Annotated in this window: 75 protein-coding genes and 1 tRNA gene; 27 read left to right on the forward strand and 49 right to left on the reverse strand. The window is 52.9% G+C overall.

The genetic code is table 11. The features are described from left to right. Positions 1-395, reverse strand: a 395-nt coding sequence (locus B4A77_RS01990; protein ID WP_290734578.1) for a Glu/Leu/Phe/Val dehydrogenase dimerization domain-containing protein, incomplete at its 3' end; no start/stop codon positions are given. Positions 396-793: 398 nt separating this feature from the next. On the opposite strand from B4A77_RS01990, the gene B4A77_RS01995 reads away from it, so the two are divergent. Beyond that, positions 794-2,338 carry an acyl-CoA carboxylase subunit beta gene (locus B4A77_RS01995; RefSeq protein WP_290737856.1) on the forward strand — a complete coding sequence of 515 codons (1,545 nt, stop codon included), beginning with the start codon at positions 794-796 and terminating at the stop codon, positions 2,336-2,338. Between the two features lie 73 nt (positions 2,339-2,411). Here the strand turns inward: B4A77_RS01995 and B4A77_RS02000 are convergent, their stop codons facing one another. Together B4A77_RS02000 and B4A77_RS02005 are read right to left on the reverse strand one after the other, a co-directional pair. Then, positions 2,412-3,197, reverse strand: a complete 786-nt coding sequence (locus tag B4A77_RS02000) for an inositol monophosphatase family protein (RefSeq protein WP_173366958.1) — start codon at positions 3,195-3,197, stop codon at positions 2,412-2,414. 17 nt (positions 3,198-3,214) lie between these two features. After that, complete coding sequence (locus tag B4A77_RS02005; protein ID WP_290737859.1) at positions 3,215-5,551, reverse strand: hypothetical protein; 2,337 nt, start codon at positions 5,549-5,551, stop codon at positions 3,215-3,217. A 138-nt stretch (positions 5,552-5,689) separates the two neighbouring features. Between B4A77_RS02005 and B4A77_RS02010 the strand changes: the two genes are divergently transcribed. After that, positions 5,690-5,920, forward strand: a complete 231-nt coding sequence (locus tag B4A77_RS02010; RefSeq protein WP_290730234.1) for a hypothetical protein — start codon at positions 5,690-5,692, stop codon at positions 5,918-5,920. A gap of 21 nt (positions 5,921-5,941) precedes the next feature. On the opposite strand, the gene B4A77_RS02015 is transcribed toward B4A77_RS02010, so the two are convergent. The 12 genes from B4A77_RS02015 to B4A77_RS02070 all read right to left on the reverse strand — a co-directional run bounded on the left by B4A77_RS02015 (position 5,942) and on the right by B4A77_RS02070 (position 19,898). Beyond that, positions 5,942-6,586: a hypothetical protein gene (locus B4A77_RS02015; RefSeq protein ID WP_290730232.1), complete on the reverse strand. Its 645-nt coding sequence runs from the start codon at positions 6,584-6,586 to the stop codon at positions 5,942-5,944. 19 nt (positions 6,587-6,605) lie between these two features. Next, positions 6,606-7,274, reverse strand: coding sequence for a hypothetical protein (locus B4A77_RS02020; RefSeq protein ID WP_290730229.1), 669 nt, complete (start codon positions 7,272-7,274; stop codon positions 6,606-6,608). Positions 7,275-7,383: 109 nt separating this feature from the next. After that, the gene (gene guaB, locus B4A77_RS02025; RefSeq protein WP_097035637.1) at positions 7,384-8,841 is read right to left on the reverse strand and encodes an IMP dehydrogenase; all 1,458 of its coding nucleotides are present in this window, start codon (positions 8,839-8,841) and stop codon (positions 7,384-7,386) included. 83 nt (positions 8,842-8,924) lie between these two features. Further along, positions 8,925-9,479, reverse strand: a complete 555-nt coding sequence (gene pth, locus B4A77_RS02030) for an aminoacyl-tRNA hydrolase (RefSeq protein ID WP_073114295.1) — start codon at positions 9,477-9,479, stop codon at positions 8,925-8,927. A 37-nt stretch (positions 9,480-9,516) separates the two neighbouring features. After that, on the reverse strand, positions 9,517-11,088 hold the full coding sequence (locus B4A77_RS02035) for a fibro-slime domain-containing protein (protein ID WP_290730224.1): 1,572 nt from the start codon (positions 11,086-11,088) through the stop codon (positions 9,517-9,519). A 12-nt stretch (positions 11,089-11,100) separates the two neighbouring features. After that, the gene (locus tag B4A77_RS02040) at positions 11,101-11,757 is read right to left on the reverse strand and encodes an FISUMP domain-containing protein (RefSeq protein WP_290730221.1); all 657 of its coding nucleotides are present in this window, start codon (positions 11,755-11,757) and stop codon (positions 11,101-11,103) included. Between the two features lie 2 nt (positions 11,758-11,759). Further along, entirely contained in the window at positions 11,760-13,574 is a 1,815-nt protein-coding gene (locus tag B4A77_RS02045) for a fibrobacter succinogenes major paralogous domain-containing protein (RefSeq protein WP_290730218.1), read from the reverse strand. Continuing rightward, positions 13,574-15,103, reverse strand: a complete 1,530-nt coding sequence (locus B4A77_RS02050; RefSeq protein WP_290737862.1) for a PEGA domain-containing protein — start codon at positions 15,101-15,103, stop codon at positions 13,574-13,576. The genes B4A77_RS02045 and B4A77_RS02050 overlap by 1 nt, the downstream gene beginning before the upstream one ends. A 175-nt stretch (positions 15,104-15,278) precedes the next feature. Then, positions 15,279-15,914, reverse strand: a complete 636-nt coding sequence (locus tag B4A77_RS02055) for a 50S ribosomal protein L25 (protein ID WP_290730212.1) — start codon at positions 15,912-15,914, stop codon at positions 15,279-15,281. 36 nt (positions 15,915-15,950) lie between these two features. Beyond that, positions 15,951-16,022 (reverse strand) — tRNA-Gln (locus tag B4A77_RS02060). 83 nt (positions 16,023-16,105) lie between these two features. Next, complete coding sequence (gene ispE, locus B4A77_RS02065; protein WP_290730209.1) at positions 16,106-16,990, reverse strand: 4-(cytidine 5'-diphospho)-2-C-methyl-D-erythritol kinase; 885 nt, start codon at positions 16,988-16,990, stop codon at positions 16,106-16,108. Positions 16,991-17,024: 34 nt separating this feature from the next. Continuing rightward, positions 17,025-19,898, reverse strand: coding sequence for a DNA translocase FtsK (locus B4A77_RS02070; protein ID WP_290737865.1), 2,874 nt, complete (start codon positions 19,896-19,898; stop codon positions 17,025-17,027). Between the two features lie 155 nt (positions 19,899-20,053). On the opposite strand from B4A77_RS02070, the gene B4A77_RS02075 reads away from it, so the two are divergent. Next, entirely contained in the window at positions 20,054-23,113 is a 3,060-nt protein-coding gene (locus B4A77_RS02075) for a CHASE2 domain-containing protein (RefSeq protein WP_290730203.1), read from the forward strand. 71 nt (positions 23,114-23,184) lie between these two features. Here the strand turns inward: B4A77_RS02075 and panC are convergent, their stop codons facing one another. From panC to folK, 3 genes are read right to left on the reverse strand one after another with little or no spacing between them, the layout of a single operon-like run. After that, the gene (gene panC / locus B4A77_RS02080; RefSeq protein ID WP_173364895.1) at positions 23,185-24,036 is read right to left on the reverse strand and encodes a pantoate--beta-alanine ligase; all 852 of its coding nucleotides are present in this window, start codon (positions 24,034-24,036) and stop codon (positions 23,185-23,187) included. Positions 24,037-24,045: 9 nt separating this feature from the next. Beyond that, positions 24,046-24,696 carry a deoxynucleoside kinase gene (locus B4A77_RS02085; protein ID WP_173364894.1) on the reverse strand — a complete coding sequence of 217 codons (651 nt, stop codon included), beginning with the start codon at positions 24,694-24,696 and terminating at the stop codon, positions 24,046-24,048. Next, on the reverse strand, positions 24,696-25,205 hold the full coding sequence (folK, locus tag B4A77_RS02090) for a 2-amino-4-hydroxy-6-hydroxymethyldihydropteridine diphosphokinase (RefSeq protein WP_173382001.1): 510 nt from the start codon (positions 25,203-25,205) through the stop codon (positions 24,696-24,698). The genes B4A77_RS02085 and folK overlap by 1 nt, the downstream gene beginning before the upstream one ends. A 224-nt stretch (positions 25,206-25,429) precedes the next feature. Here folK and rho point away from each other — a divergent pair, with 224 nt between their 5' ends. Genes rho through B4A77_RS02105 form a run of 3 tightly spaced genes read left to right on the forward strand, consistent with a single transcriptional unit; the run spans position 25,430 to position 29,526 of the window. Beyond that, positions 25,430-27,307: a transcription termination factor Rho gene (gene rho, locus B4A77_RS02095; RefSeq protein WP_349678365.1), complete on the forward strand. Its 1,878-nt coding sequence runs from the start codon at positions 25,430-25,432 to the stop codon at positions 27,305-27,307. A gap of 56 nt (positions 27,308-27,363) precedes the next feature. Beyond that, on the forward strand, positions 27,364-28,170 hold the full coding sequence (gene proC, locus B4A77_RS02100; protein WP_173382002.1) for a pyrroline-5-carboxylate reductase: 807 nt from the start codon (positions 27,364-27,366) through the stop codon (positions 28,168-28,170). Positions 28,171-28,188: 18 nt separating this feature from the next. Then, positions 28,189-29,526, forward strand: coding sequence for a sigma-54 interaction domain-containing protein (locus B4A77_RS02105; RefSeq protein WP_173382003.1), 1,338 nt, complete (start codon positions 28,189-28,191; stop codon positions 29,524-29,526). On the opposite strand, the gene B4A77_RS02110 is transcribed toward B4A77_RS02105, so the two are convergent. From B4A77_RS02110 to B4A77_RS02175, 14 genes are all read right to left on the reverse strand, one after another. Then, the gene (locus tag B4A77_RS02110) at positions 29,492-30,700 is read right to left on the reverse strand and encodes a bifunctional diaminohydroxyphosphoribosylaminopyrimidine deaminase/5-amino-6-(5-phosphoribosylamino)uracil reductase (RefSeq protein WP_290734548.1); all 1,209 of its coding nucleotides are present in this window, start codon (positions 30,698-30,700) and stop codon (positions 29,492-29,494) included. The genes B4A77_RS02105 and B4A77_RS02110 overlap by 35 nt on opposite strands. A 30-nt stretch (positions 30,701-30,730) precedes the next feature. Further along, a complete protein-coding gene (locus B4A77_RS02115; protein ID WP_290727379.1) occupies positions 30,731-31,180 on the reverse strand; it encodes a rhodanese-like domain-containing protein in 450 nt (149 codons plus the stop codon). A 20-nt stretch (positions 31,181-31,200) separates the two neighbouring features. Continuing rightward, a complete protein-coding gene (locus B4A77_RS02120; RefSeq protein WP_290730190.1) occupies positions 31,201-32,484 on the reverse strand; it encodes a hypothetical protein in 1,284 nt (427 codons plus the stop codon). A 45-nt stretch (positions 32,485-32,529) separates the two neighbouring features. After that, positions 32,530-33,252, reverse strand: coding sequence for a hypothetical protein (locus B4A77_RS02125; protein ID WP_173364888.1), 723 nt, complete (start codon positions 33,250-33,252; stop codon positions 32,530-32,532). A 7-nt stretch (positions 33,253-33,259) separates the two neighbouring features. Next, the gene (locus tag B4A77_RS02130) at positions 33,260-34,660 is read right to left on the reverse strand and encodes a lamin tail domain-containing protein (RefSeq protein ID WP_290737869.1); all 1,401 of its coding nucleotides are present in this window, start codon (positions 34,658-34,660) and stop codon (positions 33,260-33,262) included. Positions 34,661-34,733: 73 nt separating this feature from the next. Beyond that, positions 34,734-35,654, reverse strand: coding sequence for a M23 family metallopeptidase (locus B4A77_RS02135; RefSeq protein ID WP_173364886.1), 921 nt, complete (start codon positions 35,652-35,654; stop codon positions 34,734-34,736). Positions 35,655-35,761: 107 nt separating this feature from the next. Then, positions 35,762-37,375 carry an ABC transporter ATP-binding protein gene (locus B4A77_RS02140; RefSeq protein ID WP_290737872.1) on the reverse strand — a complete coding sequence of 538 codons (1,614 nt, stop codon included), beginning with the start codon at positions 37,373-37,375 and terminating at the stop codon, positions 35,762-35,764. Then, complete coding sequence (locus tag B4A77_RS02145; protein WP_290737875.1) at positions 37,372-37,641, reverse strand: PqqD family protein; 270 nt, start codon at positions 37,639-37,641, stop codon at positions 37,372-37,374. The genes B4A77_RS02140 and B4A77_RS02145 overlap by 4 nt, the downstream gene beginning before the upstream one ends. 12 nt (positions 37,642-37,653) lie before the next feature. Continuing rightward, on the reverse strand, positions 37,654-38,112 hold the full coding sequence (locus B4A77_RS02150; RefSeq protein ID WP_290737878.1) for a S24/S26 family peptidase: 459 nt from the start codon (positions 38,110-38,112) through the stop codon (positions 37,654-37,656). Beyond that, positions 38,109-39,026, reverse strand: a complete 918-nt coding sequence (locus B4A77_RS02155; RefSeq protein ID WP_290737881.1) for a hypothetical protein — start codon at positions 39,024-39,026, stop codon at positions 38,109-38,111. The genes B4A77_RS02150 and B4A77_RS02155 overlap by 4 nt, the downstream gene beginning before the upstream one ends. Further along, a complete protein-coding gene (locus B4A77_RS02160) occupies positions 39,026-40,171 on the reverse strand; it encodes a nucleotidyltransferase family protein (RefSeq protein ID WP_349678366.1) in 1,146 nt (381 codons plus the stop codon). Before B4A77_RS02160 ends, B4A77_RS02155 begins: the two co-directional genes overlap by 1 nt. A gap of 4 nt (positions 40,172-40,175) precedes the next feature. After that, entirely contained in the window at positions 40,176-40,328 is a 153-nt protein-coding gene (locus B4A77_RS02165) for a hypothetical protein (protein WP_290737887.1), read from the reverse strand. A 138-nt stretch (positions 40,329-40,466) separates the two neighbouring features. Continuing rightward, positions 40,467-44,219, reverse strand: coding sequence for an InlB B-repeat-containing protein (locus tag B4A77_RS02170; protein ID WP_290737890.1), 3,753 nt, complete (start codon positions 44,217-44,219; stop codon positions 40,467-40,469). A 212-nt stretch (positions 44,220-44,431) separates the two neighbouring features. Continuing rightward, entirely contained in the window at positions 44,432-45,193 is a 762-nt protein-coding gene (locus tag B4A77_RS02175) for a Nif3-like dinuclear metal center hexameric protein (protein ID WP_290737893.1), read from the reverse strand. Between the two features lie 183 nt (positions 45,194-45,376). Here B4A77_RS02175 and metK point away from each other — a divergent pair, with 183 nt between their 5' ends. Beyond that, complete coding sequence (metK, locus tag B4A77_RS02180) at positions 45,377-46,567, forward strand: methionine adenosyltransferase (protein ID WP_290737896.1); 1,191 nt, start codon at positions 45,377-45,379, stop codon at positions 46,565-46,567. An 87-nt stretch (positions 46,568-46,654) separates the two neighbouring features. Here metK and B4A77_RS02185 read toward each other — a convergent pair whose 3' ends face one another. Continuing rightward, positions 46,655-48,067, reverse strand: coding sequence for a glycine--tRNA ligase (locus B4A77_RS02185; RefSeq protein ID WP_290737899.1), 1,413 nt, complete (start codon positions 48,065-48,067; stop codon positions 46,655-46,657). Positions 48,068-48,265: 198 nt separating this feature from the next. On the opposite strand from B4A77_RS02185, the gene dnaA reads away from it, so the two are divergent. Further along, a complete protein-coding gene (dnaA, locus tag B4A77_RS02190; RefSeq protein ID WP_290730150.1) occupies positions 48,266-49,594 on the forward strand; it encodes a chromosomal replication initiator protein DnaA in 1,329 nt (442 codons plus the stop codon). 10 nt (positions 49,595-49,604) lie between these two features. After that, a complete protein-coding gene (locus B4A77_RS02195) occupies positions 49,605-50,672 on the forward strand; it encodes a CapA family protein (RefSeq protein ID WP_290737902.1) in 1,068 nt (355 codons plus the stop codon). Positions 50,673-50,804: 132 nt separating this feature from the next. On the opposite strand, the gene B4A77_RS02200 is transcribed toward B4A77_RS02195, so the two are convergent. Next, positions 50,805-51,788, reverse strand: a complete 984-nt coding sequence (locus B4A77_RS02200) for a diaminopimelate dehydrogenase (RefSeq protein ID WP_290737905.1) — start codon at positions 51,786-51,788, stop codon at positions 50,805-50,807. 384 nt (positions 51,789-52,172) lie between these two features. Here B4A77_RS02200 and B4A77_RS02205 point away from each other — a divergent pair, with 384 nt between their 5' ends. The 5 genes from B4A77_RS02205 to B4A77_RS02225 all read left to right on the forward strand — a co-directional run bounded on the left by B4A77_RS02205 (position 52,173) and on the right by B4A77_RS02225 (position 56,640). Beyond that, complete coding sequence (locus B4A77_RS02205; RefSeq protein WP_290730141.1) at positions 52,173-53,303, forward strand: FISUMP domain-containing protein; 1,131 nt, start codon at positions 52,173-52,175, stop codon at positions 53,301-53,303. Positions 53,304-53,418: 115 nt separating this feature from the next. Then, positions 53,419-54,561 carry an LEPR-XLL domain-containing protein gene (locus tag B4A77_RS02210; RefSeq protein ID WP_290730139.1) on the forward strand — a complete coding sequence of 381 codons (1,143 nt, stop codon included), beginning with the start codon at positions 53,419-53,421 and terminating at the stop codon, positions 54,559-54,561. Between the two features lie 132 nt (positions 54,562-54,693). Further along, complete coding sequence (locus B4A77_RS02215; RefSeq protein WP_173555229.1) at positions 54,694-54,954, forward strand: DUF4160 domain-containing protein; 261 nt, start codon at positions 54,694-54,696, stop codon at positions 54,952-54,954. Between the two features lie 3 nt (positions 54,955-54,957). After that, positions 54,958-55,194 (forward strand): DUF2442 domain-containing protein, encoded by a 237-nt coding sequence (locus B4A77_RS02220; RefSeq protein ID WP_290730136.1) that lies wholly within the window; start codon positions 54,958-54,960, stop codon positions 55,192-55,194. 99 nt (positions 55,195-55,293) lie between these two features. Then, on the forward strand, positions 55,294-56,640 hold the full coding sequence (locus B4A77_RS02225; RefSeq protein ID WP_290734519.1) for an ATP-binding protein: 1,347 nt from the start codon (positions 55,294-55,296) through the stop codon (positions 56,638-56,640). On the opposite strand, the gene B4A77_RS02230 is transcribed toward B4A77_RS02225, so the two are convergent. Beyond that, the gene (locus B4A77_RS02230; protein WP_290730130.1) at positions 56,637-57,074 is read right to left on the reverse strand and encodes a dUTP diphosphatase; all 438 of its coding nucleotides are present in this window, start codon (positions 57,072-57,074) and stop codon (positions 56,637-56,639) included. The two genes, B4A77_RS02225 and B4A77_RS02230, sit on opposite strands and share 4 nt — an antisense overlap. A gap of 236 nt (positions 57,075-57,310) precedes the next feature. Here B4A77_RS02230 and B4A77_RS02235 point away from each other — a divergent pair, with 236 nt between their 5' ends. Next, positions 57,311-57,652 carry a P-II family nitrogen regulator gene (locus tag B4A77_RS02235; RefSeq protein WP_073113603.1) on the forward strand — a complete coding sequence of 114 codons (342 nt, stop codon included), beginning with the start codon at positions 57,311-57,313 and terminating at the stop codon, positions 57,650-57,652. A 57-nt stretch (positions 57,653-57,709) separates the two neighbouring features. Further along, entirely contained in the window at positions 57,710-58,975 is a 1,266-nt protein-coding gene (locus B4A77_RS02240) for an ammonium transporter (protein WP_290734517.1), read from the forward strand. 570 nt (positions 58,976-59,545) lie between these two features. Here the strand turns inward: B4A77_RS02240 and trpA are convergent. Continuing rightward, on the reverse strand, positions 59,546-60,298 hold the full coding sequence (trpA, locus tag B4A77_RS02245; RefSeq protein WP_290737908.1) for a tryptophan synthase subunit alpha: 753 nt from the start codon (positions 60,296-60,298) through the stop codon (positions 59,546-59,548). A 74-nt stretch (positions 60,299-60,372) separates the two neighbouring features. Then, the gene (trpB, locus tag B4A77_RS02250) at positions 60,373-61,647 is read right to left on the reverse strand and encodes a tryptophan synthase subunit beta (RefSeq protein WP_290737911.1); all 1,275 of its coding nucleotides are present in this window, start codon (positions 61,645-61,647) and stop codon (positions 60,373-60,375) included. 546 nt (positions 61,648-62,193) lie between these two features. Here trpB and B4A77_RS02255 point away from each other — a divergent pair. After that, positions 62,194-63,081: a hypothetical protein gene (locus tag B4A77_RS02255; protein WP_290737913.1), complete on the forward strand. Its 888-nt coding sequence runs from the start codon at positions 62,194-62,196 to the stop codon at positions 63,079-63,081. A gap of 34 nt (positions 63,082-63,115) precedes the next feature. Next, positions 63,116-64,099: an FISUMP domain-containing protein gene (locus B4A77_RS02260; protein WP_290737916.1), complete on the forward strand. Its 984-nt coding sequence runs from the start codon at positions 63,116-63,118 to the stop codon at positions 64,097-64,099. A gap of 44 nt (positions 64,100-64,143) precedes the next feature. Here the strand turns inward: B4A77_RS02260 and B4A77_RS02265 are convergent, their stop codons facing one another. The 8 genes from B4A77_RS02265 to B4A77_RS02300 all read right to left on the reverse strand — a co-directional run bounded on the left by B4A77_RS02265 (position 64,144) and on the right by B4A77_RS02300 (position 97,133). Further along, positions 64,144-65,676 (reverse strand): bifunctional indole-3-glycerol phosphate synthase/phosphoribosylanthranilate isomerase, encoded by a 1,533-nt coding sequence (locus B4A77_RS02265; protein WP_290737919.1) that lies wholly within the window; start codon positions 65,674-65,676, stop codon positions 64,144-64,146. A 65-nt stretch (positions 65,677-65,741) separates the two neighbouring features. After that, entirely contained in the window at positions 65,742-67,337 is a 1,596-nt protein-coding gene (locus B4A77_RS02270; protein ID WP_290737922.1) for a bifunctional anthranilate synthase component II/anthranilate phosphoribosyltransferase, read from the reverse strand. Between the two features lie 124 nt (positions 67,338-67,461). Continuing rightward, positions 67,462-68,931, reverse strand: a complete 1,470-nt coding sequence (locus B4A77_RS02275) for an anthranilate synthase component I family protein (protein WP_290737925.1) — start codon at positions 68,929-68,931, stop codon at positions 67,462-67,464. Between the two features lie 369 nt (positions 68,932-69,300). Next, positions 69,301-70,302 (reverse strand): type I glyceraldehyde-3-phosphate dehydrogenase, encoded by a 1,002-nt coding sequence (gap, locus tag B4A77_RS02280; protein WP_072811949.1) that lies wholly within the window; start codon positions 70,300-70,302, stop codon positions 69,301-69,303. Positions 70,303-70,497: 195 nt separating this feature from the next. Beyond that, positions 70,498-72,438, reverse strand: a complete 1,941-nt coding sequence (locus B4A77_RS02285) for a hypothetical protein (RefSeq protein WP_290737929.1) — start codon at positions 72,436-72,438, stop codon at positions 70,498-70,500. A gap of 1 nt (position 72,439) precedes the next feature. Next, entirely contained in the window at positions 72,440-74,626 is a 2,187-nt protein-coding gene (locus tag B4A77_RS02290; RefSeq protein WP_290730100.1) for a hypothetical protein, read from the reverse strand. 8 nt (positions 74,627-74,634) lie between these two features. Next, on the reverse strand, positions 74,635-96,288 hold the full coding sequence (locus B4A77_RS02295) for a calcium-binding protein (protein ID WP_290737932.1): 21,654 nt from the start codon (positions 96,286-96,288) through the stop codon (positions 74,635-74,637). Positions 96,289-96,404: 116 nt separating this feature from the next. Then, positions 96,405-97,133, reverse strand: coding sequence for an FISUMP domain-containing protein (locus B4A77_RS02300; protein WP_290738022.1), 729 nt, complete (start codon positions 97,131-97,133; stop codon positions 96,405-96,407). Here B4A77_RS02300 and B4A77_RS02305 point away from each other — a divergent pair. Beyond that, entirely contained in the window at positions 97,051-97,527 is a 477-nt protein-coding gene (locus B4A77_RS02305; protein ID WP_290738025.1) for a hypothetical protein, read from the forward strand. The genes B4A77_RS02300 and B4A77_RS02305 overlap by 83 nt on opposite strands. A 74-nt stretch (positions 97,528-97,601) precedes the next feature. Here B4A77_RS02305 and B4A77_RS02310 read toward each other — a convergent pair whose 3' ends face one another. Together B4A77_RS02310 and B4A77_RS02315 are read right to left on the reverse strand one after the other, a co-directional pair. Continuing rightward, a complete protein-coding gene (locus B4A77_RS02310) occupies positions 97,602-98,714 on the reverse strand; it encodes an FISUMP domain-containing protein (RefSeq protein WP_290737934.1) in 1,113 nt (370 codons plus the stop codon). A 113-nt stretch (positions 98,715-98,827) separates the two neighbouring features. Continuing rightward, positions 98,828-99,154 carry a DUF3467 domain-containing protein gene (locus B4A77_RS02315; protein WP_290737937.1) on the reverse strand — a complete coding sequence of 109 codons (327 nt, stop codon included), beginning with the start codon at positions 99,152-99,154 and terminating at the stop codon, positions 98,828-98,830. 308 nt (positions 99,155-99,462) lie between these two features. On the opposite strand from B4A77_RS02315, the gene B4A77_RS02320 reads away from it, so the two are divergent. From B4A77_RS02320 to hepT, 6 genes are all read left to right on the forward strand, one after another. Beyond that, positions 99,463-100,935, forward strand: a complete 1,473-nt coding sequence (locus tag B4A77_RS02320; protein ID WP_290731803.1) for a carboxypeptidase regulatory-like domain-containing protein — start codon at positions 99,463-99,465, stop codon at positions 100,933-100,935. Continuing rightward, positions 100,936-101,730 (forward strand): efflux RND transporter periplasmic adaptor subunit, encoded by a 795-nt coding sequence (locus B4A77_RS02325; protein ID WP_072811931.1) that lies wholly within the window; start codon positions 100,936-100,938, stop codon positions 101,728-101,730. Continuing rightward, complete coding sequence (locus tag B4A77_RS02330) at positions 101,730-103,271, forward strand: TolC family protein (RefSeq protein WP_290737940.1); 1,542 nt, start codon at positions 101,730-101,732, stop codon at positions 103,269-103,271. The genes B4A77_RS02325 and B4A77_RS02330 overlap by 1 nt, the downstream gene beginning before the upstream one ends. Further along, positions 103,264-104,703, forward strand: coding sequence for an efflux RND transporter periplasmic adaptor subunit (locus B4A77_RS02335; RefSeq protein WP_290737943.1), 1,440 nt, complete (start codon positions 103,264-103,266; stop codon positions 104,701-104,703). The genes B4A77_RS02330 and B4A77_RS02335 overlap by 8 nt, the downstream gene beginning before the upstream one ends. A gap of 47 nt (positions 104,704-104,750) precedes the next feature. After that, positions 104,751-105,161 (forward strand): type VII toxin-antitoxin system MntA family adenylyltransferase antitoxin, encoded by a 411-nt coding sequence (gene mntA, locus B4A77_RS02340; protein ID WP_290734494.1) that lies wholly within the window; start codon positions 104,751-104,753, stop codon positions 105,159-105,161. Positions 105,162-105,269: 108 nt separating this feature from the next. Continuing rightward, positions 105,270-105,482 carry a type VII toxin-antitoxin system HepT family RNase toxin gene (gene hepT, locus B4A77_RS02345; protein ID WP_290734492.1) on the forward strand — a complete coding sequence of 71 codons (213 nt, stop codon included), beginning with the start codon at positions 105,270-105,272 and terminating at the stop codon, positions 105,480-105,482. A gap of 197 nt (positions 105,483-105,679) precedes the next feature. Here hepT and B4A77_RS02350 read toward each other — a convergent pair whose 3' ends face one another. Beyond that, positions 105,680-105,850, reverse strand: coding sequence for a hypothetical protein (locus tag B4A77_RS02350; protein ID WP_290734490.1), 171 nt, complete (start codon positions 105,848-105,850; stop codon positions 105,680-105,682). Positions 105,851-106,166: 316 nt separating this feature from the next. Here B4A77_RS02350 and B4A77_RS02355 point away from each other — a divergent pair, with 316 nt between their 5' ends. Together B4A77_RS02355 and B4A77_RS02360 are read left to right on the forward strand one after the other, a co-directional pair. Next, entirely contained in the window at positions 106,167-107,423 is a 1,257-nt protein-coding gene (locus B4A77_RS02355) for an ATP-binding protein (RefSeq protein ID WP_290734488.1), read from the forward strand. 91 nt (positions 107,424-107,514) lie between these two features. Next, entirely contained in the window at positions 107,515-111,372 is a 3,858-nt protein-coding gene (locus B4A77_RS02360; RefSeq protein WP_290737946.1) for a transglutaminase domain-containing protein, read from the forward strand. A 123-nt stretch (positions 111,373-111,495) separates the two neighbouring features. On the opposite strand, the gene B4A77_RS02365 is transcribed toward B4A77_RS02360, so the two are convergent. Further along, positions 111,496-112,468: hypothetical protein (locus B4A77_RS02365; protein ID WP_290737949.1), on the reverse strand; the 973-nt coding region annotated here is incomplete at its 5' end.

Consider the following 112,468-nt stretch of genomic DNA (forward strand, 5'->3'; position numbering starts at 1 on the left):
GAACCGCCCTTGCCGCCGCCCATGGGGAGCGTGGTCAAGCTGTTCTTGAAGATCTGTTCGAAGCCGAGGAACTTCAGCATGGAAAGCGTCACTTCGTTACGGAGACGGATACCGCCCTTGTACGGGCCGATGGCGGAGTTGAACTGCACGCGGTAGCCACGATTCACCTGAACGTTACCCTTGTCATCGAGCCAAGGTACGCGGAAAGTGATCACGCGTTCCGGTTCGACGAGGCGGTCGATCACGCCGTTGGTTTCCCAGGACTTGTCCTGTTCGAGGACCGGGTCGAGGGATTCGAGGAATTCACGGACAGCCTGATGGAAGAGGGCCTGGTCCGGATCACGGGCGACGACCTTGTCATAGACTTTCTGAAGGTAAGCATTCTTGATTGCCATTTTATATATCTCCGTTGAGAGTTTTGATTGTTAATGTTTTTAACGTCTGTAAAGATAGCAAAGGGGCTTGACAAATAGTGAAAAACGGGCAAAAATCTTCAAAAACTTACATTTTTGTAAGTTAGTTTTTTGTCAGTTTTAAAAAGTTTGATTTTTCGTTAAATTTCACGGCATAGAAACGCAAAAACCTACATTTTTGTAAGTTTAATATATAACGCACACAAACGAAAACAAAATTTTACAATCAAGATACAAAAAAAGCATCCCCAGATGACGCAAAATGCCGTTTTTTTGCTTCTTATCGGGTATTTTTAAAACATATTCCTGTAAGCGAGACATTTTTCTACATTTACGCGCGAAACAAAAAAAAAGTAAAAATCCTTTTTACAGGAGCTAATATGTGGGATAAGTCTTATCTCGAGAAACTCAACGAATACAAGGAAAAATCCATTGCGGGCGGCGGCGCCGCACGCGTCGAAAAGCAGCACTCGCAGGGCAAGCTAACCGCCCGCGAACGCCTCGAAATCCTCTTTGACAAGGGCACGTTCCGCGAAATCGGCGCCCTCCGCGTTTCTACGAGCCTCGATTTGCCCGAATCCAAGCGCATTTTTGGCGACGGCGTCGTGACCGGCTACGGCAAGGTAAACGGCAGGACCGTCTACGTGGCATCGCAGGACTTTACCGTTAGCGGCGGCTCCCTCGGGTCTGCCCACGCGAAGAAGATTTGCCAGGCGATGGACCTCGCTCTCGAATCCATGTCCCCGTTCGTGTGCATCAACGACGGCGGTGGCGCCCGCATCGAAGAAGGCGTGAATTCCCTCGACGGCTACAGCGGCATCTTTACCCGCAACACGCTCGCCTCGGGCATCATCCCGCAGATTTCCGTAATCCTCGGACCCTGTGCCGGTGGCGCCTGCTACTCCCCCGCCATTACCGACTTCATTTTCATGACGGAAAAGACGAGCCAGATGTTCATCACGGGCCCGGGCGTCGTGAAGGCCGTGACCGCAGAAACGGTCTCCCCCGAAGGCCTCGGCGGTGCAGGCGTACACTCCACGAAATCCGGCGTTTCGCACTTTGTATGTAAGGACGACAAGGAAACCCTCGAAGCCGTGCGCAACCTGCTCAGCTACCTGCCGCAGTCGAACCTCGAGAAGCCTCCCGTCGCCGAAAAGTCGAAGGCCGTCGACAAGTCGAAGGAAATCGAGGAAATCGTCCCCGACAACTTCAAGAAGGGCTACGATGTTCGCGAAGTCATCGCGACTTTCGCCGACAAGGAAAGCTTCCTCGAAATCCAGAAGGACTTCGCCCGCAACGTGGTCATCGGTTTTGCCCGTATGGACGGTAACGTCGTGGGCATCGTCGCGAACCAACCGAACTTCATCGCGGGTTCGCTCGACGTGGATGCTAGCGACAAGGCAAGCCGTTTCGTGCGCTTCTGCGACTGCTTCAACATTCCTATCCTCACGCTGGAAGACGTTCCAGGCTACATGCCGGGCACCAAGCAGGAACACAACGGCATCATCCGTCACGGCGCAAAGCTCTTGTACGCCTACGCCGAAGCGACCGTGCCGAAGGTGACGCTTATCCTCCGCAAGGCATACGGTGGCGCCTATATCGCCATGAACAGCAAGAACCTGGGTGCCGACTACGTGTTCGCACTCCCGATTGCACAGCTCGCCGTGATGGGCGCTGAAGGTGCCGTCGACATCCTTCATAGGAAGGAAATCGCCGCCTCTGCGACCCCCGCCGAAACGCGCAAGCAGCTCATTGCCGAATACGAGGCGAAGTACCTCAACCCGTATATCGCCGCGAAGAACGGCTACATCGACGAGGTGATTTCGCCCGCGAACGTGCGCGACCGCCTGGCCACCGCCTTCGACTACCTCAAGAACAAGAAGAAGGCAAGGCTCTGGAGGAAGCACGGGAACATCCCGCTCTAAACAAAACTATTCAGCCGCAAATCAAGTTTGCGGCTGGAGCTCATCTTCGATGAGCATTCTATTCTAATAATTATTATAATATATCAACCAGATTCTGGTGGAGCAGGCCGTTTGTAAAGACGGCCTGTTCTGCATCCACGAATTCGAGCGGCTGGCCGTCGATGCGGGTCGACATTCCGCCGGCTTCCTCGACCATCAACGCGATGGCCGCGATATCCCACGGGTAGCTCATGGTCATCACAAAGCAATCGATGCGGCCGCAGGCCGTGAAGCACCCTTCTACCACGGCAGAGCCGAGGCACTTGACACGTTCGAAGGCTTCTGCCTCGCGTGCGAAGTTGCGGGAATTCTGCTCGTTAATCTTCGAGACATCGCCCACGTTGAAATCGCCGTTGCTTACGATGGCATGGACAGAATCCGCCTCGCGGCTCACATGGATCGGGCGTCCATTCATAAATGCTCCCCCGCCCTTCGATGCAGTATAGAGTTCACCGAGTTTCGGAAGGTTGATTGCCGCCACGAGCGGCTTGCCCTCGAAATGGAGCGCGATGGAGATGCCCCAAAGCGGGATGCCGCGACTGAAATTGACCGTGCCATCGACCGGGTCGATAATCCACAGGTAGCGCGGGTCCTCGCCTTCGATAACGCCAGCCTCTTCGGTACGGATGCAATGCGTCGGGAACACACTTCGAATTCCCTCGACAATCAGCTTTTCGCTTGCGATATCGGCGCGGGTCACCACGTCCTTCTTGGACTTGTAATGCACATCGCCCAGGTTTTGTTGGATTTCAAGACAGAGTTCACCGGCGCGCTTCGCAAGCGATTCGGCGACAGACAAAAACTTTTCTATTTCGGACATTTTAAAGGATTAAAAATTTATTCTGGATAAGCGCAGCAGCGGAATCCAATCGTCGTGGACTTGTAGAAAGACGCCGCCAGGCGGTAAGGAACCTTCTCGCCCGTCAAGAACACCACCTTGATTTCGGACGGAACATATTTGAGTCCGTTCGCAAGCGTGTCGAGCCAGGCATCGCCGCCCTTCCTGTATTCGGAATAGAGCGCATAGTCGGTACCGATGGAATTACCGTTCGAGTCCAGGACATCGAAGAACTGCAAAGTATCCTTGAAGTCCTTCATTGTCAGATAGGGTTTCTTCTCGTAAGGCGTCCGAGACGTATCAGCCTGGAACAAGGTATCGACCTTGGTCCCTTCTCGATACAGGAAAATCGTATCGGTCGAATAGGCCGGGCGCGTAAAGTACGGGAAAGAACGGTTGGTGCAATAGGCGAGCGACTCACGGTCGAGTCCGTTGTAAATCTTGAAGCTAGAGCCCTTCACCACGGCCGATGTATCTTCGGACTTGCCGACGACCCATTCCTGGTATTGCCCGGGCAGGTCGCGGATGCCGTCGGGGTTTACGCAGCGCGGATTGCGCTTGGAAATGTCTGCCGCGGAGATGGAATCGTTCGTCCCGACATTGCAGTAGCCGAAAAGGAAGGAACTCGCATCGACAGAAAGTTCGTTCAATACACCATACGAAAGCGAACCACCCGAGAGGCAGACAAGCTCCCAGTCGCGTTCGTTGCAAAGACTCACCTTGAATCCGCTCGCCGAAACAGTCTCGCAGGCGGCAACCGCCTCGGAGTGCCGCACGTTGACAACGAATTCGCCGGAATCGTTCCGGTGTTCGAACTTTTCCATGCAGAACTTCGACGAATCAGAAACGGAAACAGGAACAAACCCTTCCGGACATTCCAGTTCAGACGCGAGCGCGCCCGGAGAGACATAAACGGTATCGACCAACGCGGCGGAATAATAACCGGACTTGTCCTTGGAACGGATGCGGAAAACAATCGTGTCCCCCGGGGAAACCCAGCGGATGGTATCAGTCACAAAAATCCCCGTCGCAGAAGCCACCATAGTATCCCCATCTAGCGCATAGCGCTTGGAGAACCTCCCTGCGGCAAGCGTCGTATCGTCATAAATCTTCCAGTTCTTGTCCAAGGCGCTATAACGTTCGATGATATAAGTCTGAACCGTATCATAGCACAGCGTAAAAAGACACGTATCCGGAATGAGGACGATGGAATCCGACTTGATTGGGTGCTTGACCTCGTAAGGATCGACGCTCATGCTCCAGAATATGCGGAGCCGGTTGTTGCTGTCGAGGCGCGCCTTTCCGGGGAAAAGGGAATCTTCAAGAATAAAGATGCGAGTCGGCATCACCGGAGCAACAGAATCAGTCGTAATAAAGAGCTGGTTAGTTTCAACCGTAGAAAGTCCTTCCGTCCCGGAGGAATTGCCTGCGGCATCCCAGGCAGACAGGCCAATCGTGTATTCAGACTTGGACTGCAGGCCCCTGATGACCATGCGGAAACGGTTGAGCGAATCGACATCGGCATCAAAGCCCTTGCCGTCGATTATCGACAGGCGCAGATAATTCTTGTCCTTGTCCGTGTGCGACACGGAGTCGAACCAGACAGAATCCGCATTCGCGCGGATTCGGGAATGTCGCCTATAGAACTTGGAACCCGTAGAATCCACGCCGTCGGCCGTGGTGAGTATCACCTTAAGGTTCCGCAAGTCCTCGTTCTTGTCGGCCGAATAGATAACCACATTGTAGCCGACAATTTCGCCGGATAGCTCGGCCGGCTTGTAGAAATCCACCTGGTCCGTCGGACGGAACCATTCGAAAAGAGCCCCGTTTGTCCAGACAGAATCAAATATCGTCACGCGAGAGGGCGGCAGGTCATCGCCAAAATGAAGGAATACGCGCTGGACAGAGCCAGGATCCTTATCATCGGAATACTTGCAGAAAAGAGCCACCTGCAGGCTGTCGTATTTTCCGATGTATTCCTGCACAAGTTCGGTCAAGTCGAGCGTGTCGTAGTAACTCGACGTTCCCTTGGGATATTCGATAAATTGCGTCGCCTTGTCGATCTGTTTGGAGGAAACCGCTTTCGAGGTGTCGTCGACGACAAACGTATCGAGCCAGACGACAAGGCCCGAATAATGTTCACGTTCGATAGGATAATGGTAGCGGATACGGTAGCAGGCCGAAGAGTCCCCTTCGTCGGCACAGCTACGAAGGACGCTCATTTCCATGATTTCGCGGTCAAAAAGGAATTCTGTCCCTTCCTCTTCGTCGGAACAGGCGACCAAGGCAAAAAACAGGGCCGCAAACGCAAAAAATGTCGAGAACAGCAATCTCATTGGCAGAAAAATAGCAATTTAACGCATGCCGAGCCCATTAAACATTGCCAAAATACTTCAAAAGCGGCTTTTTTTCGGGTTAATCGAACTTTTTCTGCAAATAAATTATAAATTAGTGATCAGTTAAAGAGGAAGACTATGAAGAAGAAAATTTTAATTCCCGTACTCGCCATGACTGCTCTCGCCCTTACCGCCTGTGGCGACAGCGGTTCCACCAAGCCTTGCCAGAAGCCGGTATATTGCTATAGAACAACACTGGACGACAACAGAGAATGCAATCCAGATAAAGCCTATATTGACGCCAAGGTACAAAAGGCAAAAGAAGAAGGCTTTTTCAAGGAAGAATTCGAGGACTGCTGGGAAATGTAGCGCCCCAGCGCCGTTTGCTCGCTACTGGACAAACAGCGGGGCTTCCTTAGCGAAATCCTCAACCATGTACCGGAGTGACGTTTCCCAGTCGCTCCGTGTAACGGCGAACATATAGCTGTTCCTCCCCCGTGCATAGCCATAGCCTAAATTCTTTTTCGTTCTTGCATCGTAGAAGGCATAAGTGCATTTCATTGTAAAATAGGAATAGGTCGTGGCCATCATCATTCCATTTGCAGTAGTGACATAACGGACCTCTTGTTCTCGACCAATCCAGGTATTTGTCACAACGAGATAGACATCGGCATCCGCCTGAATATGATCGAAAGAAGGAACCATGAAATCCTTGTCCGCCAACTCACGCCTCTTGTAGCTTACCTCGTTAGGCTGGATCAGTTTCATGGAATACTGGGTTCCGTTTTGCGACCTCGTTATCAAATTTTGCTTCAACTCCGGGCCAAACCACTTCGCAAAATTAGACGTATACTCCGGCAAGTCGTCACTCAAATCGTCCGGCACAACCACCTTGGGCATCGTGAAGACAACCTTGACACTCTTGGGTTGAGGTTTACCCTTCCAGTCTTCATCTATGAAATAACGGGGGGCGCTACAGGCAGAAAACACAATGCCTGCAATTAACGAGAAAAGAACAAGTTTGATTGAATTCATATAACTCCTAATATAAAAACTAGAAACGCGTGACAGGGGTCTTGCCTAGGATTTTCAGCATCAGCTGACGCACGTTTTCGTACCAGCCCTGCTCCATCGCAATTTCCTCGTGGAAAACACTTTCCTCGAGGTGTCCGTACGCAAGCCGCTTGCCGCTTTTCACGTCGTAAACGACATAGTCGGCATCAATCTCGGTAGATTCACCCTTGATCGTGATTCCCGCGGAGGCAACGGAGGCCATTGCGGCGCCACCCGCAGGAACAACCATGACCGCTCCCACGGGAGAGCCACCAACGGTCCTCGAGCTCTCCGAAAAGACCATCTGGACGTTGTCCAGTATCATGTAGATATCGAAACTGTCCGACATCGCTTCGACCTTCGGAATCTGGACTTCGACACCGCTCATGTTCAGCGGTTCATGCGAAATTTTCTTCTTGGAAATTTTTTCCACCACGCACGGAACGTTCGAGTTGAACTGCATGGCATGATCGACCTTCTCCCTGAACCAGTCCGAAATCGGGTCCATCACGTCGGGTAAAGTTTCTTCATCCGAAACAGTGGGTTTCGTAACCAGGATTTTCATCTTCGCGGGTTTCTGGGTCCAGCCAGCATCCAGGAACTGGCGTTCCGACGAGCAACCGACACAAAGCAAGAACAACAGGAAAACCACAAACAACTTTGTTTTCATAAATAATCACCTTTCTGAATGCGAAATATAAAAAACCCTGTCGTAGTTTGTCTACAACAGGGTCGTTTATTTACAAAGCCATAAACTGAGTATACAACTCAGTCCTAACTTAGTCGCCAGTATGGTAGTTCGGGGCTTCCTTCGTGATGGTCACATCGTGCGGGTGAGATTCGCGAAGGCCTGCGCCCGTAATGCGCACGAAAGTCGCCTTCTTGTAAAGTTCATCGAGGTTTGCAGCACCGGCGTAGCCCATCGCGGAATGGATACCGCCAATCAGCTGGTAAACGGTGTCGCGGAGCGGGCCCTTGTAGGGCACGCGGCCTTCGATGCCTTCCGGAACGAACTTGCGCGGTTCCTGCACGCCGCCCTGGAAGTAACGGTCAGCAGAACCAGCCTTCATCGCACCGAGGGAACCCATGCCGCGGTAGCTCTTGTAGCTACGGCCATCGGCGAGAATGACTTCGCCCGGAGCTTCTTCGGTACCTGCAAAGAGCGAGCCCACCATCACGGCGTGACCACCGGCAGCGAGAGCCTTCACGATGTCGCCCGAGAACTTGAGACCACCGTCGGCAATGATCTTCACGCCAACCTTGCGGGCCATCTTGCCGCATTCAACGACAGCAGAGAACTGCGGGTAACCGACACCGGCAACAATACGCGTGGTGCAGATGGAACCCGGACCGATACCCACCTTCACGATGTTCGCGCCGCACTTGGCAAGTTCCGCAACCGCTTCCGGAGTGCAGACGTTGCCTGCGCAAATCGTGAGCTTCGGGTATTTTTTGCGGACGGTCTTCACCATGTTGCGCACACCGATGTGGTGACCGTGAGCCGTATCGATAATGAGCAGGTCGACGCCGGCGTCCACGAGGGCGGCGACGCGTTCAAGAGTGTTGGCAGAAGTACTGACAGCGGCACCCACGAGCAACTGGCCGTTCTTGTCGAGGCTAGCGTTCGGGTTGTTTTCGCGCTTCAAGATGTCAGTCATCGTGATGAGGCCCTTCAGTGCACCGGAGGCATCCACCAGCGGGAGCTTCTCGATACGCTTTTCGGCGAGGATTTCCTTCGCCTTCGCGAGGCTCACCTTCGGGCTAGCCGTCACCGGGTTCTTCGTCATCACGGAACTGATCTTCACGTTCATGTCGCTCACCGTGCGCAGGTCGCGGCTCGTGAGCATGCCCACAAGCTTGCCCTTCGAAAGAATCGGGAAGCCGCTCACCTTGTTGCGGGCGCGGAGTTCAAAAGCAGCGGAGACCGGCTGGTCGGCATCGAGCGTCACCGGGTTCACAACGATACCGGACTGCCACCGCTTGACCTTGCGGACTTCTTCGGCCTGTTCTTCGACGCTCATGTTTTTGTGGATGATGCCAAGACCACCCTGCAGGGCGAGCGAAATAGCCAAGGGAGCCGTCGTCACGGTATCCATGGCGGCACTGATGATAGGAATGTTCAGCTTGATATTCGGAGCGAGCTGTGTGCTCACGTCGGTCTGGGCCGGCAAGACAGAAGATTCAGCGGGAACAAGGAGGACGTCGTCAAACGTCAAAGCTTCTGGCAAAAGTTTCATAAATTACCTCTTTTGCGCATAGAATATAGCAATTTTACACAAAAGAGGCCAGCAAAAAGACAAAAGAAATACGTAAAAAAAGACTATTTGCCATTGTAGCGTTCCATGCACTTTTCGATGCCGAATTTGAAATAGCATTCCACGAGCGCGGGGACTTTCGCGATGGCCTCCTCAAAGACGGGTCGGTCTTCGGGCGAAAACTTCGCCAAGACCCAGTTGGAAAGGTCGAACTTGGGCGGACACTTGCCCACACCGAAACGGATGCGCGGGAACTTGTCGCCCACGTGCTCGATGATATTCCGGAGCCCGTTCTGGCCTCCGTGACTGCCATCCTTGCGGCAACGGATGCGGCCTACGTCCAAATTAATGTCGTCGCTAAAGACCAGCAGATGGTCGACCTTCACCTTGTACCAGGTCATCAGGGCCTGAACAGCCTCGCCCGAGAGGTTCATGTAGGTCTGCGGCTTTGCGAGCAGGCATTCCTCGCCCGCGATGTTCACCTTCATGGTAAGCGCCTTGTGTTCGCTTTTCCAGTCCTTGTTCGGGTCGGCCAATTTTTCGACAGCCATAAAGCCCGCGTTGTGGTGAGTGTTAGAGTACTGAGTACCAGGATTTCCGAGACCGACTATAATGTACATGATTCAGATCCGATAAGGTTAAACCTAGAGAAAAGCGTTACGGGGCGTAGCGGCTAGACGCGACCTCGCCCAGGTTCGTCCGGATAAGGAAATTGGATTCGCCCGTCTGGCGCTTGGCATGGAAGAAGTGGAGATGGTGCCAGGTGTCATCGGCCCAGCCGGTCGCATCGGTCACACCGTCACAGTTCGAATAATCAGCCAAAGGTTCACCCGCATGGCAACCGTGTCCGTTCCGCGCAAGGACAAACATGTCGATGCTGCCGGGCGTCGGGGAATGCGTTCCGCCGAGGTCGATGGCCAGCACGCCGTCCACAAACACCCAGATGTCGTCATCGCCCGCAATTTCGAAAACTTCGGGACTGGGAACCTGGTTTGCCGAGCGGTACTTGAACTTCACGTAGCCCATTTCCGTAAAGCCGAAATTACGGAGGTGATGCAAGCCAACATTATAAGGCGCAGCCCCGGCCGCTGCCATAGCCGCATCCGGAGACCTAGGACCGCCATTCACAAGCCATGCCGCACAGAGTTGATCGGTACTGGCGTTCATCGCATCCTTCTGGTCGGGCGCATACTGGTAATCGTACGGCGGACAGGTAATGGAAAGCGACTGCGGCCCCCACTGTTCACACTGGTCCGTCGTGCATCCGCCGTTCTCCTTCGTTGCCACCGACTTGAAACTGAGAGTAACAGCATCGACAACATCCAGAGGGAAATAGCCGCCGTTGCTGTAGTTGTAATCGATAGAATAGGCATTGGACGCATCGGAGGGAATCACGAGAGCCGTATTGGTGCGCTTAGCAAAGGAATTATCGTCACTATACCATTGGTCGAAGAACTGGTTGTCGCAGAGTTCGCCTGCCTTCAGGATTTTCACGCCGTCGAGCATGTCGATTTTGCCCGTCTCTGGATCCGGGGTGAACGCAAGGTGAGGCTGCACCATGCCGGGAGTGTAGTACACGGGATTAGACCACATGACATCGGTACACTTGGAGCCACGAACCGCCGCGTCGGTCACCTTCGCATAACCATGGCGTGTACGTCCCGACTCTTCCTTGTCGGCACATTCGCCATACTTGAGCGTATCTGTCGCCGTCGTCCTTTGCAGGTAAGTCGGCAACATCAGGTTCACCACATTCGGCAATCCATCCTGGCCAATCCAGGCTCCCGTCTTGGAGTTGACGTTGCCGCAAGTCATATGATAAGCTTCAAGCGCATACCAGGAAGCATCGTACCCCGGCAAACCGGCATTGAGAATCAGTTCGCCACAAAGCCCTGACGTAGCTCCCTTGAGTTCGCAATAATTATAGTCTCCCCTGCTCGCATATTCGCTGGAGAAATTCTCGAAGTCCGGATGCGTCACCTGGAAATCGCGGATAACCAGGTCGAACGTGATACCGCCAGCCTCGGCCGTGTTTACGACGGTCTCGGAACTGCTCGAAGGCGTGCCACCGTTCTGGGGATTGCTCCCATGATTCTCGTTTTCGTCGGGGCCATTGGGGCCGCCGTAATTGCCGTGCGGCCTCTGCGGGTTATCGTTGCATGCCACAAGCAGGGCCGACATGGCAAGGGGAACGAAAGCAGAAAGAACAAAATTGCGAGGTTTTTTCATGGTACTAATTCTTTAATCCTTGACACAGCGGACAGAAAAAGCCTGTTCAATAGGTTCAAAGACAACAGATGCAACAGACGCCAATCCTATATTGATAATCATTAATGCATGGGCATCAGCACCGTCTTGCGTTGCACTCCAAAAAATGGCGAGAGAACCCATATCGGTATAATTATCGGCAAATCGTTTTTGTCCTGCAGGATAAGCATTGAAACCGGATGAATTATTTCCGTCCCAGTCACTCGCCGATTTTAAAGATTCGGCATTAACATCACCACCCGTATTCTTAATCAATATTTCAAACTCTTCAGCAGAAGGCAAATGCCAGCCATCGGGGCAGGCGGCCACAAAGGCATCTTTAAATTCGTACAATCTTCCTGCTATATCGCAGTTCCTGTCATCGTTATCGTAGCAATAGCTCTTTCCTGTATCAAAATTGAGATTTTCCGCCATCCATACCTGACCTGCTATATTAACGGTACTATACCAACGGCCATCACGTTCGTCCGTCATATATCCGTACGAGGGCAGAGGATTATCTTCCGTAGTCGCCGACGAACCGCTTGCATCATCCGGTTCAAATTCGTCCTTGATTTGCTGAGCATAGTCGGTGCAGGCGCAGAAGCACATCAACGAGAAAAGGACAAGGATGTCAATCAACTTCGTCATAATCAGTCTCTAATGCAACGGATAGATTTTGATTCTTTCGTGTCATTGAGGAACATAGAAGCGGTATCATCGGAATACGAAAAACTCAGTGTATATACTCGATCCACATTTACAGAGGATGTCCAAAATAAGGTCACAGCGGTCTTAGAGATGAAAGCTTCGTTAGTGTTAATGTATCCAGCCGGCAGCACCGTAAATCCAAAATCATCAGTTCCGCCTTCTCCTTTCCCGGTATCCCACCAGCCAGTAGTAGATTTGAGCGTCTTCCCCGCTATCTCATAGCCGCCGGCAACCGTAATTAAAGTTTCGAATTCATCCTTCGACGGCAAATGCCATCCATAAGGGCAAGCGAGCTGCGCATCCTGCCATTTGTAAAGACGGCCATACGTATCGCAACTGGACTCATCGTTATTATAGCAGAGGCTGTTTTCCGTCACAAAATTAAGATTCTGCGCCATCCACGTCTGCGATTCGATCGTCACTGTTCTATATGTCCGTCCGTCGCGATCATCAAAGAGGTCTTCATCCTGGTAAAAGACAACAGATGAAGAAGAGGATTCCGCGCTGCTGGAAGAGCTATAATTTTCGCCATTCATAATGCAACGGACACTGTTTCCATCGGCAGAATCATATTCGCCATGGATTGAAGCATCTCCAAAGCGGTCTATTATCAGATTATATCCAGAAGTACCATTTGAAGCCTTGGCGTTGCTCCAGAAAAACGCCATTGAACCTTCGTCGGAGTAGTTTCCAGAATTCCCCCTAAATCCGCCGGGAAGTGCAGAAAAGCCAAAGGAATTTTTTCCCTCACTGTCTATCCAGCTATTCGTCGCCATCAGTTTCTCGGCCGCATTATTCCCCACCGTCGCAAGCAGAGTATCAAACTCTTCTGGCGAAGGCAGGTGCCAGCCATCCGGACAAGCGTCCTGTGCTGCAGTCCAAACATAGAGGCGACCGTATTTCTCACAGTAGCTCATATCATCATCATAACAATAACCGTCATCCATTTCAAATCTGAGATTTTCGGCCATCCATGTCTGCGAGCCGATTTCTATAGTCTTATAGGTCCGGCTATCGCGATCGTCAAAGAATTCCCCATACAGGTGTTGACTGGATGAAGACTTGGGCCCCAAGCTGCTTGAAGACAGATCGCTTTCTCCATAAAGGCAGCGTATGGAATAACCGTAATTCTTGCTCCCTTGATTCAGACGAACCTCATCATAATCACTGCGCATGATCAGGTAGTCGGCAAGGGTATCGTTATCCCCCTCGGTCGAGCTCCAGAACCCAGCAGTAAGGCCGATTCCATCAAAATATCCTTCATAGCCCAACAAGCCACCAGGTAATGCACCAAAGCCAAAGGAATCCGTACCATTACCCCTATCATCCCATAGTTTGGTATACTTGAGCACTGTCGCAGCCGTAGACCTGTCACCCACATTCTTTATCATTATATCTATTTCCTCTTTTGTGGGCAAGTGCCAACCGGCAGGACAGGCATACAAAGCGGCATCCCATTTGTAAAGACGGCCATACGTATCACAATTCTGATAATTGTCATCATAGCAATAGGTGTCCACGATATAGTAATTCAGGTTTTGCGCCATCCATTCCTGGCCTGCAATCTTAACTGTCCGATATTCCTGGCCATCACGATCGTCCGTCATGTATCCGTACGAAATTTCCTTAATCTCATTAGCAGCCATGCTAGCGTCATCCGGATCGAATTCGTCCTTGATTTTCTGGGCATAGTCGGTACAGGCCGAAAGCACAAGGCTTACAAGCAAAGCAAGCAATATCTGAAATTTTCTATTCATCAGAAGTCTATGATTAAGAATGTTGTACCAAGAATAAAACCGAATCCACCGACTCCAGTCAAAACCCATCCAATGTTTCGAAGCATCTGAGACTGCTTAGCGGCATCCATATTTTCTTTATAGTTGTCGGCAGTGGCAGATTTGTACTGTTCTTCTGCATCGATATTGAAGACTATACCCATGGCAAGCCCTGCTCCCGCAAGAACTGCCGATACAGGCAGAAGCCATGCGGCATGGTCAACCAGGCTCCATGACGACGAGGAAGAACTGGGCACATTTGTCGGCACGCTCGTTCCCTTGGGAGGCGTCGTACTGGTTGTCGGAGTCGTACTTACGTCAGGCCTTGCCGCGCCACCCCTCCTCTTGCGTCCAGAGACCTTGCCCTGCCCACCGTTTTCCGGGACCGTATATTCGTATTCGGTGGTTTCGCCAGCAACGAGGTCCAGCTTGAGAGCCGTCCTTGTGGCACCTTCTCCGATTTCGACTTTTGAACACAGGGGAACGCTTCCCAAGTAGGGAGTCTCACCTACGGGAGCATCATTGACGAACACGGGCAGCTTCAACAGTTCACCCGAAGGCTTGCTCGCCGATAACGCGATTCCGCTGGGAATCGGAACAAGCGCGTCTCTAAAAGTTTCTTCCTTGCCCTTGTAGATTCCGACCTTGAAAGAAGCGGGATTGTAGCAGCGGTGAGAAAGTTCCACGGAATGAACGCCCGGATCAAGTTCGATTTTTCCAGCCTTCACCTTGTTCCCGTCGAGGGTCATTTCCAGTTCATCGAGTGTGCCACCGCCATTGAGCTGCGGTTCGACAACGAGCGTTCCGAAGCGAGGCACGAGGTCGAGAGAAACTTGCTGGCCGTTCCCGGTTATATCGAAAGATCCTTCCGCATCCTCGTAATGATCAAGGACCGCCAGAAAACGATGCCTTCCCGATTCGAGGAGGATCTGGCACGGGGTCGAATTGCACTTCGGCACAGGACGCCCGTCGATACTCAAGGCTGCACCGGGAGGATTAGTCGAAACGTGTATCGCGAAGGACTGGTTGCCGGCCCCGTCAAAGCCAGTGCGGATAATCCCCTTCGCACCGCCGCGAACCTTCCTGAAGAACTCGGGAGCCTTCGCCATAATCACTTCGATCAAGGCCTCGACATCGGCACCCAGTCCGTTGAAGCTGGCGACCAGCTTGTTTGTGGACGTCTCATAGATTTCGGTGCTGATGGAGAACTTGGAGCCCACCTTACCGACACGCGCCTGGCAGATGTAATCGGCGGAAATATTCTTACCCGTTTCCACAAGGCAGCTGCCCTCGCAGTCCTCAATGGCCTTGCCCGGCGGAAGCATTTCCTGGATGTTCTCGCGGGTCATGATGGTGTATTCCAACTCGGCAGGGAGTTCCTTGACCGCCTCTTCACGAAGTGTATTCGTGAGATATATACGTTCCGAAGGAGACAAGAGGTCCTTGGTATCGGAGACTGTCTCCAAAACCGCAACATGCTTAGCAAAAGAGGCTCCCGTAAAGAAAGCCAAAACGAGAAAAATATGGATAAGACGGTTCATACCGCATAAATAATTTTTTTTTTGCAATAAAGCAATACCCAGCGGGCCCCAATGTGAACTTTTTGACACATTTTTCAAAGTTTCCTCCGTGCATGCGAAAAGGGCCCGCCACAAATGGCAGGCCCCTTTGCAAAACCAGGCAAAATTACTTGGCTTCGGCGGCAGCCGGAGCAGCAGCGGCAGCGGCCGGAGCAGCTTCCGTAGCGGCAGCGTCGTCCTTCTTCTTGGACTTCGAGGTAATCGAGAAGATCACCGTGCGCGGGAGGCTGGCGAGCTCGCAACCTTCCGGGAGCTTGAAGGACTTGGCGTAGAACGTCACGTTCGTCTCGAAATCGGAAATATCCATTTCGAGGACGGTCGGGATGCAAGCCGGCTTGGCGGCGAGGTACAGGTAGCGGGTTTCCTGAGAGAAGAGGCCGCCCTGGGTCTTGACACCGACCGGAAGACCGGAAAGCTTCACCGGCACGCGGACCTTGACCTTGGAGTCGTCGCTGATCTTGATGAAGTCGATGTGGGTGATCGCCTGCGTGATGGCATCCTTCTGGTAGTTGTAAATGACAGCGGGATTGCCGGCCTTGCCGTCGATCTCGAGGTCGAGAAGGGTGTAACGCTTGCCCGGGGCGAGAACCTTGCGAACATCGATAGCGCTGACGCTGATATTCACAGACTCCTGACCCTTACCATAATAGACGGCCGGGATCTTGCCTTCCTTGCGGAGACGGGCGCAGTCGCGGCTCTTGCCTAGCACTCTCGAGGTTGCTGCGAGTTTTGTGAGTTCCATTGTAGACTCCAATTTGGTTTATTGTTAAAAGATTCATTGGGGTAGCTGGATTCGAACCAACGAATAACGGAATCAAAATCCGTTGTCTTACCACTTGACGATACCCCAATGGTGGGCGCAAATATAAAAAAAGAATCCCCTTTTTCAAAGGGGAAATGCGCTTTTCATGCCTAAAAAGGGCATTTTTGACGCTAACTGTGCCAAAATTTGGTGAGGGCGATGTAGCGGGAGTATGCCTTGAGGGTTTCAGCGGCGGCTTCAGCCTGCTGCCTGTCGACAAATATTCCGAAGACAGATGCGCCGGAGCCGCTCATGAGGGCGACCCTCGCCCCGAGGTCCAAGAACTTGTCCTTCATCGCGGCAACGAGCGGGTGCTTCGGGAAAACGGAAATCTCGAAAGCGTTGAAGAATGCGCCTGAATCGAGCAGCGGCCCGCCGAAAGAACGTTCCGCATCGGAGGCAGTTTCCCATGCGAGCTTGTAGCCTTCCCAGCGGTCAGGCCCGGACTTGGGTACTCCCGCATAGGCATCCTTGGTGGGGACAGCGTCGTGCGGGGTCGCGATGAGCAGGACCTCGCCTGCAGGCAGGTCGAGCGGGGAGATAAACGATAAACGATCGCCGATGCCCTCGGCGAAAGCCGTGCCGCCTCTGACCAGGAAGGGAACGTCAGCCCCGAGCTTTGCCCCGATGCGTTCCAGTTCCGCAGGCGGCAACCGCAACTCCCAGAGGCGGTTCAGCGCGCGGAGCGCCGCTGCTGCATCGGCGGAACCACCGCCAAGGCCTGCACCGAGCGGCATTATCTTGTCCAAAAAGATATCCGCACCCAGGTCGTTGTTGCCCACATGCGAACGCAGTGCGACCGCCGCCTTGTACACGAGGTCCGATTCCACGGGGTATTCCTGCGGGTTGCTGTACTCCAGGTGGATTTCTCCGTCGTCGCGGGCGCTGAATTCAAGCGTATCGCCGACATCTACCGTCTGGAAAACCGTTCCCAAGTCGTGATAGCCGTCCTCACGCTTGCGGATGACATCGAGAAAAAGATTGATTTTAGCGGGAGCAAATTCTTTCATAGTCATTTCAAACTTCTCACTTCACACTACACACTTCACATTATCTAAACGCTCCGGAGCGTTCGAGTTGCATGAGTTCGTCCATGCCGATAAGCATCGCGCGCGGCTTGGAGTTGCCGGTACTGCGGGCGCACAGGCCCATGCCGTAAAGCTGGTCCACGATCTTGCCTGCACGGCTGTAACCCACGCTGAAGTGACGCTGCACGGCAGAGGTAGAAAGGCCGTTCCCGCATTCGATGGCCCACTTGGCCACCTCGAACAGGAGCTTGTCCTTCTTCTCGTTCATTGCGGCATTGCCATCGTCGTCATCGCCTTCCCCGCCCGCTTCCTCGACCTCGAAGGTCTCGAGCTGCGGGTAACAGACGTTCTGGTTGCTACAGGCGTCGGCAAGTTTTTCCGCTTCCTCGTCACTCAGGAATGCGCCGTGTACGCGCACCGGGTCGGGTGCATTCACCGCCTTGAACAGCATGTCACCGCGGCCAAGCAACTTCTCGGCACCGGCGTGGTCCATCACGGTACGCGCGTCCACCTGGGAGGCCACCTTGAAGCTGATACGCGTCGGCAGGTTCGCCTTGATGTTACCGGTTATCACCTTCACCGACGGGCGCTGGGTCGCAAGCACCAAGTGGATTCCCACGGCGCGCGCCTTTGCGGCAAGACGGCTCACGTTCTTCTCGATTTCCTTCCCGGCGACCATCATGAGGTCTGCCATTTCGTCGATAATCACGACGATAAACGCCATGCGGTGGCCGCGGTCCGTATCGGGCACGTCTTCGGGGAGCAGGCCTGCATCGAATTTCTCGTTAAAGCCGTTGAGGTTACGCACCTTCGCCTTCGCAAGCACTTCGGTACGGCGGTCCATCTCGTAACAGAGCCACTGGAGCGCCTGGATGGCGACTTCGGGCTTGGTAATCACGGGAGCGAGCAGGTGCGGAATGTTCTCGTACATCTTGAGTTCCACCGCCTTCGGGTCCACGAGAATCATACGCAACTCGTCGGGAGTCTTGCTCAAAAGCATGCTCGCCATGAGGGCGTTAATGCACACGGATTTACCGGAACCGGTCTGGCCCGCAATCATCAGGTGCGGGGCCTTCGCCAAATCCATCGCAAACGGCTCGCCGGAAATATCCTTACCGAGGGCCATGATAATCTTGTCCGGCGAGGGCTTGAACGCATCGCTCTCGAAGATGTCGCGCCCGAAGATGGTCTGCATCTTGCGGTTCGGGATTTCAATGCCCACGGCGCCCTTTCCAGGAATCGGCGCGAGGATGCGGATAGAGACCGCCTTCAGGGCCATCGCGAGGTCATCTTGCAGCGCGCTGAACTGGCTTACCTTCACGCCCGGGCCCGGTTCCACCTCGAAGCGCGTAATCACGGGGCCAGTCTCGCAACCGACCACCTTCCCCTTCACCTTGAAGTTCTCGAGCTTTTCCTCGAGCATGCGGCCAATCGCATTGAGTTCCTCTTCGGTGTAGTCCGCAGGCTGCGGATCGTGCTTGTCCAGAATTTCATCCACCGTCGGAATGCGGTACGGGTCGTAATGCACCGTCGGGTCGGGCTGTGGTATCCCGTTAGCGGCACCACCCGTAAACGAGGTGCCCGAAGAAGATGTTCCAATCTGGTTCGGAGCCTCGTATGTCGGATCCTGTTCCATTGTCGGGTCGCGTTCCGCCTCGTCGCTCGTGACAATCTCGGGCATAAAGGTCTCTTCTTCAGAAGAAGCGTCGCCACCCGCAGCCAGCGTCGGCTCATCATCTTTTTCTGTTCCGGGGAATGCGGCGATCCTCGGAGCCACATCCGGTTGTTTCTGTCCAGCGACCACGGTCCTTTCAGATTCATTTTCTGCGACCACGGTGGCATCATCGCGCGTTTCGGCCGGCAAAGCATCGGGCTGAGTCCCACGAACAGCACCTTTCACCACAATCTTGTTCTGGTGGGCGCGTTCCCAGTTGAGCATTTCGCGGGCACGGCGGATTTCGGCAATCTTGTCCCTGATTTCCTTGATTTCGAGCGCACTCATGTTGCGGTAGTTGTCACGCAGTTGCTGTTCCAGGCGCAAGATTTCAGGATCTTCGCCCGTAAAATCGGGTTCAATCGCCTGGTCCGCAGCCACCGGAGCGGCGGGCATCGTCGGCGCAATCGTCGGAGCGACAGTCGACTCGTCCAGTTCTTCGCCGTTTCCGCGGGCCAACACTGGAGTTTCCATCCAGTTCTTGCGAGCACTAAAGGGTTTGAGCTTACCTTTATGCTTGAGCTTGAAACCGTCCGGTTCCTTGAAAATCGTGTCGTCGTCGAGGAACGTGATGCCCTTGCGCTTCGAAAGCCCGATATTCTCGCTCACCACGCCACTTTCGGTATCATCTTCCTCGGCGGTTTCGTCATCTTTTCCGCGCTTCATGAAGAGCCCTACAAGCCAACGGAATCCGCTTACGACAAAAGCAAAATGCCTCGGTCGCAACCCGAACGAGATGACAAGAATCAGAACCAGCCCCGCAAGAAGCAACAGGAACGGAGCCAGTGCAGACACATTGCCGAAAACGGGTTCCGCAATGTTCTTGCAGAAAAACTGGCCCACGATGCCGCCGTTCATCATCAACACGTCGCGGCCCAGCTGCGATTCTCCATAATTCTTGAGCGCAAGGAGACAAGCAAGATCAATCGTAAGAAGGCTCATGCCGACAGCAAGCCCTATCCCCCGCATCCGTACCGGACGGAGCGCAAGGCAAAGGCCCCAAAGCACAAGAGCAAACGTAAATGCAACAACAGGAAGTTTGCCGAAGATAAAGCAGAACGTTTCGGGAATCAGCTTGCCGAAATAAGGGCCAAGCCAGTTGCCTTCGGTGCCGCTATAGACAGAACTCACACAACCTAACAAAAGCACCAGGCCTACACCGACCAGAATCCATCCGCACAAAATAACTCCGAATGGCAAATCCCCAGGTTCGGTTCCCTTCACAGCCGACTTTGTTTTTGTTTTTTTACTAGAAGTCTTTTTCCGTTCAGCCAAAATACGCTCCTTCGAGTTTACTTACGAAATATAGTTTATATTCTTTTATTATTATTGACAGCATGAACAAGAAATTATTGAAAAAACTGAAGAAAATCGGCGTCGGTTCCGTTATTACTGCAGTCATCATTTTCCTCATTCTTTTCCTTGGTAACGCGCAGGATCCGTATGTCGAGGTGATGCGCTCTACCGCCGAAGACCTCGAGAATTTCTTCTACGACCAGTTCTTCAAGATGAAGACCGGCAAGACATTCGAAAAGCTTGAAAAGGACGGCAAGGTCGCCGTGAGCAAGAGCTTCGACCCGAACATCATGATCGTGGATATAGACGAGCCTTCCCTTACCAAGCTCGGCAACTACAACGAGTGGGACCGTTCCATCCATGCAAACGTCATCAAGAACCTGAGTGACGGCGGCGCATCGGCGATCGGCTTCGATATTCTGTTCAAGGACGCGGACTTCGGCGAGAAAAAGGCGAACCAGGCCATCAGCATCCTCAATACGGTGGACTCCACCAAGCCCTGGGATACGCTTTTCACGAGCATCCGCTCGCACTACAACTTCGACTCGCTCATGGTGAAAAACATCGAGGAGAGCGGGAATGCCATCGTCTGCTTCATGATGGACGAAACGACCTCGTTCAAGCACAAGACCATGTGGGAAAAACTGGCGAAATACGAACGCGCCGAAGAACTCGGGTTCGGTTCCACGTTCGCAGAATCGCAGGTCGATTCCGTAGAATATGTCGAGACGAAGACCCTGCTCGACAACATCTACCCCGAACTCGCACACGCAGGCGCGCAGATGGGTTCCGTGAACGCCTACCCCGACGATGACGGCGTCGTGCGCCACGTTTCGATGCTCTACCGATTCCCGAACCCCTACGTCTACCCCGACGTCCCCAGCCGCATCTATTCCACGATGTCGCTCATGACGACGCTGCACCTTTTCCACCAGAAGCCCGAGAACGTGGTCATCAAGATGGGCAAATACATCGACCTCGGCAAGCCATTCGGCGTCTACAAGGACTCCACAGACAAGTTCCACGTCACCTACCCGCAGTTCAGCTACCCCATGTTCCTCCAGCTGCGCAATTTCCTCAAGAGCCCGGATGCCATCAAACGCGCGACAAACGAACTCGTCGACATCACGACGAAGGTCGCCGTGCGCAAGAGCGAAAACGGGAAACCCCTGTTCATGCTCTTCGAAGGCCAATCCCTTGACGAAGACCTCTCTAGCACGCTTCTCAAAATCGCCGATACGATTGACGGGGACGAAATGAACGCAATCGGAGCCGACGAAGAAAAAGAAATTTTCGAAGGCGTCGTGATGAAGCGCGATACCGAGGAGGACGCCCCCGACCACTTCCTCGTGGAAGATTCCAACAATGACGACGAATTCATTATCACCCCCTACATCCTGAACACGATTCGCTATTTCAAGGATTCTCTCGAAAAGATTCCCGAGAACCGCACTATCCACCTTTCCATCGATGTTGACCTCCGCTACGATGCAGAAGCCAAAACATGGAAATCGAATCTCGACATCCTGAGCGACAAGGTGCTCCAGGATATCGCCCGAACACCCAACAACAAGGTCGACAGCCTAAAGCCCGGTGAAGAATTCCGCTTCGGCAACCGCAAACGCGTCCCCATCGACAACTACGGCCGATTCCTCGTCAACTACATCGGCCGCTACAACACCGACCCCGAAATGCGTCCGTTCCAGCATGTCGCCTACTACGATGTCACCAACAACCGCCAGGACCCCGGTCTCTACATGGGCAAGGTCTTTATCCTCGGGTCCGCCGCCCCGGCACTGTTCGACTTTGTGCCAGGCCCGCACGAAGAAAACAACCCCGCCGTGCTTATCCACGCAACCATTATCCAGAACATCCTGAACGACAACTACATCGTAAACCTCGCGGAGCACTACCAGCAGATTATCGTCATCCTGCTCGCCATCGTGTGCATGCTGCTCGGCCTGTTCGTCCGCAGCTACATTTCCATCGGCATATCGCTTTTGATGATGGGAGCCTACGCGTTCATCGCGTTCCGCTATTTCCAGGGCGGCATCTACCTGGGCGTCTCTAAGCAGCTCCTCGCCATGCTGCTCACGAACGTCGCTGCACAGGTTGTCCAGTTCTATTTCGAAAACAAAGAAAAGAAGTTCCTGAACGACGCGTTCAAGCAGTATATCTCCCCCGAACTGATCGACGAGATGGTGAACAACGAAGTTATGCCCAAGCTCGGCGGTGAAAAGCTCAATATCACGGCCTACTTTACCGATATCGCAAGTTTCTCCACCTTCTCCGAAAAAATTGGTGACCCGAGTAAGCTCGTCGACCTGCTGAACGAATACCTGACCAAGATGACCGACACGTTGCTCCACAACAAGGGCACGCTGGATAAATACGAAGGCGACGCCATCATCGCGTTCTTCGGAGCGCCGATGCCCCTGCCCAACCATGCGCAGAACGCCTGCGACACGGCTGTCGGCATGCAGAGCGAACTCATGAAACTCCGCAAGAAGTGGGCCGTGGAAACCGATGAGCACAAGAACCAGAAATGGCCCAAGGTGGTCCACGACATGCACATGAGAATCGGTATCAACTCCGGCGACATCGTTACCGGAAACATGGGATCCGAAACCCGCAAGAACTACACCATGATGGGCGATGCCGTGAACCTCGCAGCTCGTCTCGAAAGTGCCGCGAAGCAATACGGGGCCTACATCCAAATTAGCGAGGACACCCAAAAGCACCTCGACGAAGGCCGTTTCATCTACCGTTCTCTCGACACCATCCGCGTGGTGGGCAAGAGCCAGCCGGTCCGTACCTTCGAACTTCTCGAGCGCACCGGATGCGAGAACGAAGCGAACCTCCTCAAGCTCGTCGAAATCTGGGAACAGGCCCGCGCAGCCTACCTCGCCATGGAGTGGGACAAGGCCATCGAACTGTTCACGCAGTGCCTCGACTACGAGCCCCACCATCCCGACCGCGACCCCGGCAGCAAGACGACACCTTCGCACGTCTACATCAAACGTTGCGAAAGCTACAAGGTCAACCCGCCTGTCGCTGCCGGCGAAACCTGGGACGGAGTGTTCACGGCCACCGAAAAATAATCGGTCCAAGGCCCCGAATACAAGAAGCGCCGGCAAATTGCCGGCGCTCTTTTCATATCCGATGGAACACGCTAGTTGAGCTCGATGTTGTCGATGAGGCGCGTCTTGCCGAAGAACGCGGCGACGAGAATGACCGCCTTGTCCGACGCCTTGAGGACACCCGAGAACTTCTGGAGGTCTTTCTGGTTCACGACCTCGACGAACTGGACCTGGCCGCGGTTCAAGAGAATCGACTTCACCACGATATCGCGGAGTTTAGCGACACCCTTCTCGCCCGCGACAAACGCGGCCTTCGCATCAGCGAGACCCTTCGAGATTCCGAGCGCCTGGGTGCGTTCTTCTTCGGAAAGGTACTCGTTGCGGCTCGAAAGCGCAAGGCCCGACTTTTCACGGACAATGGGGACGCGCTTGATTTCGATGTCAAAGTTCAAGTCCTTCACCATGCGTTCGATGAGGAACACCTGCTGGTAGTCCTTTTCACCAAAGTAGGCGCGGTTCGCCTTCGTGATGAGGAACAGCTTCGAGACGACCGTCAGCACGCCACGGAAATGGCCCGGACGGTAGGCTCCGCAGTAGAGGCTCTCGAGAGTCTCGTCGCGCACCATCGTCAGCGGATCGCCGGCCGGATACATCTCAGAGACGCTGGGAGCAAAAACAAAGTCGGCACCCAGTGATTCAGCCAATTTCGCATCCGCTTCGAGACGCTTGGGATACTTGTCCAAATCCTCGTTCTTGCCAAACTGAATCGGATTCAAGAAAACACTGACAACCGTTATATCGCAATCCTTTACCGACGCCTTGATAAGCGCCCCATGGCCTTCATGGAGAGCCCCCATCGTCGGAACAAGACCGATGGTCTTGCCGGATGCCGCGAGCGGCTTGAGGGTGTTGCGAAGTGTTTCGATTGAATCAATGATTTGCATATAACCTTCTTAATTACTTTCTGGAACAAAATAAGTCGTTTGCTTGGGACATGCAGCAATGGCGTCGAGCACCAGCTGCAGGTGGTTTTCGTTGTGCACGAAATCGATATGGTCCGTGTTGATAATCAGGACGGGCGCATGCGAGTAGTGCCAAAAATGGTGGTCGTAGCGGCTCTGGAGGTCCTTCAGGTAGTTTCCCTCGATGGCTCTTTCCATGGGGCGGCCCCTACTCTTGATGCGGTTCAAAAGCGTGGGGATGCTCGCCTGCAGGTAGACGACCATGTCCGGTCGGGGAATCTCGTGTTCGATAGCCTTCGATACCTGCTCGTACATGGCGAATTCGCTGTCGGAGAGGTTCTGGGCCGCAAATATGGCATCCTTGTCGTAGGTGTAGTCGCTTACGAGCAGGTCGTGGAAAAGGTCGCTCTGGAGCGCCGAATGCTGAAGTTGCTTGTGGCGTTCGAGCAAGAAGAACAGCTGCGTCTGGAAGGCGTAGGGTTCCGGATTCTCGTAGAACTTTTCCAGGAAGGGGTTTTCCTCGTAATTTTCCTCGATACAGAGGGCGTTCCAGCGCTCGGCGATAATTCGCGCAAGCGTGGTCTTCCCCACGCCGATAACGCCTTCGATGGCGAGAAAGTGAACACCTTTTTCGGTCAGCATTACGGTTCCTCCGCTGTAATAGTACGGAACGGAATCTTGCCTTCGCTTTCGACGAGGATTGCAAGCATTTCCTTCACGGTACAATTGTTCAACGGGTCCACCCAGTCCGGCGCGATGTCATTCAGGGGGACAAGCACGAACTGGCGGTTGGGAATTTCGGCATGCGGGATCGTCGGCCGGCCGGCCATGACCTTGTTGCCGAAATAGAGCAGGTCGAGATCAATTTCACGGGAATTCCAGTGACCGCGGGGCTTGCGTCCAAGTACGACCTCGGATCCCTTGAGGTAATGGAGCAGGCGTTTCGGATCCCCATCGTACCAGAAACTCACGACCTGGTTGAAATAGGGACCTTGCCCTTCCGGACCTACCGGAGGAGTCTCGTAAATCGGGCTTTCAAGCCACCCGCCCGAAGATATGCGCGAAAGCATGTCCCGTCCTTCGGCAAGCCTACGGGAGCGGGGACTTAAATTGCTTCCTAGCGCAACAAAAACGCGGTCTAGTGATTCCACGTGCTTTAATATAGCTATTGCAGAAAAATTTTGAGTCCCGTTTATTCCTTTTTTTTGCCGGATAATCATCTTTTTTTCTTTTTTCCATCGAAAAAAGCAATTTTTATGACAAACATCATTTTTTTTTGTATTTTATACGTGAATTCCGAGGGAACCTCCGAGCGGGGCCCTATCTTCTGGAAAATTTATTCTACCCAACATCATACAAGCCAAAGGAACGAATAGTGCCTAGACAAAAGAAGGTTCAAGACGAACCGCAACTGCTTTCCGACACCATTGATTTAAACTCCCCCATCGACTACGAGAAACTCGGCGACCTAGCGCAGCCGATTCCGAGCGCCGAAGGTGCGGAACCCCAGCCCAAGCGTCGCGGCAGGCCCTCCAAAAAAACAGCCGAAGCCCCGGAACCCAAAGAATCTTCCAAGACAAAACAGCCGGCCTCCGAACAGGCCCCCGAACCGGCACCCGCGGCTGTCGAATCCGCACCTTCGGAACCGAAGGCAGAAAAAGCGGAAGCTCCTGCCGATACAACAAAGCCCGAAGCCGACCCGAACAAGGGTGCACAGGCAAACGGTCAGAACAACCCGCAAAACAACGGCCAGAACAACGGGCAGAACGGCGGCAAGTTCAACAACAATAACAACAACGGAAAGTTCAACAATAACAACAATAACAACGGGAACAACGGCAAGTTCAATAAGTTCAACAAGTTCAAGAACCGCCACAACAGGAACCTCCCGCAAGACGACTTTATCGACGAGAGCATCCAGCTGCCCCCGCCGCCGCCCGAAGTAGTGGCGGCCGCAAAGGCAAAGTGGCGCGAACTCCGCGGGCTCCCGATGTTCGAACTGCAGCAGCGCGCCGAAGAACTCGGCATCGAAGACTGCAAGAAGATGCGCAAGCAGGCGCTCGTGTACAGCATCCTTTCTTCTACCGGTGGCGAGGAGACCCCCATCTACACGGAAGGCGTGCTCGAGATTATTCCGGAAGGCGGCCACGGGTTCCTGCGTAACCCCGACCACAACTACCTCGCCGGCCCCGACGACATCTACATCAGCAGGAACATCATCCGCCGTTACGACCTCAAGATGGGCGACACCATCACGGGCCAGGTGCGCCAGCCGCGCGAAGGCGAGAAGTACTTTGCCCTGATGCGCATCGACACGGTGAACTTCGAACCGCCCGAGAAGACGAAGCGCCGCGTCGCATTCGAATACCTCACCCCCATCCACCCGATCGAGAAGCTCAATCTGGAATGGAAGAAGGACGAATTCAGCACGCGCATCATGAATCTCTTTACCCCCATCGGCAAGGGCCAGCGCAGCATTATCCTCGCTCCCCCGCGCACCGGTAAGACGGTTTTGCTCCAGAACGTGACGCAGGCGCTCACCGTGAACCACCCCGAGGTGAAGCTCATGGTGCTCCTGATTGACGAACGTCCCGAAGAAGTGACCGAAATGAGGAAACTCATCGACCGTCTCAAGATCGATGCGGCAAACGTCGGCAAGAACATCCAGGCCGAAGTGCTCGCCTCTACGTTCGACGAACCGCCCGAGCGCCACATCAAGGTGGCCGACATGGTCCTCGAAAAGGCGAAACGCCTCGTGGAACACGGCAACGACGTGGTGATTTTGCTCGACTCCATTACGCGTTTTGCCCGCGCGAACAATGTCGTGATTCCGCATTCCGGCAAGATCCTCTCCGGCGGTGTGGACGCTAACGCCATGCAGCGCCCCAAGCGCTTCTTCGGTGCCGCACGTAAAATCGAAAACGGAGGCTCCCTCACCATCATCGGTACGGCACTCATCGAGACCGGCAGCCGCATGGACGAAGTGATTTTCGAAGAATTCAAGGGTACGGGCAACATGGAACTCGTGCTCGACCGCCGCATCGCCGAAAAGCGCATCTGGCCGGCCATCGATATCTTCAAGTCCGGCACCCGCAAGGAAGAACTGCTGCTTAGCGACGAGGAACTGCGCCGCGTCTGGGTGCTGCGCCGCTACCTGCAGGATATGACCACCGTCGAAATCATGGAATTCATGCGTGACAAGCTCAAGCTGTTCGAGACGAACCGCGACTTCCTCACTTCCATGAACGGATAATCATTAATTGATAATTGATGATTGATAATGGATGATTTTATATAAGGATTAATGTTATGAATCAGAAAATTTTCTTTGCGGGCACGGGCAACATGGGCGGAGCCATCCTGCGCGGGCTCCTGAATGCGAAAGTTGACCCCAAGTCCATATTCTTCTTTGACCCGAGCGATGCTGCCGCGGCTGCGGTAAGCGCACTCGGCTGCGTCCGCGTGAAGAACTTCGCGGAAGGCGTCAAGAAGGCCGACATCACCTTCCTCTGCGTGAAGCCTCAGATTTTCAAGCTCGTCGCCACCGAATGGAAGAACGCCGTCAAGGCCATCAAGGGCACAAAGACCTTCGTGAGCATCATGGCGGGAGTCGCCCGCAAGAACCTCACCGAAGTTCTCGGCGCAAAGAACCAGGTGCTCCGCGTGATGCCGAACCTGCCGCTCACTGTCGGCAAGGGCACCGTCGCGCTCGCGACGGACGGCGTCAACGAGGCTACCCTGAAGGCTGCCGAAGAAATCTTCGGCAACATCGGCGTCACCTGCCGTGTCGCCGAAAGCCTCATGGACGCCGTCACCGGACTTTCCGGTAGTGCCCCCGCCTATGTGTTCGAGTTTATCGAAGGCCTTACCCGCGGCGGCGTAAAAGCCGGTTTAACCCGCGATGTGGCCCTCAAGCTCGCCCTCGGGACAATCGAAGGCAGCGTCGAGCTCGTGAAGCAGTCGGGCAAGAGCCCGAGCGACCTCTGCGCAATGGTCTGTTCGCCTGCCGGTACGACGATTGCAGGCGTGGACGCCCTCGAAGAGGGTGCATTCCGCTCGAGCCTCATCAAGGCCGTAGTCGCCGGTACCGAACGCTCTAAGGAACTGGGCAAGTAGTCCCGGAACAAAAAAGCGATGTCCGCAATCGATCTGTTCACCAAGGAAACGGACACGTCCTCGTTCATACAGGACGTGCTTTCCTCGGTAAACTATTCGGTAGCCCTGCACGACACCGCAAACGCCTCAGAGGCAACGGCACCCATCGTCATCTGGGACCTTGATTCCTTCGCGGCCGACAACGAACGCGAACTTCCGAGAATCCACAGGGAGCATCCCGAAACGATGGTGCTCGCCTACGCCCACAGCCCGGACGCCTACAGTTTTGCGGGGAACTCCTACGACATCATCCTTTCGGTAGAAGCCGTACGTCTCCACCTCATGAGCAAGATAAGCCGCCTCAAGGAAATCCAGAAGGCACGGCTCATCTTCAAGGAACGCATGAGCCACCTCGTGGGCAAGAGCAGGGCCATGCAGGATCTCCGCAAGAAGGTGGAACGCGCCATCCTGCATACGGGACCAGTCCTTATCCAGGGAGAATCGGGAGTCGGCAAGGACCTCGTCGCACGCGCGATTGCCTGCATGTACGACAAGTTCGTGGTCGTGAACTGCAGCGCCATCCCGGACACCCTATTCGAAAGCGAACTCTTCGGACACACGCGCGGTGCTTTTACCGGAGCGCAGAACGAACGCATCGGGCTCTTCGAAGACGCTAACGGCGGAGCCATTTTCCTCGACGAAATCGGGGACATGCCGCTGCATGCACAGGTAAAGCTCCTGCGCGTCATCCAGAACAAGGAAATCCGCCCCATCGGCGCGAACAAGACACGCCATATCGACGTGCGCATCATCGCCGCCACCAACCGCGACCTCCGCGACGAAATTCGAGAAAAGCGCTTCCGCGAAGACCTCTTCTACCGCCTGAACGTGATTCCCGTGCAGCTTTCGCCGTTGCGCGAACGCAAGGAAGACATCGAGGACCTCGCAAACTACTTCATAAGGCAATACGCGCCCGCGGGCGAACCCTACACGCTGTCGGAAGATGCCCTCGAGAAACTCCGCAACCACAGCTGGCCGGGCAACATCCGCGAACTCGAAAACGTCATCCAGCGTGCGCTGTGCTTTACTGCGCCCGGGACTCTCACGGCAGACGACCTGCAGATAGAACCCGCAGCCAGTCTCCAGAGCCAAGCACAGGGCAACATTTCTGCTTCGAGCTTCGAAAGCTACAACGATTTTCAAGATTGGCAGCACCAGGAAGAACGCACGTTCCTGATTGCAAAAATCCGCGAAAACGGGGGATCCGTGAGCCTTGCCGCCGAAAAGCTTGGCCTATTGCGCACGACCCTCTACAACAGGCTTTCGCGCCTGGGCATAAACGTCAAGGATTTTCGCCTGGGCGATAAAATACAGTAAGAACGTCGTGCCCCGCCATGTAGGATTCGCGGGCGACCAATTCTTCGGGCATATCAGGACACAAAAGGCCTTCTAGACCGGATTCTTCAAGCCGTTCTTCGACACTGCAGTCGGTGGAACGCCAAAGGTCGAGCCGGTCCCAGAGCCCGCATTCGAAAATCATGGAGGCCAGCTTGGCTCCCGGTTCGACCATGAGCCTGTGCATGCCGCGTTTGCCCAGATTCTGGACCATGAATTTCCACCGAGACGCAAAGTCTTCGCCGAGCAGGCGAACGACCTCGGCTTTCGATTCGAGCGCAGGCTGTTCCACACAGGAATAGACCAGGGTCCGGGAATCGCCAAAAGCCTTCAGGGAATCAACCTCGCAAGCCGTAAATTCGCGGTGCGGCGCCCAGACGATTTTAACGGGGCTGTTTCCATGGACTAACCGAACATCAAGCCCCGGGTTGTCCGACAGGAGCGTCCCCGACCCCACGAGAACGGCATCGCTCATGGCGCGCAGTTCATGGTTCCAGCAGTTGGCGGCCTCCCCCGTGATGGAAACCGGCAAATGAGCCCCGCCACGGCCAACGGCGCCCATGAATCCGTCCTGCGATATGGCCATTTTCACCTCGACAAAGGGAGTCGCGTTACGGACAAAATGGTCGTAGCCTTCGAAATAGCGTTCGACGTCGCGATAGACTTCGCGACCCTCCAAAAGGGACTCGTCCGCCACTCCATGCGACGGCGATTGCCCGGAGGAAATCACCATGCAGCCCTCGGGACAGGATTCGTCGTCCCAATTTTCGGCCACATGCGCACGCGCACAGGCATCCTCGCCCTCGTAGACTTTTATTCCCGCATTTTCGAGAATGCCGCGGCTCTTGCCACGGACAACGGGATTCGGGTCCGCATGCGCGAAATAGACCTCGGAAATGCCGGCCGTGATAATGGCGGATGTGCAGGGGGGCGTGCGGCCCTGGTGACAGCACGGTTCGAGCGTCACGAACAGGGCCGCCCCGCGGGCGAGTTCGCCCGCGTCACGCAGCGCCATGACCTCGGCATGGGCCGAGCCGGGGCGCTGTGTCCGCCCCTTCCCCACGACAATGCCGTCCTTCACGACGACAGCACCGACAGCAGGGTTCGGTCGGCTCACCCCCACGGCAAAGAACGCCTCATCCAAGGCGAGCCGCATATAGTTCGTAACGTTACTCAATTTTACGCGTTAGTTTTTCGGAAACGCCATGAACCCGCCGACCACGTTGAACACGCGCTCGTAGCCATTCTGGATCAGGATGTTCGAGACAGCCATGCTGCGCTTGCCGCTACGGCAGAAAATCAGCAGGTCCTTGTCCTTCGGGAACTCGGCGAGCCTCTGTTCGGCTTCCTGCAGCGGGATGTTCACGGAGCCTTCGGCGGTCCCTTCCGCCACCTCGCCCGGAGTGCGCACATCAATCAGCATCGCACCCGCCTTTTGCATTTCGAGCGCCTTCGCCCAGTCGATATTCGTAATCTGGGCCTTCGGGGCCTCGGGCGCCGGGGCCGGGGCTTCCTTCTCGGCCGGAGCAGGCTGGGCCGGGGCGGCTTCCGCCTTTGCGGCAGGCTTGGCCTGGGGGTCGTTGCAGCCGGCCATCATGAACATTGAACATGCAAGCATTGCGAATAGCTTTTTCATATCATACCTCACTTAAAAAATTAACGGTGGTCCTCGAAATCGTACTGGTTAAAGAGGATGGACACACCAAGGACAAAGACCGTTTCACCGTTGGCCCCCTTGATGGGGACCATGTTATACATGATGCCCTTGCCAATATTTCCAAAAAAGCCCTTCCACGAGACGCTCCTGCCCGTATCGAAAACTTCCGTCAGTGCACGCATCATCATCGGGAGCGCCTGCTGGTTAACCACGGCATCAAGGCACTTGCCTATCGCATCGTTCGGGCTCATTATCTGGAAATCGGTCACGAAGGCCTGGTTACAGCCGCGCACGATATAGTTCGGGTCCACCCAGAAAACGCGGATATCCGGGAACATGAACATGGCAGAGAACATCGAATCACGGTAATCCCCCGCATTGAGGACCGCATTTTCGAGAATCATGTCCATGCGCCGAGCCGATCCCTGGAACACAAGGTTGTTCCGTTCGTCCGTCGTGAGGCTTCCTCGGAAGCTGTACCACACGAGAGTCTTCTCCGGGCCATACAGTCGCAGCTTGATCGATTCAAACGGGTCGCCCCTCGAACCGAATGTATGGAAATCCTTGACCCTCCTGTTCAGCATGGCGTTCAAGAGTTCCCAATCCGGTTCGGGCATCATCTCGTGGACATTCACGTAGCCCGTAGATTGAGGGATTACGCGGTGTTCCTCGTCGAGAAGCGGAGTCAGGAGCCTGAACTTGCGGTCCTCGACTTCGAAATTCCAGAGGAAGTCGCCCGTATTCTGCAGAAGGTTGTCGAGCCTGGACTGCAAGCGTTCGCGTTCCTTCCTGTTCTCGTTCTCTTTCGTGATGTTCCTGATAAAGCAGACATAGTCCGTCTCCTGGACTGAAATATGTTCTACCACGGCCCTCATCTCGTACCACTGGATTCCGCTACTTTCCTGGTTCGAATCCAGCTTGGGCAAGTTGATGGAGAAAATGAACGACACATTCTGGTGTTTCTCGACATCGTCGAAGAATAGGGTCATCCTGGCCCAGTCCTTCGGATCCTGAAGGTCCTGGAACGAGCTTCCCGAGCTCAAGCGCTTAAAAAGGGGGTCCGACATATACATCGGAAGCCCGTAGAGGAACTCCATCTTTTGCGAAAATACGACGATGAATTCGTTAAGGTTGCCCGAAAAGCGCTCGTAGAGGTGCTGCCTGCGCATGCTGTCCTTCAAGAGGAAAACGCTAATACCGCAGACGACAAGCAGGATGATCGTCACCAGGAGGAGCACGATAATCCAGTTCATGCCAAATTCACTCGTCACCAATGCATTCATACAACACAAGATAGACAAATTTGGGACCCGTCAGCACAGCCAAAATCACTTGTTGATTCTTTTGACGGCCCAGACTCCGTTCCAGTCGCCGATTTCGTCGCGAATTCCGTGCTCCGCACCGAGCAGAAGCCCGCCCCATGCGACGGAAATCCCGAAATCGAGCCCAAAACCCGGAAAGGCATAAGAAGCCTCAATCGAAAAGACGCCAATCCGCACCGAAGTCCCAAAGGAGACGGACTCAAAGTCGCTCACCGCAAAGGCGGAAAAATTCCCAGTCGACTCCCAAAAGACTCCGACCCACGGAAGCGAAATCTTTTCGTCGACAAAGCCGCACCACCAAGAAGACAGCGCGAACCGCCCAAGCCGACCGAGCAGGCCGAACTTCACGCGGTACCGGAGCCACGCCGCATCGCCCGGGACCCATTCGGCAACGGGACCCCAGGCAGCCCCCGCCTTCAGCTTCCAGAATGAAAGCGAAGCCTCAAGCATGGCGTAGGATTGCCGGAACGTCGAATCGAGACTGTAGTAATCGTAGACGAAGGCCCCGCCCAGAACTCCCATTTTCCAGCTTGCGGACAAGGAGGCGGCGCGCTCGGAGGGGCCGGAGCCTCGCCACCAGGTCGAGGCCGCGAGGGCACCCCCGTGTGCCCCCGCAGGGTTGGAGTTCCAACCCGCCGGCCCCCCGGGAACTGCAGAAGCAAAACCGGCAAAAGAAACCGGCGATTCGAACGCGCATGCCAAATCCAGAAGCACGAGCACCGATGCCAACGCAATTCTACGGACGCAAGACAATTCCCACCACCTTCTCGTAATTTCCGGATTTCACACGGACATAGTTCACACCCACGTTCCCGAACTTCTGCAGCGGAATCTCCCGCCATACCGATGAATTCGAATCCGCATTCCCACTCCAGACCTTGCGACCGGCCGAGTCGAGCAAGCCCAGTTCTACGGCCGTTTCGCTCACCACGCGCACCCGCGGAGGCGGCCCCCCCATGCGGAAAATGCGACCCGAAACCGTAAACTCGACCGCACCGGCATCCCCTCCGCGCGCCTTCCCCACAAACCCCGGCGAATTGTCGCCCCGGGAGGTCAGTGGGCTGAAACCCGAAGGACATCCGACCGTAGACTTGTCCCACGAGACGCTATCGATGGTGCTCGAATCAAAACAAAGCGACAGCGAACCGCCCGCGTTGTTGAGAACGCCCATCTTTACCTGCGATATTTTCACGTCGGCAATGCCAAGAAAAGCCCTCAGTTCCAAGGAATCCTTCGTCACGAGAAGAAGCCCGCCCGGGCCGATGGAATCGGCGATACCGCCCAACGCACCACCCCTGCCACAGAACCCGAACCGCGAAAGCGGAAGCGGATGCTGCGACACGTTGTAGATTTCGACCCATTCGGGTTCCGGTTCCTGGGGGCAGTGATGCACCTCGGACACCACAAGGGGGGATTGCCCCGGAATAAACACGAGGGAATCCCACGAATCGTTCGCCGGGTAATCGTCCTCGGGAAGCCGCACCCGAATCCAGGCCGCCCCGTCCGCAGCCACCTCGCTCTCGAAACTTGTAGTCGACGGAAGCATTTCCGTTCGGCTACTCCCCCTTCCGAAAAGCCCCGTCCATTCGAGCGAGACGTCCGTCTCCCCACACCCCGTCAGCCTGCCCGACACGAAGAAGCCGTCCCCTCCCGGAGCGGCAGAGACCGAAACCGAAGCCACGCCGCAATCCTTTACGCCCGTCTCGAAGGCAGGGTTCGCAATTCCAAAAGTCGGGGCCGCAAAGTCCCAGTCGTCCGTCGAGCCGCGCCTCTGCATCGACTTGCCCGGCTTGGGAATATCGAGTTCCACCGAATCGGAACAGGCCCCGGCATGCAAAGTCCAAACCGAGCCGCGAGAATTGGGAAGCGACGGCCGCAAGGGGGCGCATGCGACAGCGCTCCGTGCCGGACACGACGCGCTGTCGTGGACCAGGACGAGCCTGGTCCCCGCCGGGTAGGCGTATGCGCCCCGCGTCCCGTCCATCGAAATATATAGAGAATCGGCAGCAAAAGCGGAATCCAGCAGGATTTCTACGAATTCACCCTCGCTGTCCGGGACATCGGTCGGGTCCGGAAAGAACTCGACAAACATCGGGCATGCCGCAGCAGTCGCCGCCGCGAAAAGCATGTATTTCAAGATATCCCCCGAAGGGGTTTACCCCGCCCGCCGCCCCGAAGGGACGCCACCTATACTGGAACAGGCAAAGGTATCAGTCGACCGAATAGTCGCCTGGAAGAATATAGGCAACCGGATTCACCGGATGATCCCCGACCCAGACCTCGTAGTGGAGGTGAGGGCCCGTGGAGCGCCCTGTGGAACCCATATAACCAATTGTCTGGTAGCGCCGGATAAACTGCCCGGGCTTGACAATGAACATCTGCATGTGGCCATAGCGGGTCTTGAGACCGTTGCCATGGTTTATCGCCACGTAGTTTCCGAAAGAGGAACTGAACTGCGCGAGCTCGACGATGCCGTCCGCCGTCGCATAGATCGGGGTCCAGCGGTCGTTGGAAAGATCTACCCCCTGATGCATCTTGCCCACCTCGCCCGTCACCGGATGGATGCGGGGGCCGAAACCGGAACCCACGTGACCGCGCGTCGGGGCAATAGAGGGAATGTAGCGCCAGCGGGACTGCTGCTGGCCCACATATTCGGAAAGTGCAAGGAAAGACTTGTTGTTGAGTTCAATCTTGTTCTGGAGGCGTTCAGCATTTTCGCGGAGCAGCGCCATCCTCTCAAAAACAGGAGAAGAACCGCGCAAAAGGAGCGAATCGGGGCCGATATAGCCGCCGGTGCCGAGCTCGCGTTCGGCCTCGTTCGGAGGTGTCAACGCGAACTTGGAATGAATCCTCTGCTCGTCCTTGAAAAACACGGAAGACGTCTGGTTCAGGTAATCGATAGAGTTCTCGATCTGGGCCATCTGCTTGTTGAGGTCCATGCGGCCCTTGATGACATGCTTCATCACCAGGTCGTAGCCGATGGTCGCACCGAGCTGGACAACCAGCAGCACCAGTCCGACGACGACGAAGGCACGGATAAAACCGTAACCACGGAACAAGAATTCGGGCAGATGCAAAGTCAGCGACTTCGATGAATTCTGGTAGTGGATGTTTGCCTTCACGAATTTCACGGGAACGAAGATAGAAAAAACGCCCTAAAAAGAAAAGTCCAGGACCGCCGCAATCACCCCAAAAGGGCGAAATCGGGCATCTAGTAATGTTTTTTTAACAGAAAGGCCTAAAAAGTAAGAATTTCGTCACAAAGGCCGGCGACAGTCCCGCGATGAGTCACGAAAAGCATCGTCTTTCCGGGATAGGCATCGAAGAGCCTGCGGAAGAGTTCGCGTTCGGTCTCCTCGTCGAGGGCGGAACCCACCTCGTCGAAAAGCCACACGTTCCCCGGCCGCAAGAGCCCGCGCGCGACGGCTATCCTCTGAGCCTGGCCCTCGCTCAAGCCCAGCCCGCGTTCGCCAAGTTCCGTGTCGAGCCCCTGGGGCATGTCGAGCACAAAATCGGCACAGGCGTCGTGCAGCGCCTTCCGCATTTCGTCCTCCCCCGCCTCTGGGTTCGCGAGCTGGAGGTTGAAGCGCACCGTCCCGCTCAGGAGCGTATTCCCCTGCGGCACGTAGACGAAATTCGAGCGGGTCTCTTCCGAAATCTCCACCTCGGAAGCACCGGAATAGAGCGACAGGCGACCACCCTCGGGGTGCGCGAGCCCCAGAAGCAACCGGAAAAAAGTCGTCTTGCCCGCACCCGTCGTCCCCATGATGGCCGTCTTGGAACCCGGCTTAAAGTCGTGACTGAACCCGTCTATTACGCCTGCGCCATCACCATAGCCGAAACGGAGGCCTTCCGCACGGATTCCCGGTATACCGTCGAGCGTCACGCCCTCGCCGCGAACCGCCGGAGCGCCACGGAGTTCCTGCAGGCGGTCGATGCTCGCCGTGGAATGCACCACCTGCGGCACCATGTTGAGAATCGAAAGTATCGGTCCCTGGATCTGCCCCACCAGCTGCAAGAAGGACGTCAGCATGCCGACCGTGATAACCCCGTCGCGAAGCCCGAGAGCGCCCCACACGAAGGCGAAAAGGTAGCCGAGCCCGAAAGCGGAGCCCAGCGCGAACCGCGAAATTGTCGTGAACCGCGTCCTCTTCAGCACCTTCGATTCGAGTTCGCCCTGCATCTTGCCGAGGCGACCCGCCACCCAGCCTTCGCTTTCGAGCGACCGGAGCACCGCATTGAATTCCACGCCCTCCTGCACCTGCATCTGGATACGGCTCTCGCGGTCGCGGATTTCGAGGGTCATGTTGCGCAACTTGCGCGAGACGAGCTTGCCGAGCACGATCGCCACGGGGGTGAACAGGAGCAGCGCCCAGGCGAGGCGGGCGTCGAACCAGCGCATCAGCAGGAACGCCCCCACCAGCTGGAGCCCCGTCACAAGCATCTGCGGCAAGGTATCCATGGCCGTCGTCGAAACGGATTCTATGTCTTTCGAGAGCCTGGAGGCCACGTCGCCCGAATGGAGCTTGTCGCCGCCGTAGAGACTCCGCGAAAAGAGCCCCTCGAAAGCCTCCAGCCGGAGAGCATTCGACTTGCGGACCACCGCGGACGCCGTCATGTAATAAAAAAGGAGCCTGAGGACAATCCCGCCGACCACCGTAAGCACAAGGAAGACCACCATCCGGACGATATCGGTTTCGCTCCCCGTAACGATAGTCTCGTCGATAAAGCGCTTGCTGAGCCAGACCATCAGAAGCCCGAGAGACACGCGGCCGAGACCCGCCAAGACGCGGATAGCAATGTTCAGGCGGAATCCGCCCGTACTATTCCACAGCCATGCGAGGTATCTCATTCGAGCACGTTCACCTTCTGCCATTCGCCGACAATCGCGGCGACATCGGCACGGGCGCGTTCCGCGTCCACGTCGTATTCGGCGCACAGGGCATCCGCAAGGGCATCGACCGTAAAGTCGCCCGCCTCGCACGCCTTATCCCAGAGCCAGGCCGCCGTCTCGTTCAGGCACAGGAGCTTGCCGAAGTCAAGCGCGCCGAGCCCCTCGCCCATGATAACCTTCTCGCCGCACACATCGCGCAGCACGAAACCTTTCTTAATACGCATAGAAAACTCCGTCTAGTTGCCAATCCGGTGGCAAACCCTATACAATTTAAGCAAAATCCTGCGGAACGGCAAAAGCGTCACCCACAATTTGGCGGCCATGCGCATCCGCGCCGTTTCGAACGCAACCCGTTTACCGCCGGGGCGCACCATGTGAGTCACCTTCGCAAGCACGCCGCTTACGCCACAAGTTTCGCGGCCGCAGAGGTTGCCGTCGCCCATGAGCGTCACGCGCTCGCCATCAAGAGACACAATCCTGTGGACCACGAAGCGCCCGGTGTCCGTGCGGGCAAGCACCACGTCGAGCCTCTTCACCTCGCCGGGCTTCACGAGCACCACGCTGTCGCGGCCGCCCTCGATGAAGGGACGCATGCTACGGCCGTTCACGGGGAAAGTGACCTCGACACCCTCGTTCACGAGGCGGACCGCCTCCGAAAGGATAACGCCGTCGTCTATGCAAGTGCTCTCGCTCACTTGGCGACCGCCTCCACGCAAACCTTCGCCGCCTCCTCGTCGGGGAGACACTTCAGGAACCAAACCGGGACATTCATCGCAAGCCCGTTCTCCGTCGCATGGAGGCCGTCCGCGACGCAACGGTCCCAGCGCGCCCCCGAAATGCTCGTGATGAGGGCCGCATAGGCCTCTACGCCGCGCAGGCGCACTATCTTGTTGAAAGGAGCCTGTTCCAGGAGCACGATACCGCCGATTTTAGCTTCCTCGTTCCTGTAGCATGGGGTCTTGCCGCTCCACGGCGAGCCGTAGACCCGGACGTCCTTAGAGCCGTCCGGCGATTCAAGGATACGCACCACCGGGTTGTCGTCATTCAGGAGATCCGAACCCGCGTTGTGCTTGAGCCAGAGACGCGCGTGCGTACTCTTTCCCGTGCCGCTCTTGCCGAGGAACATGTAGCCCCGGCCGCCGTAAGTGACGACCGCAGAATGGAAAAGCGCTGTCCCGAGGCTCGCCGTGGCAAGCGCGTAGAGTACCATCAGGGAATTGTTCAGCGCAAAGCGCGAGAGGTGCAGCACCGTCGGACTATCGCCACAAGCACACAAATAAAGCGTTGCCTCTCTATAACCGGGCGCACACACAAGCACGCCCGCCCTTTTCCCGAACAGGCTGAAGTCGAACACGGACTCGCCCGCCGCCGTCCGGCCGCAGACGATGATATCGCCTTCCTCTTCCTGGCGCGTATCCTCGGCATACTCCGGAATAGACATTCCAGAGGCCATCGACAATGTGAATATAAGAGAACATCCGTCATTCGGACTGCCGGCCGTGGTCTCCGCCACCTCGAACGGGGAGTAGTTCTGCATCAGCGCAAAGAGGGACTCCCCTGCCTCTACACGGAACAAGTGGCCCGCAACGCGGAAGAACTTCGAGACCATCAGAAAAACTCCTTAATCGAGAGCTTGCGCAACTTTATACGCAGCGGAACCGTACGAAGGAAAAGCTTCCAGTAGCCGACCTCGGACCAGAAGGTCTCCGCCGCATCGAAGGGGAACATCCGGAGCGAATTCTTGCGGTTCACGAGCCAGCGCATGACGGTACCCCTGCTGCGCTTGCCCGCATAGCGCCCGAAGTTGCCGCCCTTCATGACCACATCCAGCATCCAGGCGCCACGCCCGGGATCCGGCCTGCAGAGCATCTTCGAACGGTCAAGCCCGAACACACGCTCCAGAAGCCACATCAGGGCTCCGGCCGTATGATAGAACCCAAACTTGCGAAGTTTCGCGGAGAATTCGGCGCGATCCGCCTCGGTTGCCTGCGACAGCAGAACGTAGTAGTCCATGATCTGCCGCATCCCGATGCCGCCCGCGATAAAATGCCGCTGGATATGCGAAAGCTGCATCGCGAGCGCGAACTTCATCGACGGAACGTTGAACCCCTCGGGAACCGGTTCCGGATGGGCTATCTCATCATCCAAAAAGCGCATGAGGCGCGCCGTGCTGAACGGATTCCGGTTGCCCGACGAAGGCCTGTAGTGGACCTCGACCGATATGCCGTCCGCAGTCCGCGGCAGGTGCAGGTGGTGGCTCGATGCAAAATTATTGACACGCGTGGCGACATCGTCGTCCTCGCCCGATTCGGGCAACAGTCCCATGCGACGGAGCAGGGCATCGACGCTTTCGCGACCCCCCTCGACCCAGATGTCGATATCGCCACACTGGCGCATGAACGTATCGGGATAGAGGCGCGCGTTCGCGGGCCCCTTGAGGATGGCGCTCTTGCGGCCCTCCGCCTCGAACAACCGGGTAAGCCGCGCCGCCTCGCGATTGATGAGCTTGTTCTGCCCCCTGACGGTCTCCGCCTCGCTCGCCCATTGGAATGCAACCGCAAACGGCGGCTGATGTTGCTTGGGCAACTTGCAGACACCACGATACGCAACTCCCAACAGGGACTGCTGGGTAGCCATACGGTAGAGGAGCGGCCACTCTTCGACAGACCCCACCTCAAAACAAGCAAAGCCCTCCCCGCTTACACCGAGTGCAAGTCGAAGAAGGGCAAAAAAATGCTCGTGGAGAGTATCCACTAAATTATGCTAACGGATCCTGTTTGAACGGGGCGTAGCCAGTATCACCTTCAATTTCCCCAGGATTAGGAGAATCGCCACTACCACAAAGAATGAGATTGCTTTGGGTCTTTAAATCTACGGATTCCATTTCCGGAGCGATGTATTCTTTCTTCATGACTTCCTCTTTTTTAGTGTCTAGGAACAATGATGACTTCAAACGTTTCAGGATCGCTATCACTCAGGAGCCTTGCCCGATGGGCAACAGCGACAACTTTCATTCGAGGCGCAACATATTTCCTTTTTTTATTCATTTTTACCTTACGATTACTCTTTTACCGTTATAATAGTAAATTCCCTTGGTGGTTGGCTTGGCATTGAGCCTGCGACCCTTCATATCGAACCAGCTGTCGATAAACTTGATTTCGCCAGTCCTCGTGTCGAGGGTGCCGATGGCTGTCGTTTCGCCCGTCTCGCGCTCGACAATCACAACATCCAGAGTGCCCGGAACGGAATCCTCGTCGATAGAAGCACGGTCGAGTGACGTACTGGATTTCTTCAGCGGGAACGCCAGTCTGTTCGCATGCTGACTGTTCTTCTTAAGAAGGTAGGCTCGGAACGGGCGGGTGGTCGCACTTGATCCAATTCTTGCGAAAGAACCAATCGCATAAGAATTTTCTGCCTGGGCTCTGAAGCCATACGCCCTTCCCAATTCGTCAGCATGGTCTTTCCATTTTATGTAGGAATACGTACCGCGGAATTCCCACAAGCCATCCTCACTGTTCGAATTGTTCAACTCGCTCGTATTGAGAGCGACTGTCTCTCCTTCATCAAGATTGAACGAGAGTGTTGCTGCCTTTGTGCGGATAATATAGGGCGTATTTGCCTGCAGCGTTTTCTCCGCAGCCCAAAATTCAATCTGCGCATTTTCAACATCAACAGACTTTAGTTCATAGAATTCAGCTGCGGGGACCTTGTTCGTATCTATGCTGAATGGCAGAACAATCGTAGAATACATTTTGTCCGCATCCGTTTCATTAACCGGGAATTCACGGTTGAAGTTTACAGAGCTTACGAGGATATTATCTTCAGGAGAAATCGTGCTCACTTCTCCCGTGGACATACCATCGAGTTCCGCAGTCAGCTTTCCGTTTTCGTCTTCGTAGACCTTGATGGCGCCGAAGTCGTTCACGAGGAACGGATAGACTTTGTTCCACTTTGCGTAGAAGGTCGTATCGCCGGTAGAAGCAGCTTCAATCGATATAACCTTCTCTCCGGTATATTCAGCGTTGCCATACCAGCCATCGAATTCATAGCCATCCCTAGTCGGGGTTGCAAGTTCCGTTGCAGAGGCCGCCGTGTATGTATTCGGCGTCAGTTCAGCGGGTTCGCCATCTATATTGTATGTAATCGTGTACGGAACCGGCACCCACTTAGCGTAGAAGGTCGTATCGCCCGTAGAGCCCTTGACAATACCTGTCGCGGCATCGCCTTCGAAGTTTGCGTTAGTAAACCAGCCGCCGAAGGTGTAACCAGCGCTATCTGCAGGATTCCTTAATGTAATAGCATCATCAACAGTATACAAAGTATCACAACGAGGTTTATCCGTTCCTACATAAGTAATCTTGTAAATCTTGTTCCATTTACCGTAGAATGTGAAATCGCCCGTAGTTCCTTTAGCAACATTGGGATTCTTATTTCCAGAAAATTCCGCATTCTTAAACCATCCACCAAACTTATATTCAGCAGATATTGAAGCTGGGTCCTTTATACTAAACTTACTTTCAACGTTGAAACTTTTCGGATATTTTTTATTGTCAGAAACATCACAACCATTACATTCATACGTAATCGTGTAAGAAATAGTATCCCACGTAGGATAAACAATCAAAGGAGCATTAGCGGAATACTCATCACCGAAAGCGTAAGTCAGCCCTTCTTCAGAAACCCATCCACTCTGCAAATAACCTTTGCGAGTATAAGACGTATCCCTTAATGTATAGGCTTCATTATGAATCTTTTTCTCTGCAGCAACAAGCCCTGTTCCATAGGCTCCCGCTCTATACGTGATGTCATAAGTAATGGTCTCCCACTCTGCGTAAAGCGTAATATCGTCTGTTAAACCAGAAGGAATACTTGTTTTCTTATCCTTAAATTCAGCATCAGCATACCAACCCAAAAAACGATACTTTTCATTCCATTCTGGATCGGAAAGCGGCATTCCATCAACAGTAAACTCGTCTGCATTTGAATTTGTGCATTCATCCGAACAATTCAGCACATAATTCACCGTATAGGTATTCTTTGTCCACTTGGCAAAAAGATCGACATCACTCGTAATATTCTGTGTAAAGTCAAACGAATTTTCTGCATCTCTTTCAAACCATCCTTCAAATGTATATCCAGGGTGCGGATCCATCTTATCGACCGTCAGCTCTGTTGCATGCTCGTTTTCATAGACGGAACTTACATACGAAGCCGTAGATGTTTCATCTTCATAAAAACGAACAGTAAAAACAGGAGCGGTAGTCCATGCGGCAACCAAAGTCATGTCCTCTGTTGCAAGCGGAAGATTATCGAGCCCGTTTTCAACATAAAGAATCGTTGGATCATCCCCATTCGCCCAACCCATAAAATTATACTTCACATTTTGAGCGTCAGTGAATGTAGTCGGCCTTTCAAAGCCCTGTACTGCAATTCTCTTTCCGTTTTCAACCTTTATCGATACCGATTCAGAAGATCCATTTGGGAACGTTCCCTGCAAGTCCCCGTTAACAGGACTGAATGTAATCGTATGCATCTTATTCCAATCTGCCGTAATCGTAGTTGCCTTGGTAGCAGCTTTGTTATAGTCATCACCAGACCAACCGGCAAACACATAACTGTCATCGCCCCAAGAGGGGTTTGCAACGCCATCATTATTAATTATATTCCCAGCCTTTACATATTTCACAAATGTTGCTCCGCCAGCAAAAGAGCCTCCATTTGCATTGAAGGTTATCTTGTAACCATCAGCGCCGTAACCGTTCAAGGAAATGCTAGTCGCAGCATCAGACCACGGAGAATCCTTAGTGCAAACACCATCCACCATTTCACCACCATTAAGGGTACAGGCGATCAATGCCGAGTTCAACTCCGACTCTCCTGTCGGAGAACCAGTAGTGTCGCCAGCCCTAGTACGGCCTATACTGTTATTCCCAAATATATCGCTATCATAATAAACATTTTCAAAAGCAGTTGTTCCATCATAGTGATTGCCAACAATGGCTCCCGCTGCACCTGACCCCGTACTAGAGAGAGTGTTTCCAGCATAAACGCAAGAGGATATAGTTGCAACCGCGCCACCAGTATACGCCTTTGTATAACCAGCAATTCCTCCAACATAGGCAGTACCACTTGCATCGATGTTTACTTCACTATAACAATTGCGAATCGTTCCACCACCATTGTTACCAACAATACCGCCAACGGCTTGCCCATCACCAGAAGTAACCATCTTACCCGTCACATAGCAATTTTCAACGATGCTATTCGGATTTGCTTGCCAGCCAACAACAGTCCCAATGGAAAGCGGACTCTTTTCATTGTCTTTGTTTCCAGAAACATATCCATTTCCATAAGCATAAACCTCAACATTTTCAAGGATTACATTCTGTACATGTCCCGTGAAGGCTCCAATAAGCCCCAAATTCTGCGCATATTGTCTATCGTTCGGATACTTTTTTAGAATTTCCTCTGCACTTATGTACAAATTCGATATTATCTTATTATTGCCATCAAAATCAACTGCTCGTTGAGTCCCCTTTGCCGAAATCGGAATCCAGTGATAGCCAGCCATATCCAAATCAGCCATAACTTTTGCGCAATAAGGCGTTTGGTTGTCATTTACTTTTTTCGCGAACCAGGCTAGTTCCGCTGGAGACGTGATCTGATAGCACTCATTCACCTTTTTAGGCGCATCTGCATCTGCACTCCTGTGATCAATCCACGCATCCATAGCAAACCCCTGCCCAACGAGCATCAGGCAGGCCGTACAAACTAAAATTTTAAATTTATTTACAAAAGGCATAAAAACCTCCATTTTTGCTCAAATTTAGCAAATATTTGTAAAGATATAATAATTTTAAGAAAAATAACAACATCAAAAAGAAGGCGTGTGAGAATCATCACGCGCAAAAGCCTTTTTACGGTCCAATCCCTTGCCAGACATGTGATTTAGGTCAAATTCCCTACCTGCCCGGTCGGAATTCACATTCCCTCTTTTTTTGGGGGGCGGACCCGCTATACTTCGTTGTCGATGTCGATAAACCTGGCAGGTATCCCGAGGTCGTTTTCGATTTTCACAGCCAGCGCCCGGACGCCGAAAATCTCGGTGCGGTGGTGGCCCGCCGAAATCAGGTTGAAACCGAGTTCCTCGACGGCGATAGGCACAGCCTCCTTGATTTCGCCGGTGACAAATGCGTCACAGCCGAGCGAGATGGCCTCCTCGATGCCGCTTGCGCCGGAGCCGCTGCAGATGGCGACCTTCCGGACAGTCTCGCTACCGTACAGGAGGCTGTGCTGCACCCCATGCTCGAAAACTCCGCTGGCAAGGTCCACAAAGCCCTCGCGGGAAACAGGCTCGGCAAACTCCCCCACGACGCCCACGGTACGTTCGCCCTCACGCATAAACCCATCAATCTTCTCGAGGCCGAGCGCACGGGCAATCTGCACGTTGTTCCCGATTTCCATGTGGCCGTCGAGCGGCAGGTGGTAGCCGTACAGCGAGATGCCGTTTTGCATCAGGCGGCGCATGCGCTCGCCGAACTTGCCCACGAGCACGCGGTTCTCGCCCTGCCAGAACCCGTTCGGGTGGTGGACAATAATGCAGTCCGCATGTTCCTCGATTGCCGCATCGATAAGCCTGTCACGGAAAGATACTCCCGTCACGATTTTGGTCACCTTGTCGGACGCCTCCACGCAGAGGCCATCCACACAGTAGTCCTTGAACGCGTGCGGTTCAAGAAGGTCGTTCAGCCAGCCGGAAAAATCAGATATGTTCATACCCAGAAAATAGCAAAAAAGAGAAAAATGACCGAACCGAACCTCACCCGCCCGTCCGGAGTTGTCAAACCTTATGCGTTTTTGTACATTTATGCATAGAAAACCAAAAAACGTTTTTTCAGCGCTTGGGGAAGCTCAAAAATGCGACTTTCTTTTCGGTGCTGTTAACAAAGGAGCCCAGCAATGGCACACTATCTATTTACCTCTGAATCCGTGTCCAAGGGACACCCGGACAAGGTTGCCGACCAGATTTCCGATTCCATCCTCGACGCCTGCCTCGCACAGGACCCGAAGAGCCGCGTGGCCTGCGAGACGCTCGTGAACACGGGCCTCGTCGTGATTTCCGGCGAAATCACCACCAAGGCGAACGTCGACTTCCAGGAAGTCGCCCGCAACACCATCAAGAATATCGGCTACGTGAACCCCGACCTGCAGTTCGACTACAAGGGCTGCGCCGTGCTCGTCGCGATGGACAAGCAGTCCCCCGACATTGCGCAGGGCGTGGATGCCAAGGCCGCCGACGGCAAGAAGGACGACAAGCAGGGTGCCGGTGACCAGGGCATGATGTTCGGCTACGCCGTGAACGAGACGCCGGAACTGATGCCGCTCCCGATCAGCCTCGCCCACAAGCTCATGGAAAAGATCCAGGAACTCCGCGAACAGGGCAAGATCAAGTGGCTGCGCCCGGACGCCAAGTCGCAGGTGACTGTGGAATACGACGAGAACGACAAGCCCGTACGCGTGGACACCGTCGTGATTTCTACCCAGCACGATGAATTCGTGAACGGCAAGGAACTCAAGCACGCCGTGATCGAAAAGGAAATCATCGAGAAGCTCATCAAGAAGGTCATCCCGGCCAAGCTCCTCGACAAGAATACCCGCTACCTCGTGAACCCGACCGGCAAGTTCGTTGTCGGCGGCCCGCACGGCGACTGCGGCCTCACCGGGCGCAAGATTATCGTGGACACCTACGGCGGCATGGGCCGTCATGGCGGTGGCGCGTTCAGCGGCAAGGACCCCTCCAAGGTCGACCGCAGTGCAGCATACGCTGCCCGCTACGTAGCGAAGAACATTGTGGCTGCAGGCCTCGCCTACCGTTGCGAAGTCCAGCTCGCCTACGCCATCGGTTACAGCAAGCCCGTGTCCGTGCTCGTGAACACCTTCGGTACCGGTAAGATTGGCGATCGCAAGATCGAAGAAATCGTCGCGAAGAACTTCGACCTTTCCCCGGCAGGCATCGAGAAGATGCTCGACCTGAGGAAGCCCGGCTACGTGGAGACCGCCGCGCTCGGCCATTTTGGCCGCACCGGCAAGCGCTTCACGTGGGAAAAGACGGACAAGGCCGCAGCACTCAAGAAGGCCGCGAAGATCTAATCCTGCGAAGCCGCAGAAAACGACATACGAAAGAGCGCTCCCGAACCGGGAGCGCTCTTTTCATTTATCCGTTACGGACAAACGCTATTAACAACCGAGCTTGGCGGACAGGTAAGCTTCGAGTTCGTCAATCTTTACCAGTTCCTGCTTCATGGAGTCGCGTTCGCGGACGGTCACGAAGCCGAGCTTTGCCGGATCGGATTCACCCTCGCCCACGGTGTCGAAGTCGACAGTCACGCAGAACGGCGTGCCGAGTTCGTCCTGACGGCGGTAGCGCTTACCGATGGACTGCGTTTCGTCGTATTCCACGTTCCAGCGGTTCAGGAGCTTCTGGTAGAGCTCTTCGGCCTTGGCCTTCACCTGGCCCTTCTTCACCAGCGGGAGCACGGCGACCTTCACCGGAGCAATCTTCGGGTCGAAGTGGAGCACGGTACGTTCGTCGTTTTCGAGCTTTTCGACTTCGTAAGCGTCGCAGAGAAGCACGAGGAGCAAACGTTCCACACCGAGAGACGGTTCCACCACGTACGGAATATAACGCTTGTTCTGCACCGGGTCGATGTATTCCTGCTTGACCTTGGATTCGTTCTGGTGCTGCGTCAAGTCGTAGTTCGTACGGCTTGCGATACCCCAAAGTTCGCCCCAACCGAACGGGAATTCGTATTCCACGTCGGTGGTGCCGTTGGAATAGTGAGAAAGTTCTTCCTTGGCATGTTCGCGGAGGCGGAGCTTTTCCTTGTTCACGCCCAGGTCGTTCACGAGCCAGTCAAAGCAGTACTTGCGCCAGAAGTTGTACCATTCCAGTTCGGTGCCCGGTTCGCAGAAGAATTCCAGTTCCATCTGTTCGAATTCGCGGGTACGGAAGATGAAGTTACCCGGAGTGATTTCGTTACGGAAGCTCTTACCGATCTGGCCCACACCGAACGGGATGCGCGGGCGGACATTGTCGACAATGTTCTTGAAGTCCACGAAAATACCCTGGGCCGTTTCCGGACGGAGGTAAACCTTGTTGCCTTCGCCTTCGATCACGCCGATTTCGGTCTGGAACATCAGGTTGAATGCGCGGGGCTTGGTCCAGTCGGTCTTGCCGCAGGTCGGGCATTCGATCTTGTTGTCCATCATCATCTGGTGGACTTCGTCAAAGTTCTTGCCGGCGCAGCAGCCTTCGCCGAGCTTGTCTTCCAAAAGTTGGTCGGCACGGAAACGTTCGTGGCAAGCGAGGCAGTCCACCAGCGGGTCAGAGAAGTTGCCCACGTGGCCCGAGGCCTTCCAGACGCGGGGGTTCAAAAGAATAGAGCTGTCGAGACCGAGCACATCCTGGCGGCTCGTGACGAACTTCTTCCACCAGAGGTTCTTGATGTTACGCTTCAGTTCCACGCCATACGGACCGTAGTCCCAAGTGTTGGCGAGGCCGTCGTAAATTTCGGAGCCGGGGAAAATGAAACCGCGGCGCTTGCAGAGGGAGATGATGTCCTTGAGGGCATCCTGAACTTTCTTTGCCATTATGTAATCCTTTATCGGCTAAATCAAGCCGGACTAGGAACCTACCTGGATGATAGGCCCTGACGGGGGTCAAATATAGTTTTTTTGAGGACTTTTCCTCTACCTTATCAACATTTTACTCTTTTTTACTAGATTTATAGGCCTACTTGTTGATAGATTTATGATGTCCGCCCCTCACGGACAAGGAATAGAATATTTATGCAGATCGACTGGGAAAGATGCCTGAACTACTTGCGCGGAATGCTCTCCGATTCCGTCTTCAAGACTTATTTCGCACAGACAAAGCTGGTGAACCAGACTGCCGGACACACAGTGATTTCCGTGCCGCCCGGACTGGACACCAAGGTCTACTCTGCCTACAAAGAACTCATCAAGCTCGGATGGAAGGACGCGACGCACCTGGACACGCCCATGGAGTTCGAGTTCCAGCCGCAAGAAATCGCACTGCAGCCCGCACAAGCCCCTAGTGACAACAGTTTCAAGGACTTCCTCAAGCCGAGCGTCCCGCTTTCGGGGAGCTTCCGCTTCGAGAACTTCGTGCCCGGCGACAAGGCGCAGCTCGCATTCAACGCGGCCATCGCCGTCGCGAAAAACCCCGACGGCACGCAGTACAATCCGCTGTTCATCTACGGATCATCGGGACTCGGCAAGACGCACCTCCTGCAGGCCATCGGCAACTACATCCTCGAAGAAGACCCGACTAAGCGCGTCTGCTACCTCACCAGCGAGGATTTCTCGCAGCAGTACATGAAGTGCCTGCGCGAAGGCCGCGTCACGGAGATGAGCGACTTCTACCGCAACGAGGTCGACATCCTCCTCATCGACGACATCCAGAACTGGACAGGCAAGTACGAGACGCAGAACGAGTTCTTCCTGATTTTCAACGCGCTGCACCAGGCGGGCAAACAGATCGTGCTTACCTCCGACGCTCCGGCAGGCGAAGTGAAGAACCTCTCCGACCGCCTCGTGAGCCGCTTCGCATGGGGCCTCACCGTGGACATCCAGCCGCCCGACGTCGAGACGCGCGAGGCCATCCTCCACAAGAAGGCCGAAGAACGCCATCTCGAAATCAGCGACGACGTGCTGCATTTCCTCGCCGAGAAAATTGCGAGCAACGTCCGCTGCCTCGAAAGCGCCATCATCAAGCTCACGCTGCAGTCGAGCCTCATGAACCACGATATCGACATGAGCATTGCGCAGAAAGTGGCCGCCGAAATCGCGCCCACGCTCCGCCGCCGAGTAAGCCTCGACGCCGTGCTCCACGCCGTCTCGCAGCATTACGAGGTGCCCGAATCCAAGCTCACCGAGCCCGGGCGCGGCACCAAGGAAATCTCGAAGGCGCGTCAGGTCGCGATGTACCTCATGCGCGAATGTTCCTCCATCAGCCTCCAGAGCATAGGTTCCCGCTTCGGCGGCAAGGACCACTCCACCGTCGTCCACGCCATCAAGAGCGTCAAGAAGGAGATGGAAACGGACGCAGCATTCGCACGCCTCATCGAAGGCCTAAAGAACTCTATCCACGACTAACGGATTTAAGATGAATTTATTCAAACTCTCCGGAATCTGCCTTGCGATGACCGCAATGGCAGCTTTTGCCGAACCCGAAACGCTCACCGTCATCGGTGTTGGCGACATCATGATGGGCCTCAACTTCCCCGAAGAAAAACCCGTACTCCCCAAGCAGGACGGCGAGCTCGTGTTCTCCGAAGTGAAGGACATCCTGAGGGATGCCGACCTCACCACGGGAAACCTCGAAGGCGTGCTCATGAACAAGGGCGGGCTCCCGAAGCCCTGCTGCCGCTCCACCAAGAAGTCCGGCAACTGCTACTGCTTCCGCTCCCCCGAGAACTACACGCGCCACCTGCTCGACGCGGGATTCGACTACGTCAGCGTCTCGAACAACCATTCCGGCGACTTCGGCAGCGAAGGCAGAATCTGCACGCAGCGCGCCCTCGACGAAGCGAAGCTCGCCTATGCAGGATTCGAGAAGAGCTGCGAATACAAGATCCTTGAACTGAACGGCGTGCGCTACGGCTTCGCCTCGTTCTCCGTGAGCAGCGGCACCCTCACCGTATTCGATACAGAAAAGGCGAAGAAGACCATCGCCCTCCTGCGCGACTCCTCCGACATCGTCATCGCCACGATGCATATCGGAGCCGAAGGTTCCAAGTACACGCATATTACCCGCGAATCGGAAACATTCCTGGGCGACAACCGCGGTAACCCCTACCAGTTCGCGCGCCTCGCCATCGATGCCGGAGCAGACATCGTATTCGGCCACGGCCCGCACGTGCCTCGCGCCATCGACCTCTACAAGGGCAAGTTCATCGCCTACAGCCTCGGGAACTTCGCAACCTCCACCAGCGTAAACATCCAGGGCGTCACGGGATACGCCCCCATCGTGAAGATTACCATCGACAAGAAGACCGGCGACTTCAAGGAAGGACAAATCTACTCGTTCATCCAGAAGGGCAACAACGGAGATCGCAAGCCCAACCGCGACGACAAGGGCGCCTGCATCAAGCTCATGAAGGAACTCACCGAACAGGACATTCCCGAATCCCCCATCCAGATTGCCGACGACGGAAAGATAACGCTCAAGTAGCCGCGGTTAGCAATAGCAAAGCGCGACACGCCTATACAAAAAGCCCCGGACCAAAGTCCGAGGCAATTTTTTACGATTGTCATCCCCGATTTTCACGGTTGTCATCCCCACGCAGGCAGGGATCTAAATCGATTACAGGCAGTGAGCGCGGAGGTCTTCGTCGCTCAGCGTGCTGAGGTATGCAGGCGGCACGTCGAGGACGGTCTTGCAACCGGTCACTCCGTTAGCCTTCATGCGGAGTGCCGCGCGGGCGTAAGCCACGAGAACGCTCGTCGTGAATTCCGGGTTGGAATCGAGCTTCAGGCTGTATTCGATCACGTGGGTGTGTTCCTTGTTCATGCCGGTCTTGCCGGTACGAATCACGAAACCGCCGTGAGCGAGGCCGCTGTGGTTCTTGTTGAATTCTTCTTCGCTGATGAAGTTGACGGTCGTGTCGTATTCGTCGAAGTAGTTCGGCATCGTCTTGATGGCGTTCTCGATGTAGGCCTTGTCGGCACCTTCTTCAGCAACCACGTAAACCAGGCGCGTGTGCTTCTGGCGGGTGGTGAGTTCCGGCATGGAACCGCTACGCACGGCTTCGAGAGCCGCTTCCACCGGGCAAGTGTACTGCTTCGCGTTCTTCACGCCCTTGATGCGGCGGACAGCGTCGCTGTGGCCCTGAGAAACACCCTTGCCCCAGAACGTGTAGTCCTTGCCTTCCGGGAGAATAGACTGGGCGTACACGCGGTTCAGGCTGAACATGCCCGGGTCCCAACCCACAGAAATCATCGCGATGTTGCCGGCAGCCTTGGCGGCAGCGTCGACGGCAGCGAAATGCTGCGGAATCTTGGCGTGCGTGTCGAAGGAGTCGATCACGTTGAACATGGCGGCGTACTTCGGGGTGAGCACCGGCAGGTCCGTAGCGGAGCCGCCACAGATGATGAGCAGGTCCACCTTGCCTTTCCAGGCTTCCATTTCAGAGACGTTCAGCACCGGAACGCCCGCCGTCTGGATCTTGACCGTAGCGGGGTCACGACGCGTGAAAACGGCGACCAGTTCCATATCCGGAGCCTGCTTCACGGCGCATTCTACACCGCGACCCAGGTTACCGTAACCGAGAATAGCAATCTTTGCCATAACAATATCCTTGTTAAAAATTTTTGCGTAGAAAATATAGCATTAGACGAAAGACGATAGACGAAAGACGAAAGAAATTCATGTAAAAATTATAGGGAGTAAAGGGGGACGCCTCCCCCTGGCTGCAGCCTCGCCCTTCTGTCACCCTGGAGCACAGCGATAGGGTCCAAGGCGAGTCTTCCGTCACCCCCTCGTGCGGGCGCGGCAACCCCCGGAATGCGTAGACACGGAGGAATTTGTTCAAAATTTTTACTATTTTTTGGGATAGAAGGAACGAAGAGTATGTCTATCATTAGAAAAGCACCATTTGGTCATGTGGTAACCGCATTTCTGCAGTCATCTGGGTCCCGGCACGTAGGCCGGGATAAACTCCGGCGAGGATCTGTGCGTCTTGTGTTTGCTCTTGCATTGACGCTTGCGCTTGCCGCCTGTGATGACGACGAGAGCAGTTTCGTGCGGCCCGGGGAAGATTCCTCGTCGAGTGTCTGCGAGGACTGCGACGATGCCAGCAGCAGTTCTGTAAAGTCGAACTCTTCGTTCAGCGCGAAGTCATCTTCGAGTGTCAATGCGAAGTCGTCTTCTTCCAGCGTTGCACCGAAGTCGAGCAGCTCGGTGCGTTCGTCATCCAGCGTCGCTTCGAGCAGTTCCGTGCGTTCGTCATCCTCGGCTCCGGTCGAGGATCTGTCGAGTAGCAGTTCGGCGAAGTCGAGTAGCTCTGCAAAATCTAGCAGTTCTGCGAAATCCAGCAGCAGCGCGAAGTCCTCTTCCAGTAGCGTCACACAACAGTCCAGCAGCAGTGAATATGTGCCGTTTGACCATTCCGATGCTTTAGCAGAAGATTGGCGTATTGGTGAAAATCGTTATAAGACATTTACGGATCCGCGCAATGGTCGTAGCTATTACTACATAACGATAACGGGACATCCATTAACGGGAACAGGAAACGTGTCGGTGACAGTTATGGCAGAAAACTTGAATATCGGCGAGATGGTGCTCGGCGAAAACGACCAAAATAATGATTCTAAGGTTGAGCGCTACTGCTACAACAATGATACTACCAAGTGCGATGAATTCGGTGGCCTCTACCAGTGGGCCGAGATGATGCAGTTGCCGAGCCGCTGCAATACTGAAAGTTGTGCCGATTTGATTCAGCCGAACCACCAGGGAATCTGTCCCGATGGTTGGAGGCTTTTTACATATGAAGATTATATTGTTGTTCGTACAGCCGAAGGAAATGATGATGGCATCAAGGGCTTGCGTTCAATGCATGGCTTTAGCGGGAAGAATACAACCGGGTTCTCCCTAGTTGGCGCTGGATTAAGGGACCCTGAGGGAGGTGTGTTTAAATCTCTTAAAAAGGTTGCTTTCTGGTTTTACCCGCAAGAGCATAGTTACGATGTGACTGTATACGCAACGGGTGGCTATGTATCTGGCTCAAATGAGCGAGCTCCGCAACCAGATGATGGGGATTTAAAAACATATGGCTTCTCCGTCCGTTGCGTGAAGGTTGAATAATCACAAATTTTGACACAAAGTACAGCGCACCTGGAAGTGCGCTGTAATTTGTATATCCCAAATGGAATTTTTTTCAAATTCCACACAAAAAGTTTTAACTAAAAAGGCGAAAATCATGTCCAAGAATGTCAAGTCCAACAACAAGAACATCAAGAAGTCTGCTCCCAAGGCTAAAAAGTCCACCCGCAACAATTACAAGATCGAATCTCTCGAGCCTCGCTTGATGATGGATGCCGATCCTGGATTTGATGTAGAGCACTTGAATGATTATGCGGAACAGATTGAATCTATCTCTGGGAATATGGGCGAACAGGTGTCTGCTGCTGTCAATTCCATTGAAGGTTTCGATGCTTCTAAACTTGGTCTTGCGGAATCTGTCGGCTCCTTTACCACAATGTTTGGCGAAAGTGTAGACACCCTGAAAACGACTATTGCGGACAAAGTAAATGACGTGCTTACTCAGTCCTTGGATATGGCCCGCACTGCTATCGAGCAGGCGAATGCCAACCTTGAACAAGGGGTTGAACCTATCACCAAGCTTAGCCTTACGAAGCTTGTGGATACCTATGTGAAGAATTTCCTTGAAAGCGAACAGGGCGAAGAGTACAGGGGACTCACGTTCTCTGCGGAAGGTTCTAGGCTCACTGTCGGTATCGACCTTTCTGAATCTAAGTCGCTTGAGAATCTCGGTGTCGACCTCGGTTCTTGGGGCAAGGTTTCGGTAGATGGTTCTGCCAATCTTTCTGCTGCTGCACAGGCTAGCATTTCTGTTGAATTGGACAAGGACGGAAGTGGCACTTTCTTCGATAGCGACGATGATTTCGAGATCACTGCGCCGCAGGTCAATAAGCTTGAAATCTCCATCGACATTGCCGAAGCTTCAGCCAAGTTCATGAATATCGCTGTTTCCGAAACTGAATCCGATGCCGAAGCAAAACCGGACATGACCCTCAGTTATGCGCCTGATGAGGGTGTGACCAAGAATGTGGACCTGGAATTCAAGGTGGGCGAAATCGCCAATCTCCCGTTCTATGTGGCCGATGAGGGCGTCTTGAAAGTGTCGACCAACGATGGTGAACTCGATGTCCAGGTCCCGGAATTCAAGCTGAATAAGGATTTTTCTCTGGGTACGGTGCTCAAGGCTGTTGAATCAGTAAAGATAGAAGACTTGGTATCGGCCCTTAATAATAACATAGGTGATCTTCCTTCTGGGGTGTCCGAATTGTCTTTTGTCCAGGAAGGGCACCCGTTTCCTTGACCACCCCGCGCCCAAGCACCCCGAAAAAGTCCATTTTTGTCATAATCTGACATGGCAATTAAAGTATATTTGTTCGCAGACACTAAACCACAAACCTCGCCTTTTTATGCTTGTAGGCGAAAGGAGTAAAAAATGCCAGAATTATGCCGTTTTTTGGGCATCGTCATCCAAATGTACTTCAACGATCATATGCCTCCACACTTCCATGCGATATATAATGACTTGGAAGGTGTCTTCGAATTATCTACATTTGAGATGTTGGAAGGCAATCTTCCGGCAAGGGTCAAAGGTCTTGTTGTCGAATGGGCAACTCTTCATAAGCAGGATTTGCTAGATAATTGGAATTCTTTGACAAACACCGGAGAATACAAGAAAATCGATCCACTGGTCTAGACTATGCTTCACGTGATTGACGCAAAATATATTGGCGATTACAAGATATCCGTCGAATTCAACGACGGATGCCGTTTTGTCACTGATTTCGAAAGCGTCATCAAGTCGGACCACCGACCCATCGTGCAGCAACTAGCAGACATCAATACCTTTAAAGATTTCACGCTGCAAGCGCACACGATTACATGGTCAAACGGCGTCGATTTCGCCCCCGAATTCATCAAGAGCCTTAATTTTTGACAAAAATAGCAAAAAATATATTGTATTTTTGACAAAAGTTATATATTTTTATTGTATTTTTGACGGAACGGCTAAAAAAGGCCAAAAACGAGGTTTTTGATGGACTTGAAGCGCAAGAGCGAGAAACACATTCGAGAATGGCTCAAAAACAGCCAAAAGAAGGCCTTGCTTGTAAAAGGAGCCCGCCAGGTGGGGAAAACTCACGCCATTCGGGACGTACTGACAGCAGAACATGCGGATTTCTTTGAGATAAACCTCATCGAAACCCCTGCCGCGGTAGATGTTCTTGCCGCAACGCAAACTGTCGATGATCTTGTCCTGGGCTTTTCGGCTCTTAGCACGCAGAAACTGGAAAAGGGCAAGACAATCATCTTCATCGACGAAGTCCAGAAATACAAGGAAATGATTACCAAAATCAAGTTCCTTGTAGAAGAAGGGAGTTTCCGATATGTCCTGAGCGGGTCGCTCCTTGGAGTGGAGCTGACGAATCTCGATTCTGCGCCTGTGGGCTACATGACCACGGTAGAAATGTTCCCGCTGGATTTCGAAGAATTCCTGCAAATCACGAACATCGATGACAACATCATTTCTAGTTTGCGCTCGTCCTTCGAAAACCGGACGCCCGTCATGGATGCGGTAAACCAGAAAATGCTGGACCTGTTCACGCGCTACCTTATCGTGGGCGGCATGCCGGAGGCCGTGAGCAACTTTGCGGACAACAGCAACCTGAACGATGTCATGCGGATCCATCGCGACATTCTGAGTCAGTACAAGCTCGACTTTACGCAATACGAAACGGAAGACAAGCGTTTGTTGCTGACAAACGCTTACGAACTGATTCCTGCGGAACTTCTGAAACAGAACCGTCGGTACATCGTGACGGACTTGAAAAAAGGGCTCCATTTTGAGCGTGTACAAAGCACATTCCTCTGGCTGAAAAACGCTGGCGTCGCACTTTCTGTTTTCAACAGCACCGAACCGAGAATTCCATTAAAGCTGAACGAGAAAAGCAGTTTGTTTAAGCTTTACCTTGCGGATGTCGGCATGCTCACTTCGGAATACGGGATGAACACGAAGTCCATGCTGCTGACAAAAAATCAGAACCTGAATGCCGGCGGAATCTACGAAAACGCCATTGCTCAGGAACTCTATTCAAAAGGGTTCCGGCTTTACTATTACAATTCAAATCGCCTGGGCGAACTGGATTTTGTAATTGAATACAACAACCGAGCATTGCCCATCGAAGTGAAAAGCGGCAAGGATTACACCATCCATTCCGCCATGAACAACTGTCTTGCGAATTCCGAATACCAAATGCAAGAAGGCTTCGTCTTTGCAAACTGCAATGTTTCCCGAAAGGGAAAGGTGACGTATCTGCCCATCTACATGGTCATGTTCTTGCAGCAAGATTCAGAACAGATTGTTCTAGACAAGATTGAGTTTTAACAGATTCCCGTGCTGCCGAAGCCGCCGCGGTCGGCGCCTTCAAGTGGGCCTTCCTCGAAGGTAAGCGTGGGCTGCTGCTCCATGATGCGGAACTGCGCGATGCGGCTCCCCTTCTCGATGGTCACGTCGCGAGTGGCGTACACCGGCATTTTCCACCAGTCGTTCGCGCCGCAGTAGCTTGAATCCACCACGCCCACGGAATTCGCCTGCAGAATGCCGAAGTTCTTGAACGTGGAACTGCGCGGGGCGATATGCGCCTCGAAACCCTCGGGCAACTTCATCGCGACCCCCAGGTGAATGAGCCTGAACTCCCCCGCCTTGAGCGTCACGGTCTCCGCCGCCGCGAGGTCAATCCAGTCGGACTTGCCGCCGACGTAAGTGAGTTTCGGAATGGAATCGTCAAGATACTGAATTTTGATCGTCTGTGAGGCCATAAACCAAATATACATTTTTGTCTGCAGTCGAAAGGTTTTACAATTTCAGCCATAATTTCAAATTCCGTAAAACAAATTTCAGAAAATTTCATTCGGCCATCCAAGGAAACCGGTCGTCTTTTTGCGCAAAAACGCCGTAATTTCAAAAAATTTGCCATAAAAATCCAAATTGGCACGCTCTTTGCACAGAGGGGATGAATTCCAAAATTCCTTGGAATCAAACAAGGACAATAACAATGAAACTCGTTACGGCCTACATCCAACCCGAACGACTGAATCTCGTGAAGCAAGCGCTTTACGAAAACAACATTTTCAAGATGTCAGTTACCAACGTGCTCGGCTGCGGCCAGCAGAAGGGCTACAACCAGCGCTTCCGCGGCGTGGTGACCGAGGTGAATTTGCTCAAGAAGATTTGCCTCAAGATTGCGGTAAACGATGAATTCGTGCAGCCCTGCATCGATGCCATCATCAAGGGCGCGCGCTCCGGCGAAATCGGCGACGGCAAGATCTTCGTCACCTCGCTCGAACAGTGCATCCGCATCCGCACCGGAGAAACAGGGCCGGAGGCAATCGGTTAGACGAAAGAACGGCGCTCCGCGCCTACAGACAAAAGATTTATTAAAAGGATTTAAAGAATGAACGAAGTTACACAAGTCGTACCTGTCAGCGACGCAATCTTTATGACAGAAAACATCTGGATCATGATCAGCGCCATGCTGGTGTTCATCATGGGTCTTGGATTCGCCTGCGTTGAAGCGGGCCTCGTGCGCGCCAAGTGCGCTGCCAACGTCGCCTTCAAGAACATCGCGGTCCCCGCCATAGGCATCACGATGTACGCCCTGCTAGGCTTCGGCCTCATGTATCCGGGAACCTTCAACGGGATTCTCGGTTTCGCGGGCTTTGGCATTGGCGACTGGGCGAATCCGGCCAGTTTCACCTCCGCCTACAACGGCCACTTTACTTTGTTTGCAGACTGGCTTTTCCAGGCAATGTTTGCAGCGACCGCAGCAACGATTGTCTCGGGCGCCGTGGCCGAACGTGTGAAACTCAATTCCTTCCTGGTCTTCACCATTGTCTACGTGGCTTTCGTCTACCCGATTGTGGGTAGCTGGACATGGGGCGGCGGCTGGCTTTCGACCATCGGCAAGGCTGGTTTCCACGACCTCGCCGGTTCTACCCTCGTGCACTCCGTGGGCGGCTGGGCAGCACTTGCCGGCGTAATGATTCTCGGGCCCCGTATCGGCAAGTACGTGAACGGCAAGGTACACGCCATCCCGGCACACAACATTCCGCTTGCAACCATCGGTGTATTCATGCTGTGGTTCGGTTGGTGGGGATTCAACGCAGGTTCCGCACTCAGTGGCGACCCGAAGGCTACTAGCTGGATTCTCGTGACCACGAACCTCGCCGCTGTCGCGGGTATCATTACCGCGACGCTCACGAGCTGGATCGTCTCGAAGAAGCCCGACGCCACCATGGCGCTGAACGGATGCCTTGCCGGCCTCGTGGCAATCACTGCCGGTGCAGACGTGGTGACTCCGCTCTCCTCCTGGATTATCGGTGCCTTCGCTGGCGTACTCGTAGTCGGCGCAGTATTCATGTTCGACCGCCTGCACTTGGATGACCCGGTCGGCGCCCTCTCTGTTCACCTGGTGAACGGCGTGTGGGGTACGATTGCCGTGGGTATCTTTGACATGACGGGCAATTACAGCGTGCTCACTCAGCTCATCGGTGTTGCCGCCTACGCCCTACCCTGCTTCGCCGGCGCTAGCCTGATTTTCTTCGTCATCAAGAAGACAATGGGCCTGCGCGTCACGGAAAGGCAAGAACTCCGCGGCCTCGACCAAAGCGAACACGGACAAGAATCCTACAGCGGATTCCAGATCTTCAGCAACATGTAATTTGGGCGCAAGCAAGAAACTTCATACTGTCACTCAACAGATACACAAGAAGGGATGTCGCAAGACATCCCTTCCTGTGTATCTATAAAAAACCATTCAAAGACGACGCCCTACAGACAACTTTGCCGCTCTCCGAACGATCGCTTTGGAACAAAGACCAATTTCATTACATACTAAATGATCACAAGAGAGAACTTAGTATGTAATTTTCAAAAAATGCCAAACAGGCTTACATACTAAGCACTCTAAAAAAACATTTTAGTATGTAAAAAACAAAAAAAAGCCTTAAAAACAAGATAGAAACAGTCTTAAAACGACTTTTTTCCTCAAATGAGCCCTAAAATCACTCTTTGACACATCATAATTACATACTAAATATCTTCAAAAAGAAAATAGTATGTAATGGCAACTGAACAACATCATAAATTACATACTAAACCACATCAAAACAGAGGTTTGTATGTAAAGCCAGTATTTTACCCATCCGAGTGCAAACTGATTTCCGATATTAAACAAAAGAAACCGATGGGTACACCCCCACCGGTTTTCTTTGACGGGAAAAACAACTGTTTACTTTCCTGCAATTTCCTTGGCCTTCGCTTCGATTTCGGCGATGGCTTTCTTGCGGCCTTCAGCGGTATCTGCGTTGGCGAGGACGATGTTCACGAACACGGAGCCTGCAACCACGGCATACACGTGCTTGCTGAGCACCTTGGACTGTTCGCCGTTACGGATGCCGAAACCGCCGAGAACTTTCGCGCCCCCCTTACCGACCGTATCGATAAAGTCGAGCGTCGCCTGGTCAATGGTAGTTTCGCTGCCGGTAGTGCCCGCGCGAAGAGCGGCGTAGATGTACTTGAAGCCCTTGGAAGCCATGGTTTCGAGGCGTTCCTTGGTCATGGAAGGTGCCGCCACCGGGATGTTTTCGAGGCCGTGTTTTTTGCAGGCTTCGGTGAGGCCCTCGTCGCAATCGAACGGCAAGTCCGGAATGATGCATGCGGAAACACCCGAGTCCTTGCACATACGTACAAAGTTGTCTATACCCGGCGTAAAAGCAAGCGAGCCGTAAGTCATGATGTAGATGGGCGTTTCGGGATGGCGCTCGTGAATCTTCTTCACGATTTCAAGACCCTGCTTGGTCGAATAGCCCTTGTCGAGAGCGATCGTCGATGCCGTCTGGATGGCCGGACCGTCGGCGCTCGGGTCACTGAAGGCCAGCTGGATTTCAAGGATGTTCGCGCCACCCTTCACGAGGGCGTCGGCAATGGCGATAGAAGTTTCTGCGTCCGGGAACCCGGCAATGAGATGAGACATTAAGTTCATAGTTATAATCCCGTTTTGTCATGCCCGCCTGGTCCTATCGGCCTTTGGCCTCCAGGATGACTGGGCATCTCCTTTTATTTGTTCATTATCTCCGCGTCATGGATGTCCTCGTTGTTGTCGAGGCGCTTGAGTTCGGCCTTCAGGAATTCCTTCCATTTTTCGGGGCGGAACACCGGGCTCGTGATAAAGATGTCCTTGTCGCCGCGGCCACTCATGTTGATGACGAGCGCCTTGTCCTTCGGAAGTTCCTTCGCAATCTTCATGGCGGCGGCTCCGGCATGGGCGCTTTCGAGGGCGAAGAGAATACCTTCGTTGCGGGCGAAGAACTTGACCGCTTCAAGCGCTTCCTTGTCGAGAATCGCGGTGAATTCCACACGACCCGATTCACCGAGGGCAGCAAGCTGCGGGCCGATTCCCATGTAGTCGAGGCCTGCCGAAATGGAGCGGGTCGGCAGCGACTGACCGTCTTCATCGATGAGGAAGCGGCTCTTGTAACCCTGCAGAATGCCTTCGCGACTGGCGTTACCCGTCATGCGGGAAGCGTTCTCGCCCACGTTCGGGCCAATGCCGCCGGCTTCCGCACCAATCAGGCGCACGTTCGCATCGTTAATGAACGGAGTGAACACGCCGATGGAATTGCTACCGCCACCCACGCAAGCGACGACCGCTGCGATGTCGATGTTGCGTTCTGCGGCCTGGCGCTTGACCTCTTCACCGATAATCGACTGGAACGTACGGACAATATCCGGAAACGGTGCGGGACCGAGAGCGGAACCGAGCACATAATGCGTGTTCTTGAAATTCGTTGCCCAGTCGCGCATGGCCTCGCTCACGGCATCCTTCAGAGTGCGGCTACCGCTCGTGACCGGCACGACCTTCGCGCCGTACATTTCCATGGTCGCCACGTTCGGCTGCTGGCGGCGCACGTCAACCTCGCCCATGTACACCACACATTCGAGGCCGAGCTTCGCGCAAGCGGCGGCAGTGGCGAGCCCGTGCTGGCCGGCACCCGTCTCCGCGATGATGCGGGTCTTGCCCATCTTCTTTGCGAGCAAGCACTGACCGATGGCGTTGTTGATCTTGTGTGCGCCCGTGTTGGCGAGGCCTTCGAGCTTGATGTAAATCTGAGCGCCACCCAACAGTTCCGTTGCCGTCGGAGCGTAATACAGCGGGGTCTCGCGGCCAATGTAGTCGCGCTGGATAACGTGCAACTCCTCGAGGAATTCCGGATCGTGGATGTACTTGTTGAACGCCGCTTCGAGGTCGTCGAGCGGGCGGCGGATGATTTCGGCAACGTACTTGCCGCCGAACTTGTCAAAGAAACCGTTGTTAGAAACCGTTGATGTCATTTTTATTTTGTCGCGCCTTTTGCGCCTTGAGGTTAATGGTTATGGCTTCTGGTCCACCCGGAAGACAAAAAAAGAGGCTTCCGGTGAGTCCGAAAGCCTTTTACAAACACTTGATGAAATCAGCAAACCGGACTCTATTTCGTAGAGCCCCACCACCAGCGGTTGAAACGGATTGCAGAAATCATCTTCATGTGCTCAAAATTAGAAACCGAAACTTATGTTGGCAAGGGAAACGCGCAAAAAAAATGAAGGCTTCCATCACCAGGAAGCCTTCTACTAAACACTTGATGAAAAGGCAAGTCCTGAATCCCTTTTCGTGAGAACCCTGCCGCAAGCGGCCAGAGCGGATTGCCCGTTTCATCTTTATGTTATGCAATATATATACTAATTCGTTGTCTGTCAATAGGTTAATGTCATATTTTTGTAAAAAAAACTGTGATAATCCTCATTTTTGAGCTTTTTTGCAAAAAAAGCTTCCGCTCGGGTAAACTTTTGTTTATTTTCAATACTTGAACAATCACCCTATAAAAAGAAAAAACAAAATATATGAAGACGACCCTCAAGTACACGCTTCCCCTTGCAGGGATTATGATGTTTGTCGCCTGTGGCGATGATAGCAGCAGTTCTCCGGCAGCTAGCGGAAACAAATACATCCTTCACGAAGACAAGCAGACCTTCGGCATCATTCACGACCGTTGCTATGTCAGCGAAAGCAACACACGCTGGGACGAGAACGTGGACACGTCCTGGTACCACTACAAATTTGTCGGAAACAAGCTAGTCGTATTCGCGGACGGCAACACAGCCGACAAGCATTACGAATGGAACGGAGAAGAGGCCGAAGACTCGGAAAGCAGCCAAGTAATGGCCGGAGGCAGCAAAGGCAACATTTTCGGGACATGGAAAACAACTACGGAACGCTGCCGCTACGAAGATGGCGAAATTGACTGCGACAACAATAAAGAAGACGAAGAAAGCAACTCGACAATCTACGTTCTGGATGTTTCCAAAAGCAATCTTACCATGTCCTGGGAAATGGAGAAGAACTATTGCCCGGCAGAAGACCTTGAATATGATATTGAAGACCTCCTCGATTACAACGATGTAGAAGAGTATTCCGTATCATCATCCGATTGCAACACGGTCAAGTTCAAGGCGAACGGCAAGTCCGTGACGGCAACGATATCCATGAGCATTGACAAGGAAAATGTCGCTACGAGAGAGGTCACCTACACATCCGGAAGCAAGACCTGCCTATCTAGTTTCAAGAAGGTAAGCAAGATGCTGCAGATTCCCGAATCCCTGTGCAATGCCGATGACATGAGCAAATACATGAAGAAAGCGCCCGGCTATCCTCATAAATATCAAGTCGACAACGACGAGGAATTCTACCCATGCCTTTCTGACATGCTCGGTGTGGAAATCGAATACTAAGACTACAACGCGGCGATAAACACAAGAGATTTATATGGACGCAAAATCGCTTACTTGCCTAGTATTTTCACTTATTGCAGGCGCTTTTGCCCAAACTGGCGAAGGCGTTCCTTTTACTGATTCCAGGGATGGAAAAACATACGGCACCATAGAGATTCGATTCCAGCCATGGATGACGGCCAACATGAACATAAAATTGCCAGGAAGCTTCTGCTACGAAAACGACGAGAGCAACTGCGAACAGTTCGGTCGCCTGTACACTTGGGAATCCGCACAGAAAGCATGTCCTGAAGGCTGGCATATTCCAACATTCGATGAATGGAAAGAGCTAGTCGACAATGGTCCCACCATCGAAAACGAACATGAATACTGGCGAGGCTATGACGCGCTGCACATTCCCAAGTTCCTCGGAGGATTCAAGAATGCCAAGGGCAAGTTTGAATTAAAGGGAGTCCGCGCCGACTTCTGGACCGGGACCGAGAAGGACAAAGGCAAAGCGCATTATTGGTTCTGGAGTCAATCCTCCAAAAAATTCGGCAACGCCGATTATTCCAAGAAAGGCGCCATGTCAGTCCGATGCGTCTCTGATTGTCAAGGCGGTCAATCCGGTTATTGCGACGGGACTATGGCACGTGCCGAGTGGTGGGCGGATTTCCAGAACAGCCGTGTTACATCGTGTTTCAATGGCACAAACATGGGTGCTTCCGGGTATGAAGGAGAGCATTACGTTGTCAAGAACAACGGAACGGAATTTGATTGCATGAATTTATGCCCCGACGATAACGAAGGTCCTACATGCTTGGAAAATTCAGACCTTGTCGTCAAGACAAAAATCACCAACAAGGGTTTTGCAAAGGCACTGAACGATAAAGACAACCGGGTTTTCTTCAAGCAGGACGACAACAAGAAAATACAGGTCTGCGTGTCAAAAGATTCAAAAGACATTGACGGTTTTTGCATCCCGCTCAATGATGCTGAAAAATTTCTGACGCCCTTGGCAAAGGAATTATTGAAGTAATAAACTTACAAGACCCTCCAATGGAGGGTCTTTGCATTACGGAATTATTCGACCGACAACTTTTCAAACAGCGCCCGCAATTTCTCGGGGTCCTTGATTCCGGGAGTGTCTTCCACGCCACTGGAAACATCGATAAGTTCGGGGTGGAACTTTTCGCAAATTGTGCCGACATTTTCGGGGGTGATTCCGCCGGCAAGCCAAAGCGGGATGTCTCCCGTTTTTTCGCGAAGCAGGTTTTCGGGAATGGTCTTTCCGGTGCCGCCGGGAATGCCTTCGACTTTCGCGTCCAGCAGGATGCGGGGTTCACCGTGGGAGCGGAGGGCCGAAACTTGTTCGAAGTCAGAGGTTTCGCCTACGCGGGCAGCGCAGTAATGCGCATAGTCGGCGTCGGCAGGAGGCGTAATGCCGTGGAACTGCACCGCATCAAGCACACCTTCGCGGGCAAGCTTGATGGCGGTTTGCCCTTCGGGAGAATCTGGATCAGTAATGACGCCGACGAAGAGCGGAGATTCCCGCCTTGATTCGACTTCGCTCACCACAGGTCGCGGGAATGACAAATCAGAGCGAATTTTTGCGGCAAAACTACGCACGAAGTTTTCGGTGGTGAGGCGCTTTGTGGTGCTGAACACGAATCCCAGCATGTCGGCACCGAGTTCAGCAGCAAGAAAGCCGTCTTCGACACGGGTGATGCCGCAGATTTTTACAAGGGGACGGCGGGTAGCGCGTCGTTCCGCGAATTTTTTCCAGAACTTGCCACGAGCATTTTCGCGCCCGCTTTCGAACGCGGCCACAACTTCTTTTGCGAGCGGCGGATTCTTGGCAACCGCCTCCCCCACGAGAATTCCCGTAAAGCCAAGGCTACGCGCATAGTCGGCGTCGGCCGGCGTGTGGATACCCGATTCAAAAACAGCTTTCGCCGGGAGCCTGCTACGGACGCTTGCGGGGACCAGCGGGTCGGTGTGGAACGTCGCGAGGTCGCGGGAGTTCACGCCTGCGACAATCGTTTTTGCGGCATCTGCCCCGAGCGCGCTTGTGACGACCGAAAGCTTGCGGAAGTCATCGTTTTCGCGGACTTCTACAAAAGCCTGCATGTCGAGACTTTGGGCGCGCTTAGCCATCTTCACGAGTTGAGCATCGTCGAGAATTCGGGCGATGAGCAAAACGGCGTCGGCGCCGCAACGGTAGGCGATGTTGATTTCGTCTTCGTAGAGCAAGAAATCCTTGCGGAGTACGGCGCAGGTATGCAACCCCTGCTGACGACGCATTTCCATCAGGTCTGTAACCGCAATCAAGTCACGGAGCGACCCCTTGAAAAAATTCCCTTCGGTCAGCACCGAAACCGCCTGGGCATGCGCTTCGGCGTATGTCGTCGCGAGCCTTACCGGGTCCAAGTTCGGAGCGATATCGCCTTTGGATGGCGATGCTCGCTTGACTTCGAGAATCGCACCCGCATTGCCGAGAAATTCCGTATGGCCTACGCGGCGCTTTTCCGGAATGTCGATGCCAAAGTTAAGCCCAAGCCGCTCGATATCGGCTTTGCGCATGCGCACGATTTTTGCAAGAATATCTTCGCTCATGTTTTTGTACTTCAAAATGAAAGGAGATGCCCGCCTGCGCGGGCATGACATCCATTATTGTTCTTTTAGCTATTCGTTTCGACCTTTACTTCCTCGATTTTCTTCAGCACAGAGCCGTCTTCCATCGCCTTCATGGCCTTGTCGAAGCCTTCCTTGATGCTGGCCGCCTTCTTGCTGATGTAGAGGGCGGCACCGGCGTTCAGGGCGCAGGCGTACTTGATGCCCGGGCGGCCCTTGCCGTTCAGCACGTCGAGAGCGAGGTTGAAGTTGTCGACACCCGTACCGCCAGCGAGGTCTTCGGGATCCACGGAGGGGATGCCGAAGTCCTTGGGGTCGATGCGGTAAGTCTTGTACTCGCCATCTTCCAGGATTTCGGCGATGGTCGTCGGCACGCAGGGCGAAATTTCGTCATAGCCGTCGTCACTGATGGCGACCATCACGCGTTTTGCGCCGAGGGCCTTCGCCGCCTTGGTGAACGGTTCCAGCACGGTCGTGCTATAGACGCCGAGCATCAGGTACTTGGCTTCGGCCGGGTTCGTGAGGGGGCCGAGCAGGTTCATGATGGTCTTTACGCCGAGAACGCCGCGAACCGGGCCCGCAAAGCGCATGGCGCTGTGGTAGACAGGCGCCATCAGGAACACAAAGTTCGTCTTGTCGATGACGGAGGCCGCCTTTTCGGGAGCCATGTCCAGCTTGAAGCCTGCAGCCGTGTAGAAGTCGGCGGCACCGGACTTACTAGAGACGGCGCGGTTGCCGTGCTTTGCAATTTTTGCGCCACAGCTTGCTGCAATCAGGCCGGAGAGCGAGCTCACATTGAAACTGCCCTTGCCGTCGCCACCGGTACCCACAATGTCGGTGAGTTCGTCGCCGCTGTAGGGGAACTTGCGCTTCTTGCTGCTCAAAACCTTCGCGCAGCCGGCGATTTCATCGGCAACAGGGCCCTTGCTCGAAAGTGCGGTAAGGATTGCGGCCATCTGGCGTTCATCCATAATGCCGTCGGTCAAGTCTTCCATGAACATTTCGGCGGTTTCGCGGCTCAAGTCCTTGCCTTCGGTAAGCGTATTCAGAATCCCGCGCACATCGAGAGGTTCGCGACGGTAGTTGAGGAAAGCCTTGAAGAATTCATCGGCGCGGCCACTCGCGATGGATTCCGGATGGAACTGCACGCCTTCAATCGGGAGCGTCTTGTGGCGAATGCCCATGATGTCGCCGTCGGTAGCGCGGGCGGTCACTTCGAAATCCGAAGAGAGTGTCGCTTCGTCGATGACGAGGCTATGGTAACGCGTGAAGATGTTCTTCTTGCCGATGGTGCGGAAGAGGCCCTTGCCGTCGAGGTCGATTTCTTCGGCGATGCCGTGCTTGATGAATTTGGCCTGCACAATCTTTGCGCCGAAGGCATAACCGATGGCCTGGTGACCGAGGCAAACGCCCAGAATCGGGAGCTTGCCCGCAAAGTGCTTGATGGCTTCCACGGATATGCCGGCGTCTTCGGGGCGGCCCGGGCCCGGGCTCACAATAAGGCGGCTCGGGTTCAGTTTTTCGATGTCGGCGACGGTGCATTCGCGGCTACGGAGCACGCGGATTTCTTCGTTAGTAATTTTGGCAAGCGCCTGGTAGACGTTGTAAGTAAAAGAGTCGTAGTTGTCGATGATAATGATCATTTTTCTAATCCGAATTTTAAAAGGTTTGTGGTTCGGGGATGTGTCATCCTGGAGAGTCCGTAGGACTCGATAGGATCCATGGACTCTATCGCCTTCGGCTCCAGAGTGACAGTAATAGGAAGGTCTAATTTTCCCCCTCCAGTACGGCTCTGATTGCTCCGAGCTTTTCATTCGTTTCTTCAAATTCGCGGTCGGCGTTGCTGGCCGCGACAATGCCACCACCGGCCTGCAGGCTAATGGTCTTGCCCTGCTTGAGGCAGCAACGGATAGCAATACAGAAATCCAAGTCACCGTCGGATTCCATGTAGCCAACCGCACCCGCATAGAAGCGACGCTTGACTTTTTCGAGGCCAGAAAGAATTTCGATAGCGCTGATTTTCGGGGCTCCGCTCACCGTACCTGCCGGGAAGCTGGAGCGCAGCACTTCAATCGCCTTCTTGTTCTTCGCCACACGGCCCTGCACGTCAGAGACCAGGTGAATCACGTGGCTGAACTTTTCGCATTCCATGTACTTGGTGGTTTCCACCGTACCGGCTTCGCAGACGCGGCCGAGGTCGTTGCGGGCCAAGTCCACGAGCATCAAATGTTCGGCGCGTTCCTTCGGGTCGCCCTTCAGGTTCTTCATCAGAGCTTCGTCTTCGACGTCGTCCTTACCGCGGCGACGGGTACCGGCAATCGGGTGGATGGTCGCAATGCCTTCACGCACGCGCACGAGGCTCTCCGGCGAGGCTCCGATAAACTGGTGCGTACCGTAATCGAGGAAGAACATATACGGAGACGGGTTCACCGTGCGGAGCCTGCGGTAAATATCCAGCGCCGCGATGTCGCTTGCAAACTGGATGCGGCGAGAAGGCACTGCCTGCACAATGTTGCCGGCGATGATGTGTTTCTGCAAGGCTTCGACCTTTTCCACGTATTCCTTGCGGGACTGTTCCAGGTCGGTCATCGTAATGCCCTTGCCGTACTGCTGTTCGGGGGCGAGGTAGCTGAAGTCGAGGTCAGCAAGGCGGGCCTTCACCTTTTCAATGGCGGCCTTCAGGTCAATCTGGTGTTCTTCGTAGTTCAGGGCGAACAAGTGAAGCTTTTCGGTAAAGTGGTCAAACACGATGTAGATGTGACCCACCAAAAATTCCGCTTCGGGAATGTTGAGTTCATCGACCTGCGGGGCGAGGCGGATTGTATCGCAGCGGGCGCAGAATTCGTAACCGAGGTAGCCCACGCCCGAAGAGGGAATGGGAATCTGGTTGGGCGGCACCGTATTTTCGGCAGAAATCAGTGTAAGAGCGTCGAGAATGTCGCCCTCGCCTTCCTTGAGGAAGGTGCTTTCCTTGCCGTCGATGATGATGCTCACGTCGTTGTCGTTCTGGCGCAGACGGAAGCCCTCGTCCACCATCAGGGTCGAATAGCGGCTGCGACCGTGGGAGAAACTCGCCGATTCAAAGATTGCCTTCGCACCGAGCTTCTTGCCGAGCGAAAACGGGGTGTAACGTTCGCCCGGGAGCGCCACGTAGATGCTGTCGGTACGCGGTTCGTAGCCAGGCTGTTGGGTGATGTGGTTGGCCGGTTTGTTCGGCGACTTTGATGTGTTGGTCATTTTATCCTCTGGTTTAAAATCCTTTTCCTAGTGTTTTTGTGGACAAAGGCTTTGGTCCCGGAGGATTTCAACGATTTTGGTAAAAGAGAAAGGCCTCCGCGAGTCCGGAAGCCTTTGCTTAAAATCTTGGATGATTTGCGACAAATACCGGGCTCTATGTCAGAGTCCGCGCCACCAACGACGGTTGAGAGTTGCACATGTCACAAAGTTCATCATGCCACAAAGATACCTAACGAAACATATGTTGGCAAGGGATAGCACCGAAAAAAAGAGAAAAAAATTTCAACCCGCATCGATATATATAAGATACTATAATATATAAAGAAGGCCCCGCCGAAGCGGAGCCTTCCTGTAAAACTCGCTAGAGAATTACTTGGTGATGACGCGGGCCATTTCGCAAACCTTGTTGCTGTAGCCCCATTCGTTATCGTACCAGGCGCAAACCTTCACGAAGGTCGGGTCGAGCTGGATGCCAGCCTTGACGTCGAAGATGGAAGTGCGAGCGTCGTTGCGGAAGTCGGTAGAGACGAGAGCTTCGTCGGTGTAACCGAGGATGCCCTTGAGTTCGCCTTCAGAAGCTTCCTTCATGGCCTTGCAGATTTCTTCGTAGGTAGCCGGCTTTTCGAGTTCGGCAGTGAGGTCAACGAAGGAAACGTCGGAGGTCGGAACGCGGAGGCTCATACCGGTGAGCTTACCGTTGAGCTGCGGGAGAACCTTGCCCACGGCCTTAGCAGCACCCGTAGAAGACGGGATGATGTTTTCGAGGATGCCACGGCCACCGCGCCAGTCCTTCTTGGACGGGCCGTCGACGGTCTTCTGCGTAGCAGTAGCAGCGTGAACGGTGGTCATGAGGCCGCGCTTGATGCCGAACTTGTCGTTGAGGACCTTGGACATCGGGGCGAGGCAGTTGGTGGTGCAGGAAGCGTTGGAGATGATGTCCTGACCGGCGTAGGTCTGGTGGTTCACACCGTAAACGAACATCGGGGTAGCGTCCTTGGACGGAGCGGACATGATGACCTTCTTGGCACCGGCCTTGATGTGGGCGCGGGCGAGCTCGTCGGTCAGGAAGAAGCCAGTGGATTCCACAACGACGTCAACACCGAGGGCACCCCAAGTGATGTTGGAGGGATCCTTTTCGGCGAACACCTGAATCTTGTTGCCATCGACGATGAGGAAGTTGCCTTCGAAAGACACGTCGTGCTTGAAAGCGCCGTGCACGGAGTCGTACTTCAGCATGTAAGCGAGGTAGTCAACGTCGAGAAGGTCGTTGATACCGACAACCTGAATGTCCTTGGAGAAGTTTTCCACAGCAGCGCGGAAGACCATACGGCCGATGCGGCCGAAACCATTGATACCGAGTTTGAGAGCCATTATTGGATCCTTTTGTTTATTGTTGAAATTGCTAGCCACCTTTAGGGTGGTGCTTTGCTGGCGTCAAAGATACAAAAAAAGGCGGTCTTTGTGTAGTTCTGGAGTAAAAAAAAGACAAAAGACCGATATTTAGTGATTAAGGGAGCACGGACTCCCCCGCTTGCCCCCTCCCCGACCGGCAGGTGCGGTTCGGGACTAGTTCCCGCTGAACCCGAGCGAATCCTCAAGCCACGTATCGGTGCGCTGTACCGAAAGCCTGCTCTGGTAAGCCTTTCTGCCCGCCCGATGCTGCGCCCAGCGCACCGAAAGGGCGGAAAAGGGTCCAAGGTGCCTGAACGCCACGGCAAGCGCGTTCGGCAGGTTACGGCGCAGCACATCGTCTTCGAACGAGGCGTAGTGGCTCACGCTCCCCGGGTCGCCCTGGCGTGCCGAACGGCCGAAAAGCTGGCGGTCAATGCGCGAAGAAGGGTTGCATTCCGTCGCAATAACGTGGAGCCCGCCGATTTTCTTGACCTTGTCCGGAATCTTGATGTCGGTACCGCGGCCGGCCATGTTCGTCGCGACCGTAATGGCCCCGAACTTGCCCGCTTCGGCCACGATGGCGGCCTCTTCCTCGCAGCGCACCGCATTGATAATCCGGCAATGCAGGCCCTTCGATTCGATTGCCGAGGCAAGGTATTCGCTTTCGTCTATGTCCTTCGTGCCAATCAGGATGGGGCGGCCCTTCTCGTGCATGCGGATGACCTCCTTCACGATGGCGCGGCGCTTGGCGTCCTTGCTTGCGAAAGTCTTCAGGTGCGATACCTTGCGCTTGCTCTTGCGGTGATTCGGGATGCACACCACGGCAGCACCATAGATTGTCCAGAATTCGGCGGAGGCCTCCTTGCCCGTACCCGTCATGCCCGAGAAATTCCTGTAGAGCCTAAAGAAGCGCTGGAAGCTCATTCGCGCCTCCGTCTCCTTGAGGCCGCTCATTTCGAGCCCTTCCTTGATTTCTATCATCTGGTGCAGCCCGCCGTTCCACGAGCGCATGGGCATCTTGCGGCCTGTCGATTCGTCGACAATCACCACCTTGCCTTCCTCGACAACGTAATGGCGGCCACACTCGAACAGTTCGCGGGCCACAAGCGCCTGCCGCACCAAATCCTTCAAAAAACCGGCGCGGGCAAACGAAATCTCTTCGCCGATATCGTCCAGGCGGGATTCCATATCGACAACAAAGCGTATGGTGCGGTTCTTGTAGTCCACCTCGTAATCCGTACGGCGCTTCAGCTTTTCGGATACCTTGTACGCAAGGCGGCACGCCTCGTTGAACTCGTCGTTCTTCTTTTCGCGCGAAATAATCAGCGGGGTCACGGCCTCGTCAATCAGCACGTTGTCGGCCTCGTCGACTATGGCCGTATAAAGCCCGCGCTGCACCAGGTTCGACTTCAGGCGTTCCATATTCATGGTCGTGGCGCTAACGAGCCGCTTGCCAAAATCCTGAAAATTCCCCATCGCAATCCGGTCGCGCAAAAAGTCGGCCAGCACTTCCTTCGCCGTAGAATAAGTCACGTCGGCCGAATACCCCTCGCGCCGCTCCGCAGGCTTCATCGCACCCGTCACCGCCCCGACGCTCACCCCGCAATACGAATAGAGCGGCTTCATGATTTCGGCATCGCGTGCAGCCAGGTAGTCGTTCGCCGTAATCACGTGGCACGGGCGCTTGCTCCAGCCCCGCACGGCGGCACACATGGCGGCCGTAACCGTCTTGCCCTCGCCAGTCGACATTTCGGCGACATACCCGCGGTATAGCGCAAGCGCTCCCGTCAACTGCTCAATATACGGCCGGTACCCGAGAGTCCTCGACACGGCCTCCTGCACCAGGGCAAACGATTTCAGGAGAGCGCTCTTCGCGAAGGGGCGCTTGAGTTCGGCCTGCATGTCCGCCATGCGCTTTTTCAGGGACGCATCGTCGAGCTGCGTAAAAGAACGGCTCCACAGGTCGATACTCCGGGCATCTTTCAAAAGCCCGCGCAGCACTCCCCTGCGGCCCTTGAACTTCCCGACCATCCGCGACATCAGGGCATCGAGGCCCGTCGGGATCTTTTTCACTTGCTTGCAAGATGTCAGTCGGTAGTTGTCGGTAAGGTTCATATTACATCTTGTAGTACTTTTGCAGGGCCTGGCGCGCCTTGCGGATTCCCTGCAGGGCTAGCGGAGTATCCTTCAAATGGAAACGAATCTTGCCCGAACGGCCGTGCGCCCAGTCAATGCCCGCCAGGGCCGCATCGTCCCTGTTGATTGTCGCACGCACCAGGTAGACGGGTTCCGCAGTACGTTCGCCATACCCATCCCCCGCACCGCCCGAGGCACGCGTCTCGATTTCGCCACCGCCAAGCCACCCGAGCGCAGCGGAAGGCAAGCGGTCACGCGCCGCAGGAATAGCCGAAACGCTATCGACAGGGATTTCGGTAAAGGCGTCGCCGCTGAGCCGCACCGAGACCTTGCGCGGCTTTTCCGTGAACAGGCGAGAGACCTCCTCCTGGCTCACCACCGCCAAAAAATCGAATGCGGTCGTATCGAGCACCATCCCCATCGAATCGCCACGCTGCATAAAGCGGCCCACGTACTCGTCCGGGTTCTTCACGTCCCAAATGCCGTCCATCGGGGCCACAAGCGTCAACTTGTCGCGGTAGCGCAGCAGGTCGCCCAGTTCCTGCCTCAGCACGCCCAGCCGCTTTTCGAGCGGCAGCATATTTTCGGGAGCGCGGTCCAGCGCCTGGTAGTAGGCCTGCACGGCCTCCCTCACCTGCGCACGTTTTTCCTCAATCGAAAAATCGAGTTCGCGGTTTTCGAGGACCATCAGCGTATCGCCCTTCTTGACCTTCGCCTTTTCGCCGCGGAACACACCGGCAACAAGGCCGCCCTCGCCCACCGTCGTGTTTTCGTACCGCGCCGCCTCTATAACGCCGGGAGCCTTGAACGTGTCGGGAACGGGCAGGTAGAACAAAAGCGATATGGCACTGCCGAGCACCAGAACCGTCACGAAAACGGCTCGGTTACGCACCAGCGCAAGCCCGGGGCTTGCGAAGATGTACTTGAGGAACTTGCCCACCGGCATAATCACCATCGTCAGGCAAAGGAGGGCCCCCATGATAAACGAAAGTATCAGGTAGTGCTGCGAGATGGTGACGATGAACCCCGTAAATAGGAAAATCCTGTAGATCGACGAGGCGACTCCGTAAACCGAATAAATCACGCGTTCGAGCCAGGTCTCGGCAACCGCCTCGGCATCGCGCTTGAAGAACACGTAACGTTCCAGCAGGTACTTGAGGTGGCGTACCGAATTCTGCTGCAGGTTGGGCATGTCCAGCAAATCGGTCAGGATATAGTAGCCGTCGAATCGCATGAGCGGGTTGATATTGAACAGCACGGTAGAAACCGAGGCCATTATAACAACGTTGTACGCAAGGTTCTTGGCGAGTCCACCGCCAAGGTTCGCCCAGACAATCAGGGCGACCGAGGCGATAAAGAATTCCGTGAGCATGCCCGCGGCCCCCACCAGAGCGCGCCTCGACTTCTTGCGGAACGACCAGCTCGCCGTCGCATCCACGTACGGAAGAGGCACGAGCAGCATGAACATCACGCCCAGCGTGTGCACCTCGCCCCCGTAGCGCTTGACGACGCTCGCATGGCCGAATTCGTGCAAGAGCTTCACGAACACGGTACACACGTAGACCCAGCCGATATTCGACGGCGAAAGGAATCCCGAACTCTGGTCCTTGAGGGCATCGAAGTTCTCGATTCCGTATTTCGCGGCAACGATAACCGTCGCAAGCCACACGAGCGCGAAAGGCTTGCTCAGCAAGAAGCGGATAAGCCAACGCAGCTTGTTGAGCAGGGCATCGGGGTCGAACAGCGGCACCTTCAAGAAGAAGATGTTCAAGAGCGAGGCCTTGACCTTCTTCTGCTTCTGCTTTCGGTTGCGCTCGAACAGCTTTGCGCCATCGTCCACACCCGTGTACATGAGCATGTTCGCCTGGTACAGCTGCGCAAGCATCTCGATGACTTCGCCCTGGCCGGGCATCTCGCCTTCGCTACCCTTGAGCATGGCGCTCCACACCTCACCCACCGTCTTGTCGGGCGAAAGGCGCGACACGAAGTCGTATGCCCCGCGAGGCAATCGGTAATACTGGTTCGTAAACGGTTCGTAAAGTACGTACCAAAGTACACCGCGGTAGGTCTGCCTGTGGACGCGGACACTCGCCCTGAGGGAGATTTTACTCCCCGCAAGGCGGTACCACGACTCATGGAATATCTTGCGCTGCTGATCGAGGACCATAGAACAGATTACCGATGAGCAACAGTTGCCATGAGCGAGATGGTGTCTCTAGAAGTAATTCTCAAGACAATCTTGTGTTCACCCACGACAGTTGCCACATCAGGAATGTCGAATTCTGCATAGTTCTGCAAATACACCGTCGGGTCAGTCTGCTGACCATCCCAGGTGACAGACAGCTTATGCCTCGTGTTGTCGGAGCAGTTCAACTGCAGGAATACGTTCGGATGGTAATACTGGTTGCCCTCGTCCCAATCCGTAATCACGATTTCCACAGTCTCGCCGGCAGCAATTTCAACCAAGGTCGAAGTTCCTTCCTGGTCAATCACCACCGTTCCGTCGTCTGGAGCCACAACCGGAGGCGTCGGCGTAGAGGCTTCTCCACTGCCCTCTTGCCCGTCGTCATCGACAATCACGGGTTTCGGCACCACAAGCTGCGCTGTGCTGTCGGAGCCCTGCGACGTGAGGTTCCTGCCTTCGCCAACATCGATGGTATCCTTGCGGTCGTTTTCGTTCGACACGGAAGTATCGATACCCTGGATGTGGTTCTGGTCGAGCCTGCTCTGGAACTGCCACACGTTCGCGTTGTCGTTGTCGAGGTAGTTCTGGTGCTGCGTCGTGTCGATGGTATGCTGGTCGAGCGCAATCTCGGTATTGGGAGTGAACACGCCCAGCGGGTTGTTGTGTTCGAGCACGAGGTTCGCGCTTCCACCGAGGGCGATATCGTCGCCTTCACCCATCGTAATCGTGTCGGCACCTTCGCCACCCACGGCCACGTCGCGGTCCCTGCCCGTCGTGATCGTATCGTTGGTCGAAATCGAAGTCACCGCATCGTGTTCAATGGCAACAGACTTGGCCTCGATAACGCGATTCTTGAACTTCGAGACATCCGCAACATCGGCATCGTAAGGAACATCCATGTCGAATACGAGTTTCGCGTCGTCGCCATAGACGAGGTCCTTGTCGTGATCGCCGCCGAGGTCCGTTTCGCCGGCATAGCGGCCATCGCCCGATACGACCTGCACCGCCGAAATCATCGGGAGGTTCTTCGGATGCTGACCGGAGCTCGTGTAGATGTTCTTGATGCGGATATCGGCGACATCGCCCGACACGCCGCGGAACACCACGTAGTTGCCCACCAGTTCAAGGCGCGGAGCCGCCGAATCATGGGCCGACTCGTTCAAAGCCATCTGCAGCATGCGTTCGGCTTCGGTCTGCGACGAGCAGGTAGCCTCCTTGTAGTCGCCGTCGAACTTGTGGCCCGTCCAGTCGTTCAGGTAACGGTATTGAGACACGCCATTGTGACCCGTAAACTTCACCTGGTACAGGTAGTTGTACGTATCGGTATCGTTGTTGTCGCCACCGAGGTAGATGTAGAGGTCGTAGGTCGAAGAAACCGTATTGTTCGAATTGCTCACGAAGCTGTTCATGTTCTTGAGCTTCAGGACAATCTCTTCGCTCTGCTGTGCCGCAAGGTAGGTATTGAACAGCTTCGAGTTCGAAGTGTCACCATCCAGTTCATCGTAGTTCTCGATTGTGAAGCTTGCGACGGTCTGGCGCTGCCCGTGGTTCTTGCCGTAAAGCTGAACCTCGATACCCTCCTCGACAGCATACGGATTGCTTGCCGTGGGGTTGTTCGAAAGGCTGTTCATCTTGTTGTTGTACTCGGGAGAGGATTCCTGACCGCGCACAGATTCCGATACAATGACGCCACGGTCGTTGCGGTAGAAGTTGTGCCAGTCGGTATCCACCACGACGCCTGCCGCCTCACCCTGCGCAATCGCGTCCGTAGAATCGGAATGCTCGCGGGTAAAGTTGATGGAGAGCACGTTGATGTCGTCCAGCATCGTGTCGGCGGCCGCAGTCGCCTCGGCATTGATCGTATCCGCACCGATGCCGCCCACAACGGTATCGTTGCCATTGCCGGTCTTGATGAGGTCATCGTAAATCGCATCGATGTTCGTGATGGCCACAGATTCCGCAGTCGAGATGGTCGAAGCCGTAGATTCGTCGCTGTCGCGGTCGGTAAGCAGAATCTTCGCGTTGTCGCCGAAGACAACGTCGTTGTCGTGGATGCCGTAGCGTTCGTCACCGAAGGTGGTGATATCGTCGCTGCCGGTACCGCCCACCACGATATCGTCGCCGAGGTCGGTACGGATGGTATCGTTACCGCCGAAATCGATATCGGTCGTAGCGGCGACATCCTGCTTGTGGAGCGTGCCCCTGACCTGGATAGCGGCGATGCCCGGGAGGTTCTTTCCGTTCTGGGCATTGGGATCCGCCTCCTCGATAACCACGCGGATGCGGTCGGCAGCAACGCCCTCATCGACCGTAAACACCACGTAGTTCGCTTCCATCGCGGAAGCGGCCGTTTCGGCAGTCGAGCGTTCGTAGGAACCATGGAAGTTGTGGCCCGCATTGTCCTTCACATAGAAGGTCTTGATCGGATCTTCCGAATCGTTTGTATACAGGCTCACCTTGCGGATGCTGTTGTTTGCCGCAGAATGAGAATCCGGGATGTCGAGGTACACCACCACCCTGTAGCTCGTGAAGTACTGGGCAAGGCCGTCCATCTGGACATCGAGTTTATTTTCGCACTGCGCGTTGGGAGCAGTCGTCATCAGGCCCGAATTCATGAGCTTCGCGTTCTTGTCGTACTGCGCATTCCAGAGGCCAAGGTTGTAGGCCTGCAGGTTGATGCGGTTGTCCGTACTCGTGTTGCGATGGCTCTCGATGCCGCCGTAGCTCACGCTCACGCCGCTTGCGCGCACGCGGGTTTCGACAGCAGACTTTTCGCCCGTCGCATCGAGGTTATCCATGTTCACGACTTCGCGGTCATCGTTGCCGTATGTACCTGCAAGCGAGCCCGAGATGTTGTTCCAGTTGCTGCTGCGGTAATCGTCGCCGTTTTCCTCGTTGTACGCACCGACAAAGTCGCCCGCGTTGAGGCCCGTCTGCGAAGCACCCTGGAAGTTGAAGCTGAGAGTCGCCTCTTCGTAGACATCCGGGACGTTCTGGCGGTCGCCCACCTGTTCAAACGCCTCGTTCGCGTTGCCGCGGAATGTCGCGTAGGCGTTGTCGCCGAACACCACATCGTGGCCGTTGCCCGTCGTGATATCGTCAGAATCGAGACCACCAAAGACAACGTTGTCACCATTGCCAGCGATGATCGTATCGGCCCCGGCCGTTCCGTCTTCGCGGACAACGACTTGCTCGTCCTTGTCAAGCGTTTCGATGTTGCGGCCTTCGTTGGTGACATATATCGCATTGAAGTCGCGATCGACCTTCGCGAAGCCACCGTCGCCGAGGATGATGTCGTTGCCGGCTCCCGTGGTGATTTCGTCGGAATCCATACCGCCCATCACGATGTTCTTCCCATCGTTGGTATGGATAACATCATGGCCACCGTCATGTTCGGACTTGGTCTGCACTGTACGATATGTATCGTAAATATCGTACCTGCCGCCGTCACCCACAACAACGTTGTCATTACCGGCAATATCGATTATATCACCATCGGCACCACCCATAACGACATTCGTGTCGCCAAAGATGTCGATATCATCGTGACCGCCGATATCATCACTCGTGGTCTCGACGTAGCGAAGGCCGGAGTTGATGAACTCATTCACCGTTGCCGCATCAGGCTTCTTGTCGTAATTGGCAACGCCACCATCACCGAGAACAACGTTTTCGCCACCGTGGATTTCAATATCATCGTCAGCAAATCCGCCCATAGCGACATTGTGGCCACCATAGACCTTTATGTGGTCTTCGCCACCAATGTCATCACTCTGAGTCTGGATATAGGCCGAATCAGAAGCTTCGTTATTGTATTCGCCTCCATCGCCAAGCACGATGTTGTTATCGCTTGTTGCGCCATTCTGCGTACCGATAGTGATGTTATCGCCATCAAAGCCACCCATCACGGCATTCTGGCCGCCATAGATGTTGATAGTATCGACACCGCCATTTTCATCGTCAGTCGTCTTGACGGACTTGATCGCCTCGTAGACCTTCTTCTCGCTGTTCCATTCACGAACGGCGATGCCACCGTCACCGAGGACAATGTTGTCGGCACCGTAAATATCGATTCCATCGCCCATGGCACCACCCATAACGGTATTCTGGCCGCCATAAATCTTAATGGTATCTTCACCACCATGGATAACGACAGAGTCATCAACCTCTTCTCGAGACGTTTTGACAGTCACCTCGCCCTTATCTTTGTCGACAACATAGGAGCCGCCATCGCCAAGGACAACGTTCTCATTGCCATTTTGAGGCTTACCCTCCTCGACTTCGTCGCCAATAGTAATCTTGTCGCCTTTGGCACCACCCATAACGGCATTCTTGCCACCATGGATGTTAATGGTATCGATGCCGCCATTACTATCGTCCGTCGTTTCGACAGACTTGATGGAATCGTAGACCTCATTATCCGCATTCCATTCGCGGATAGATTCGCCACCATCGCCGAGGACAATATTGTCGGCACCATAAATGTCAATATTATCGCCGGCAACGCCACCCATGACTGTATTCTGACCACCATGGATAGTGATTGTATCGACAAAATCAGGTTCTTTATCCTCAGTCACCGACAGATCATGAGTATGAACCTTCACCTCGCCCTTATCTTTGTCGACAACATAGGAGCCGCCATCGCCAAGGACAACATTTTCATCACCATTGATCTTGACTTCTTCGCTGTCGTCCTTGTTTTCTTCGCCGATCGTGATTATATCGGCACCAGCGCCACCCATAACAGTATTCTGGCCGCCATAGATTTCGATAGTGTCCCCAGCGCCGACCGAATCTTCCTCAGTCTTCACGGATTCAACCGCAGCATTGACCATAAAGTTTTCGGTCGTAGCGACACCCGGCGTAAAGTTGGCACCACCACCGTCACCAAGGACAACGTTATCGGTCCCATTTCCCTTGCCGGCTTCGCCGATGGTGATATCGTCATCACCATTTCCGCCCATGACAACGTTATGGCTACCGACAATACCAATGGTATCTTTCTCTCCAATAGAATTATTTGTTGTTTGGACCTTTTCGAGGCTAACCACGATGTTATTTTCGCGCCAAGACGTTGCCGAACCTTCGTTATGGAAGTTCACCACACCATTGTCGCCAAGAACAACGTTCTTTTCTCCGGTTACAGAGATATTGTCGCCACCAAAGCCACCGACAACAACACTCATCTGTCCGCCGGCAGTAATTTTATCGACTCCGCCCTCGTTAGGCATTACGGACGCAATAGAAGTCGCCCCACGGGCAATGCCATCGGTCTGCTTTTGGATGAAATTACTATCTCTATCCTTAGGAATAGTTGTGAAAATAACATCACCCGCTTTATGCTCACCGGAGTCTTCCTTATAATAGCCAAGCTCCGTAACGACATTATTGCCATCCATATACTGGATGTTACCCTTGTCACCAAAGGCGATAATACCCTTATCAACATCGATGGTGTCGTTTCCCGCACCGCCCAGAACAACCATACCGTCCTTGGTAATCAAGCTTCCCTTTGCAGTAATCTTATCGTTGCCGCCCTGGGCGTTGATAACCAGCTGACCGTCGTTAGCGTTATAATCCGTAACGGTAATATCATCATCGGTCTCACGATTATCGGTTTTATCGTCGCCGGTATTCACGACCGTGAACGTCTGGAATTCTTTTTCTGTAGTCTGATCAACATGGCCATGAATGGTCTTAGAGATATTGACAGTGTCTTTTCCTGTTCCAAGATTGAATTCACCAAATTCGAACTCGCTTGCAACAACCTTTTCCTTAAGTTCCGTATGCGTAAACTTTACGGAATCGTCAACATTTTCCACATCGGCATTTTCAAGAGCGCTGTTGGCATCGACATTCGAATCCTGGTTATTCACGAATATACGATCAACACAGTCGTCTTCGCTTTCAAAGAGGTAATCCTTCTGCCCAGCGAACATAGCCTTGAATCCGTTCAAGGAAGCTTCAATAGACTTGTTCAACGTGAGAGTGTAAGCGTCCGCTGTCTTAGTGAAATCATCAATACGGAACCATTCTGATTCGTTCTTTTCCGAAACAAACTTGACCGTACCACCCTTAGTAGGAATCTCTCCTTCCTTGATTTCGACAATGACTGTATTGCCAGAAACAGACTTCACGCTAGCCAAACTTTCTAAGTCAAAGGTATTTTTCTCATTAAACTTCGAAGCCCAAACAAAGCCGGAATCGCTTTCAATCTTATGATTATAATGGAGAAGTTCCGGATTATCGACACCGGCAATGTCACTTGTTCCCTTACCATAAGCATCAACAATGCCTTCAACTTGGTTAATACGCTTGTCGCTATTTCCATCGAAAGTAACGATACCGTATTCTTCATCAATGGCATCTGCTTTTGCGAAAACAGTTATTGTATTTGATGCAGACCCTTTCTTAAATTCCAGAACAACGGAAGATTTCGCTATTCCGTCTTTATTATCATAAATCAAGAGTTGAACTTCTTTATTTCCGTCCAACATCTTAGATATAACTTCGGAAGCAGACACCTTAACAAACAACGATTTACCGTCAGGTATATCCTTGTTGTATGTAATATCGAAAGTCATGGAGTTCCAACTCGTATCACGTTCTGTGTTTCCCGTCGGAACATGATGTCCATCCTTCAATTCCGTCTCGAGATACTTTTCAGCAAGCACATACTGATTTTGTTGAGCAGTATCACCAACGCGTTTAATCGTCAAGAAATCGCAGGGTTTGAAGGAATCACCATTTTGGATATTCGTTTCCGCACCAGCAAACGTGCCTGAACCAACAGAAACCTCACCATGCAATGTCGCGAGTTGCTGGTTCGACGTATTGAAGAATACCAGGACATTTCCGTTCAGCTCGTAATAAATATCCTTCTTTTCCTTCGATGCTTTATCTGCGCCACAGTAGACAGTCTCGGTTCCATATTTAACAGAAGACAAACTGGCAACATCATCGTAAGCAAGATGGATTTTCGACCCATCAAGTTTCATTGTATTGGAACGATAATTAACGATAAGAACCTTATCTTTTAGGTCATTTGTATAATTCTTTATGGTCAAAACACCTTTGTCATCTATACTGGTATATTCAATTGTCTTATCGCTATTTTCCAGATAAACATGGATGTTCGACTTATTCGCACCATGCAATTCGACGCCAAATTCGCCCAGAGCAACAGCACTTCCACCAATCGTGTACTCCTCGGTCCTCGTAAGCAATTTCTTCGCTTCGTCATTTTTGGAGACTTTTTTATCATCCTTAACACTCAGCGAGAATGCCGTTGCAGACTTGGAAAGCAGTTTTTTAAGTATTTCGCCTTTATTCGTATAAGTCCAAACGCTGCTCAACGAAATTGACTTGACAACATCTTCTTCGGACAAAGAATCCGAAAGGGCCTTGACATTTATCTTTACCGGTTGCGTATTTTTTCCATCAAAGACAATCTGAACATGATCCGAATATGTTGTGTCAGAATCTTTCTTAATCAGGATTCCCCTGTCACCAGCCTGAAGCATGGACGTGGAAAGCAACGGAATGTTCAAGTCGACCGTAATCGACCCTTCTTTCAGGTTTCCGGAATAGCCGACAAAGAACGAACCAACTCCACCTTCCTGAATGACAAGCCCATTATCAGCAATATATGTTTCAGAAGTAGACACAAACACGGCAGGAGCTGCGCTCGTATCCATCACAACAAATTTCTGCTGATACTTTTTGTCTTCCAAATCAGAATTTACAAAACAGATCTTCTTTTCATCGTCATCCAAATCATCAGAATCAGCCGACAACACTTCATATGTCAAAGTATTGGTCTGACCATCGGTATCGGCATTTCGAAGCGGACGACTATCCAAATCGAGACCACCAACAGACACGGTATCATTGCCATGACCGCCGTTTATCGTAGTCGTCTCACCCGCATTGTTGCTGGCGACATAGAATTCATCGTCACCCGCACCAGCTGCAAAATTCGAGTATTCTACACCGGCAACCTTGATACCACCAGATTCAGAAAGCAAGCCTTCCTTCGTAATAACAACAGTATCGTCACCTTCGGTGCCATAGACATTTACGCTATCTATTCCGGTTCCACCATCAATCGAGCGAGTTCCGTTGACAACGATATCCCCACTCATAGTCTTATAGTTGTATACCGAGAACGCATCGTTGCCACGGCTGCCAGCCATGTTCAAAGAACCGACGTTGCGCAGAGCGGTAAAGGTATCATCACCAATACCACCATCAATGCTCAACTTAGAACCTTCAGACACACCTTCACTCAGGTATTTTCCATCGGAATTCTGAATAGTTTTGAATCCATCTTCAGAAGCAATGCTCTGTGTACCAGCCTTTCGATCGGAGTTGTAGAGCTGTCCAACCTGGAAGGTATCGTTTCCGGCGCCGCCATCAATATTCGTTACAGCCGCAGTACCATCAACGACAACCTTGTCATCGCCACCGTTCGCATACAAATTAACAACGTCAATACCATTCGTAAAGTTGACGCGTTCGATATTCTTATTGGCATTCGTGCTAGATACGTCACCATCTTCAGGCAACAACGCTACAAAACCAAGAGTCCCAGCTTCGTTCATTCGCATCAACAAGTTGTCTGCATATTCCGTGGCTTCAATAGTGAGCACATCCCTATCGAACTGGCCTTCTCCAGAATCGGTGATGTTCACATAACTGGTTTCGCTTCCGCCCATCAAGTTCACGAAGATTTGGTCGCTGCCACCCTGGCCATCAACGAAATCCAAGCCGGGGCCGGTCTTGATTTTGTCATTTCCGTCAGTCGGCCCACTTTTGGCATCCTTGTAGAATATTCCGCCCAAGCCAAGATTTTCGCCAAAGGTGATCTTTTCTCCATTAAACGCGTCTGAGCCTTTAGTATAACCGCTAGCAACTCCCTTATCGCCATACAGGCTGTCATTACCAGCGCCGCCATCGATGACATCGTTTCCTTCACCACCATAGATGATATCATTATCGATACCACCCTGGATGTTGTCGTCACCATTACCGCCATCAATGACATCGTTACCGATGCCACCTTCAATGACGTCGTTTCCTCCGGCGCCGTAAATCAGGTCATCGCCTTCGCCACCATAGATGTGGTCTATGCCGTCGCTACCGGAATCATTATTACTCGCAACAGAATGAGACTTCTCAAGTTTATTTTCCCATTTTTTTAGTTTTTCGTCCGAATCAACATCGAACTTGAACTCACTATTAGAAACGGTATAGTTATCATTACTAAACTGGTTTGCAATAAGTTCCTTGCTGAAGAAATCCTTATTGAAGTTATCGGTGACTTTTGTCGTTTCCACTTTGTCACCATTAATAATATCGTGACCGGAACCGCCATAAATATAATCTTCACCCGAGCCACCGAATATACGGTCGTTTCCGCGTTCACCCCTGATTGTATCGTTACCGGAGCCACCGTCAATCCGATCGTTGCCCGAACCACCATAGATTGTATCTTTGCCTTCACCGCCAATGATCAAATCGTCGCCGCCATCAAGGCTGATATCGCTGCGAGTGGGGTTAGAGATAGCATTACCTTCAATATGGATCTTACCACCATCACCGAAGATAAAATCGTCCCCCCCAAGCCCATTGATCTTGTCGTTACCGGCACCACCGAAAATGACATCAGCGCGGTCACCACCGATAATTGTATCATTACCGGATGCGCCCGCAACTACAGACCCTTCGGCATCCCAAGTGGTGCTCTTTTTCCGTTCTTCTTCGGGAGGTACATACCCATCATCGCCATAGATGATATTCATACCACCATTAGCACCAATAATGGTATCATTACCGGCACCACCAACGATAATTACGGTATAGCCATTCAAATCAAGCTCGGAAAGGTCGATTACATCGTCACCCTCGCCACCATAAATTTCAAGATTAAGGCCAGCAACCCCGGACAACTTGATGTAGTCATCACCGGCATCGCCATTAATTTGATGCCATTTTCCTTGATCCGTCTTTACACTCTTTTGGCCTCCATTCCAAAGGACTTCAGCAGTATTCGCTTTATCATCCTTCTTCAATGTAGCTATGTACGCTTCATCACCGTCTTCAAGAGAAGTGTTCACATTGTCAGTCGATACTCTGTCGCCAGCATTCGGACCTATGTGCGCAACGATATTGCCATTGTCATTCTTCGAAGCCATCACCGGCGCAAGTTTATGTTCATAATTGAAACTGAACAGGGTTATGTCGCCCGTAATATTCCACTTTTTCGTGGTAAGCCACAAATCCACATACGCATAGAGTTTGGCTGTAATCGCTCCGTTCACATCGAATATGCCGAACAAGCCCAATTCGCCAATGATTTGCTTCATTTCGCTGAGGCGAACCTTGCCATCCTTGTTGGGGTCAAACAGATTGAAACCAACGTTGATGCCCACACCGCCACCGACACCGGCACTCACGCCAGCATTGAGTTCGGCGGCGGCTGTCAAGCCGCCATAGAACGAAAGTTCGTTGACATCGACTCCATTTTTGTCTTTGTCCATCACATAGAAGCCATTGAGCAAGCGGCCATAGTCCTTACGGCCACTGCTAATCCACTGGCGGATACCCAGCGTGTCGTAACCAAAGCCGAGCTGGATGGAGGCGTTGAACGTCACGCCCAGGCGCGCACCGAGCGGACCCCAGATGCGCACGAACGTATTCCAGTCAAAATCAAAGCAGAGCGTGGGCATCGTGTATTCGACAAGGGGAACATCTTCGCCAAGCAGCATCTGGAATATCTTCGACGGATTGTTCCAGATAAAATTCCAGCCGCCGTCGTTTTTGAACTTGAAGCCTTGATCTTCGAGTTCTTTTTGGGCATCGGTAGCAATGTTCGAATCTTCCAAACCCTTAGCATACTCTTTTATACTATCGTTTATTGCCGATCTAGAGGACTTTCCCTTAAGGAAATCTTCGGCATTTGCATTATCACCAACTTTCTTTATCAACTCAAAATCACCCAGACTAATTTTAAGTCCAGTGCCATTGGAAGTCGAAATCGTCTTAGAAATCGAAATCAAGTCCTTGATGGCATAAATCATACCGTCATCAAACTTGCCCTTGCTGTATTTTTTGGCAAGGTCGAGCGGGGTTATCTTGATTCCCAGGTCATCGAGCACTGGGAATGGGGTCATCAGGAAGTCGATAAGCGGCTCAAGCGGTTCTATGACCGTCTGAATCTTGGAAACGATTGGCCCGAGCACGCCCCCGATAAAGGAACCCATATCGAATTCAAGATTTTTGAAAGCTAGGGAATTGATAGTCGGTTTTTTTACGCCCGACACTTCTTTGAACGCCCAATCAAATTCAAAATCACCCGAAATGTTAGGGAACTTGGGCGTATCGCGGCCGGCATCCTTGCCGACACCGACATCTATACCGGCATAAATATCGACAGTCGCTTCAAAGTCAAACTTGGGCACGGCAAAAGCATCGGACATCTTCACCAAGCCGTATTTTTTCGTAAATTTTTTTATCTTATCATCTGGATCATCATCGGTCTTTTCTTTTGTAATCCATTCTTTCACTCCATCCGCATCGAGCGGCTCCGAAGCGCCAAGTCTGGAATCATATGTCTCCGCCGGAGAATCACTCGGATTATTCAAGTCGACTCCGAAACTTAGTTCAACAGCAGCTTTGTGATTATTACCATCTTTATCTTTTCCCTTTGTCGACAACGTCAAGCCGAGCCCAGCCAACGAGGCGCTTATATCAGCATCTAACTCAGCCGTAGCCTTGACATTGATTTCATTGCCATCGTTAAAGATAAAGTAGAAACCATTCTGCTTCGAGATACCGAATCCGAATTCCAGCGCCCAAGAGAGCGAGAGATTGAGACCGCCATCCGCGGCGAGCGCCAGTCCGGGGAAGCCGAGATCAAAGCCCACCGAGGTCCCGAATTCATACACGCCGCCCAGGTTGAAGTACCATTCCGCCGATTCCTTGGTGCTGCGGTACCACGTCCCCTTTCCGTCGACTTGTTTCCACCCGGTCTTATCTCCGTTCCAACCGAAATAGTAGGAATCGCCATCGTCTGAACCGACATCATATTCCGGAGTCAGGAAAAAGCCCAATCCAAACAGGTCGTTCATCTTTTTCGCGACCATCTCGGCTGTCAAGCCCGTCGATTCGTAAACAAACTTCGAGAACGGGTCAAGAACCTTGTTCTTCAACTCGCTCAAGAAGTCGACACCGGTACTCAAGGCCGAACCCACCACAGGCACGGACTTGATGGAGCTAGCCATACCGCCGTTGATATTGCTTTCGAGCATTTCGAACAGGTTATTCAAGCCAGACACAGCAAGTTTAATCTGGCTGAACCAGTCCATGTTCGCAAAATCGGCGAGTTCCAATATCCTTTCGTACACACTCGAGAAGTCAGCAATCAACCGCCCATCGAACTGAGATTTATTGTCTTCGTTCCCAAGCCTCAGGCCAAAATCAAAGCTGTCATAAACTTTATTTGCGTCGGTGAGTTCACCATCTTTCCAGTCATCCTTGATAGCACCCATTATTTTTTCGACTTCGTTTTGAGCATTATCGAAAGACGTGCAATTGACTAATTCAACGGCATTATTATTGAATCGGCCCACAAGGACATCGCCCAAGGACATCTCACATACGGTAATCGGAAGACGCCCGAAAATAACGATAGGGATGACGTGATTAAATTCACCAATATCATTGAAATTAAGAAGACTTTCCTCCGAGTTTCCTATTGAACCAAGGAAAGCGGCCTCACCGTAAATAAACGACTGCTGGTCCTTATTCTCGCCAACAGAAATCAAGTTGCTGAGCATGCCACTGCCACCGCCCGTGACACCCAAATCGAAATTCAGTTTGTCGCCCGAAATTGCAATTTCGGCACCAAACTGGATTGGCTCCGTAAGCACAAGGTCGAAGTCCCCTTTGAAATTGACTTGTGCAGAAAGCGTAAACCAGAAATTACCCGAGACATCCAAGTCAATGTTTCCCTGGACGCCGGAATCCGTTTCGCCAAAGCTGAACCTATGGCGTACGCCGATAGCCTTCGCCACATCGAAATCAAAGAAAATGGAATTATTACTTGAGTCAAACCTTATGTTAAAGAGCTTTTGCCCTTCCGTATGCGATTTGAGGTTGAATTTATCAAGATACTTGTTCAGCAAATCACCGAACTGCTGGAAGTTCGTAATATTTTCGGTACGGAGTGTAGAGACAATGCTGCGCAAGTCGTTCGCCACAGTCACCAAGTCCCCAATAGACTTGTTGATGACAGGAATCTTTTGTTTAGCAATCTCCTTATTATTTACAACATCATCAATGCGATCAATCAGATTCTCAAGCACAGCATAGAGCTGCTCAATCGAGAAGTTGTCGAAAGTGCCAAGAAGATCCTTTACACCACCACCTACCTGAACATCACCAGCCAACCTGTAATTATCTTGTTTCAATTGAGTATTTGAGCTGTCTTCGAATTTCGCAAACCCATTGGGTTTTACAACCTCAAGAGTCACCTCAGCCAGTTCTATGTCATAACCAAGCAAATCAGCATAAGCTGTTGCAAAAAATTCATTTGAACCATCAACAGGCTCCAGCGTCACTGGATTTACTTTATACCCAAATATATTATTCGGATCTTTCTCTTCAGCTTTTTCCAAGCCGAATTCTAACTCAAGCCCAACTTCACCTTTCGCAATAAGGTCTGCTCCAACAAACTTATACGAAGCCGACGCACTTGCCGCATACTTTGCTGTTTCCCAAGTTTCCTTTTTTTCGGCATTAGCAAGAGTCTTCCCATTAATCGAAAGCGTCGATACAGTAAGAGAGCCTGCCTCGACATCAACGTTTTCTATTTTATAATAATCGCCACCGACAGAAATATAACCGCCTACAGCATAAGAAACATCTGCTCTAATATCATCTTCTGCAGATTTAAGCTCAAGAGTAACGGAATTTCCTGATTTAGACAGTTTATCAATTTCGTGCAGGTTGGTTCCCATCGATAGGGTCAGGCCTGCTTCAATTTTGACCCCCTCAAGGCTAATCTTTTTCGACCAGTCAAGGTTCTGGAGCGCAGAGCCTACGACACGGTATTGTTCGCTGTTCTTTTTGGCTTTCTGGCCCGAAGTAAAACCAAGCCATTCAAGAGCCTTGCTGGAACCGAAGGATTCAAGGGTAAAAACGTCTTTTCCTTCAATTACCAAATGGTCGTCTTCAATGGATATCTTAAAGTCGTCACCAAGTTGATTGTTAATCTCATAAAGAAGATTACCAAGTGTCTGCGACTTGAGCGAATTGGCAGCATACAAGCAATTTTGGAAATCGACCTTTTTATCGTTTACCTTAAAATCAGTCGTATCAGCCTTAGTACTATCAATTTCAATATTCGAATCGCTTACAATGAATACAATTGTCCCGTTAACAACCTTGACCGAAGATATTTTGGAAAGAATATCATCGCCTTGCGTACAATTGTCTATCGTATCGTTAATTGCCTTTGCAAGAGACGAAACCGAAGAACAATGTTCCGTGTTGACATATATTGTTTCAGAATCATCGTTAGCATCGGCGAATTTCAATTCCAAGATATGATCGAACCATTCGACAGATGCTGTATTATCAGTGCTCTCTAGCGAAATACTCCAGTCGCTACTTCCTTCTTTCTTTACTTTTACAAATTTGATATTCAAAGAGTCTTTAGTGAATGTAAATTCATCGCCTAAATCATCAGGAACATCTATAGATACATATTTTGAATACAGGGACTTGAATTTTTCTTCCGCAGAAGCTTCATCAACGACCTTGTCAAATTCTATAAATACTTTATTTGTATCACTAGTACCTTTGACAAGCGCCCCATGCTTTCCGATCGAAGGAGTAAGTTCACCGGAGATTCGCATGTAGGTAATCTTTTTACCATCTTCAGCGCCATTATCATAAAGGTAATAAAGGATATTGTCGGTATCCAGATTTCCCTGAATTCTTCGAGAATCGCAACCGAAAATAATTTGTTCGCCAGTCACATCCACCACATACAAGCCATATGTGTTCATGATGGAACGACCCTTATCCACTTCATCAACAGTATTCTGAATAGAAAGATACTCGTTCAATTGATCTTTAAGATTTTTACCCTGAATATATCCATCGCCAAGTTTTTGAAAAAAATCAACCTTCTTAATTTTTACATCTTTCGGACTGTCTTCTCCAGATTTAAGAACATGAATAGTCCATTCATCATCTCTCTGAACCTTGTACATCGTCTGCAGGTTCGTACCGGAGAGCTTCAATTCGGCAAAGGAATCGCCACCGGAGGTCTTTTTATCCAGATTGTCACCCTTTTCAATAACAAATTCTTGTTTTGATGTGATAACAATTTGCCTTGACGACGTGTAAGAGATTTCAAAATCCGTTTCAGATGGTGAATTTTCGTACCAGTCAGACCTTAAAGAACTTAACGAAACCCCTTCTTTTATCTTAACTATTCCGAGTTCCGATCGACCTTCTGTTTCTTTAACATTCGAAGTTAATTTGATGAACAAATCTTCATCAAAGGTTTTTTCTGTGGGAATAACATAAGTGACATACCCTTCATTTTCGGAAATAACCTTTTCATCGCCGTCAACTTCTCTTACAGCCGTCAATACGCCATCTTTTTTCTTAACCTGGAACAAACCAATATCAGAAAGTTTCGCATTTCCATCTAATTTTTCGCCACTGAAATCAATATTCAATGTAAATGCAATCGAAGCATCTCCCGATATTGAAACGTACCCATGTGTAGAAACATTTTCCAATTTGTCCTTCAGCACATGAGCCAAGTCTAGCCCGAATGCCTTTCCGACACCAAACTTCAATTCGAATTTTAGCCTAACATTTTTGGCGTTTTCTTCAGTTGGGGTAACAAGACTAACAACGTCATCCCCTTCACCACCAAAGAAAACCATTTTCCAAGATTTGTTAAATACTTCAACAAATTGCTGTATAGTACCAAAATTCTTTTGGTATTGGCCTTCCACACATTTCATGAGGCCGAAATCGCAGTTTTCAGAACCATCCCCGTAAACAACCGCTTCAACCTTATCGACAATATCTACGACCTTATCAATAGAGCCGTCAAGGAAGTCGAGCTTGGTCTTGCTTTCAACCATGCTACGCAGAGCAGACTGTAGCGAATTCAGCACCACATGGACCTGATTAATCAGCGAGTCTCCTGAAAGAGACATATATTGCTTTATACTATTCGGAAGCGCCCATTCCCTTGAGTCAAAATTGTATGAAAAGTTGTCATCATCCTCATTCGTAATCTTAGGAAGTTCAAACGAATCTCCGGCTTTCAAAGTAAGGGAGCTGTAGCCCAATTTCAGCTCTTTGGGCTTTACGCCATCTCCGATGGAAACGCTAAAATCAACCTTCCCGCCATCAATCTCAACTTCAAAGAGGCCTAAATTCATCGAATCAAGCGAAGTGCTAAAATCCAGGTCTACACGTTCCAAATCGACGTTATTAATGGAAAGTTTTCCATCTTTATCAACTTTAATATTAAGTTTTAAATATACCGTGCATTCCGCACTTAACGACGCAACATCAAAAATACCCAAATTGAAGCCGCCATCGCCAAGCAACTGGAGTTGTTTGGGAGAAATGGCAAACAGCAAGGAATGTTCACCCTTTTCCAGAGCAAGAGATTGGGCGGCAATCGTATTTGCGCCGAGCAAATCAACCAGATTAGTGCCATCCCAATTTTCTGAATACTCTTTTGTCAAAATCTGAATTTTATCCAAAGGCACCAGGCCATTGACATAACCAGAGAACGCATCCTTTATTTTGTTAAAGTCAAGTTTTCCATCGGCGAAAGCATCGTATACACCATATTGCGCAATTTTCCAACATTCATCAAGTTTTTGGACAATTTGCGGTATGCTATAGTCCTGACCAAGCACAGAAAATTTCGGCTGGTTTATGAACGGAATATTAATATTATCTAAGACGCCAAGAATGCCTTCTAACGACAAGATCGATCCAACATCAAATTCATCATTCAGTTCAACCTTGGAAATCTTAACTTCATTAGCAGAAACTGTCAATTTTAAACATTCATCGTCAATTTTAAGCAACCCACCAAGGCTACTGCTTGTTATACCAGGAGCTTTCAGTTCAAATTGTTTAAAATTATAACCAAAATCGACAGATTCTCCATCCATGCTAACGGAAACTTCTATTGCAAAAGCAGCCTCAATTTCGAAATCACCCAAATCAGTTTGCACACATTTAATTTTCGGGCACAATTCGACAGTAAATACACCTCCATCTATATTAATGGGGGTCTCGTACAAATCCTCAGCCAGAAGGTCATAGGAATTTTCCTCGCCAAATTTCAGATTAATTTCCGAGAAGAAATCCCCCAAATTATTTGTACTAACAAAACTTTCAACAATCGTTTTAGCTTTACCAAGATCTAAGGTAAAATTATCATCGGCATAGGCAATCTGGTTGCGAAGAGCAAGAAGAACGTTATTTTTGAAATTATTGACTTTATTTAGAATACCCGAAATCGTGTAAGAGTCATCGCCAATTTTAAATTCATTTCCAAGATACGGAATCGACAAGTTTTCAACAATATTAACTATGCCGCCAAAGAGGTCTTTCGGCGAAAGGATGTTTTCCAAATTGGTAATTTCATCGGGGAAATTCCACTTTCCATCACTATAACTGAATCCAGGTTTATCTGTAGTGTCTTCAGGCTTTTTCTGTTCAAGCAAAGTGACTTGACCGTACATCAGTTTAAGAGAGTCATACTGAAAACGGCATGCATCAATCCCCTGATTTTCACCACCTATACTCGCCTTGAATTCAAAAGACTCTCCTTCGAGTTCAGCAGAAAGTCCACTAGGCAGTGAAATTGTATTCTTATCTTTCTGCTGTTTCAACTCCAACGTCATCTCGTCGAACTTGACACCATTCAAGTTTATCGAGCCGTCATTCTCAACATGAAGGGTCAGCGTCACATCGAACGGGCAACTCATGTTGACCGTGCCCAAATTGACACCTGCAAAACTTACATTTTCAAGACTCTTCTCAGGAGTAAATCTGAACGTAAGTTTGGCACACTGGCTGCTGTCGTCAATGGAGAATTTCAGGACCGTCTCAGCAGTCTCTCCTTCACCAAAAACCGGACAAAGATTATCAGAATCGCCTGCATTAGAGCCCTGTTTTACAATTTCGACGCTTTTAAATATTGATTCACTATCAAGAACATCGCTCAGAGCCCCCTTCAAAGTTTCAATCGTCACATCAATACTTGAAGTCGCCCCAGTAGACAATTTCGCTGCACCTGAGTAAAGAGCCTGCACTATAGCGTTATGAGCGCTTTCCGCATCCGAAACGATAATGCTAGCAAGATCGTCAACTGCTTTTTGTTCTTCTCCTATTTTAAACTCAAGAGGGATGTCTACATTTTCAAGCAAGCTAGTGATAGCAGCCTTGAGCGCAAAATTTCCGCCCAACTCGAATTCCGGGTAGTCCACTTTCCAGCCATCAGTGACGTCATACGAGACCTTCACGGAAGAATCTCCGCTGATTGCAAACGGAAGACCTTGAACAGCACCCCCAATATCTACGCCAAATCCGAGCTTTTCCAATCCAAGTGTATAATCGGCTTTTCCGTCAACAGCTTTGATAGTCACCTTTATGGCAATCTCGGAATCCACACCAAGAGTATTATCCAAAGTGAAGAGAGGAAGTTTTAACTTGTCAAGCGAAGTTTCGTGGAGCGAGAAAACGAAAGTATATTCCTTGCCTGTAAAGGTCGGCAGCACGGCAGACTGCAGTTCACTACCCCATACATTGTATTCCTGCATAGAGCCCGACGGAACAATTTTTATACAGTCGATAATATTCTTAAACTCATCAGCCCCATCTTTTTCAACCAGGCTCGCAAACTTATTTCTCAACGCATCGGCATCGAGCTTGGCAACCTTCGGGTCTCCACTTCCAAGCAAAGAAACAGACGCTTTCAAAGCCTTGGAAACGTTCTCCCACGTATTGGAAACAGAATCTAAGATACCCAAAACGGTTGTCTGAGTTTCTTTTACCTTCAAATCGAGATTCGGGATAGATTTATTATTTGTAAAATTTTTAATAACAGGATCAAGAACGGCACTCAGCGAGATTCCTTCAATTATGGATTCGAAATCGAACTCGCTAGCCAGCCATTCCCCGTCGACATACGAAATTGTTATACTGGCATCAGCAAAGTCTTCTAAAGACAATGTGATATCGAAGCCGGAGAAATCAAACCCATCAAAAGAGACCTTTCCGCTCTGGTCAATATTGAGCTTGATTTTCAAAGCGGCAGAAACATCGGCCTTGGCATTCACATTGAAAGAATCAATGCTAAAGCCATCCATCGCTATATTTTTCTTTGCAAAGCCTAGCGTAAACTCGTTAGAGCCGACATTCAGCGCAATTGACGGCAATTCCGTCGGTTCGCCAATCACCTCCGCAAAGATGTCAACAGCATCGGTTTCGCCCATTTTGAAAGTGACACTATCGAACAATCCGCTCAAATTGGTACCGACGACACTTTCAAAGAGAGCCTTCAAACGAGCGGCATCGATTGCCACTCCTTCAGCAATGTTTTCAGCACCCTGTACAGCCTCATTTACACCACCCGACAGGGCAAGCGAGATTCCCTTCCAGGCGTCGTCAACTTTACCAGCAAAGTCAACAACGGACAAAACATAGTTCTTCGGTTCATTTTCGCCTGGGTTCTTCTTGGCTATAGCAAACTTGTAATTGGCAAGGTATGGAACGTTCCGGACTGCACCCAGCAGGCCCTCCAGCGAAAAAGATTCCTCACTGAACAACGATGTAAAGTTGGTTATCTCGGCGGGCAGCGTCCATTTTTCATTGGCATAGGAGAAAGCCCCCTGCGGCAGACTTGCCAACATTGCGTCGCCAACGTTCAAGTCAAGCTTGTCGTAGGTCAAGCCCGCATCAAATTTATCCACATCAAGACGATTATTTCTATTGACGATGGAAAGTTCCAAGCCGAACGCTCCATTCTTGAAAACCGCACTGATTCCCTCCAGCGAGACGCTCTCGATATCCGTCTTTTGCATATTCACGTTCAAATCTTGCAGGGCGACATTACCGAACGTAATTTTCCCTTCTGCATCCATGTTGAACGTAAACTTCACATTAATCTCGGTGCTTACACCAACACCTTTCAGCGAGAACATACCGAGGTTCAATTTATCGAACGAGCCCGCGATCGGCTTGATCTGCATGACAAGGCTATTTTCGCCCTCAACGAGGGCCTTCGTGTTACCCTCTACATCAAACGCATAACTATCTAAAACATCTCCCCATTCTGCAATATTGGCCGCCACGAACGAATCGATAGACGACTTGAGCTGGGCGAGGTTCATCGACATGTTCTCAATAGAACCATAGATTGCACCGGGAACGAAGCTCCAGAAATCTTCCAGTTCAGAGGCAAATTCCGCTACCGACATTTCCTCTTTTTGTTCACCCGAACCAACAGGAATCTTTATGCTGTTCAGAACAGGCAGTTTCTTGGCTGCAACAGCCTTGAGCACCGTTCCTAAGGAGAAGTCCTTGTTCAGCTTGAACTCGGGAACCTGGACATCGAGTTCCCCGTCTATGGTAGACACCTTCAAGACACCGTCACCAGCCACAAAGAACGGGAGATTTCCAGTTTCTTCCACCTTGAATTCCAGGTCGACATTCTTGGTCACACCTTCGTCGGGCGTGTAACTGAGGCTCAAGTCCGGACTAGGTTCGTCGGCAGATTCGATCTCAGAAACAGAAAGGTTCATGAACTTAGCGCTGGCACCGGGAATATCGACAGAGACTTCGAGTTTTCCCACTTGCGGGGCAGAGATTTCGACATCGACCGCGCTATCAAGAAGAGAACCGCTCCCGTCCTTGTCCAGTTCGACAGAAACAGAAGCCTGGGCAGCTGCAGAGAGATTGGCAGAGCCGTCCACAGACACCTTGCCCCAGGAACCGAGATCGACGCCGAGGTTTTCAAGAGACTTTGTCTCGGAAAGGTCGATACCGACCGTAAGCTTGGAGCCTTCCGCAGAGAACGTGAGTCCCCTGTACGCTTCGCCCTGTTCGCTTTCAAGGAAATCCTTCACGTAGGTATCGACCAGTTCCGAAAGGCTCAGTTTGCTAATAGGGTCAACACCTTCTGCAAGGTTGGCATTCGCCTGCTCGATGGCCGTGTGGGCCATATCCAATGATTGAGCAAGCACATCGTTTACTTTATCCGCAATAGTCGTTTTCAGGGTATCGACGCTTTCGCCAAACAGCGTGGTAAAGGAGCCGGCGTATTCGCCGAGGCCAAGCTTCAAAGCGTCGAAGCCATCGATGGAATCCACCGCGGCAGAGACCTGCTCCCCAATGTTACCGGAAATAGATTCAATCTGCTCCGCATAGTCATTCAAGTGCTCTGCGTCAAATCCAGAATCGGCATCCATCATCAGGCGCGGTTCGAGGGATTCGATCTTGTAATTGTTGCGGGTGAACTTTTTTGCCTTGGAAGCAGATTTCTTGGTGTTCTTGTTGTTGGACTTAACGTTCTTGGACATGATTTTGGCCTTTTTTAGTTAAAACTTTTCGTGTGGAATTCGTGAAAAATTCCGTTTAAGGTAAAACAACTACAGCGCACCTCGGGGTGCGTTGTTATCATTTTCAAAAATTTTGATTATTCTTCTAGCTTAGTACAGCGGACAGAGAATCCAAAAACTTTTTCATCTCCATCACTTGCTTGCGGAGCATGATCCGTTGTCGAAGATATATACCCATTACGCACATACAAATTTTCATCATACTCGTGTTCTTGTGGATAAAACCAATAAATAGTCTGTTTTAACCGTTCAAACCCCCCCTTTTTGGTTCTCTTGCCGGCGCCGGTCAGCGAGAAACCGCTGCTGTTCGTTCCACTGAAACCATATGTGGAGCGCATTCCCTTGACACCATCATCATTCCCTTCAGCATTTATGACAATGACATAGTCGTTAAAATTAAACAGCCTCCAGCCATCAGGGCAGATTCCTTGGTGATTTTCCTGAATAAGGTCGGCACAGCTTTCGGTATTGCAGCGGCTCGGCAACTGCATCATCTCGGCCCACTGGTAAAGGCCACCGAACTCGTCGCACTTGGTGGTATCATTATTGTAGCAGTAGCGTTCAATCTTGGAATCATTGTTCTGGTCGTTTTCGCCAGGCACCATTTCACCGATATTCAAGTTTTCAGCCATCACAGTCACCGAAGCAACCTCACGCACAGTATCTGTACCCGTTATTGTTATATAGTAATAACTACGGCCATTACGCGGATCCGTAAAAGTTTTGTATCTATCCTCACCTATACGCCAAGCACCAGCCAATGTTTGGGAGTGGTCAAACGGCACATACTCGCTGCTGCTCAACACCGACGAAGAACTCGATTTCGCGCTCGATGAAGACTTTGCAGAACTGCTGCTCGATTTTGCAGAACTACTCGAAGCAATGCTGCTACTTGACTTCACCGAGCTGCTACTCGACTTCGCACTTGAACTCGATTTTGCAAAACTGCTACTCGACAGATCCTCGACCGGAGCCGAGGATGACGAACGCACGCTGCTGCTGGACGCCTTTGTCTCGCTGCTGCTGGATAGATCCTCGACCGGAGCCGAGGATGACGAACGAACCGAGCTGCTGCTTGCATCGTCGCAGTCCTCGCAGACACTCGACGAGGAATCTTCCCCGGGCCGCACGAAACTGCTCTCGTCGTCACAAGCTGCCAAGAGAAAGAGACTCGCAATAAAGAACGTCACACCGATGTGACCTATACCTTTCCACGATGACAATCGTTTTTTATGTAGCATTTTATTTTTCAAAGTCAACTCCACCCCCAAAAATTATTCTTCTAGTTTAGTACAGCGGACGGAGAAACCTTTTGCTTTAAGTTCTCTGTGATTTTGCTGTGGTGCAGAACCTGATGAACCAATGAGTCCGTGGTGAGCACGAATATCCGGTTCTTCGGCATATTCCTCTGGACGGAACCACGCAGTTCTATCCTTTAAGCCAGAAAATGTTCCATTTGTATTTCTCAATCCTGCGCCAACCAAGGAGAATCCGCTGCTATTCGTTCCACTGAAACCATGCATCGAACGCATTCCCTTGACGCCGTCATCATTTCCTTCGGCATTTATCACTATGACATAATCATTAAAATTAAACAATCTCCAGCCATCGGGGCAGATTCCCTGGTGGTTCGGCTGAATCAAATCGGCACAACTTTCAGTATTGCAGCGGCTCGGCAGCTGCATCATCTCAGCCCACTGGTAGAGGCCTCCAAATTCGTCGCACTTGGTGGTATCGTTGTTATAGCAATAGCGCTCTATCTTGGTATCGTCATTCTGGTCGTTTTCGCCGAGCACCATATCGCCGATATTCAAGTTCTCAGCCATTACAGTCACCGAGGCAACCTTACGCACAGTATCCGTACCCGTTATTGTTATATAGTAGTAGCTACGGCCATTGCGCGGATCCGTAAATGTCTTATAACGATTTTCACCAATACGCCAATCTTCCGCTAAAGCATCGGAGTGATCGAACGGCACATATTCACTGCTACTGGACTGCTGCGTGACGCTACTGGAAGAGGACTTCGCGCTGCTGCTGGATTTTGCAGAGCTACTCGAAGCAATGCTGCTACTTGACTTCACCGAGCTGCTACTCGATTTTGCACTGCTACTGGATTCTTTTTTGCTTGAAGAGGACTGGAGATCCCCGCTCGAGGCGGGGATGACAGAAGAAGAAGACTTCGCAGTTACGCTCGACTTCGGCGTAACGCTCGAAGAGGACTTCGCGCTGGACGAAGAGTTTGACTTTACCGAGCTGCTGCTGGCATCGTCGCAGTCCTCGCAGACGCTCGACGAGGAGTCATCCCCCGGCCGCACGAAACTGCTCTCGTCGTCATCACAGGCGGCAAGCGCAAGCGTCAATGCAAGAGCAAACACAAGACGCACAGATCCTCGCCTGCGCGAGGATGACAGCAGAAATGTGGTTACCACATGACCAAATGGTACTTTTCTAATGATAGACATGCTCTTCGTTCCTTCTATCCAAAAATTATTAAAATTTAAGCCTTTTTTGCTGCGGGAGCCTTCGATGCGTCGGTCTGCACGCCGATATCGATGGTGCCGAACTTGGCCTCGTAGGCCTTGAGCGTCGCGGCGAGCATGATGGCGAGCCTCTTTGCGGTGTACGGGGTCATCACCACGCGTTCGGCGATATCCACGTTCACCTTGGCCTGCCCCATGCTCCATGCCTGGTTCAGGCCCAGGAGCATCATGATTTCTTCGCGGCCGCCCACCACGTTGGTGGCGTTCACGTAAAGGCTCTTCATGTTGGAATCGTTCCACACGACTTCGGGCTGTTCATTCTGGACTTTCTTGTTTTCGGGCATATAAAATCTCCAATATGATTTTTGTTATTTTGTTGTAATTTTAGTAAATTATTTTGTTCACTATCAGATAACAGACAAAATATTTACTACAAAAAGCATACAACATTTCTTATCTTCATTTCTGACATACGTTTAACGCATCTTGTAAAAAATTATTTTACATGGTATGACAGCGTAAGTTATCCTCAAATACAAAAACAACATAATACTATTTTGTCCGTTATTGACAAGTTTGTCGAAGTATTCTATCTTTCCGTCCCGTTTTGGGATGTTCAGATTTTTAAATAGTCTCGAACAAAGGTAACAGGATGAACAAACTAGTCACCCTTCTTTTTGCGCTTTTCCTGGCCGCATGCTCGGTCACGGATTCCGAAAGCGACGACTATTCCAAGTGGGAATTTTCAGGCTACGTGCTCGACGCCAGCAACGGCAAGGGGCTAGAGGGAGCCACCATCAGCTACCAGGTCGCCGACGGCAAAACGCTGACGGCCACCACCGACGAGGACGGCGCCTTCTTCATCGACAGGCTCCCCTACGGCTCGATAAGCTTTTCGTTCAGCTACGCAAAGGTAAAAGGCAAGGACACGCTCCATTACGCCCCCAAGGTGCGCACGGTGGGTTCCACCAACGAATCCTCCTCGATGCACGGGATCGTGGCGAGCGTGAGCAACGTAATCCGCCTCAGCCCCCTGAACGCGGGAATCACGGGCGAATACTACATACATGACCCGCAGACGGGCGCCGCCCTCCCCGTCCAAAAGGCAAAGGTCTGGATAACCCACGCCGACACCTCCTACATCAACCTCGACGAGGATTCCTTCAGCACAAAGACGGATTCCCTGGGCAAGTTCGAGTTCGAGGGGCTCCCCGCCGATTCGGGGCTACTGCTGAACATCGCCCCCTACACCCACAACGGCCTGCGCTTCACCCTGCCCGCCACGGTGCTCCCGAGACTCGCCGCCGAATCGAGCAAGGACATCGGCCGCGCCTACCTGCCGCAAGACACTTCCATCACCGTCCCGTTCCGCATCAAGGCGAGCAACGTCATGGATACCGACCAGAAGGGCTACAAGAACGTATCGCCCCTCGCGGTCCCCTACTTTGTTTTCAACGAGGCGATTACCGAAAACAACCTGGGTGTGAGCATGACCGGCGACACGGCTTTCATCCTGACCCCGCAGGTCAAGGGCGACACGCTGTTCCTCAAGCACGACAGGCCTCTCCCCGCAAGCACCGAGTTCTCGACGACAATCGTCACCTACACCAAGAAGAAGAACGAGCGCATCGAAATCACGCTCGACGGGGCTTCCGCGTTCACCACCGACCGCGGGCTCTACGCGGTCACGAGCAACGCCTGGCCGCAAAACGAGAAATACAGGTCCAGTTTCTCCATCGACGACACGCTGTGGGTCAAGTTCTCCGAAAAGCTGAGCAAGAACGTGGAACGCGTGCAGTGGCACTTTATCGCGAAGGCATCGAGGACCATCTCGTGCAACGGGAGTTTCGCCACGGCGGACGCCTGGATAAGCAAGGACACGCTTTTCGTGCAGATGCGCGAGAAGATTCTCGACGCGAGGACACCGGGCGATTCCGTGGGCATGGACGTCACCGTCTACGCGGAGAACGGGCTCTACCTCGAACACCTGCTCATCATGACCGAACTCGAAGTTCCGCCGTCGTCTTCCAGCGTGGCCGATTCCACGGCAAGCTCCAGCAGCGGGGTGCCCGAGTCGTCAAGTTCAGCCGCAACAGCGTCCAGTTCGAGCAGCTCGTCGACCTAAATGAAACCGCTGTTTTTGACAACCGCCCTATTCGCCATCGGTTCGGCCCTCGCGGCCGGTTTCGACGGCGTGACCGAACCCATCGACCAGGCAAAAATCGGATTCACCGTCCCCGGCAAGATCGACCGCATCTGGGTCAAGGAAGGCGCGTTCGTGCACAAGGGCGACACGCTCGTGAACCTGGTCAAGACGGAGGAGGAGCTCCGCGCCCGCATCACAAAGATAAGCGCCGAAGACACCTCGAGCGTCGTTTCGGCACGGGTCAAGATGGAGACCTACGAAAAGGACTGGACGGTAACCAAGAAGCTCTACGAAACTTCGAACTCCGTGAGCGCCGAACAGCTCTGGGAACGCGAGATGAACTACCGCGTGGCGAAAGCCGAATGGGAAGCCGCCAAGGTGAGCAAGTCCAAGGATTCGCTGGAACACCGCATGGCCCGCGCGCAGCTGCAAAAGCAGTATCTCATCGCCCCGTTCGACGGCGAAATCGTCTCCATATCCAAGAACCGGAGCGAAAGCGTGGAGGCACTCGAACCCATCGTCGAAATCGCCGACGTCCGCACTTGCCGCATGACCGCCTACATCATCGCGAACAAGGCGAGCAGGCTCAAGGTGGGCCAGACGGTGAAGCTCCTGCTCGACGGCTCGTCGCAGGCCCGCAACAAGAAGGGAACCGTCGAATATATCTCGCCCGTGGTCGACAAGGCGAGCCTGCTCCGTACGGTCAAGGTCATCTTCGACAATTCCAACCGCTCCGTAGAACCCGGCGTCACCGGCAAGATTATCCTGCAATAATGCCCATGCACGCCGCATACCTGCCCCCGTTCGCTCTCGCGCTTGCCCTCATGGCGGTACAATCGCCCGCGGCGGAGGCCGATTCGGCAGGCACGACGACTCCAGAGGATTCGCTGGTGCTCGAACTCGACGAGGCGCTCAAGGTGCTGGTCGAAAACAACGCCGACGTGCAGGAGGCGAAATACAACTGGATTGCCCAGGCCGAAATGGCAAAGGGCACGTACGGCGAATTCGAGCCGCACCTCGTGGGGCGCATCAACAAGGAACGCGCCGACAAGCCTAGCGCGCTCTTTACCGAGACGCGCGACGAATACAAGATTGGCGTGCAGGGCAAGCTCCCCACCGCCACCGAATACAACATCGGGTTCAACCAGGCGACATACACCCACAGCGAATACACCTCCGAGCTCTATTTCGGCGGCGAACTGCGCCAGCACCTGCTCAAGGACGGCCTGCTCTACTTCGCGCCCACGAGCAACCTGCGGCAGGCCCGCCTGCAACAGGAAATCGCCTACCAGAAATACCGCAGCGCGCTCGGCGAAATCCTCGACAAGTTCTACGAAGCCTACTGGAACTACTATTACGCCGAACAGACGCTGCAGTTCGCCACGAAATCCGCCCAGGTCGCAAGGCAGATTGCCGAAGACGCAAGCAAACGGCTACAGCTGGGCATGCTTTCGGCCCTCGACCAGCAAAAGGCCGTCGCCGAATATTCCGACCGCGAAAGCGCGAGGCTCTCGGCAGTCGACCAGCTGAGAAGGGCGAGGCTCGAACTTTTGCTCACGCTCTCATCGAGCAAGTACGTGCAGGACTCCCGCCCCCTCGCCATAAGGCCCCCGAACGACAACGATACCGCTGCAGGCCCCATTACGCCCGCAGCGGGCGATTCGAGCGCGGATTCGTGCCGCATGCACCCCGCCTACCTGCAGCAGCTTGCGGAACTCGATCTGCACGAAGAGGGCCTAAAGCAGCACCGAACCAGGGCGCTCCCCACGCTCGACCTTGTCGGGAACTACGGCATCCGCGGCCGCGACAGCGACGCAAGGCGCGCCGTGCGAGACTTCAAGCATGCCGAAAACAGGCAGACCGTACTTTCGGGCGGAATCGAAATCGACATTCCCCTGTTCGCGAACATGGGCGAACGCCACCAGGCCGCCGCCGAAAAGATAAACGTGCGCGCCGCCCGCGTGAGGCTCGCGCTCATCCAGGACAAGCTCGCCGAAGAACTCCGCAACCTGCAGAAAAGGGCGACCGAAATCCGCGAACAGACGAGGCTCAGCCAGATCGCGGTCACCTACCATGAAACCGAACTGCAGGAAGAATTCAAGAAGATGGAACTCGGCAAGAGCAACTACCACGTGATTTTCGACATGGAAGAGGACCTGCGCAAAGCCGAGCAGCGCCACCTCGAGAATATCCGCGACATGCACCTTGTCGACGTCAAGCTTCTGCTCGCCAAAGGCGCGCTCCTCCGCGAAAACGGACTCGAGACATGGAACCAGGGCACCCCCACCCTACGCAAGGACCTGCTGAATGAATAAGACGACGCCACAGATCGACCCGGCCAAGATACTCAAGGCAATGCAGGGCGCGCTGAACAGTTCCAACGCGAAGATTTCCCAGATGACCCAGGTGTTCGACGTGGCACAGACCGTACTCGCCTGCGACAAGTTCAAGACGGCAAGCCTCGCGCTCGCAAGCGGGCTCTGCGACAAGTACGGCGCCGAACGCGTGAGCCTCGGCTGGGTCAAGCACGATTACGTTGTACTGAAGGCGCTCAGCCATACCGACCATTTCGAAAAGAAGATGCAGGTGGTGAGCGACCTCGAAGGCATCATGGAAGAGGCCTACGAGCAGGATGCCGCGGTAGTCTACCCCGCTCCCGAAAACAACGTGCTCTCGATTCGCGAACACGAGCTCTACAGCGCGGCCTACCACACAAAATACATCCTGACGGTCCCCATCCGGAACGGCGAAGACATCGTGGGCGTAATCTGCTGCGAACGCAATTCCAGGCCGTTCAGCGACCTCGACAGCGAACAGGTGTACCTGACGTCCACGCTCTGCAGCGCACGCCTCCTGGAACTCTACACCAAAAGCAGCTGGTTCGGCCTTCGCATGGCAAGGGCTATACGCAAGGGGCTTTCCAAGGTTTTCGGAATCGAGCACACCTGGGCAAAACTGCTCGGGCTCATCGCCATCGCGTTCATCCTGTTCGCGACGCTCTTCCCGCTTCCGTACAAAGTAAGCGCACCGGCAATCCTCAAGACCGACAAGATTATCTACACTACGGCCCCGTTCGACGGCTACATCGACACCGTATTCGTAAAGCCGGGCGACGTGGTATACAGGGGTTCGCCCCTGCTGCGCCTCAACCAGACGGAACTCAGGCTCGAAGAGGCCGACCTCATGGCCCAGGAACAGGACAGCCGCCGCGAAATCCAGAAGGCGCAGGCCGCGCACGAGCTCGCGGAGATGCGCATACACCAGGCGCGCCTCGCCCAGACCCAGGCAAAGCTCAAGACCGTGCGCTACAAGCTCTCGATGGCAACCGTGATCGTGAACGTCGACAGCGCCATCATCATCGAAGGCGACCTGCAAAAAAGGCTCGGCGCCCCCGTGAAGCAGGGTTCCGAACTGTTCCAGATGTCATCCATCGAGAACATCTACGTCGAAATCAACGTCCCCGAACAGGAACTCCGCAACGTGACCATCGGGAACCAGGGCCTGCTCGCCGTCAAGAGCCGTCCCGACTACGCCTACCGTTTCGAGACCAAGCGCGTAAGCCCCACCGCCGAAGTCAAGGAGCAGGAAAACACGTTCGCCGTGCGCGGCGAGTTCGTGTACGGCACACCCGCATGGTTCCGCCCCGGCATGACGGGCATCGCGAAGATTTTCGCCGAAAAGCACACTCTCTGGTGGATCCTCTCGCACCAGGCCATCGACTACCTGCGCATAAAGCTCTGGTGGTAAAAAAATTTATTTTCCCACTTTTTTTGGGAAAAATCTATATTAAAGGCATGGCTGAATCGTGCGAAAAACAGAATATCACTGCAAAGCTAGTCGAATATTTCGGGAATAAGCCCGAAATCGACTCGGCAATTCTGTTTGGCTCCCTGGCCAAGAACCAGTTTAACGAGCACAGCGACATCGACATCGCCGTCCATTCGCAGAGCGCCCTCTCCTACGACAGCCTTGCCAAGATGCAGGTGGAACTCAGCCTGCTGTGCAAAAGGGAAGTCGACATCGCCGACCTCTCAAAGGCGGAAGGACTCTTTTTGCATCAGATCATGACGACAGGCGAACGCATCAAGTTCAACCACGACGTGTTCCACAAGTACATCATGAAAGCGCTGTATTTCTACGAGGACTTCCTGCCCATCCAACGCGCCTGCCGCGCCGAAAGAATCAAGAGGTTTCTCAATGGATAAGGACCTACTGCAAAAAAAAATTGAAATGCTAGCCAACTGCATCGAGCGAATCAAGTCACAGAAGGTGGCTAGCCTCAAAGATTTGGAAGCCATGTCACCCCCACCACCATGGCCGACACATTCAGGTTCCTCGCCGAGAAAAATGTCATCTCGAAGGAGAATGCGGACAACCTAGCAAAGGCCGTCGCATTCAGAAATATCGCGGTTCATCAATACGACATCTTGGACAACAAGGTCATTTTCCAGATTGTATCTGGGCACCTGAACGACTTTACGGACTTCGCCGCAAGCGTTGCTGCACTTCGCGCACAGCATTCTTAAACATTTTTTTACCAACACCCCCTCTAAAAGCAAAGAAGCCACGCGTATGCGGATAAAAAATTTACGGGGAAAGACTATTTTGACAAAAAAAAATTTGCGGGAAAATATGATTTTAACAAAGAAAAATTTGCGGGAAAATAAAAAAATTTATGTATATTTAGACATGTTCGGGGGATAAAACATGCCGAAATTTACATTTAAACGCAAAATATACGCAAAAATGCTCGTGCAATGAGCAATAACCCTGCATCCCTACAAGAATATGGTTTCCATTTACCAAGCGAATCCATTTTTGAGGGATAGTTTGTCTCATTTTCCCCTGTTTCGTAAAAAAAAGACATCCTTTCGGTTTCTTCTGCTTTTTTCATATTGGCCATCCTTCCCGCATCTCCATAAAAAGCGAGTTGTTAATTTTCTTGCCATCAATGTAAACAAAAAAAAACAAGTCAAGTATTTTTGGATTGCGGCCTTTTTTTGGGACTGATTTGTGATGAGCGTCACTAGTCATACTTGTCCAGCACACATCGTCAAATTCGTGGCATTTTTTAGAAAAAGATTGTCAAATTCGTGGCATTTTTATATATTAACATCGTCAAATTCGTGGCAAAATGAGGTCAAAACATGTTGAAACGAAAGTTCTCAGAGACCCTAAAACAGTGGAAAAAAACAAAAAAAAGGGAATGTTTGCTCGTAAATGGGGCCCGCCAGGTCGGCAAGACCTTTATTATAGATGTTTTTGGCCGTGAAAATTACAAAAGCTACATCTACCTGAACCTGTTCAAAAATCCAGAATACAAGCAAATTTTCGAGGGAGAACTCGAACCGAACGAGATATACAAGCGAATTTCGCTACTAGTCAAAAAAACAAATTTTATCGAAGGCGACACGCTTATTTTCATCGACGAAATTCAGGTCTGTAGCAAGGCCAGGACAGCCCTCAAGTTTCTCGCCATGGATGACAGATACGACATAATCGCGTCCGGTTCGCTGCTGGGGCTGCATTACAACAAGCTAGGCCAGAATTCCGAAGAGATTTCCATTCCTGTCGGCTACGAGCGCGAAGTCGAAATGCATTCTCTCGATTTCGAGGAATTCCTTTGGGCAAACGACGTGAGCGAAGAGTCCATCGAGAACCTGAAAGAATATTACACACAAAAAAAAGCACTGCCCGACGCCATCAATAACCTGTACCAGAACAAGCTTCGTGAATACCTTGTTGTGGGAGGGATGCCAGAAGTGGTGAACACATTTATCTCGACAACAAATTTTCAACAAGTCTTTAATGCACAACAGAAGATTTTCAAAGCATACGAAGACGACATCCAGCATTATGCAACCAATACGGAGCGGCCCAAAATACGAGCCTGCTACTACTCTCTCCCCCGCCAGCTGTCAAAGGAATACTCGAAATTTCAGTACAAGACCGTCGAGAAAAACGGAAACGCAAAAAAATACGGGAACGCACTGGACTGGCTTGTCGATGCGGGACTCGTCAAACTGGTGCACAACGTGAGTTTACCCGAAATGCCGCTCAAGGCCTACGAACAGCCCGAAAACTTCAAAGTCTATGTTACCGACATCGGCCTTGCAACGCACCAGTTCGGCTTCGAGACGCAGTCGGCCCTTGTACGCAAGGAACTGAAGGGGCATGCAAAGGGAGGCATCTACGAGAACCTGATTTTCGACATTCTCAACAAGCGCGGGCTCAATCTGAACTATTACAAAAATGGCGAGAATACGCAAGAAATCGAGTTCGTTTTCGAGCACTCCGGCAAAGTCGTTCCTGTGGAGGTCAAGTCGAAAAACGGACAGACAACCTCGATGAACGAATTTATCAAAAAATACAGTCCGTCGCTTGCGATAAAACTGATTGACGGAAACATCGGCATCGACGGAAACAAGGTAAGCCTGCCACAATTCATGGCGATGTTTTTGCCGTAATCTAAACAATTTTTTACAAACAAAATACCATATTCCATGCGGGAATAAAAAATGCAGGGCGGGCGCAATTCGTTTTTGTATCTTTGCTCTCATGATGATTCCAACGTCTAAAAGATTTACCCGTGTGGCCGGTCTTCGCGGCCGCCCCGCACAGCAGAGTGCGGGCCTGTTTGCGCTGTTCCTTTTCGCATCCCTGGTTTCTTGCGCCGGAAACGGCGACCCGTTGACCAACCCGGAACCGAAGGCCGACGAGAGCGGCGCCCCCGCTACCGCGGCGCAGAGCTATTACGACTACGATAATTCGAGCGCAGCTTCGGCGGGCTCGGGCACGAATGTTAGCGCGGTTCGCAATCCGGACGGCACCATCGGCAACGCGGGCTTCAGCTTCAAGTTCCCGGGCGGCGACTGGACGGTCATCGGCGGCGAGGATGGCGCCCCCTACGAGTTCTACAATGCGAATTCGGGCAGGCGCGCGGTGCTACGCGAGGTAGCGCTCGACGAAGGCGAGCCCATGAACCTCATGGACCGCGCCCGCATGGAAATGCAGAGCCTGGAATCTAGCGGCAAGAAGGCGACCTTGAGCGAGCTCAATCCCGAAGAGGCGTTCGGCACGACCGGCGCGTTCTTCGACATCGCGGGCAAGCGCTACGAGACCCCGTACGAGGCAGTGGGCATGGTAACGGGCAACGGACGCAGCGTCTACACCCTCACGCTTACCGCAACCGACAACGTGCCCGGAAAGGACATGCTCAAGGAGGAATGGAGGGAATTCTTCAAGGGGTTCACCCTCAACGAAATCGCCGAGGAACAGGGCCCAGAACTCTCTCCGGAACGCATCCAGAGCCACACTTCCGCAGCGCTCGGCTACACCTGGAGCACAAAGGACACGCTTTGGCACTTCTGGAACGGCATCGCGAAGCAGAACAACGACCCCGACCTGGTGCTCACCGACAAGTCCGAGGAAGTCTCGTTATTTGTATATGGCGCAATCCTCCCACCCGACGTCATCGGCCAGCAGGACATGTTCAAGGTGCTCCTCACCCGCCTCGGCGTCGACCCGAACAACCGCACGCTCGATGCCCGCCGCGTGAAGGTCGGCGACCGCTACGCGCAGGAATTCACGCTCACCCACATGGTCGGCAAGTTCGACTTTAGCTACAAGGGACGGTTCTTCTACGAGAACGGACGCGGAATCCTGATTGCGGCCTGGACGCAGGGCGCGACGCAGAAGAAATACGCGAAGGCGATAGACAACGCCATCGAAGGGCTCTCCGTGGGGGCCAAGCCCGCGCAGGCGACCGACGCCGAAAGCACCAGGAAGCAGAACAAGTTCAACGCCGCCGTCATGAACCAGGTGGGCATCCTCCGCCTTGTGGAAGACCAGCCGCTCGTGGCTCTCAGCTACTTCGAGCGCGCGAACAAGATGGACCCCGAAGAACCGCTCTACCTCGTGAACTGCGGGTTTATCTACCAGATGAAGGAACTCTACGGACCGGGCATCGCCTACTTTACAAGCCAGATGCCGCTCGTACGCAGGAACGGGAAACTCCTCTCGATTCTCGGAGAAATGTACGAGGTGCTGTTCGACTACAGCCACGCCCGCGAGTGTGCGGAAGCGGCGCTCCAGTTCACGCCGAACAACCCCGAATACGTCATCAACCTCTCCGACGCGCTCTGGGGACTCGGACAGCGCCACCAATCGCTCGTTGTGGTGCAGCGCCTCTATGACACACAGCCGAGCAGCCGCCTGGGCGTTTACCTCGCGAAGACCTACATGGGCCTGGACCAGTACGCCGAAGCCGTAGAAATATTGTATGGGGTACGAGGCCGGTTCGGGATGAGCAAGGATTTGGGCGAAACCCTCATGGACGCCCTCATGTTCCTGGGCCGCTACGAGGAAGCCCGCGCCATCAGCGAAGAGACTCTCCAGAAAGAGAAGAACGATTACAAGCTGTGGACCATGCACGGTAAAATCCTCTTCTACAGCCACAACTACCGCGACGCCGAAAAGGCGCTCACCAAGGCGCTCTCGCTCAAGCCCGACAACGAAGACGCGAAGAGCTTCCTCAGCGCCACCAAGGCATTCCTCGGGAAGGCCGACAACCGCACGCTGCAGAAGCCCATCACGCCCGTGGAAGAACGTACCGCGAACATCAAGAGCCTGCTGAGCGCAAAAGCCAAGCAGGAAGCAGTCGAGGGCGACTTCCCCGCCGTGGTGCACTACCGCAAGGAATGCCTGAAGGCCGAAAAGAACCAGCCGTGGAGCAGGAGCGAGGAGATGCTCATGGAAATCCTCGACGTGCGAGGTGCCGCCATCTACCGCGAGTTCACCTTCGATTTTCTGCCAGGCTACGACCGCATATTCCTCAACGCGCTCGAAGTATACGACAGCAACTGGAACTTGAAGCAGAAGGCTAGCCTGAACGGCGCCTACATCACCTACGCGACCGAAATCGGCGGCAAGAACGAAAGCCAGATGGCGCACTTCCCGCTCTCGGAACTCGCGCCGGGCGACTTCATTTATCTGCAGTTCAGCCGCACCGCCATCGAGGCGAAGGGCATGATTCCCTACACCGACTTCGTGAGCAGCAAGGACGTTCCCGTGGGCCAGTCCATATTCCGCGTGTACGCCGACACGAACGCGTTCACCACCGAGGAATACGGACCGCTTGAGCGCGAGAACATCAAGGGCGGGCGCGAATGGAAAATCGAGAGCCCGGTCGTGATGCGCAAGGAACTCTACATGCCCGTGTACCGCGATTTTGGCGCAGGCCTGATGCTCACCGGCAAGCAGCAGTGGAAGGAAGTCGGCGAAGACTACCAGAACCTCATCAAGCACCAGTTCAAACAGGCTGTGAGCGTGCGCGAGAAGGCATTCGAGGTGAAGGGCAACAAGATTGGGAACGAGGCCGTCAAGGCAATCGCGAACTTCGTGCGCCACGATATCCGCTACCGCGATATCCGCTTCGGCGGCCACAGCCTTATCCCGCAGACCGCCGAAGTGACGCTCAAGGAGCGTCGTGGCGACTGTAAGGACATGGCTCTATTGCTTAAAGAAATGCTCGCAACCATCGGCGTCAAGAGCTACCTCACCGCAATCCACCTCACGGAAGAGGGCTTCTCTCAGCTGCCGACCATCCAGCAGTTCAACCACATGATTCTCTACGTGCCCAAGCAGGACCGCATAAGCGAGATGTGGATCGACGCGACCGACAAGACGGGCAACGACCGCCCCGTGCCGCTCGACATGGAAGGGAAAGTCGCCCTCATCATCGACGGCGAGAACAGCCGCGTGACGCAGACCCCCATACTCGAAGACAACCAGGAACACAAGATTGCGATTGACCACAGGCTCTTTATCGGGAACGACGGCACCTGCGAGTTCCGCGATTCCGTGACGCTGGAAGGCAAGTTCGCAAGCGCCATCCGCAACAAGTTCTACGGGCGCGAAGTCAAGGAGCAGGAAAAGCTCATGGAAGACTTCATGGCGCAGGGCGTACCCGACGTGAACATCTCGAAGGTCGAAATCAAGAACCTCGACGAGTTCAACAAGCCTCTCGTTCTCGTTACCACCTACGGGTCCAAGGCGTACTTCGGGCAGGGCAGCGAAATGAAGGGGCGGTTCCCCAACGTTTGGGAGCGCAGCCTGTTCAAGATGCCCAAGGTCGCAAAGCGCCACCACCCCATCCGCATGCCGCACGAGACGCAGTTCCAGTACAGCCTCACCGTGAAGGCGGCTGACGGCAAGAGCGTGAACGTGGTCGGCCCGAAGGCACTCGCCCGCGACGCTGACTACGTGAGCTTCGAGAAGGGAGTAAACGCCGGGGCGCAATCTTCCATCAAGTGGACGACGTTCGCGCTGTACGCCGACCCGAGCGAATACAACAAGATTCGCGAGGAATGGGACTACCTGCTGAGCGAAACGAGCCCTATGATAACAATAAAGTAATCACGGCATACAAGTATGCCGTGGCGCTTGCTTGCGCAAGCAAGGATGCAAAAGCGAGCCGCTACATAAAACGCAAATTAGAAAAGGCCCCGGGCGGGGCCTTTTAGATTTAAAGCGCTGGAGCTAGTTTTCGTCGAAGTCGGCGAGATCTTCTTCGGCTTCCTTGAGGTCGGCCGCATCCGGGCCTTCGCCAAAGTCCTCGTCATCCGCCTCGTCGAGCGAGTCGCCGCCCATCGAGCCGAGCGTGTATTCGACCTTGCGGGCTTCCTTGGACTGTCCGAGCTTGAGGATGGCGGCACATTCTTCGCAGTAGCCGAGGTCCTTGTCGACCCAGAATTCCGGAGAGACGAGATTCTTGTTGCAGCGGGTGCAAATCTGCGTCGCGACTTCACGGGTAAACGCGAGGTTCTGCTCTTCCAGTTCCTTGAGAATACGTTCGGTCAATTCTTCCTGCGTCTCTTCGGCAAGAGAAATCTTGTGGCGGATGGCCATCGTCGGCTTCTTCTCGAGCTGCTTCAGTTCGGAAGACACCTTCTTCTGGTTGACCCTCTCGGCATCCTCGTTGATTTCGGTGAACATGATGGTCTTCGAAAGCTTCTTGCCACCCTCGAGCAACAGGGCGAAGGGAACGAGCTTCTTCTTGTCGTTCACCGGAGCGGGCTTGGCCGGTTCCTTGGCGGGTTCATTGACAACTTCCTTGACGGCAACGTCCTTTTCCTCGGATTCCACCTTCGCCGGTTTCTTGACAGGAGCCGGTTTCTCTACCGGAGCAGGCTTCTTCTCAGGAGCGGGCTTCTTTGCAGGAGCGGGTTTGGCCGGGGCCACAGGCTTCTTTGCAGGAGCCGGCTTTGCAGCGGGCTTGGCCGGCTTCTTTGCGGGAGCGACTTTTACCGGAGCAGCCTTCTTCGCAGGAGCGGCTGGCTTTTTCGCCGGGGCGACCTTTGCAGGAGCGGCCTTCTTCGCAGGGGCGGGCTTCTTCGCGGGAGCAACCTTCTTGGCCGGAGCGGGCTTCTTTGCAGGAGCAGCCTTCTTCGCGGGGGCAGGCTTCTTTGCAGGAGCGGCCTTCTTCGCGGGGGCGGGCTTCTTTGCGGGAGCA

Origin of the sequence: Fibrobacter sp. UBA3718 (genome assembly GCF_002371935.1) — a bacterium.
In the GTDB taxonomy this organism is placed as follows: Bacteria; Fibrobacterota; Fibrobacteria; order Fibrobacterales; family Fibrobacteraceae; genus Fibrobacter.

What these genes read in the sequence shown, in the direction of transcription:
- B4A77_RS02200 (WP_290737905.1), bottom strand. Translation starts at nt 51,788, where the DNA reads ATGGCAAAGATTGCTATTCTCGGTTACGGTAACCTGGGTCGCGGTGTA.
- proC (WP_173382002.1), top strand. Translation starts at nt 27,364, where the DNA reads ATGAATCAGAAAATTTTCTTTGCGGGCACGGGCAACATGGGCGGAGCC.
- B4A77_RS02170 (WP_290737890.1), bottom strand. Translation starts at nt 44,219, where the DNA reads ATGCCTTTTGTAAATAAATTTAAAATTTTAGTTTGTACGGCCTGCCTG.
- B4A77_RS02270 (WP_290737922.1), bottom strand. Translation starts at nt 67,337, where the DNA reads ATGATCATTATCATCGACAACTACGACTCTTTTACTTACAACGTCTAC.
- B4A77_RS02285 (WP_290737929.1), bottom strand. Translation starts at nt 72,438, where the DNA reads ATGAACCTTACCGACAACTACCGACTGACATCTTGCAAGCAAGTGAAA.
- B4A77_RS02255 (WP_290737913.1), top strand. Translation starts at nt 62,194, where the DNA reads ATGAAGACGACCCTCAAGTACACGCTTCCCCTTGCAGGGATTATGATG.
- metK (WP_290737896.1), top strand. Translation starts at nt 45,377, where the DNA reads ATGGCACACTATCTATTTACCTCTGAATCCGTGTCCAAGGGACACCCG.
- B4A77_RS02350 (WP_290734490.1), bottom strand. Translation starts at nt 105,850, where the DNA reads ATGAAAAAAGCAGAAGAAACCGAAAGGATGTCTTTTTTTTACGAAACA.
- B4A77_RS02320 (WP_290731803.1), top strand. Translation starts at nt 99,463, where the DNA reads ATGAACAAACTAGTCACCCTTCTTTTTGCGCTTTTCCTGGCCGCATGC.
- B4A77_RS02110 (WP_290734548.1), bottom strand. Translation starts at nt 30,700, where the DNA reads ATGCGGCTCGCCTTGGATGAGGCGTTCTTTGCCGTGGGGGTGAGCCGA.
- B4A77_RS02215 (WP_173555229.1), top strand. Translation starts at nt 54,694, where the DNA reads ATGCCAGAATTATGCCGTTTTTTGGGCATCGTCATCCAAATGTACTTC.
- gap (WP_072811949.1), bottom strand. Translation starts at nt 70,302, where the DNA reads ATGGCTCTCAAACTCGGTATCAATGGTTTCGGCCGCATCGGCCGTATG.
- B4A77_RS02260 (WP_290737916.1), top strand. Translation starts at nt 63,116, where the DNA reads ATGGACGCAAAATCGCTTACTTGCCTAGTATTTTCACTTATTGCAGGC.
- B4A77_RS02325 (WP_072811931.1), top strand. Translation starts at nt 100,936, where the DNA reads ATGAAACCGCTGTTTTTGACAACCGCCCTATTCGCCATCGGTTCGGCC.
- B4A77_RS02155 (WP_290737881.1), bottom strand. Translation starts at nt 39,026, where the DNA reads ATGGTCTCGAAGTTCTTCCGCGTTGCGGGCCACTTGTTCCGTGTAGAG.
- B4A77_RS02265 (WP_290737919.1), bottom strand. Translation starts at nt 65,676, where the DNA reads ATGAGCGAAGATATTCTTGCAAAAATCGTGCGCATGCGCAAAGCCGAT.
- B4A77_RS02330 (WP_290737940.1), top strand. Translation starts at nt 101,730, where the DNA reads ATGCCCATGCACGCCGCATACCTGCCCCCGTTCGCTCTCGCGCTTGCC.
- B4A77_RS02115 (WP_290727379.1), bottom strand. Translation starts at nt 31,180, where the DNA reads ATGAAAAAGCTATTCGCAATGCTTGCATGTTCAATGTTCATGATGGCC.
- B4A77_RS02175 (WP_290737893.1), bottom strand. Translation starts at nt 45,193, where the DNA reads ATGAACATATCTGATTTTTCCGGCTGGCTGAACGACCTTCTTGAACCG.
- B4A77_RS02120 (WP_290730190.1), bottom strand. Translation starts at nt 32,484, where the DNA reads ATGAATGCATTGGTGACGAGTGAATTTGGCATGAACTGGATTATCGTG.
- B4A77_RS02040 (WP_290730221.1), bottom strand. Translation starts at nt 11,757, where the DNA reads ATGACGAAGTTGATTGACATCCTTGTCCTTTTCTCGTTGATGTGCTTC.
- B4A77_RS02105 (WP_173382003.1), top strand. Translation starts at nt 28,189, where the DNA reads ATGTCCGCAATCGATCTGTTCACCAAGGAAACGGACACGTCCTCGTTC.
- B4A77_RS02185 (WP_290737899.1), bottom strand. Translation starts at nt 48,067, where the DNA reads ATGGCAAAGAAAGTTCAGGATGCCCTCAAGGACATCATCTCCCTCTGC.
- B4A77_RS02020 (WP_290730229.1), bottom strand. Translation starts at nt 7,274, where the DNA reads ATGAAAACAAAGTTGTTTGTGGTTTTCCTGTTGTTCTTGCTTTGTGTC.
- panC (WP_173364895.1), bottom strand. Translation starts at nt 24,036, where the DNA reads ATGCAAATCATTGATTCAATCGAAACACTTCGCAACACCCTCAAGCCG.
- B4A77_RS02290 (WP_290730100.1), bottom strand. Translation starts at nt 74,626, where the DNA reads ATGGTCCTCGATCAGCAGCGCAAGATATTCCATGAGTCGTGGTACCGC.
- B4A77_RS02315 (WP_290737937.1), bottom strand. Translation starts at nt 99,154, where the DNA reads ATGCCCGAAAACAAGAAAGTCCAGAATGAACAGCCCGAAGTCGTGTGG.
- B4A77_RS02010 (WP_290730234.1), top strand. Translation starts at nt 5,690, where the DNA reads ATGAAGAAGAAAATTTTAATTCCCGTACTCGCCATGACTGCTCTCGCC.
- B4A77_RS02015 (WP_290730232.1), bottom strand. Translation starts at nt 6,586, where the DNA reads ATGAATTCAATCAAACTTGTTCTTTTCTCGTTAATTGCAGGCATTGTG.
- mntA (WP_290734494.1), top strand. Translation starts at nt 104,751, where the DNA reads ATGGCTGAATCGTGCGAAAAACAGAATATCACTGCAAAGCTAGTCGAA.
- B4A77_RS02210 (WP_290730139.1), top strand. Translation starts at nt 53,419, where the DNA reads ATGTCCAAGAATGTCAAGTCCAACAACAAGAACATCAAGAAGTCTGCT.
- B4A77_RS02295 (WP_290737932.1), bottom strand. Translation starts at nt 96,288, where the DNA reads ATGTCCAAGAACGTTAAGTCCAACAACAAGAACACCAAGAAATCTGCT.
- B4A77_RS02075 (WP_290730203.1), top strand. Translation starts at nt 20,054, where the DNA reads ATGAACAAGAAATTATTGAAAAAACTGAAGAAAATCGGCGTCGGTTCC.
- B4A77_RS02140 (WP_290737872.1), bottom strand. Translation starts at nt 37,375, where the DNA reads ATGAGATACCTCGCATGGCTGTGGAATAGTACGGGCGGATTCCGCCTG.
- B4A77_RS02165 (WP_290737887.1), bottom strand. Translation starts at nt 40,328, where the DNA reads ATGAAGAAAGAATACATCGCTCCGGAAATGGAATCCGTAGATTTAAAG.
- dnaA (WP_290730150.1), top strand. Translation starts at nt 48,266, where the DNA reads ATGCAGATCGACTGGGAAAGATGCCTGAACTACTTGCGCGGAATGCTC.
- guaB (WP_097035637.1), bottom strand. Translation starts at nt 8,841, where the DNA reads ATGAAACTTTTGCCAGAAGCTTTGACGTTTGACGACGTCCTCCTTGTT.
- B4A77_RS02195 (WP_290737902.1), top strand. Translation starts at nt 49,605, where the DNA reads ATGAATTTATTCAAACTCTCCGGAATCTGCCTTGCGATGACCGCAATG.
- B4A77_RS02235 (WP_073113603.1), top strand. Translation starts at nt 57,311, where the DNA reads ATGAAACTCGTTACGGCCTACATCCAACCCGAACGACTGAATCTCGTG.
- ispE (WP_290730209.1), bottom strand. Translation starts at nt 16,990, where the DNA reads ATGACTATGAAAGAATTTGCTCCCGCTAAAATCAATCTTTTTCTCGAT.
- B4A77_RS02035 (WP_290730224.1), bottom strand. Translation starts at nt 11,088, where the DNA reads ATGAAAAAACCTCGCAATTTTGTTCTTTCTGCTTTCGTTCCCCTTGCC.
- B4A77_RS02275 (WP_290737925.1), bottom strand. Translation starts at nt 68,931, where the DNA reads ATGACCAACACATCAAAGTCGCCGAACAAACCGGCCAACCACATCACC.
- B4A77_RS02045 (WP_290730218.1), bottom strand. Translation starts at nt 13,574, where the DNA reads ATGAATAGAAAATTTCAGATATTGCTTGCTTTGCTTGTAAGCCTTGTG.
- B4A77_RS02145 (WP_290737875.1), bottom strand. Translation starts at nt 37,641, where the DNA reads ATGCGTATTAAGAAAGGTTTCGTGCTGCGCGATGTGTGCGGCGAGAAG.
- pth (WP_073114295.1), bottom strand. Translation starts at nt 9,479, where the DNA reads ATGTACATTATAGTCGGTCTCGGAAATCCTGGTACTCAGTACTCTAAC.
- trpB (WP_290737911.1), bottom strand. Translation starts at nt 61,647, where the DNA reads ATGACATCAACGGTTTCTAACAACGGTTTCTTTGACAAGTTCGGCGGC.
- B4A77_RS02005 (WP_290737859.1), bottom strand. Translation starts at nt 5,551, where the DNA reads ATGAGATTGCTGTTCTCGACATTTTTTGCGTTTGCGGCCCTGTTTTTT.
- B4A77_RS01995 (WP_290737856.1), top strand. Translation starts at nt 794, where the DNA reads ATGTGGGATAAGTCTTATCTCGAGAAACTCAACGAATACAAGGAAAAA.
- B4A77_RS02225 (WP_290734519.1), top strand. Translation starts at nt 55,294, where the DNA reads ATGGACTTGAAGCGCAAGAGCGAGAAACACATTCGAGAATGGCTCAAA.
- hepT (WP_290734492.1), top strand. Translation starts at nt 105,270, where the DNA reads ATGGCCGACACATTCAGGTTCCTCGCCGAGAAAAATGTCATCTCGAAG.
- B4A77_RS02220 (WP_290730136.1), top strand. Translation starts at nt 54,958, where the DNA reads ATGCTTCACGTGATTGACGCAAAATATATTGGCGATTACAAGATATCC.
- B4A77_RS02000 (WP_173366958.1), bottom strand. Translation starts at nt 3,197, where the DNA reads ATGTCCGAAATAGAAAAGTTTTTGTCTGTCGCCGAATCGCTTGCGAAG.
- B4A77_RS02240 (WP_290734517.1), top strand. Translation starts at nt 57,710, where the DNA reads ATGAACGAAGTTACACAAGTCGTACCTGTCAGCGACGCAATCTTTATG.
- B4A77_RS02085 (WP_173364894.1), bottom strand. Translation starts at nt 24,696, where the DNA reads ATGCTGACCGAAAAAGGTGTTCACTTTCTCGCCATCGAAGGCGTTATC.
- B4A77_RS02335 (WP_290737943.1), top strand. Translation starts at nt 103,264, where the DNA reads ATGAATAAGACGACGCCACAGATCGACCCGGCCAAGATACTCAAGGCA.
- B4A77_RS02230 (WP_290730130.1), bottom strand. Translation starts at nt 57,074, where the DNA reads ATGGCCTCACAGACGATCAAAATTCAGTATCTTGACGATTCCATTCCG.
- trpA (WP_290737908.1), bottom strand. Translation starts at nt 60,298, where the DNA reads ATGAACTTAATGTCTCATCTCATTGCCGGGTTCCCGGACGCAGAAACT.
- B4A77_RS02360 (WP_290737946.1), top strand. Translation starts at nt 107,515, where the DNA reads ATGATGATTCCAACGTCTAAAAGATTTACCCGTGTGGCCGGTCTTCGC.
- B4A77_RS02055 (WP_290730212.1), bottom strand. Translation starts at nt 15,914, where the DNA reads ATGGAACTCACAAAACTCGCAGCAACCTCGAGAGTGCTAGGCAAGAGC.